General features: G+C 63.2%; 103 protein-coding genes, 1 pseudogene and 2 riboswitches (2 of these 106 cut by a window edge). Of the genes and pseudogenes, 64 read left to right on the forward strand and 40 right to left on the reverse strand.

Annotated elements, in window-relative coordinates; all coding sequences use genetic code 11:
* The 12 genes from SJI03_RS19595 to SJI03_RS19650 form a co-directional block, all read left to right on the forward strand.
* Positions 1 to 494 carry the end of a YeeE/YedE family protein gene (locus SJI03_RS19595; protein ID WP_322428278.1) on the forward strand. It extends 724 nt beyond the left edge of the window, so 494 of the gene's 1218 nt are visible here — the last part of the coding sequence; the start codon falls outside the window, past its left edge; its stop codon occupies positions 492 to 494.
* A 69-nt stretch (positions 495 to 563) separates the two neighbouring features.
* Positions 564 to 2030, forward strand: a complete 1467-nt coding sequence (locus tag SJI03_RS19600; RefSeq protein WP_322428279.1) for a sodium:solute symporter — start codon at positions 564 to 566, stop codon at positions 2028 to 2030.
* 87 nt (positions 2031 to 2117) lie between these two features.
* On the forward strand, positions 2118 to 3992 hold the full coding sequence (gene sppA, locus SJI03_RS19605) for a signal peptide peptidase SppA (RefSeq protein WP_322428280.1): 1875 nt from the start codon (positions 2118 to 2120) through the stop codon (positions 3990 to 3992).
* Between the two features lie 75 nt (positions 3993 to 4067).
* Entirely contained in the window at positions 4068 to 4607 is a 540-nt protein-coding gene (locus tag SJI03_RS19610; protein WP_322428281.1) for a GNAT family N-acetyltransferase, read from the forward strand.
* Positions 4608 to 5014: 407 nt separating this feature from the next.
* Positions 5015 to 6379: an efflux RND transporter periplasmic adaptor subunit gene (locus SJI03_RS19615; RefSeq protein ID WP_322428282.1), complete on the forward strand. Its 1365-nt coding sequence runs from the start codon at positions 5015 to 5017 to the stop codon at positions 6377 to 6379.
* Positions 6376 to 9495 (forward strand): efflux RND transporter permease subunit, encoded by a 3120-nt coding sequence (locus tag SJI03_RS19620; RefSeq protein WP_322428283.1) that lies wholly within the window; start codon positions 6376 to 6378, stop codon positions 9493 to 9495. The genes SJI03_RS19615 and SJI03_RS19620 overlap by 4 nt, the downstream gene beginning before the upstream one ends.
* Positions 9492 to 12731: an efflux RND transporter permease subunit gene (locus SJI03_RS19625; RefSeq protein WP_322428284.1), complete on the forward strand. Its 3240-nt coding sequence runs from the start codon at positions 9492 to 9494 to the stop codon at positions 12729 to 12731. The genes SJI03_RS19620 and SJI03_RS19625 overlap by 4 nt, the downstream gene beginning before the upstream one ends.
* Positions 12728 to 14158, forward strand: a complete 1431-nt coding sequence (locus SJI03_RS19630) for an efflux transporter outer membrane subunit (protein ID WP_322428285.1) — start codon at positions 12728 to 12730, stop codon at positions 14156 to 14158. Before SJI03_RS19625 ends, SJI03_RS19630 begins: the two co-directional genes overlap by 4 nt.
* A gap of 128 nt (positions 14159 to 14286) precedes the next feature.
* A complete protein-coding gene (locus SJI03_RS19635; protein WP_322428286.1) occupies positions 14287 to 16899 on the forward strand; it encodes a chemotaxis protein CheB in 2613 nt (870 codons plus the stop codon).
* Entirely contained in the window at positions 16896 to 19010 is a 2115-nt protein-coding gene (locus SJI03_RS19640; protein ID WP_322428287.1) for a PAS domain S-box protein, read from the forward strand. The genes SJI03_RS19635 and SJI03_RS19640 overlap by 4 nt, the downstream gene beginning before the upstream one ends.
* Positions 19011 to 19097: 87 nt before the next feature.
* Positions 19098 to 21254, forward strand: a complete 2157-nt coding sequence (locus SJI03_RS19645) for a S46 family peptidase (protein ID WP_416208771.1) — start codon at positions 19098 to 19100, stop codon at positions 21252 to 21254.
* Between the two features lie 113 nt (positions 21255 to 21367).
* Positions 21368 to 21910 carry a hypothetical protein gene (locus SJI03_RS19650; protein ID WP_322428289.1) on the forward strand — a complete coding sequence of 181 codons (543 nt, stop codon included), beginning with the start codon at positions 21368 to 21370 and terminating at the stop codon, positions 21908 to 21910.
* Between the two features lie 11 nt (positions 21911 to 21921).
* Here SJI03_RS19650 and SJI03_RS19655 read toward each other — a convergent pair whose 3' ends face one another.
* From SJI03_RS19655 to SJI03_RS19665, 3 genes are all read right to left on the reverse strand, one after another.
* The gene (locus tag SJI03_RS19655) at positions 21922 to 22431 is read right to left on the reverse strand and encodes a hypothetical protein (RefSeq protein WP_322428290.1); all 510 of its coding nucleotides are present in this window, start codon (positions 22429 to 22431) and stop codon (positions 21922 to 21924) included.
* A 241-nt stretch (positions 22432 to 22672) separates the two neighbouring features.
* A complete protein-coding gene (locus SJI03_RS19660) occupies positions 22673 to 23113 on the reverse strand; it encodes a class I SAM-dependent methyltransferase (RefSeq protein WP_322428291.1) in 441 nt (146 codons plus the stop codon).
* Between the two features lie 40 nt (positions 23114 to 23153).
* Complete coding sequence (locus SJI03_RS19665) at positions 23154 to 23789, reverse strand: TetR/AcrR family transcriptional regulator (RefSeq protein WP_322428292.1); 636 nt, start codon at positions 23787 to 23789, stop codon at positions 23154 to 23156.
* A 67-nt stretch (positions 23790 to 23856) separates the two neighbouring features.
* Between SJI03_RS19665 and SJI03_RS19670 the strand changes: the two genes are divergently transcribed.
* The 3 genes from SJI03_RS19670 (at position 23857) to SJI03_RS19680 (ending at position 25609) form a co-directional block, all read left to right on the forward strand.
* The gene (locus SJI03_RS19670) at positions 23857 to 24375 is read left to right on the forward strand and encodes a DUF2867 domain-containing protein (protein ID WP_322428293.1); all 519 of its coding nucleotides are present in this window, start codon (positions 23857 to 23859) and stop codon (positions 24373 to 24375) included.
* 74 nt (positions 24376 to 24449) lie between these two features.
* Complete coding sequence (gene pnuC / locus SJI03_RS19675; RefSeq protein ID WP_322428294.1) at positions 24450 to 25061, forward strand: nicotinamide riboside transporter PnuC; 612 nt, start codon at positions 24450 to 24452, stop codon at positions 25059 to 25061.
* Positions 25061 to 25609 carry an ATP-binding protein gene (locus tag SJI03_RS19680; RefSeq protein WP_322428353.1) on the forward strand — a complete coding sequence of 183 codons (549 nt, stop codon included), beginning with the start codon at positions 25061 to 25063 and terminating at the stop codon, positions 25607 to 25609. Before pnuC ends, SJI03_RS19680 begins: the two co-directional genes overlap by 1 nt.
* On the opposite strand, the gene SJI03_RS19685 is transcribed toward SJI03_RS19680, so the two are convergent.
* A complete protein-coding gene (locus tag SJI03_RS19685; protein ID WP_322428295.1) occupies positions 25606 to 27771 on the reverse strand; it encodes a TonB-dependent siderophore receptor in 2166 nt (721 codons plus the stop codon). The two genes, SJI03_RS19680 and SJI03_RS19685, sit on opposite strands and share 4 nt — an antisense overlap.
* A gap of 85 nt (positions 27772 to 27856) precedes the next feature.
* A riboswitch (TPP riboswitch) is annotated at positions 27857 to 27954 on the reverse strand.
* Between the two features lie 66 nt (positions 27955 to 28020).
* Positions 28021 to 29178: an iron-containing alcohol dehydrogenase gene (locus SJI03_RS19690; RefSeq protein WP_322428296.1), complete on the reverse strand. Its 1158-nt coding sequence runs from the start codon at positions 29176 to 29178 to the stop codon at positions 28021 to 28023.
* A 142-nt stretch (positions 29179 to 29320) separates the two neighbouring features.
* Between SJI03_RS19690 and SJI03_RS19695 the strand changes: the two genes are divergently transcribed.
* Positions 29321 to 29626 carry a hypothetical protein gene (locus SJI03_RS19695; protein WP_035827789.1) on the forward strand — a complete coding sequence of 102 codons (306 nt, stop codon included), beginning with the start codon at positions 29321 to 29323 and terminating at the stop codon, positions 29624 to 29626.
* A 125-nt stretch (positions 29627 to 29751) separates the two neighbouring features.
* Positions 29752 to 30231: an Imm26 family immunity protein gene (locus SJI03_RS19700; protein WP_099378339.1), complete on the forward strand. Its 480-nt coding sequence runs from the start codon at positions 29752 to 29754 to the stop codon at positions 30229 to 30231.
* A 44-nt stretch (positions 30232 to 30275) separates the two neighbouring features.
* On the opposite strand, the gene SJI03_RS19705 is transcribed toward SJI03_RS19700, so the two are convergent.
* Together SJI03_RS19705 and ompR are read right to left on the reverse strand one after the other, a co-directional pair.
* Complete coding sequence (locus SJI03_RS19705) at positions 30276 to 31634, reverse strand: sensor histidine kinase (RefSeq protein ID WP_322428297.1); 1359 nt, start codon at positions 31632 to 31634, stop codon at positions 30276 to 30278.
* Positions 31635 to 31647: 13 nt separating this feature from the next.
* The gene (ompR, locus tag SJI03_RS19710) at positions 31648 to 32349 is read right to left on the reverse strand and encodes a two-component system response regulator OmpR (RefSeq protein WP_223278807.1); all 702 of its coding nucleotides are present in this window, start codon (positions 32347 to 32349) and stop codon (positions 31648 to 31650) included.
* Positions 32350 to 32613: 264 nt separating this feature from the next.
* Here ompR and SJI03_RS19715 point away from each other — a divergent pair, with 264 nt between their 5' ends.
* The gene (locus tag SJI03_RS19715; protein WP_099378341.1) at positions 32614 to 33003 is read left to right on the forward strand and encodes a hypothetical protein; all 390 of its coding nucleotides are present in this window, start codon (positions 32614 to 32616) and stop codon (positions 33001 to 33003) included.
* Between the two features lie 151 nt (positions 33004 to 33154).
* A complete protein-coding gene (locus tag SJI03_RS19720; RefSeq protein ID WP_322428298.1) occupies positions 33155 to 35014 on the forward strand; it encodes a flagellar assembly protein A in 1860 nt (619 codons plus the stop codon).
* Here SJI03_RS19720 and arfB read toward each other — a convergent pair whose 3' ends face one another.
* On the reverse strand, positions 35015 to 35413 hold the full coding sequence (gene arfB, locus SJI03_RS19725) for an alternative ribosome rescue aminoacyl-tRNA hydrolase ArfB (RefSeq protein WP_034749850.1): 399 nt from the start codon (positions 35411 to 35413) through the stop codon (positions 35015 to 35017).
* A 194-nt stretch (positions 35414 to 35607) separates the two neighbouring features.
* On the opposite strand from arfB, the gene SJI03_RS19730 reads away from it, so the two are divergent.
* Positions 35608 to 36090, forward strand: coding sequence for a chemotaxis protein CheW (locus SJI03_RS19730; protein WP_322428299.1), 483 nt, complete (start codon positions 35608 to 35610; stop codon positions 36088 to 36090).
* Between the two features lie 39 nt (positions 36091 to 36129).
* Here the strand turns inward: SJI03_RS19730 and SJI03_RS19735 are convergent, their stop codons facing one another.
* The 7 genes from SJI03_RS19735 to dapC form a co-directional block, all read right to left on the reverse strand.
* The gene (locus tag SJI03_RS19735) at positions 36130 to 38127 is read right to left on the reverse strand and encodes an ATP-binding cassette domain-containing protein (RefSeq protein WP_322428300.1); all 1998 of its coding nucleotides are present in this window, start codon (positions 38125 to 38127) and stop codon (positions 36130 to 36132) included.
* A gap of 48 nt (positions 38128 to 38175) precedes the next feature.
* A complete protein-coding gene (gene prmB / locus SJI03_RS19740; protein WP_166448008.1) occupies positions 38176 to 39066 on the reverse strand; it encodes a 50S ribosomal protein L3 N(5)-glutamine methyltransferase in 891 nt (296 codons plus the stop codon).
* A gap of 56 nt (positions 39067 to 39122) precedes the next feature.
* Positions 39123 to 40259: a succinyl-diaminopimelate desuccinylase gene (dapE, locus tag SJI03_RS19745; RefSeq protein ID WP_322428301.1), complete on the reverse strand. Its 1137-nt coding sequence runs from the start codon at positions 40257 to 40259 to the stop codon at positions 39123 to 39125.
* Between the two features lie 40 nt (positions 40260 to 40299).
* On the reverse strand, positions 40300 to 40656 hold the full coding sequence (locus tag SJI03_RS19750) for an ArsC family reductase (protein ID WP_322428302.1): 357 nt from the start codon (positions 40654 to 40656) through the stop codon (positions 40300 to 40302).
* Between the two features lie 133 nt (positions 40657 to 40789).
* A complete protein-coding gene (locus tag SJI03_RS19755; protein ID WP_322428303.1) occupies positions 40790 to 42337 on the reverse strand; it encodes an FAD-dependent oxidoreductase in 1548 nt (515 codons plus the stop codon).
* Between the two features lie 122 nt (positions 42338 to 42459).
* Positions 42460 to 43287 (reverse strand): 2,3,4,5-tetrahydropyridine-2,6-dicarboxylate N-succinyltransferase, encoded by an 828-nt coding sequence (gene dapD, locus SJI03_RS19760; protein WP_035820379.1) that lies wholly within the window; start codon positions 43285 to 43287, stop codon positions 42460 to 42462.
* Positions 43288 to 43304: 17 nt separating this feature from the next.
* Positions 43305 to 44534 carry a succinyldiaminopimelate transaminase gene (gene dapC / locus SJI03_RS19765; protein WP_322428304.1) on the reverse strand — a complete coding sequence of 410 codons (1230 nt, stop codon included), beginning with the start codon at positions 44532 to 44534 and terminating at the stop codon, positions 43305 to 43307.
* Positions 44535 to 44720: 186 nt separating this feature from the next.
* Here dapC and tsaB point away from each other — a divergent pair, with 186 nt between their 5' ends.
* From tsaB to SJI03_RS19785, 4 genes are read left to right on the forward strand one after another with little or no spacing between them, the layout of a single operon-like run.
* Entirely contained in the window at positions 44721 to 45446 is a 726-nt protein-coding gene (tsaB, locus tag SJI03_RS19770) for a tRNA (adenosine(37)-N6)-threonylcarbamoyltransferase complex dimerization subunit type 1 TsaB (protein ID WP_322428305.1), read from the forward strand.
* A complete protein-coding gene (gene rimI, locus SJI03_RS19775) occupies positions 45443 to 45934 on the forward strand; it encodes a ribosomal protein S18-alanine N-acetyltransferase (RefSeq protein ID WP_322428306.1) in 492 nt (163 codons plus the stop codon). The genes tsaB and rimI overlap by 4 nt, the downstream gene beginning before the upstream one ends.
* Positions 45931 to 46809 (forward strand): uracil-DNA glycosylase, encoded by an 879-nt coding sequence (locus SJI03_RS19780; protein ID WP_322428307.1) that lies wholly within the window; start codon positions 45931 to 45933, stop codon positions 46807 to 46809. Before rimI ends, SJI03_RS19780 begins: the two co-directional genes overlap by 4 nt.
* Positions 46802 to 47728 (forward strand): DUF1853 family protein, encoded by a 927-nt coding sequence (locus tag SJI03_RS19785; protein WP_322428308.1) that lies wholly within the window; start codon positions 46802 to 46804, stop codon positions 47726 to 47728. Before SJI03_RS19780 ends, SJI03_RS19785 begins: the two co-directional genes overlap by 8 nt.
* Positions 47729 to 47776: 48 nt before the next feature.
* On the opposite strand, the gene lplT is transcribed toward SJI03_RS19785, so the two are convergent.
* The gene (lplT, locus tag SJI03_RS19790) at positions 47777 to 49039 is read right to left on the reverse strand and encodes a lysophospholipid transporter LplT (RefSeq protein ID WP_035820370.1); all 1263 of its coding nucleotides are present in this window, start codon (positions 49037 to 49039) and stop codon (positions 47777 to 47779) included.
* A gap of 246 nt (positions 49040 to 49285) precedes the next feature.
* Here lplT and alr point away from each other — a divergent pair, with 246 nt between their 5' ends.
* From alr to fliD, 4 genes are all read left to right on the forward strand, one after another.
* Positions 49286 to 50377 (forward strand): alanine racemase, encoded by a 1092-nt coding sequence (gene alr / locus SJI03_RS19795; RefSeq protein ID WP_322428309.1) that lies wholly within the window; start codon positions 49286 to 49288, stop codon positions 50375 to 50377.
* 69 nt (positions 50378 to 50446) lie between these two features.
* A complete protein-coding gene (gene radA, locus SJI03_RS19800; protein WP_322428310.1) occupies positions 50447 to 51823 on the forward strand; it encodes a DNA repair protein RadA in 1377 nt (458 codons plus the stop codon).
* Between the two features lie 131 nt (positions 51824 to 51954).
* Positions 51955 to 52275, forward strand: a complete 321-nt coding sequence (locus tag SJI03_RS19805; RefSeq protein WP_322428311.1) for a PilZ domain-containing protein — start codon at positions 51955 to 51957, stop codon at positions 52273 to 52275.
* 229 nt (positions 52276 to 52504) lie between these two features.
* Positions 52505 to 53890: a flagellar filament capping protein FliD gene (gene fliD / locus SJI03_RS19810; RefSeq protein WP_099378356.1), complete on the forward strand. Its 1386-nt coding sequence runs from the start codon at positions 52505 to 52507 to the stop codon at positions 53888 to 53890.
* Positions 53891 to 53993: 103 nt separating this feature from the next.
* Here fliD and SJI03_RS19815 read toward each other — a convergent pair whose 3' ends face one another.
* Positions 53994 to 54794 (reverse strand): helix-turn-helix transcriptional regulator, encoded by an 801-nt coding sequence (locus SJI03_RS19815; RefSeq protein ID WP_322428312.1) that lies wholly within the window; start codon positions 54792 to 54794, stop codon positions 53994 to 53996.
* A 100-nt stretch (positions 54795 to 54894) separates the two neighbouring features.
* Here SJI03_RS19815 and SJI03_RS19820 point away from each other — a divergent pair, with 100 nt between their 5' ends.
* The 3 genes from SJI03_RS19820 (at position 54895) to SJI03_RS19830 (ending at position 57435) form a co-directional block, all read left to right on the forward strand.
* A complete protein-coding gene (locus tag SJI03_RS19820; RefSeq protein WP_322428313.1) occupies positions 54895 to 56130 on the forward strand; it encodes an MFS transporter in 1236 nt (411 codons plus the stop codon).
* 32 nt (positions 56131 to 56162) lie between these two features.
* Complete coding sequence (rraA, locus tag SJI03_RS19825) at positions 56163 to 56657, forward strand: ribonuclease E activity regulator RraA (RefSeq protein WP_099378358.1); 495 nt, start codon at positions 56163 to 56165, stop codon at positions 56655 to 56657.
* A gap of 136 nt (positions 56658 to 56793) precedes the next feature.
* Positions 56794 to 57435, forward strand: coding sequence for a choice-of-anchor C family PEP-CTERM protein (locus SJI03_RS19830; RefSeq protein WP_233516162.1), 642 nt, complete (start codon positions 56794 to 56796; stop codon positions 57433 to 57435).
* Positions 57436 to 57494: 59 nt separating this feature from the next.
* Here the strand turns inward: SJI03_RS19830 and SJI03_RS19835 are convergent, their stop codons facing one another.
* Positions 57495 to 57884: a MerR family transcriptional regulator gene (locus tag SJI03_RS19835; RefSeq protein WP_322428314.1), complete on the reverse strand. Its 390-nt coding sequence runs from the start codon at positions 57882 to 57884 to the stop codon at positions 57495 to 57497.
* Between the two features lie 80 nt (positions 57885 to 57964).
* Between SJI03_RS19835 and SJI03_RS19840 the strand changes: the two genes are divergently transcribed.
* The 8 genes from SJI03_RS19840 (at position 57965) to SJI03_RS19875 (ending at position 66226) form a co-directional block, all read left to right on the forward strand.
* Entirely contained in the window at positions 57965 to 58402 is a 438-nt protein-coding gene (locus SJI03_RS19840) for a hypothetical protein (protein WP_322428315.1), read from the forward strand.
* Between the two features lie 102 nt (positions 58403 to 58504).
* A complete protein-coding gene (locus SJI03_RS19845; RefSeq protein WP_099378427.1) occupies positions 58505 to 60322 on the forward strand; it encodes a DUF4153 domain-containing protein in 1818 nt (605 codons plus the stop codon).
* Positions 60323 to 60842: 520 nt separating this feature from the next.
* The gene (locus SJI03_RS19850) at positions 60843 to 61118 is read left to right on the forward strand and encodes a hypothetical protein (RefSeq protein ID WP_158301212.1); all 276 of its coding nucleotides are present in this window, start codon (positions 60843 to 60845) and stop codon (positions 61116 to 61118) included.
* Positions 61119 to 61733: 615 nt separating this feature from the next.
* The gene (locus tag SJI03_RS19855; protein WP_322428316.1) at positions 61734 to 63065 is read left to right on the forward strand and encodes a S41 family peptidase; all 1332 of its coding nucleotides are present in this window, start codon (positions 61734 to 61736) and stop codon (positions 63063 to 63065) included.
* Entirely contained in the window at positions 63058 to 63543 is a 486-nt protein-coding gene (locus SJI03_RS19860) for a MarR family winged helix-turn-helix transcriptional regulator (protein ID WP_322428317.1), read from the forward strand. Before SJI03_RS19855 ends, SJI03_RS19860 begins: the two co-directional genes overlap by 8 nt.
* A gap of 188 nt (positions 63544 to 63731) precedes the next feature.
* A complete protein-coding gene (locus SJI03_RS19865; RefSeq protein WP_322428318.1) occupies positions 63732 to 64316 on the forward strand; it encodes a LysE family translocator in 585 nt (194 codons plus the stop codon).
* Between the two features lie 10 nt (positions 64317 to 64326).
* Positions 64327 to 65769 (forward strand): PLP-dependent aminotransferase family protein, encoded by a 1443-nt coding sequence (locus SJI03_RS19870; RefSeq protein WP_322428319.1) that lies wholly within the window; start codon positions 64327 to 64329, stop codon positions 65767 to 65769.
* 58 nt (positions 65770 to 65827) lie between these two features.
* On the forward strand, positions 65828 to 66226 hold the full coding sequence (locus tag SJI03_RS19875; protein ID WP_322428320.1) for a VOC family protein: 399 nt from the start codon (positions 65828 to 65830) through the stop codon (positions 66224 to 66226).
* A 22-nt stretch (positions 66227 to 66248) separates the two neighbouring features.
* Here the strand turns inward: SJI03_RS19875 and motA are convergent, their stop codons facing one another.
* Entirely contained in the window at positions 66249 to 67112 is an 864-nt protein-coding gene (motA, locus tag SJI03_RS19880) for a flagellar motor stator protein MotA (RefSeq protein ID WP_070255446.1), read from the reverse strand.
* 42 nt (positions 67113 to 67154) lie between these two features.
* On the reverse strand, positions 67155 to 68075 hold the full coding sequence (locus tag SJI03_RS19885) for a LysR family transcriptional regulator (protein WP_322428321.1): 921 nt from the start codon (positions 68073 to 68075) through the stop codon (positions 67155 to 67157).
* Between the two features lie 97 nt (positions 68076 to 68172).
* Here SJI03_RS19885 and SJI03_RS19890 point away from each other — a divergent pair, with 97 nt between their 5' ends.
* Entirely contained in the window at positions 68173 to 69342 is a 1170-nt protein-coding gene (locus tag SJI03_RS19890; RefSeq protein WP_322428322.1) for a mandelate racemase/muconate lactonizing enzyme family protein, read from the forward strand.
* A gap of 3 nt (positions 69343 to 69345) precedes the next feature.
* Here the strand turns inward: SJI03_RS19890 and SJI03_RS19895 are convergent, their stop codons facing one another.
* Both SJI03_RS19895 and SJI03_RS19900 read right to left on the reverse strand, forming a co-directional pair.
* On the reverse strand, positions 69346 to 70050 hold the full coding sequence (locus tag SJI03_RS19895; RefSeq protein ID WP_322428323.1) for a hypothetical protein: 705 nt from the start codon (positions 70048 to 70050) through the stop codon (positions 69346 to 69348).
* Between the two features lie 27 nt (positions 70051 to 70077).
* A complete protein-coding gene (locus tag SJI03_RS19900) occupies positions 70078 to 70635 on the reverse strand; it encodes a hypothetical protein (RefSeq protein ID WP_322428324.1) in 558 nt (185 codons plus the stop codon).
* A 25-nt stretch (positions 70636 to 70660) separates the two neighbouring features.
* Between SJI03_RS19900 and SJI03_RS19905 the strand changes: the two genes are divergently transcribed.
* From SJI03_RS19905 to SJI03_RS19940, 8 genes are all read left to right on the forward strand, one after another.
* Positions 70661 to 71719 carry a DUF4105 domain-containing protein gene (locus SJI03_RS19905; RefSeq protein ID WP_322428325.1) on the forward strand — a complete coding sequence of 353 codons (1059 nt, stop codon included), beginning with the start codon at positions 70661 to 70663 and terminating at the stop codon, positions 71717 to 71719.
* Positions 71720 to 71798: 79 nt separating this feature from the next.
* Positions 71799 to 73052, forward strand: coding sequence for a DEAD/DEAH box helicase (locus tag SJI03_RS19910; RefSeq protein WP_322428326.1), 1254 nt, complete (start codon positions 71799 to 71801; stop codon positions 73050 to 73052).
* Positions 73053 to 73134: 82 nt separating this feature from the next.
* The gene (locus SJI03_RS19915) at positions 73135 to 73599 is read left to right on the forward strand and encodes a hypothetical protein (RefSeq protein ID WP_099378372.1); all 465 of its coding nucleotides are present in this window, start codon (positions 73135 to 73137) and stop codon (positions 73597 to 73599) included.
* Positions 73600 to 73734: 135 nt separating this feature from the next.
* The gene (locus tag SJI03_RS19920) at positions 73735 to 74577 is read left to right on the forward strand and encodes a response regulator (protein ID WP_099378373.1); all 843 of its coding nucleotides are present in this window, start codon (positions 73735 to 73737) and stop codon (positions 74575 to 74577) included.
* A gap of 8 nt (positions 74578 to 74585) precedes the next feature.
* Positions 74586 to 74918 carry a hypothetical protein gene (locus SJI03_RS19925; protein ID WP_158301213.1) on the forward strand — a complete coding sequence of 111 codons (333 nt, stop codon included), beginning with the start codon at positions 74586 to 74588 and terminating at the stop codon, positions 74916 to 74918.
* Complete coding sequence (locus tag SJI03_RS19930) at positions 74915 to 75754, forward strand: HDOD domain-containing protein (RefSeq protein WP_099378375.1); 840 nt, start codon at positions 74915 to 74917, stop codon at positions 75752 to 75754. The genes SJI03_RS19925 and SJI03_RS19930 overlap by 4 nt, the downstream gene beginning before the upstream one ends.
* Positions 75755 to 75768: 14 nt before the next feature.
* Positions 75769 to 77232, forward strand: coding sequence for an ATP-binding protein (locus tag SJI03_RS19935; RefSeq protein WP_322428327.1), 1464 nt, complete (start codon positions 75769 to 75771; stop codon positions 77230 to 77232).
* Positions 77229 to 78560, forward strand: a complete 1332-nt coding sequence (locus SJI03_RS19940) for an HD domain-containing phosphohydrolase (protein WP_322428328.1) — start codon at positions 77229 to 77231, stop codon at positions 78558 to 78560. The genes SJI03_RS19935 and SJI03_RS19940 overlap by 4 nt, the downstream gene beginning before the upstream one ends.
* A 10-nt stretch (positions 78561 to 78570) precedes the next feature.
* Here the strand turns inward: SJI03_RS19940 and SJI03_RS19945 are convergent, their stop codons facing one another.
* The 5 genes from SJI03_RS19945 to SJI03_RS19965 all read right to left on the reverse strand — a co-directional run bounded on the left by SJI03_RS19945 (position 78571) and on the right by SJI03_RS19965 (position 83488).
* Complete coding sequence (locus SJI03_RS19945; RefSeq protein ID WP_322428354.1) at positions 78571 to 79899, reverse strand: ATP-binding protein; 1329 nt, start codon at positions 79897 to 79899, stop codon at positions 78571 to 78573.
* 87 nt (positions 79900 to 79986) lie between these two features.
* Positions 79987 to 80667, reverse strand: a complete 681-nt coding sequence (locus SJI03_RS19950; RefSeq protein ID WP_322428329.1) for a hypothetical protein — start codon at positions 80665 to 80667, stop codon at positions 79987 to 79989.
* Positions 80664 to 81686, reverse strand: coding sequence for an MlaD family protein (locus tag SJI03_RS19955; protein WP_099378380.1), 1023 nt, complete (start codon positions 81684 to 81686; stop codon positions 80664 to 80666). The genes SJI03_RS19950 and SJI03_RS19955 overlap by 4 nt, the downstream gene beginning before the upstream one ends.
* Before the next feature lie 55 nt (positions 81687 to 81741).
* Positions 81742 to 82557, reverse strand: a complete 816-nt coding sequence (locus SJI03_RS19960; RefSeq protein WP_035827750.1) for an MlaE family ABC transporter permease — start codon at positions 82555 to 82557, stop codon at positions 81742 to 81744.
* Positions 82558 to 82621: 64 nt separating this feature from the next.
* Entirely contained in the window at positions 82622 to 83488 is an 867-nt protein-coding gene (locus tag SJI03_RS19965; protein ID WP_322428330.1) for a LysR family transcriptional regulator, read from the reverse strand.
* Positions 83489 to 83616: 128 nt separating this feature from the next.
* Between SJI03_RS19965 and SJI03_RS19970 the strand changes: the two genes are divergently transcribed.
* Entirely contained in the window at positions 83617 to 84987 is a 1371-nt protein-coding gene (locus tag SJI03_RS19970) for an MFS transporter (RefSeq protein WP_322428331.1), read from the forward strand.
* Positions 84988 to 84994: 7 nt separating this feature from the next.
* On the opposite strand, the gene ribB is transcribed toward SJI03_RS19970, so the two are convergent.
* Complete coding sequence (gene ribB / locus SJI03_RS19975; RefSeq protein ID WP_071322882.1) at positions 84995 to 85642, reverse strand: 3,4-dihydroxy-2-butanone-4-phosphate synthase; 648 nt, start codon at positions 85640 to 85642, stop codon at positions 84995 to 84997.
* Positions 85643 to 85736: 94 nt separating this feature from the next.
* Positions 85737 to 85887, reverse strand: a riboswitch (FMN riboswitch).
* 185 nt (positions 85888 to 86072) lie between these two features.
* On the opposite strand from ribB, the gene SJI03_RS19980 reads away from it, so the two are divergent.
* From SJI03_RS19980 to SJI03_RS20000, 5 genes are all read left to right on the forward strand, one after another.
* Positions 86073 to 88907: an insulinase family protein gene (locus tag SJI03_RS19980; RefSeq protein ID WP_322428332.1), complete on the forward strand. Its 2835-nt coding sequence runs from the start codon at positions 86073 to 86075 to the stop codon at positions 88905 to 88907.
* 94 nt (positions 88908 to 89001) lie between these two features.
* Positions 89002 to 89199, forward strand: coding sequence for a hypothetical protein (locus SJI03_RS19985; RefSeq protein ID WP_010399555.1), 198 nt, complete (start codon positions 89002 to 89004; stop codon positions 89197 to 89199).
* 144 nt (positions 89200 to 89343) lie between these two features.
* Positions 89344 to 90927, forward strand: a complete 1584-nt coding sequence (locus tag SJI03_RS19990; RefSeq protein WP_322428333.1) for a methyl-accepting chemotaxis protein — start codon at positions 89344 to 89346, stop codon at positions 90925 to 90927.
* 87 nt (positions 90928 to 91014) lie between these two features.
* Complete coding sequence (locus SJI03_RS19995) at positions 91015 to 91884, forward strand: ThiF family adenylyltransferase (protein WP_099378385.1); 870 nt, start codon at positions 91015 to 91017, stop codon at positions 91882 to 91884.
* Entirely contained in the window at positions 91885 to 92985 is a 1101-nt protein-coding gene (locus tag SJI03_RS20000) for a nitroreductase family protein (protein ID WP_322428334.1), read from the forward strand.
* Positions 92986 to 93001: 16 nt separating this feature from the next.
* On the opposite strand, the gene SJI03_RS20005 is transcribed toward SJI03_RS20000, so the two are convergent.
* From SJI03_RS20005 to SJI03_RS20015, 3 genes are all read right to left on the reverse strand, one after another.
* Positions 93002 to 93991: an EDSAP-1 family PEP-CTERM protein gene (locus tag SJI03_RS20005; protein WP_322428335.1), complete on the reverse strand. Its 990-nt coding sequence runs from the start codon at positions 93989 to 93991 to the stop codon at positions 93002 to 93004.
* Between the two features lie 107 nt (positions 93992 to 94098).
* The gene (locus SJI03_RS20010) at positions 94099 to 95082 is read right to left on the reverse strand and encodes an EDSAP-1 family PEP-CTERM protein (RefSeq protein WP_099378388.1); all 984 of its coding nucleotides are present in this window, start codon (positions 95080 to 95082) and stop codon (positions 94099 to 94101) included.
* A gap of 188 nt (positions 95083 to 95270) precedes the next feature.
* Positions 95271 to 96503 (reverse strand): glycosyltransferase, encoded by a 1233-nt coding sequence (locus SJI03_RS20015; protein WP_322428336.1) that lies wholly within the window; start codon positions 96501 to 96503, stop codon positions 95271 to 95273.
* A 135-nt stretch (positions 96504 to 96638) separates the two neighbouring features.
* Between SJI03_RS20015 and SJI03_RS20020 the strand changes: the two genes are divergently transcribed.
* From SJI03_RS20020 to SJI03_RS20035, 4 genes are all read left to right on the forward strand, one after another.
* Positions 96639 to 96812 carry a hypothetical protein gene (locus tag SJI03_RS20020; protein ID WP_199534388.1) on the forward strand — a complete coding sequence of 58 codons (174 nt, stop codon included), beginning with the start codon at positions 96639 to 96641 and terminating at the stop codon, positions 96810 to 96812.
* A 234-nt stretch (positions 96813 to 97046) separates the two neighbouring features.
* Positions 97047 to 97184, forward strand: coding sequence for a hypothetical protein (locus SJI03_RS20025; RefSeq protein ID WP_180979422.1), 138 nt, complete (start codon positions 97047 to 97049; stop codon positions 97182 to 97184).
* Positions 97185 to 97313: 129 nt separating this feature from the next.
* The gene (locus SJI03_RS20030; RefSeq protein WP_099378390.1) at positions 97314 to 97682 is read left to right on the forward strand and encodes a hypothetical protein; all 369 of its coding nucleotides are present in this window, start codon (positions 97314 to 97316) and stop codon (positions 97680 to 97682) included.
* 89 nt (positions 97683 to 97771) lie between these two features.
* Positions 97772 to 98230, forward strand: a complete 459-nt coding sequence (locus SJI03_RS20035) for an acyl-CoA thioesterase (RefSeq protein WP_071326331.1) — start codon at positions 97772 to 97774, stop codon at positions 98228 to 98230.
* An 88-nt stretch (positions 98231 to 98318) separates the two neighbouring features.
* Here SJI03_RS20035 and SJI03_RS20040 read toward each other — a convergent pair whose 3' ends face one another.
* The 5 genes and pseudogenes from SJI03_RS20040 to SJI03_RS20060 all read right to left on the reverse strand — a co-directional run bounded on the left by SJI03_RS20040 (position 98319) and on the right by SJI03_RS20060 (position 103416).
* Positions 98319 to 99725 (reverse strand): DEAD/DEAH box helicase, encoded by a 1407-nt coding sequence (locus tag SJI03_RS20040; RefSeq protein ID WP_077406752.1) that lies wholly within the window; start codon positions 99723 to 99725, stop codon positions 98319 to 98321.
* Positions 99726 to 100106: 381 nt separating this feature from the next.
* A complete protein-coding gene (locus SJI03_RS20045) occupies positions 100107 to 100628 on the reverse strand; it encodes a DNA-binding protein (protein WP_322428337.1) in 522 nt (173 codons plus the stop codon).
* Between the two features lie 5 nt (positions 100629 to 100633).
* Positions 100634 to 100910 (reverse strand): annotated as a pseudogene (locus SJI03_RS20050) (hypothetical protein).
* A 72-nt stretch (positions 100911 to 100982) separates the two neighbouring features.
* Complete coding sequence (gene fabI, locus SJI03_RS20055) at positions 100983 to 101771, reverse strand: enoyl-ACP reductase FabI (RefSeq protein WP_322428338.1); 789 nt, start codon at positions 101769 to 101771, stop codon at positions 100983 to 100985.
* A 232-nt stretch (positions 101772 to 102003) separates the two neighbouring features.
* On the reverse strand, positions 102004 to 103416 hold the full coding sequence (locus SJI03_RS20060; protein ID WP_034779271.1) for a transglycosylase SLT domain-containing protein: 1413 nt from the start codon (positions 103414 to 103416) through the stop codon (positions 102004 to 102006).
* A gap of 338 nt (positions 103417 to 103754) precedes the next feature.
* Here SJI03_RS20060 and SJI03_RS20065 point away from each other — a divergent pair, with 338 nt between their 5' ends.
* Together SJI03_RS20065 and SJI03_RS20070 are read left to right on the forward strand one after the other, a co-directional pair.
* Positions 103755 to 104327, forward strand: coding sequence for a DUF1415 domain-containing protein (locus SJI03_RS20065; RefSeq protein ID WP_099400478.1), 573 nt, complete (start codon positions 103755 to 103757; stop codon positions 104325 to 104327).
* Positions 104327 to 104521 (forward strand): DUF1289 domain-containing protein, encoded by a 195-nt coding sequence (locus SJI03_RS20070; RefSeq protein WP_070255368.1) that lies wholly within the window; start codon positions 104327 to 104329, stop codon positions 104519 to 104521. The genes SJI03_RS20065 and SJI03_RS20070 overlap by 1 nt, the downstream gene beginning before the upstream one ends.
* Positions 104522 to 104589: 68 nt before the next feature.
* On the opposite strand, the gene SJI03_RS20075 is transcribed toward SJI03_RS20070, so the two are convergent.
* Positions 104590 to 105096 (reverse strand): DUF1993 domain-containing protein, encoded by a 507-nt coding sequence (locus SJI03_RS20075; RefSeq protein WP_034779265.1) that lies wholly within the window; start codon positions 105094 to 105096, stop codon positions 104590 to 104592.
* Between the two features lie 259 nt (positions 105097 to 105355).
* Here SJI03_RS20075 and SJI03_RS20080 point away from each other — a divergent pair, with 259 nt between their 5' ends.
* A complete protein-coding gene (locus tag SJI03_RS20080) occupies positions 105356 to 108502 on the forward strand; it encodes an EAL domain-containing protein (protein WP_322428339.1) in 3147 nt (1048 codons plus the stop codon).
* A 14-nt stretch (positions 108503 to 108516) separates the two neighbouring features.
* A complete protein-coding gene (locus SJI03_RS20085) occupies positions 108517 to 110790 on the forward strand; it encodes a xanthine dehydrogenase family protein molybdopterin-binding subunit (protein ID WP_322428340.1) in 2274 nt (757 codons plus the stop codon).
* 1 nt (position 110791) lies between these two features.
* On the opposite strand, the gene SJI03_RS20090 is transcribed toward SJI03_RS20085, so the two are convergent.
* Positions 110792 to 111217, reverse strand: coding sequence for a thioredoxin family protein (locus SJI03_RS20090; RefSeq protein ID WP_099378397.1), 426 nt, complete (start codon positions 111215 to 111217; stop codon positions 110792 to 110794).
* A 278-nt stretch (positions 111218 to 111495) separates the two neighbouring features.
* On the opposite strand from SJI03_RS20090, the gene SJI03_RS20095 reads away from it, so the two are divergent.
* Positions 111496 to 112413, forward strand: coding sequence for a 23S rRNA (adenine(2030)-N(6))-methyltransferase RlmJ (locus SJI03_RS20095; RefSeq protein WP_034749665.1), 918 nt, complete (start codon positions 111496 to 111498; stop codon positions 112411 to 112413).
* 198 nt (positions 112414 to 112611) lie between these two features.
* Here SJI03_RS20095 and SJI03_RS20100 read toward each other — a convergent pair whose 3' ends face one another.
* Both SJI03_RS20100 and SJI03_RS20105 read right to left on the reverse strand, forming a co-directional pair.
* Positions 112612 to 113361 carry an SAM-dependent methyltransferase gene (locus tag SJI03_RS20100; RefSeq protein WP_099378398.1) on the reverse strand — a complete coding sequence of 250 codons (750 nt, stop codon included), beginning with the start codon at positions 113359 to 113361 and terminating at the stop codon, positions 112612 to 112614.
* Between the two features lie 18 nt (positions 113362 to 113379).
* Positions 113380 to 113988, reverse strand: a complete 609-nt coding sequence (locus SJI03_RS20105; protein WP_322428355.1) for a Maf-like protein — start codon at positions 113986 to 113988, stop codon at positions 113380 to 113382.
* 223 nt (positions 113989 to 114211) lie between these two features.
* Between SJI03_RS20105 and SJI03_RS20110 the strand changes: the two genes are divergently transcribed.
* Positions 114212 to 114366, forward strand: partial view of a YceD family protein gene (locus SJI03_RS20110; RefSeq protein ID WP_099378399.1) — the start only. Its footprint extends 343 nt past the window's final position; 155 of the gene's 498 nt are visible here — the first part of the coding sequence; the start codon lies at positions 114212 to 114214; the stop codon falls past the right edge of the window.

Here is a 114366-nt window from a genome sequence, read left to right on the forward strand (position 1 = left end):
TTGCTCTCGTCGTACTGAACTTCGCCACCCTGGCGCTGTCGGGCAAGCCGTGGGGCGTGACGTCCGCGTTTGCCCTGTGGGGCGCCAAGGCCGCGTCCGTGGTCGGTATCGATACGGCCAGCTGGGCCTACTGGTCGACCAAGGCCAACGCGGCCGCCCTGGCCGCGCCGTTGACGCAGGACAAGACTTCCGTGATGGACATCGGCATCGTGCTCGGCGCCATGCTGGCGGCGGCGCTGGCCGGCCGCTATGCGCCCGTGTGGCGCATCCCGCGCCGCTCGATCATTGCCGCCATCGTCGGCGGCTTGCTGCTCGGTTACGGCGCGCGCCTGGCCTACGGCTGCAACATCGGCGCGTATTTCAGCGGCATCGTCTCGGGCAGCCTGCACGGCTGGCTGTGGCTGGTCTGTGCTTTTCTGGGCAACGTCATCGGCACGCGTTTGCGTCCGTGGTTCGGCCTGGAAGTGGAGAAAGTCAAACCGACCGGCTGCTGACGCCGGCGGAAACAGGGGCTTTGCTGTATATTTCTGCCCCTGTTCCCCTTTGCCGCCAGCGCAACGTTCATGTCCCCATTCACCCTGTTTGCCGTCGTCCTCGCGTATTTCCTGATCCTGCTGGGCGTGGCATGGCGCACCTCACGCCATGCCACCAATGACAGTTTTTTCATCGGCAACAAGGATAGCAACTGGATGCTGGTGGCCTTCGGCATGGTGGGCACGACGCTTACGGGCGTGACTTTCATCAGCGTGCCCGGCGCCGTGGGGAATAACGGTTTCGGCTATATCCAGCTGATGATCGGCTATGTGCTGGGCTATCTGGCCATCACCTTCATCTTGCTGCCGCTGTACTACAGGCTGCAGCTCACGTCGATTTACCGCTACCTGGAACTGCGCCTGGGACGGCGCTCCTACCAGAGCGGGGCGGCGTTTTTCATCGTCTCGCGCTTGCTGGGCGCCACGGCGCGGCTGTATCTGGTGGTCAATATCCTGCAAGCGACCATACTCGACAGCCTGGGCGTGCCGTTCTGGCTGACCTCGTGCGTCGTGCTGCTGCTGATCCTGCTCTACACCTATGAAGGTGGCGTGAAAACCATCGTCTGGACCGATACCCTGCAGACGGCATGCATGCTGGCCGGTCTCGTCATCTGCAGCGTGTTCTTGCTGCGCGCAATGGATATGTCCCTCATCGACAGCCTCGAGCGCATGCGTGCGCAAGGTCTCACGCGCATCTTCACCGTCGATCCGGACAGCCCCGCCTATGTATGGAAACACATTCTTGCCGGCATGTTCATCACGATCGCCATGACGGGCATGGACCAGGAAATGATGCAAAAGAATATCTCCGTGCGGACCTTGCGCGACTCGCAAAAGAATATGCTCAGCCTGACCGTGGTGCTGACCGGCGTGCTGCTGCTGTTCCTGTTCCTCGGCGGCTTGCTGCACCTGTATGCGCCGCTGGCCGGCGTGACGGCCACCGGCGACAAATTGTTCCCGGCCGTGGTGCTCGGACATTTCCCTGCCGTGGTGCAGCTGATTTTCTTCATCGCCCTCATTTCCGCCCTGTTTCCCAGCGTGGATGGGGCGCTCACGGCCTTGACGTCCACCTTCTGCATCGACATCCTCGGCGTGCAGCGCAGGCAGGATTTGACTGCGGCGCAGCAGATGCGCTGGCGCCGCCGCGTGCACCTGGGGTTTGCCGCATTGTTTTTGATCCTGATCATGGTTTTCAAGTGGTTTGACGACCCCAGCATGATCGGCGTGATCCTGAAACTGGCCAGCTACACCTATGGTCCGCTGCTGGGCCTGTTTGCCTTCGGTTTGCTGAGCCGGCGCGGCGTGCGCGACCGCTGGGTGCCGCTGGTGGCCGTGGCGGGGCCATTGCTGTGCGCGCTGATCGAGCAGGAGCAGATGCGGCTGTTCGAGCATTACCGCATCGGCCTGGAATTGCTGATCCTGAATGGCGCCCTGGTGCTGGGTGGCCTGTTCCTCATTTCCACGCCGCCAGGGCAGGGCGGACAAGGCACGGCATAGTTATCAAAATAAGACGAATCCGAAGACGATCGGGGCCATTTTCAGCTATATTGATTTCCTTTAGGTACATAACCTCACGGAGCATCAATGTCACTCAACCCCTTCCCGCCGCTACGCCGCGGTTTTGGCGCATTCTGGCGCGCGCTGGACGCCACCCGCCGCGCGGTCATCAATCTGATTTTCCTGCTGATCGTCATCGCCATCCTGATTGCGATCTTTGGCGGCGGCGCCAAGCCTCTGGCGGAAAAGACCACGCTGGTGCTGGACTTGCAAGGCCCGCTGGTCGAGGAAACCCCGGGCGGCGTGCGCGAGGCCGTGCTGGCCAATGTCAGCGGCGAAGTCAAGAAAAACGTGCAGCTGCGCGATGTGCTGGCGGTGCTCGACACGGCGGCCAAGGATAAGAATATCGGCTCCATGGTGATCCTGCTCGACGAATTGCAGGGCGGCGGCCTCGCTTCGCTGCGCGAAGTGGCGGCCGGCGTGGAACGCTTCCGCGCCACGGGCAAGAAAGTCACGGCCTGGGGTTCGAGCTATAACCAGCGCCAGTACCTGGTGGCCGCCAAGGCCGACGAGGTATTCCTGCACCCGATGGGCGGCGTCATGCTGGAAGGCTTTGGCCGCTACCGCAATTACTACCGCGACGCGCTCGACAAGGTGGGCGTGACGGTCAACCTGCTGAAAGTGGGCACGTATAAAAGCGCGGCCGAGCCTTTCATCGCCAACGGCCCGTCCGAAGCGGCGGCCGAAGCGGACCGCTACCTGAACAACGGCCTGTGGACCACTTACACGACGGACGTGGAAAAAGCGCGCAAGCTGCCGGCCGGCGCCATCATGCAATCGATCGACAAGCTGCCCGAGCTGATGACGGCCGCCGGCGGCGACCTGGGCAAGCTGTCGCTGGACGCCAAGCTGGTCGACGGCCTGAAAACGCGCGACGAGCTGCGCCAGTTCATGATGGCGCGCGGCGCGAAGAACACGGAAGGCACGAATTTCCGCCAGGTGAACTACACCGATTACCTGGCGCGCCTGCGTCCCGTGCACATCGGCGACGCCGTCGGCGTGGTCATCGCCTCCGGTGAAATCGGCGACGGCATCGCGGCACCGGGTTCCATCGGCGGCCTGTCCACCTCGCGCCTGATCCGCCAGGCGCGCGAAGACAAATCGATCAAGGCCATCGTGCTGCGCGTCGATTCGCCGGGCGGCAGCGCCTTCGGCTCGGAACTGATCCGCCGCGAACTGGAACTGACGCGCGCCGCCGGCAAACCGGTGGTCGTCTCGATGGGCAACGTGGCCGCTTCGGGCGGCTACTGGATCAGCACCTCGTCCGATGAAGTCATCGCCGACGCGGCCACCATCACCGGTTCCATCGGCGTGTTCGCGATTCTGCCGACGGCCGACAAGGTGGTGGAAAAGCTGGGCATCCACACGGCCGGTTCGCCCACCACCTGGCTGGCCGACGCGGGCAACCCCTTGCGTCCGCTCGACCCGCGCTTTGCGCAAGTGATCCAGGGTTCGATCAACCACGTATATGGCGACTTCCTGAACCTGGCCGCCAAGGCGCGCAAGACGACGCCGGAAAAGATCAATGAAGTGGCGCAGGGCCGCGTCTGGACGGGCTTGCAGGCGAAAGAGCGCAACCTGGTCGACCGCATCGGCAGCTATGGCGATGCGCTGGCCTCGGCCGCCAAGCGCGCCAACCTGGGCGCCGACTACCGCGTGACGTACCTGGAGCAGGAAACGTCGAACGTGGACCGCTTGATCGGCATGTTCGGCTCGAAGGCCATGGCCTCGCTGGGACTGGGCGAACACGTGAAACTGGGCCTGGCCAGCACGGGCTTGCCGGCCGACGCGGCGCTGGGCATGGCGCAGGACCTCTCCTGGCTGTCGGGCATCACGCGCGAGCACAAACCGTTCATGGCCCTCACGCATTGCCTGTGCGAGGTGCCTTTGGGCGGCAAGTAACACTCACATCAACAGCATATCCAAGCCGGCTTCGTCCGGCTTGTTTCATATCAGGAGCAAGGCATGGCAAGCGACATGAGTACACACACTGACACGGCGATCGCCATCCGGCCGTGCGCGAAGGGCGATGAAGCGGCGCTGGCGCTGGTGGGGCAGGCCACATTCCTGGAAGCGTTTGCCGGCATCCTCGACGGCGCCGACGTCATCGCCCATTGCCAGCGCCAGCACGACGCGCAGCTGTACCGCGACTGGCTGGCGCTGCCGGCCATGCGGCTGTGGGTAGCCGAGGCCACGCCGGGCGGCGCGCCTGTCGGCTACCTGGTGCTCAGCCCCGCCAGCTTGCCGGTGGCGGATCCGCAGCCAAAGGACCTGGAAATCAAGCGCATCTACCTGCTGCATCGCTTCCAGGGCCAGCGCGTGGGCCAGCGTCTGATGCAGGCGGCGCTGAGCCAAGCGCGCGCCAGCGGGGCAGGGCGCGTGCTGCTGGGCGTCTATGCGGAAAACCACGATGCGCTGGCGTTCTATGCGCGCTGCGGCTTTGCGCAGGTGGGCCGGCGCACCTTCCGCGTGGGCCGCACCGACTACCAGGATGTCATCCTCGGCATGACGCTGTAAGCGCAAACGGCCCGCGTGGCGCCAGGTCAAGCCGGCTGGCGGGAGATTTGTAGCGAGTTTGTATCTGCATGCGAGTCGCCCGCGCGCCGCTGGCGCCGGGGGGCGACGCCCGCCAAGCCTGATTTTTCCACCGTTCCCCCGCAGGGGCGGCGTGCCTGCCGGCCCGCCCGATCCTCCCATGCCTGCCTGGCTGTGTGTAATTGTTTCAAGTAGAAATGAAACAGTTACATGACTATGCTAGAGTCGTTTCACGCTAGGGAGCGATGTTTTTTTAGCTGACTTTCAGCTCTTGACTCCCCCGGCTTTGTACCGAAACAACCCCGAAAAACGGTCGTCCGGCCTGAGTGTGTCCCACCTCGGCCGGCGCCACAGACTCGCCGTGCCAGCGGCCTAGACAAGGATAAGCGATGGATTCGCAGACAACACCCAACACCCCGCGGCGCAGCCGCCGTTCGAAAATCGTCGGCACGGTCATCGCGCTGGCCGTGATGGCTGCGCTGGGGGGCGGTGCCTGGTACCTGACCCACTCGGGCGTCAGCGCGCAGCCTGGCGCCGGTGGCCCTGGCGGACCGGGAGGCCCTGGCGGGCGTCGCGGCGGCCCTTCGACCACCGTCGGCGTGGCCACGGCCGTGAAGTCCGACCTGCCCGTGGTGCTCGATGCGCTGGGCACGGTGACGGCGGCGTCCACTGTGACGGTGCGCCCGCAAGTGTCGGGCATTTTGAAGGAATTGAAATTCAAGGAAGGCGGCATGGTCAAGGCGGGCCAGGTGGTGGCGCAGATCGACCCGGCGCAGTTCGAGATGGCGCTGATGCAGGCCACGGGCCAGCGCCAGCGCGATGAAGCGCAGCTGGAAAACGCGCGCCTGACCCTGAAACGCTATCAAACCCTGCTGGGCCAGGATTCCATCGCGCGCCAGGATGTCGACACGCAGGCCGCCCTGGTGAAACAGCTGGAAGGCACCGTCATGACGGACCGCGCCGCCGAAGGCACGGCCAAACTCAATCTGGGCTACACCAAGGTGGTGTCGCCGATCAGCGGACGCGCGGGCCTGAAGGTGGTCGACATCGGCAACCTGGTCAGCACCAGCGATACGGGCGGCGTGGTGGTGGTGACGCAGCTCTCGCCTATCGACGTGGAATTCTCCGTGCCGCAGGATAAGGTGCAAACCATCCAGGAACGCCTGAACGCGGGTTCGGCCCTGGCGGCGCTGGCGCTGGACCGCACGCGCACGCATACCCTGGACAAGGGCGGCTTGAGCGCGCTGGACAACCAGGTCGACGTGCAGACGGGCACCGTGCGCGCCAAGGCCCGCTACACGAATGACAAGATGGCCCTGTTCCCCAGCCAGTTCGTCAACGTGCGCCTGGAACTGGGCAACATCACGGGCGCCGTGCTGGTGCCCGTGACGGCTCTGCGCCACAGCAACAACGGCGACTTCGTGTATGTGCTGAAAGCGGATAAAACCGTCACCGTGCGCATGGTCACGCGCGGCCAGGCCACCACCGACATGGTGGAAATCCGCGCCGGCCTGGAAGCGGGCGAGCAAGTCATCACGGAAGGCGCCGACCGTCTGAAGGAAGGCGCGAAAGTCACCCTGGCGGGCGACAAGCCTGCCATGGGCGGCGCAGGCGGCGCGGGAGCCGCCAACGGCGAACGCCGCCACCGCCGCCAGCACGCTGATGGCAGTGGCGGCGCGGCCAGCGCTTCGGCTGCCGCATCGGCGCCGGCCAGTGCGCCAGCCGCGGCGCCGGCGAAGGGCGCAGCGCAATGAGTCCATCGACGCCATTCATCCAGCGCCCCGTCGCCACGGCGCTGCTGATGCTGGCCATCGTGCTGGCGGGGCTGGTCGGCTTCAAGTTCCTGCCGCTGGCGGCCTTGCCGCAGGTGGACTTCCCCACCATCCAGGTACAGACCCTGTACCCGGGCGCCAGTCCGGAAGTCATGGGGCAGACTGTCACGGCGCCGCTGGAGCGCCAGTTCGGGCAGATGTCGGGCTTGCAGCGCATGAGTTCCACCAGCGCGGCCGGCGTCTCCATTATCACCCTGCAGTTCACCCTGGGCCAGACCCTGGACGTGGCCGAGCAGGAAGTGCAGGCGGCCATCAACGCGGGCGGCTCGCTGCTGCCGACGGACTTGCCGGCGCCGCCCGTGTACGCGAAGATCAACCCGGCCGACGCGCCCGTGCTGACCCTGGCCATCACGTCGGACACGATGCCGCTGACGCAGGTGCAAAATATCGTCAACACGCGTCTGGCGCTGAAGATCAGCCAGGTCAACGGCGTCGGTCTCGTCTCGCTGTCGGGCGGCCAGCGTCCGGCAGTGCGCATCCAGGGCGACACCAAATTGCTGGCGTCGTACGGCCTGGGCCTCGACAGCCTGCGCACGGCCATCGCGGCGGCCAACGTCAACAGCGCCAAGGGCAGTTTCGACGGCCCCACGCGCTCGTTTACCATCAACGCCAACGACCAGCTGGTGACGGCGGAAGACTACAAGCGCCTGATCATCACCTATAAAAACGGCGCACCCGTGCGCCTGTCCGACGTGGCCAATGTCGTCGACAGCGCGGAAAACACGCGCCTGGGCGCCTGGTCGGGCAAGCAGCCGGCCATCATCCTGAATGTGCAGCGCCAGCCCGGCGCCAACGTCATCAAGACGGTCGACGCCATCAAGGCCCTGCTGCCGGACCTGCAGGCCAGCCTGCCGGCGGCCATGAAGCTCGACGTGCTGAGCGACCGCACCACGGGCATCCGCGCCTCGGTCGAACACGTGGAAATGGAATTGCTGTTGTCCGTGCTGCTGGTGGTGCTGGTGATCTTCGCCTTTTTGCACAGCATGCGCGCCACGGTGATCGCCAGCCTGTCCGTGCCCATTTCCCTGATCGGCGCCTGCGGCGTCATGTATTTGCTCGGCTACAGCCTGAACAACCTGTCGCTGATGGCCTTGACGATTGCCACGGGCTTTGTCGTCGATGACGCCATCGTCATGATCGAAAACATCGCCCGCTACATCGAAGAGGGCGAAACGCCGATGGCCGCCGCCCTGAAAGGCGCGTCGCAGATCGGCTTTACCATCATCTCGCTGACGGTGTCATTGATCGCCGTGCTGATTCCCCTGCTGTTCATGGGCGACGTGGTGGGCCGGCTGTTCCGCGAATTTGCCATGACCCTGGCCATCACGATTCTGATTTCCGCCGTGGTCTCGCTGACCCTGGTGCCGATGATGTCGGCGCGCTGGCTGAAAAGCCACGCCGACGAAAAGGTCAGCGCCACGGGCCAGCGCATCCAGGCTTTCCTCGACCGCGTGATTGTGCAGTACGACCATGCGCTCGTATGGGTCTTGAAACGCCAGGGCCTGACCTTGCTGGTGGCCCTGGCCACCTTGCTGCTGACCGTCATCCTGTATATCACCATCCCGAAAGGCCTGTTCCCCACGCAGGACACGGGGCAGCTGCAGGCGCGCATCGAAACCTCGCAAGCCGTCTCGTACGAACGCATGGCTACCTTGCAGCAGGCCGCTGCCAGCGCGCTGCTGGAAGACCCCGCTGTCGATACCCTGAGTTCCCTCGTGGGCGTCGATGCGGCCAACAATACCATGCTGCACACGGGTAGCATGCTGATCAATCTCAAGCGTCCGCGCAGCGGCAGCCAGGACGAGATCATGGAGCGCCTGCGCAACCGTGTGGCCCAGGTGGCCGGCGTGACCCTGTATCTGCAGCCGACGCAGGATCTCACCATCGATGCGGAATCGGGCCCGACGCAGTACCGCGTCTCGCTGGAAGGGGCCGACACGGCCACCGTCACCGAGTGGGCTGGCAAGCTGGCCGCGCGCATGCGTGAAAAATCGCAGCTGCGCAACGTGGTCACGGACGCGGGCGCCACGGGCGCCGCCGTCACCGTGGCGATTGACCGCGACAGCGCCGCGCGCATGTCCGTTACCACGGCTACCGTCGACGATGCGTTATATAACGCCTTCGGCCAGCGCATCATCTCGACGATTTTCACGGAAACCAACCAGTACCGCGTGATCCTCGAAGCGCAGCCGGGCATCGTCACCACGCCGTCCGACCTGTCGGACCTGCAGGTGCGCACCGGTTCCGGCAAGTCGACGCCGCTGTCCGCCTTTGCCAGCGTCAGCGAAAAACAGGCGCCGCTGCAAATCACGCACGTGGCGCAGTACCCGGCCACCACCCTCGGTTTCGATACGACGCAAGGCGTGGCCCTGGGCAGCGCCGTCGACGCCATCCGCCAGGCGGCGAAAGACATCGCCTTGCCGCCATCGGTGACATTGACGTTCCTCGGCGCGGCCGGCGCGTATGAAAACTCGCTGTCGAACCAGCTGTGGCTGATTCTCGCCGCCGTCGTTTGCGTGTATATCGTGCTGGGCGTGCTGTACGAAAGCTACATCCACCCGCTGACGATTTTGTCGACGCTGCCGTCGGCCGGCGTGGGCGCCTTGCTGGCGCTGATGATTTCCGGGCAGGACCTGGGCGTGATCGGCATCATCGGCATCATCCTGCTGATCGGCATCGTCAAGAAGAACGCCATCATGATGATCGACTTTGCCATCGAGGCCGAGCGTGACGAGGGGAAAAGCCCGCAGGAAGCCATCCACCAGGCGGCGCTGCTGCGCTTCCGCCCTATCTTGATGACGACCCTGGCGGCCCTGTTCGCGGCCGTGCCGCTGATGCTGGGCTGGGGCGAGGGCGCCGAGTTGCGCCGTCCGCTGGGCCTGGCCATCTTCGGCGGCCTGATCGTCAGCCAGGTGCTGACCCTGTTTACCACGCCCGTCATCTACCTGGCCTTCGACCGCCTGGGCCAGCGCTTCGCGCGCAAGACAGCTGGGGTGAACCTGGACAAGCCGGCCGATAACGCGGGGAGCGCCGCGTGAACCTGTCCGAACCGTTCGTCAAGCGTCCCATCGCCACCGTGCTGCTGACCATCGGCATCGCGCTGGCGGGTATCGGCGCCTTCTTCATGCTGCCCGTCTCGCCGCTGCCGCAGGTCGATTATCCGACCATTTCCGTCAGCGCCAGCCTGCCCGGCGCCAGCCCCGCGACCATGGCCACCTCGGTGGCGACGCCGCTGGAACGGCGCCTGGGCGTGATCTCGGGCGTGAACGAGATGACGTCGTCGTCGGGTACGGGTTCGGCGCGCATCAACCTGCAGTTCGACTTGAACCGCAAGATCGATTCGGCCGCGCGCGAAGTGCAGGCCGCGATTGCCGCTGCGCGCGTGGACTTGCCGGCCACCTTGCGCAGCAATCCCACCTACCGCAAGGCCAATCCGTCCGATGCACCTGTCATCATCCTGGCGCTGACGTCGAAAACGCGCACACCGGGCCAGATCTACGACGCCGTGTCGAACCTGGTGCAGCAAAAAGTGGCGCAAGTGAAGGGCGTGGGCGACGTGGAACTGGGTGGCGGCTCGCTGCCGGCCGTGCGCGTGGAACTGCTGCCATATCAACTCAATCACTATGCCGTGTCGATGGAAGACGTGCGCGCCGCCATCCAGGCCAGCAACGCCAACCGCCCGAAAGGGGCGATTTCCGGCGACGAACGCAGCCTGCAAATCTATTCGGGCGCGGCGACGGCGTCGGGCGGGCGCAGCGCCGCCGATTACCGCAGCCTGGTCGTGGCCTGGCGCGACGGCGCCGCCATCCGCCTCGACGACGTGGCCGAAGTGATCGACGGCGTGGAGAACAACAATACCCTGGGCCTGTTCAATGGCGACCCGGCCGTCATCGTGCTGATCACGCGCCAGCCGGGCGCCAACGTCATCGCCACGGTGGACGGCGTGCGCGCGCTGCTGCCGCAACTGCAGGCGCAGCTGCCGGGCGACATCAAGTTGCAGGTGGCGTCCGACAGCACCAATTCCATCCGCTCCTCGCTGCACGAGATCGAGTTCACGCTGATCCTGTCCATCGTGCTGGTCGTGCTGGTGGTCAGCGCCTTTTTGCGCAGCGTGCGCGCCACCATCATTCCCGCCGTGGCCACCATCGTCTCGCTGCTGGGCACCTTCGGCGTGATGTACATGCTGGGTTTCAGCCTGAATAACCTTTCCTTGATGGCGCTCACGGTGGCCACGGGCTTTGTCGTCGATGATGCCATCGTGGTGCTGGAAAATACGCAGCGCCACATCGAGGCGGGCATGGACCGGTTCAAGGCGGCCTTGCTGGGCGCGCGCGAAGTGGGCTTTACGGTGCTGTCGATCAGCCTGTCGCTGGTGGCCGTCTTCATCCCGCTGCTGTTCATGGGCGGGCAGGTGGGACGGCTGTTCCGCGAGTTCGCCGTGACCCTGTCTGCCGCCGTGATGATTTCGCTCGTCATTTCACTGACGACCACGCCGATGATGTGCGCCTGGCTGCTGAAAAGCGGCGCGCAGCACAAGCCGCCCGGTCTCGTCGCGCGCTGGTTCGAACGCGGTTTCGAGCGCATGCTGACAGTCTATGAGCACTGCCTGGACTGGGCCTTGTCGAGTGCCGCTCTCGTGATGACCATCCTCGTCTTCGTCGTCGGCCTGAACGTGTACCTGTTCGCGGCCGCGCCCAAGGGTTTTTTCCCGCAGCAGGACACGGGCCAGATCAATGGCGGCATGCGCGCCGACCAGAGCATCTCGTTCCAGGCCATGCAGAGTAAATTGCGCCAGCTGGTCGACATCATCAAGGATGATCCGGCCGTCGCCACCGTCGTCGGATTCACGGGCGGCGGACGGGCAGGGGGCGGCTTCATGTTCATCGACCTCAAACCCGCGTCGCAGCGCACGGACAAGGGCCAGGCCGTGATCGCCCGCCTGCGCCCGCAGCTGGCCAAGGTGACGGGCATTTCGCTGTTCCTCAACCCCGTGCAGGATTTGCGCATGGGCGGGCGTTCCAGCAATTCGACCTACCAGTACACCCTGATCAGCGACAACCAGGCGGACCTGAAGAAGTGGGCGGCCAAGCTGGCCGACCAGATGAAGCTGCAGCCGGCCCTGATCGATGTCGACACGGACCAGGCGGAAAACGGCGTGGAAACCTTTGTCAGCATCGACAAGGACCGCGCCACGCAGCTGGGCGTGCAAGTCAAGGATATCGACAATGCGCTGTACAACAGCTTCGGCCAGCGCCAGGTGGCGACCATCTACGATGAGCTGAACCAGTACCACGTGATCATGGAAGTGGCGCCGCGCTATGCGCAAAGTCCGGAAGCGCTGCGCTCCGTGTACGTGCCGGCGTCGAATGCGGCGGCCGTCGCAGCCACGGCCACGACAGCAACCACCAGCACCGTCACTGCGACGACGTCCAATACGACGGCGGCGCGCGACCCGTCCAGCGGCTCGGCCCTGTCCACGACCCTGGCGCACATGGTGCCGCTGTCGTCGTTCAGCACCTTCGCGGAAAGCTCGACGGCCACCTCGATCAATCACCAGGGCGGGGAACTGGCGACCACCGTGTCGTTCAACCTGGCCGACGGCTATCCGCTCAGCGACGGGCAGGCTGCCGTGGCCCAGGCGGAGTCGGAAATCGGCATGCCCGTCAATGTGCGCGGCAGCTTCCAGGGTTCGGCGAAGAGCGCGCAGGACAGCAACAAGGAGCAGCCGCTGTTGATCCTGGCGGCCATCGTGGTGATCTACATCGTGCTGGGCATCCTGTACGAAAGCCTGATCCACCCGATCACCGTGCTGTCGACTTTGCCCTCGGCAGGCGTGGGCGCCGTGCTGGCCTTGCTGCTGTTCCGCATGGAGTTTTCCATCATCGCCCTGATCGGCGTGTTCCTGTTGATCGGTATTGTCAAGAAAAATGCTATATTGATCATCGACTTCGCGCTGGAGGCCGAGCGTTCGCGCGGGCTGACAGCTGTGGAAGCGGTGCGCGAGGCATGTTTGCTGCGTTTCCGCCCCATTCTGATGACCACCCTGGCGGCGGCGCTTGGCGCCTTGCCGCTGGCGATCGGTTTCGGCGAGGGGTCAGAGCTACGCCAGCCCTTGGGGGTCGCCATCATCGGCGGCCTGATTGCCAGCCAGTTACTCACATTGCTGACCACCCCGGTGGTCTACATCCTGCTCGACAAGCTGCGCACGCGCAGCGCCGACGAGCAGCAATTGAGCCGCATTCCTGGGCCAGATAACCCGAGCACACAATCATGAAGCAAGTAAAACCTATTCCATCCGCCGTCCCCGCACGCCACCTGCCGGCACTGGCCGCTGCCACCGCTTTCCTGCTGCTGGCCGGCTGCGCCGTCAGCCCCGCGTATGAAACGCCGACGGCGGCCGCGCCGCAAACGTTCAAGGAGGCGGCCGGCTGGCAACCCGCCGCGCCGGCCGATACCCTGGAGAGGGGCCACTGGTGGACCCTGTTCGGCGACGCGCAGCTGAACCAGCTGGCCGAAGGCATCGACATCTCGAACCAGAACGTGGCTGCCGCCATCGCTTCGTATGAACAGGCGCGCGCGCTGGTGCGCGAACAGCGCGCCTCGCTGTTCCCGACAGTGAATCTGACGGGCAGCGGTGCCCGTTCCGGCGGCGGGGGCGAGCAGCAGACGAACAACAACTTCAAGGCGGCCATCGGCGCCTCGTGGGAACCGGACGTGTGGGGCAAGCTGCGCGCCGGTGTGACGGGGGCGGACGCCAGCGCCAGCGCCAGTGCGGCCGACCTGGCTGCCGCCCGCCTGTCTGCGCAGGGCGAGCTGGCCACCAATTACTTTTCGCTGCGCCAGAGCGATGCGCAGATCGCGCTGCTGAACGCGACCATCGATGGCTACAAGCGCGTGCTGGAGATCACCGGCAACCGCTTCAACTCCGGCATCGCCGCCAAGTCCGATCTGCTGCAGGCGCAGACGCAGCTGGCCAATGCGCAGATCGATCTGTCCAGCCAGACGCGGGCGCGCGCGCAGCTGGAACACGCGATCGCGATACTTTTGGGTCGTGCCCCGTCCGACTTCAGCCTGGCCGTGGCGCCATGGACGCTGACCGTGCCAGAGGTGCCGCTGGGCGTGCCATCGACCCTGCTGCAGCGCCGTCCCGACATCGCGGCCGCCGAACGCCGGGTGGCCGTGGCCAACGAGCAGATCGGCATCGCCCGCTCGGCCTATTATCCGAACCTGAACCTGACGGGATCGTATGGTTCCGGCGCCAGCCGTGTGGGCGACCTGTTCAATGCATCGTCGAGCCTGTGGTCGCTGGGCGTGTCGGCCGCGCAAACCCTGTTCAACGCGGGCGCCACCACGGCCAGCGTGGATGCGGCCAAGGCAGGCCATGAGGCGGCTGTGGCGCGCTACCGTCAGACGGTACTCAGTGCCTTTGGCGCCGTGGAAGACCAGTTGTCGGCCACGCGCGCGCTGGCAGAGCAGCTGGCCTTGCGCCAGCAGGCATCGTCCGCCGCCGACCAGGTCGAGCAGCAGATGCTGAACCGCTACAATGCGGGCCAGGTCGGCTATACGGACGTGGTGACGGCGCAAGTGACGGCCCTGTCGGCGCGCCGTTCGCTGGTGCAGGCGCAGGCGGACCGCCAGACGACGGCCGTGGCCCTGATCCAGTCGCTTGGCGGCGGCTGGCACGTGCCGCAGGCGCAGTAACGGGGTAATCAGGCGCAGGAAAACCCCTGCGCCAAATTCGCGTTTTTACGCGCTGCTTGAGTGCTAGAATGCAAGATTATCAATTGCCGGCCATGGTAAGGTTTGCCGAGGCTGGTTTCTTGCAGACGATGATAACCCGCAAACGCAGCAAAACCAGTCTGGCCAGCCTGCCTACTGTTACGGAAGCGCCCACCATCGGGTTTCCCGTGGTGGCCATCGGCGCTTCCGCCGGCGGACTCGACCCTATTGTCGCTTTCCTGACCCATGTGCCGCCGGAAAGCGGCATCGCCTATGTGGTGATCCAGCACCTTGATCCCACGCAAAAAGCCCTGTTGCCGGAACTGCTGCAGCGGGCCACCAGCATTCCCGTCACGGAAATCACGCACCAGACCGCATTGCGGCCCAACCATATTTACGTGATCCCGTCGAATGCCGACCTCGGCCTGTCGAAGGGGCGTTTCCTGCTCAGCGAACCGCTGCAGCTGCGCGGACACCGCTTGCCCATCAATGCTTTCTTGGAAAGCCTGGCGGCCGAGCTGGGCGAACTGGCCGTGGGCGTGATTCTGTCCGGCATGGGCAGCGACGGCACGCGCGGCTTGCAGGCCATCAAGCAGGCGGGCGGCCTGACCCTGGCCCAGCATCCCGATACGGCCAAGTTCGACATGATGCCGCAAAGCGCTATCGCTGCCGACGCCGTGGACCTCGTCGATTTTCCCGACAAGATGCCGGAAAAGATCGTCAGTTACCTGTTTCGCAGCAGCTTCCTGGAGTTGCCGGGCAGGGAGCCTAGCGGACGCAATGCATTGCAGGAAATTGTCGCCTTGCTGTCCGAACATACGGGCAACAGCTTCTCGGACTACAAGATCAATACGGTGCTGCGCCGCATCGAACGCCGCATGAGCCTGTACCAGATGACGTCGATGGAAGAGTACATTCCCTATCTGCGCAACAATCCCACGGAAATCGACTTGCTGTTCAAGGAATTGCTGATCGGCGTGACGAATTTTTTCCGCGATCCGAAAGTGTGGGAATACCTGAAGATGGTGGTCTTGCCGCAAATGCTGGCGGCTCACCCGGACGGGCGCGCGTTCAAGGCCTGGATTCCTGCCTGTTCCACGGGTGAGGAAGCGTATTCGCTGGCCATGGTCTTCCATGAAGTGGTGGCCGGCAGCAACCCGCCGGCGAAATACAGCCTGCAGATTTTTGCCACCGACCTGTCGGCCGACGCCATCGACCGCGCGCGCCAGGGCCGTTTTCCGCCAACGATCAGCAGCGATGTGTCGGCCGAGCGTCTGGAACGGTTTTTCTTGCAGGACAAGAACGATTACCTGGTCCGGAAAGAGATCCGCAACATGATCATCTTTGCCCAGCAAAACATCATTTCGGACCCGCCGTTTACCAAGCTCGACATCCTGTGCTGCCGCAATCTGTTGATTTATCTCAATGCCAAGCTGCAGCAGCGTTTGATTCCCCTGTTTCATTACGCCTTGAACCGCGACGGCGTTTTGCTGTTGGGCAGCGCCGACACGCCCGGTCATTTTTCCGACCTGTTTTCGCCGCTGACGACATCGACCCGGTTGTACCGCCGTCTCGACAACCTGGCGCGCCAGCGCCTGCTGACGTACTTCCCCACCAAGGTGTCGTCGGCCACTCCTCCTACCCCCAGCGACACGAGAGAAGTCAGCATGCCCGGAAAAATCCAATCCCATGTCGAGCAATTATTGCTCCAGAAATATTCGCCTGCGGCCGTGCTGCTGAACCAGGATGGGGACATCCTGTATATCAATGGCCGCACGGGCGCCTTCCTGGAACCGGCGGCCGGCAAGGCCAACTGGAATATCCACGCCATGGCACGCGAGGGCTTGCGCTACGAGCTGGCCAGCCTGATCAAGCAGGCGCTGCAAAGCGACAGCCTGGTACGCCTGAAAGGCCTGGTGCTCAAGGATTACGCAGGACAGGCGCAGGGCGTGGATTTGACGGCGGAAGCGTTGCGCCAGCCCGAAGCGCTGCGCGGCATGGTCTTCGTCACGTTTGACAGCGTGCCGCTGGCGGCTGCCCCGCGCCGGGGCCGCTCGCCGAATCCCAAGGTGCTGGAACTGGAGCAGCAGCTGATCCAGGCGCGCAATGAAATCCAGGCCGTGCGCGACGAAATGCAGACCTCGCGCGAAGAGCTCAAATCGGCCAACGAGGAATTGCAGTCGACCAATGAAGAGTTGCAATCGGCGAACGAAGAGCTGACCACGTCGAAGGAAGAAATGCAGTCGCTCAATGAGGAGTTGTACACCGTCAATGCCGAGCTGCAATCGAAGGTCGATGATTTGTCGCTGGTCAACAGCGATATGAAAAATCTGCTTAATAGTACCGATATCGCCACCATCTTCCTCGACAGCGACCTGCGCATCCGCCGCTTCACGGCGCCGGCCACGCAAATCTACAAGCTGATCCAGACGGACTTGCGCCGCCCGCTCAGCGACATCGTCAACGACCTCGCCTACCCGAACCTGGAGGCGGACGCGCTGGAAGTGATCCGCAGCCTCGTGTTTTGCGAGCGGCAAGTGCAGACCAAGAATGGGCGCTGGTACAACGTGCGCATCATGCCGTACCGCACGGTGGAAAATGTCATCGATGGCGTGGTGGTGACCTTTATTAATATTACCGAGTCGAAGGTACTGGAAGCCCAGTTGCGCCAGATCCAGTCCGGCGCTGCGGCGGCAGGCAATAGCGGCGAGAACGTGTCATGAACGAACCATTCGACGAGGAGAACGTGCCGGCCAGATTGCGAGAGCAGGCCGAGCAATTGGCGGCGCAGCAGCGCCAGCCCTTGCCGCAGTCGAATGAAGAGGTGATGCGCCAGTTGCATGAGTTGCAGGTCAGCCAGATCGAGCTGGAAATGCAGAGCGCGGCCCTGGCCGAACTGGAGCAGCTGAAAAATGAATATGAAAGCAGCCGCGACCGTTATGCGCAGCTGTATGAACAGGCGCCCGTCAGCTATTTTTCGCTGGCGCGCGAAGGCGTCATCACGCGTGTCAACGTGGCCGCTTGCGGCTTGTTGCAACGCGACAAGAACCGGCTGCTGGGGCGGCGTTTCGAACAATTCGTCGCGCCCCAGGCGCAGGGCGGCTTCCGGCGCTTTCTCGACGCCGTCTTCACCAGCGGCACGCGGCAGGTGCTCGAAGCGCAATTGTTCGAGGGCATGGCGGGCGGCATGGTGCGCATCGAGGCCAATTTTGATGCGGACAGCGCCACGGCGCGCATGCTGGTGACGGACCTGGGCGACGAGCACGCGCGCGAATCGGCCTTGCGGCGCGCATTTGTCATTCTCGACAGCATCCGCGAAGGCGTGCTGGTGACGGACAGCGCCAACCGCATCATTTCCGTCAACCCCGCCTTCACCACCATCACCGGCTACCAGGCGGAGGAAGCCATCGGGCGCGATCCGTCCTTCCTCGGCGGCGGCACGCATTTGCCGCATTTCTATGAAGCCATGTGGCGCAGCCTGCACCAGGATGGCAGCTGGTATGGCGAACTGGTGAACCGGCGCAAGAATGGCGAGCGTTTCGTCGAATCGCTGTCGATCACGCCCATGCGCAGCCCGGATGGCGCGATCAGCCATTTTGTCGGCGTGTTTTCCGATATCACCGAGCGCAAGCTGGCCGAGGCGGACTTGCGCGAACTGCACCGCGAGCTGGACCAGCGGGTGGTCGACCGCACTGCCGAATTGCTGCGGGCCAACCAGCACCTGCAGCTGGAAGTGCATCAGCGCGAGCGGGCGCAGGAAGCCTTGCGCGATGCCGAGCGCTTCTTTCACGCTACCATCGATTCCCTGACGGACCGCGTGCTGGTGCTGGACCGGGCCGGCCGCGTCGTGCATGCCAACCAGGCTTGCCTGGCCTTCGTCGGGCAAACGCCGCAGCCGCTGCAGTACCTGGAATTTTGCGAAACGGACCCGCGCTGGCAGCGCAGCGCCGGGCGCGAGCTGGCTGCCGGCATCCGCGCCGTGATTGCCGGCAATGCGGACACGTTTGCGCTCGAGTACGAGTTTGCCACGCGGGCCGGCCCCCGCTGGTCGCAGGCCAGGATCAGCCGTTTTCTCGGTGAAGGGCCGCTGCGCGTGGTGGTGGCGCACACGGACATTACCGAACGCAAGCTGATGGATGGCGCCCTGCGCCAGTCGCACGCGCAGCTGCGCCAGCTGGCCCTGCACCTGGAAACGGCCAAGGAAGACGAGCGCAAGCGCATCTCGCGCGATATCCACGATGAACTGGGGCAAAACCTGCTGGCGCTGCGCATCGATATTTCCATGCTCAGCGCGCGCACGGAAGGCTCGCATCCGCGCCTGCACCGCCGGGTCGGCGCCGTGCTCAGCAATGTCGACACCACCATCAAGAGCGTGCGCGGCATCATGAACGAGCTGCGTCCGATGGCGCTGGACCTGGGCTTGCAAGCGGCCATCGAGTGGCAGGTGGGCGACTTCCGCAAGCGCAGCGGCGTCGCTTGCCAGCTGCTGATACGCGATGAGGCGCTGTTTTCCACCATTGGCAGCCAGGTCGAGATCGTGCTGTTCCGCATCGTGCAGGAAGCGCTCAGCAACGTCATGCGCCACGCCCAGGCCAGCCAGGTCACGATCGAACTCAGTTCGGATGCCTGCGCCGTGTATGTGGCCATCAGCGACAATGGCATCGGCATCACGCCGCAGCAGCAGCGCAAGAAACAGTGCTTTGGCCTGATCGGCATCGCCGAGCGGGTGACGGCGCTGGGCGGACAGTTCGAGGTGGGCATGCCGGCATCGGGCGCCGGTTGCCGGCTGTCCCTGCAGATACCCTTGCAGGGGACGGGCCGGCCGGTTGCCTGATACAGAAATTGCAATGGGTTAATTTTTGCCGACTCATGCCGGCTGGACAGGCTATACTTTCGCCTGCTTTTTATGGAGGAGCAAATCTTGTTCAAGACAATCGTTTTACCAGTCGCCTTGATGGGCGCGTTCGCCGGCGCACACGCCGACGAAGGGCAGTGGCAACCACACCAGCTGCCACAGCTGAAAGCCGAACTGAAACGGGTCGGCATCGAAATTCCTGCAGAAAAACTGGCTGACCTGAGCAAGCACCCGATGAGCGCCATCGTGTCGCTGGGCGGCTGCTCGGCCGCTTTCGTTTCCGACGCCGGCCTGGTGGTGACGAACCACCATTGCGCGTATGGCGCCGTGCAGCGCAATTCCACGCCGGAACACAATTACATCACCAACGGCTTCCTGGCCAAGACGCGCGCCGCAGAGCTGCCGGGCGGTCCGAACAGCCTCGTGTATGTGACGGACAAAGTGGAAAACGTCAGCGAGCGCGTGCTGAAAGGCTTGACGGACGACATGAGCGGCCGCGCGCGCCACGAAGCCGTGGAAAAGCGCGTCAAGGACCTGATCGCCGAATGCGAAACGGACAAGATGTACCGCTGCTCCGTGCCCGCCTTCCACCGCGGCCTCGAGTACTACCGCATCCGCCAGATGATGATACGCGACGTGCGCCTCGTGTACGCGCCATCGGACAAGATCGGCAACTTCGGCGGCGACATCGACAACTACGAATGGCCGCGCCATACGGGCGATTACTCGTTCCTGCGCGCCTACGTGGGCAAGGATGGCCGTCCGGCCGACCCGTCGCCCGACAACGTGCCGTACAAATCGAAGGATTTCCTGGTGGTCTCGGCCGAAGGCTTGAAAGCCGGTGACGGCATCTTGCTGGCGGGCTACCCCGGCCGTACCAGCCGCTACAAGCTGCCGGCGGAAATCCGTTTCGCGCGCGATACGGCCTTCCCCCTGAAAGTGTCGGAACTGCAAGCCGACCTGGCCGTGATGGCTGACGTGACGAATGGCGACGCGGCCGCTGCCGTGCGCTATGCGAGTGTCGTGAAAAGCATCAACAACGTGCTGAAGAAAACCCAGGGCTTGCTCGACGGTTTCGCGCGCAAGGATATCGCCGCCATCAAGGATGTGCAGGATGCCGAGTTCCGCGCCTGGTACGCCAAGCAGCCGAACGTGTCGCCTACCCTGCTGGCCGAACTGGACGCGGCCATCGCCAGCGACATGGCCCTCAGCGAAGAAGAGTTCGCCTGGAGCGTGGCCACCAACAGCGACTTGCTGAAAAGCGCGCGCACCCTCTACCGTTTGTCGCTGGAGCGCCAGAAAGCGGATGCCGAGCGCGAATCGGGCTTCCAGCAGCGCGACCTGGCCTTCATCAAGGCCCGCCTGACCCGCCTGGAGCAGTCGTACGTCAACAAGGTCGACCAAGCACGTTTTGAAGCTGGCCTGAAGCGTTACGCGCAACTGGCGGCGAAGAGCCATCCGCAAGGCCTGGACGCGCTGCTGCCGGCCCCAGGCGCCGTGGCGGCCCTGTACCAGCAGACGCAGCTGGCTGACACGGCCAAGCGTCTGGCCTGGCTGGAAAAGGACCAGGCCGCCGTTGCCCAGTCCGACGACGCCTTCATGGCGCTGGCCATCAAGCTGCAGCCGGTCGAGGCGGCGCTGGAAGAGCGCCGCAAGGAAATCGACGGCAACCTCGAACGCGTGATTCCGCAATACATGCAAGCCGTGATCGCGTGGAAGAAATCGCAAGGCAAGCCCGTCTATCCTGACGCCAACTCGACCCTGCGCGTCACCTACGGCACGGTCTCGCCGTACTCGCCGCGCGACGGTCTCAGCAAGGGACCGTTCACGACCGTGGAAGGCATCGTCGAGAAAGTCACGGGCAAGGCCCCGTTCGAAGCCCCGCAAGGCTTGATCGACGCCGTCAAGCAAAAACGCTACGGCCAGTTCCGCGATCCGGCCCTGGGCACGGTACCCGTCAACTTCCTCACCAGCGCCGACACCACGGGCGGCAATTCCGGCTCGGCCGTGATGAACAAGCGTGGCGAACTGATCGGCCTGAACTTCGATTCGACGTATGAATCGATCACCAAGGACTGGTACTTCGACACAGCCATCACGCGCGCCATCCACCTCGACATCCGCTACATGCTGTGGGTGATGAAGGAAGTGGACCACGCGGATAATTTGCTGCAGGAAATGACGATCAAGTATCCGAAGCCAGCGAAAGCTGCGAAGAAGTAAGCTTGACTTTGCGCTAGCGCAAAGCCGCATCCGCCGCACGGCCGATGCGGCTTTTTTGCGGCGGCGCCACGTATAATTCCTATCCCTCTTTATTCTTTTCCGACAGGCCCGCCATGCCCCTGACTCCCGCTTCACCACTTGACTGGCAAACGTTTGAAACGGCATACGCTGTCGAAGAAACCTGGTTCAAGCTAGCCAGCGCATCGCTGGCAGTGCTGGGCGCCTCCCCATTCAAGGATCAGGCATTTTCAGCCTTTGCCTTCAACGCCGTTTCATTCCCGTCCCTTTCGCTGAGCTTTGACACCGATCCCGACAACAAGGAACACGATGCTTACCCTCCGGACTGGTCGAACGAGTGCATGGAAGTCGACGTGCCGGCAATCGGCCAGCTGTGGGAAGAGGGCCATGCCAGCATCGAAGCTGCGCTGAGCGAGCTGTTCGACGCTGCCGGGGACGAGCAGCTCGACGCTATCGAAGAGGGCTATCTGCACAGCCTGAGGAAAACGATGGTGCGGCTTGAAACGAGCCATGCTTTCGAGCAAATCAAGACCTGTGCGCGATTCTGGACCGTGGTCACGCAAGTCGATGCCGATACGGATGAAGAGGAGCGCCTGCTCGACCAGGTGCGGCTGGCGGCATTGAGCAGCCATGCATGACGGGCTGACTGCTATATCAGGGCTTTCCAGGCCCTGACTTCCGCGTCTGTGAGCACCGGCCCCCAGCCGCCGCGCAGCGCCGCATCGTGCTGTGCATAGTGCGCAAGCTGCGGCACGGCCACGTCATGCCTGGCACAGATATCAAGGACGGCTTCCAGCTGCAGCTGGCTGGCCGGAAGGTCGTCGCCATACCAGCTACAGGCGCTCGTTTCCAGCACATGCTGAACAAGTTCCTCCAGTGTGCCTAGCAGGTGGCCCGGCAATGCCATGCGGAGGTCGTCCGGCCAGGGATCGCCCATGCCGTTCACAGCCAGGGAAGCAAAGCCGCGTTCCCAGGCTGCAAAATCCCCAGGCGCGACCTGCGCCACTTTCCACACGTGTTCGGTGAATGCGGACAGGGCCGGATGGTGAAGGGCATGCTGCTGGCAAAAGCGTTGCAGGCACGTGAGCGCAATGCATTGCCTGGCAATCACGGAGAGCGTGTGTATCGATATATTGTGCATAAATTGATGACGTTTCAAAAATAATGGCTAGATTCGGCTGACTGCGCGCCGTGCCAGCTCCCTGGCGCATGCTGCTTCAGCTTGAATCATTTCTCAAAAACAAGCCAGGACCAGCTTACTCCCGCCTGGCGATTTTGCGGCTGAACGGACGGCGCCGGCGTATTCAGTATCACTTTGAGCTGATGTCGCATCGCGAGCTCTGCCGTTTCATTGGCAGATACATCAAAGATGCGACGGCCTTCAGGGGCTGGTCCATGCCTCAGGAGATGACGAGTATTGCGCCGGGCTTGAGTAATGTGCTGATATTGCCCATCGCCTCCATTCTTTCTTCCGCTGCCAGATGCATCCAGACGGCCGCAACGACAATCAGGTCATACCCGGTTTGGCGCGCGCCTATCGCAGACAGGGAGGGCAGACTATCGTTCACCCATTCGATGTTGGCCGGGGCATGCGCCTTCATGCCTGCTTCGCGGAAGGCGGCAACGGGCTCAAGCGCGATCACTGTGTGCCCCAGGCTTGCCAGGCACGCCGCGTCGCCGCCTGTCCCGGCGCCGATGTCGAGCACACTGCATGCTCGCGTCGGCAAGAGATGAACAACGGGGCGGTACTTCTCCAGGAAGGCAACGCTTTCGTATCGGGCGATGAGCTGCCCTGCATTTTCTGCATAGCCCTCGGTGCCCGGAACGGTGGATGGTTCCATGGGATGTTGCATGGTCAGCCGGCGCATCTGGCGATGGTCGTCACTGCTGTTCTCCCGCTTGCTGATGCGCTTGCCGCAGTGCCTCCACCGGCAACTGGAAAAAGCGCGGCACCATCGCGGGCGATAGATCGTCGCCGCCGTCCGCCATGGCCAGGCGGCCGCTCAGCAGCAGCATCACGTAGCCGTGGCCCAGCGACCAGCCGGCGCTGGCGGCGGCCTTGTCCCAGCGCGCATCGAGGCCCGCTTCGCACACGGCGGCGCCGGCCGTCTGCAGCACGTACTGGAAGCACGCCTGCGCCGCTTCCAGCAGGGCGGGGAACTGGCGCACGTCCTGGTGTTCGAACATCAGCCGGTAGTGGGCCGGTGCAGCCAGGGCGAATTCGATATATTGCTGGCCCAGCAGCTGGAAACGTTGTTCGGAGGGCAGGCTGCCCGGCGGCGGCAGTTCTGCCTCCCACTTGGCGATCAGGCTGGCGAAACCGGCCGCCGCCACGTCGGCCAGCAAGGCTTCCTTGCTGGGAAAGTGACGGTACACGGCGGCGATCGACACGCCCACCGTGCGCGCCAGTTCGCGCAGCGATAGGGTGGCGTCGTGCTGCTGCGCCAGTTGCGCGATGGTGGCGGCGACCAAGGTGTCGCGCAGGTTGCCGTGATGGTAAGTACTTGTGCTTGTCATGCTATGTTATCGCTGTTCACATTGTCGTGTATGATGCTCATGTTATCACTGAACACATGGAGAGCACATGCAAGAGATGAACAACGCTGTACGCGCCGTGGCCTTGCCGCCCGGCGCCAGCATCGCCCCCCTGTACCCAGGCAGCAACCTGGCCGACGCGTATGCCGTCGACCTGCCGACCGCGCAGGCGCGCCAGATGGACATGGAAAGCCTGGCGCGCGTGCTGCTGGGCAGCCAGCCGGGCTGGGCGCGCAAGCTGATGGTGGTGCGCGACGCCATCGTGGCGCGCTTCGGCATCCGCACGGCCAGGCAGATGGAAGCCCGGCCAGGCAAGCGCATCGGTATCTTCCGCATCTTTGCCGTCAGTGACGATGAAATCATCGTGGGCGAGGATGACAGCCACCTGGATTTCCGCCTGTCGGTGCTGCGCAACCGCGATGCGGGACCGCATGGCAGCGTCACCATGTCCAGCGTCGTGCATTGCCATAATGGGGTGGGGCGCGCCTACATTCTGGTGATCCGGCCTTTCCACAAGCTGATCGTGCAGCGTTCGCTGGCGCGCGCCGTCAAGGGCGGCTTCGCCTAAGCGCACTGAGCAGGCAATCTTGCTTATTCAGGGCTGGTATTGCATACTGCACCACCAGCCTCATCACGATTCCCATGAACGATACGCTTCTCCTGCTGGGTTTTGCCACCACGCCGCTTGAACTGATTTCCTTTGTCCTGGCACTGACAACCGTTGCGCTGAACATCCGCCAGAATCACTGGGCGTGGCTGTTCGCCATCATTTCCTCGGCCGCCTACGGTTTCGTGTTTTTCGAGTCGCGCCTGTATGGCGACATGGCCTTGCAGCTGCTGTTCATCAGCGTCTCGTTCTGGGGCTGGTACCAGTGGCTGCATCCGGCCAGCGGCGGCAAGACCCTGCCCGTCACGCGCCTCGATGGCCGCGGCTGGATGGCTTGCGCCGCAGGCTGGCTGGTCGGCTTCCTGCTGATCGCCTGGCTGCTGACGACGACGGACACGGACGTGCCCCATGCGGATGGTTTCCTCACGGCAGGCAGCCTGGTGGGGCAATTCCTGCTGTCGCGCAAGAAACTGGAAAACTGGATCGCCTGGATCGTCGTCGACGTGCTGTATGTGTGGCTGTACCTGCACAAGGGCCTGACCCTGACGGCCTTGCTGTACGCCTTCTTCGTCGTGATGGCCATCATCGGCTTGCTGGCGTGGAAAAAATCCGCCCCGGCCGCCCCCGGCGCGATGGTCCTCAAGTGATGGGCCACTGCGTGCGCGTGGCCATCCTGGGCGCGGAATCGTCGGGCAAGTCGACCCTGGCGGCCGCCCTGGCCGAGCGCTACGGCAGCGTCTGGGTACCGGAATACTTGCGCGAATTCGTCGAGACGCAGGGCAGGGTGCCCGTTGCGGCCGACCAGTATGGCATTGCTCGCACGCAAGTTGAGCGCGAAGCGGCAGCCGCCGCGCAAGCCCGTCACTTCCTGTTTTGCGATACGACGCCGTTGATGACGGTGGTCTACAGCCGCCATTATTTCCATGGCGCCGATGCGCCGCTGGCGGCGCTGGCCGATGCCACGAAGTACGATCTGACCCTGGTGACGGCGCCCGACAGTCCCTGGGTGGCCGACGGCTTGCAGCGCGAGTCGGAAGCCGTGCGCCAGCTGATCTACCGCTACCTGATCGACGAGCTCGACGCGCGCGGCATCGCCTACCACGTGCTGCACGACAGCCTGGAGGCGCGCCTGGAACAGGCGGCGCCCTTGCTGCGGCAGGCGCTCGCTGCAGCGCCTGCTATTTCCCTCAATTAAAAATCAAACTGCGCCGAAACCTTGAACGTGCGGCTGGCGCCCGGATACAGATAGCCGTCCGATTCCGGCGTCACGTCGCGCCAGTAGAACTTGTCCGCCACGTTGTTGACGCTGGCGCGCAGCACGGCGCGCGTGCCGGCGATGCGCGTGGCCCAGGCGGCGCCCAGGTTGAACACGTTGTACGACGGCACGAAGGTCGTGTTGTTGTACTCAAACGCTTTCTTGCCCGCAAATTCCCAGCTGCCATTCACGCTCAAGCCCGCCACCTGTTGCACGGCGTAGTCCGCATGCACGGCCGCCTTGAAGGCCGGCACGTTGGGCACGCGCTTGCCGTCGAGGTCCGCATTGCCCGTGCCTGACTGCTGGCTGTTCAGGGCCGTCACGGAAGCGCCCAGGCTCAGGTTGGACGATGCCTTGCCCTGGGCCGACAATTCCAGGCCACGGTGCTGGGCCTGGCCTTCGCGCACGAAGTTATATTTTTTTGGCTGCAATTCCAGCGGCTGGTTGAATTCCAGGCCCTTGCGGATCTGGAACAGGCTGGCCGCCACCATGAAGTCCGGCGTCACATCCATTTTCACGCCGAGTTCGATTTGCTTCGAACGGCTGGGCGACAATTCCACGTTGGCGTTCTCCGCCTTGCGGTCGGCCGTGCCGCCATGTTCCATGCCCTGCGAATAGGCCGCATACACGGACAGATTGTCAAGCGGGGTGTAGACGAGCGAAACGTTGGGCAGCAGGAAATCGTGCTTGGCGCGGATTTCCGTGTCGGCCTTCAGCACATACTGGTAGCCATCGACATTGATATGGCGCAAGCCGCCATGCAGCTTCCAATTTGGCGCCAGGCTGACGATATCCTGCACGAAGACGGAGTTTTCCGTATCCTTGCGCACCAGGCGCACGGGGCCTTGCACGCCTGTCGACATGTCGACGATCTGCGGGCGGTAGATATTGCTCACGCCAGCCCAGTCGTACACGTACAGGCCGGCGCGGTCCTTGCGGCGGAAGGTTGAGACGCCGGCCGTGAATTCATTGCGCAGCGAGCCGGTGGCGAACTTGCCCTGGATCATGGCTTGCGCGCTCAGCGGCTTTTTCGTCTCGCCCAGGCTGCGGTAGTCATACACGTCGTAGTCGCCATTGCCGCAAAAGCCCGGGTACAGGTCTTGTGCGCTGCAGCCGTACGGGAAGGCCGTGTAGTCGTCGCGCTTGAACGAGTGCTGGTTGGCCGACAGGGTGGCGTGCCAGTCGTCATTGAAGGCGTACTGGAAGCGCAGGCCGATATTGCTGGTGACGGTTTCCACGGGGCGCGTCCACGGCTGCAGGTTGAGCATGGCATCGGCGCTGATGCCGGTTGGCAAAGTTGTATTGTTCAGCAGCTGGAAGCCGGGCGCCGTCGCCTGCGCCTTGTCCTGGTAGTCGGCATCGAGTTGCAGCAGGGCCTGCGGCGAAATCTGCCAGTCGAAGGCGCCGGAAATAAATTTGCGGTTGCCGTCGGCGCCCTTGATGTAGGAGCGCAGGCGCTCGGCCGCCACGTTGACGCGGTAGCCGAAGCGCGTGTCTTCCAGGCGGCCGCCCAGGTCGATGGCGCCATACAGGGTGCCCCGCTCGCGCGCTTCGACGGTGACGGTGCGCAATGGCGCGGCGGTCGGGCGCTTGACAATGAAGTCGATCACGCCGCCCGGCGCGGCCACGCCTGCCTGCAAGCCGGCCAGGCCCTTCAGCACTTCGATGCGTTCCTTGTTTTCCAGCGGAATTTGCGTGTCGCCGGGAATGGCCACGCCATCCTTGCGGTAGCTGGAATTGTTGTCGAGCTTGAAGCCGCGGATGGAAAATTGTTCCGCATAGCCGACGGCGTTGTAGGCGTCATTGATGCTGGTGTCTAGCTTGACGGCATCGCTGAGATTGCGAATTTGCAAGTCCTGCATGTCTTTTTGCGAAATGACGGTGACGGACGCCGGCGTCTGCAGCAGCGGCGCGTCGGAAAAACCGCCCACGGAGGCGCGCTTGGCGGCTGGCGCCTTGCTGGCCGTGACGACGACTTCGGCCATGCTTTGGGCCTGCGGGTCTACGGCTTCGGCGGTGTCATTTGCGGCCAGGGCGGGTGCGGCAAACGCGTGCAGGATCGCCAGGGTCAGTACAGAAACAGATAAATTCGGTGTGGACATAGATTGCTCGTGGTTCAAGCCGACTCGGTAAAGAGCACGGCAGGCTGCTTGTTCGGCTGGCGCCAACGCAGGAGCTATCAAAGGAGGGAGGTACTTTGCGCTTTCCTTCGCTGGCATTATCCAGATCAGGTACGAAGGGTATCTCTCACCCGGATGACTGCTCCAGGACCCCTAGCGAAATGACAGCTTAGCATGAACCACGGCCAGCTGTCCCGCTGGCTGACCGTTTTACAACAGTGTAGCTGGAATCTATAAACTGAGTTCCAGCACCTTGCGGCTGACGGTCGGCGTCACTTCACGCTGTTCGCCCAGCGCCGTCATGCCGTGCGCTTCGAGGGCGGAGACGACGGCGTCCACGCTGGCGTGATTCAGGCCATAGTCGGCCAGGCGCGTCTTGACGCCCATGTGGCGGAAGAAGAATTCCGTGCGCGCAATGGCCGCCTCGATGCGGCCATCCTCGTCGCCGCCGTCGAGGCCCCAGACGCGGGCCGCGTACTGCAGCAGCTTGGCGCGCTTAGCCTGCTTGCGCACGCGCAACATGCTGGGCAGGATGATGGCCAGGGTCTGTGCATGGTCAAGCTCGTACAAGGCCGTCAATTCGTGGCCGATGGCGTGCGTGGACCAGTCCTGTGGCACGCCCACGCCGATCAGGCCGTTCAAGGCCAGGGTGGCGCTCCACATCACGTTGGCGCGCACGTCGTAGTCGTCCGGGTGCGACAGCGCCTTCGGGCCTTCCTCGATCAGGGTCAATAAAATGCCTTCGGCGAAGCGGTCCTGCACGGATGCGTTCACAGGGTAGGTCAGATACTGTTCCATCACATGCGCAAACGCATCGACGACGCCATTGCCCACCTGGCGCAGCGGCAAGGTGAACGTTTTCGACGGGTCCAGCACGGAGAATTTAGGATATACCTTGCGGCTCATGAACGAGCGCTTTTCCTGCGTGGCCTTGCGCGTGATCACGGCCGAACCATTCATTTCGGAACCCGTGGCCGGCAAGGTCAATACGGTGCCGAAGGGCAGGGCGGCCTCGACGATCTTGCCGCCTTTCGCCAGGATGTCCCACGCCACGCCTTCGTGCAGGGCGGCCGCGGCGATGAACTTGGTGCCATCGACCACGGAACCGCCGCCGACGGCCAGCAGGAAATCGATGCGCTCGCTTTTCACCATGGCCACGGCCTGCATCAGGGTTTCATAGCTGGGATTGGGTTCGATGCCGGCAAATTCCAGCACCGTATGGCCGGCCAGCGCCGCCTTGACTTCATCGTAGACGCCGTTCTGCTTGATGCTGCCGCCGCCGTAGGTCATCAGGACCCGCGCCTGCGGCGGGATCAGGCTGGCGATGGCGGCGATCTGGCCCTGGCCGAAAAGGATTTGCGTCGGATTGTAAAAGTCGAAATTGAACATGGGGCTCCTGCCGCTTGGGTTTAGGCTGTTGCTGAGCCATGATTATGGCCGAACAGGTGGAAACGTGTCGTGGACGCTTGAGCTTTTCGTCCGCGCGGTGGAGAATGCAGCCGATGTCACCACCACGCGAAAAGGAATGCGCATGACCAACGTCCCACTGGAAGAATCCGGCTTGCCGGCCACCGCGCTCGACATGCACCGCGCCATCGGCGCCACCATCGCCGCACTGCAGGCGCTGGACCTGAACAGTCAGCGCTTCGAGGCGTGCACGGACCCGGAACTGCGCCGCGTGCTGGCGCATGCGGGCGACACCAGCCGCAAGGAAGCGGCCATGCTGCTTGAATGGATGCGCCGCCGCGATGCGCGCCTGGACACGGCCATGAAGGAAGCGCTGTTCAAGGCGGGGCCGATAGTTGCCCAGTATCACTATGACGAGAAAATATTGTAACTATTGGTTTGTTGCTGTGGCGTACCATGCGCCACTTTCGCCTTGCTTCGCGTAGACTGTGCCCCTAATTAAATTGAACGTCGGATAGCAGCGGCTGTCCGGTGTATTCCAGGGGGCTTTAAGAAATGAAATCATTACCATACCGAGAAGGCAGCTGGTTTGCCGTGCCCTTGCCGGGCGGCGGCTATGCCGTCGGCGTGGTGGCGCGCAGGGCGCCTGCCGGGCGCATCATGCTGGCGTATATGTTCGGGCCGAAGCGCGACAGCCTGCCCACGCTCGATGAGCTGGAAGGCTTGCGCCCGGAACAGGCCGTGCGCCGCCTGCGCACGGGCGACATGGCCCTGCTCAACGAGCGCTGGCCCCTGCTGGGTGACAGCCTCCACTGGGAGCGCGACGCCTGGCCCATGCCGGCCTTTATCCGCCGCAACGAATCCCTGCAGCGCGCCTGGCGCGCCAGCTATGCGGACGCCGACCCTGCCAAGCTGAACCGTGAAGAATCGATCCCCTTCGATACGCCGGGCATGGAAAGCGATTCCCTGTACGGCTACGGGGCGACGGAATTGCTGATGAATAAATTGCTGGCGCAGGAGCAGGCGTCGGCCTGATGACACGGGGCCAGTCCCGACGGGACTGACCCCGGCATGTCAAGTCACGCCGCTGGCAAGCTGATCTGAAACGCCAGGCCGCCGCCTTCGCGGTTGCGCACTTGCAATTCGGCGCCATGGCGCAGCAGCACGCGGTCGACGATGGCCAGGCCCAGGCCGGCGCCGTTTGCCTGCCCGCGCGCCGTGTCGAGGCGGGTGAACGGCTTCATCAGCTGCTCGATTTTTTCCGCCGGCACGCCCGTGCCATGGTCCTGTACCTCGATGATCACCTTTTTCGCGCCGTGGCTGGTGCGCACCTGGCAGGCGATGTCGATTTCCGTCACGTCGCTGCCCGGCGTCTTGCCATAGCGGCGCGCATTTTCGATCAGGTTGTTCAGCACGCGGCGCAGGTCGGTGGGGTTGCCCATCGCATGCGCGCCGTCGGCGATGCTGGCGTTGATCTTCACGTCCGGCAGGCGCATCGCTTCGCGCGTCATGTCAGTCAGCAAGCCACTGAGGTCGACGTCCGTAAAGCTCGACGCTTCCGTCGGCTTGGCATAGTCGAGGAACTGGCCGATGATGGCGTCCATTTGCCCGATGTCGGACTGGATGCCTTCACGCGCCTCGTCCGACAGGTTCGCCATTTCCACTTCCAGCTGCATGCGCGCCAGCGGCGTGCGCAAGTCGTGCGAGATACCGGCCAAAATCACGGCGCGGTCCGATTCCACCTGTTTCAGATCATCGACCATCTGGTTGAAGCTGCGGTTCGCCTCGATGATTTCGATCGGGCCCTTTTCCGGCAGCGGTGCCGGCTGCTTGCCCTTGGCGATGTCGCGCGCGGCCGCCGTCAGACGCGACAGCGGCAGATTGATCAGGCTGGAAATGATGGCCGCGCCCAGCAGGGACAGCAGGGACACCAGGCTGGCCCAGCCCAGCCATTGGAAGCCCGTCAGGCCGCGCAGGCGCTCGCGGTCCAGCATCAGCCAGTACTCGTCGTCGTCGATCTTGAAGCTGACCCAGAAGCCGGCCACGCCGTTGACGCGCGCGGAAAAGCGCGTGTCCTTGCCCAGCTTGGCCTTCACCAGCGCCTCGATGTCGGGCATCAGGTAATTGTCGGGCGGCGGCTCGATGCGGTCGTCCTCCTCCAGCGAGAAGATGCGGATGCCTTCATTGCTGACAAGGTCGAACAGCAGCTCGCGCCGCAGCTCGGGAGCCGAGTGCGTCAAGGCCGCATGCGTGATGGTGACGACGGAAATGATCTGGGCGGAAATCTGCTGCGCCTGCGGCTCGCGCTGGATGAAGGAAATCATGCTGAACCAGGCGATCATGCTGACCGTGGTCAAGGTGCCGAGCAGCAAAAAGGTGCGCCAGAACAAGCCGCTTTTCAGCCGCGCCAGGCTGATATCGGGAAAAAGCTTCATCATGCCTCGCCAGCGATCAGCGCGGCTGTCCGTCCGGGATGAAGACGTAGCCGAGGCCCCACACGGTCTGGATGAACAGCGGGCTCGACGGATCTGGCTCGATGAGTTTACGCAGGCGCGAAATTTGCACGTCCAGGCTGCGGTCGAACACTTCGTATTCGCGGCCGCGCGCCAGTTCCATCAGTTTCTCGCGTGACAGCGGCTGGCGCGCATGGCGGGCAAACACTTTCAGCACAGAAAATTCACCGGTCGTCAGCGGCACCGTTTCGCCATTCTTTTTCAGGGTACGCGTGCCCAGGTCCAGCACGAAGTCGCCGAACTCGAAGGTTTGCGGCGTTTCCGACGGCGCGCCCGGGATTTCATCGGGACCCTTGCGGCGCAGCACGGCGCCGATGCGGGCCACCAGCTCGCGCGGATTGAACGGTTTCGGCAGGTAATCGTCGGCGCCCATTTCCAGGCCCACGATGCGGTCCACGTCCTCGCCCTTGGCCGTCAGCATGATGATCGGCGTCTGGTCGCCCGCGCCGCGCAGGCGGCGGCAGATCGACAGGCCGTCTTCGCCCGGCAGCATCAGGTCGAGCACCAGCAGGTCGTAGCGTTCGCGCAGCCACAGCTTGTTCATGGCCGTCGCGCTCTCTGCCGTGAAGACATTGAAGCCCTGTTCGGTCAGATAGCGGCGCAGCAGGTCGCGCAGGCGCACATCGTCATCGACCACCATGATTTTTGCCTGGTGGCCGTGGATCGATTGCGTTGTTGTATTGCTGCCGGAAGTGGAGGTTGTGGTCATTTAGGGTGTCGTGTTATCTTATATTAGTTGCTATAGTAACGCCTCGCGCGGCGTCGGCAAGGGGCTGTGGCGACCCATTACAAAGTGTTACAAACTTTACCCAATTACTCTTACTGCACCGTGTAAAGCATCATACACTGGGGCCACAGTGGAAATCAGCTTTAAGTTTATACGGCATCGCGGAAGAGGAACTCAATGAATATCTTTACTAAAAAAATTCACGCCGCTCCCAGCGCAGCTATTGCCGCACGTACGACTGTGCTGTCCGCATTTGCCGTTTGCTCCGTGTTTGCCGCCAGCCTGGCGTCAGCGCAAAACCAGCCGCCGCCACGCCGTGACGACCAGCAGCAAATGCAGGCCCAGCGGTATGAACAGGTACAGCGCACCAGCAGCAATGATACGCGACTGCGCGAACAGCGTGACGCACGCAGTTTCGACACGCGTGCCGAAGAGCAGCGCCGCGCCAACGAAGGCGCCGATGCTTCGCGCCGCACGGGCCGCATGACGCCCGACGAACGGCGCGACCTGCGCCGCCAGATCAACGAAGTGGGCCAGGACATTTACTCGAATCCGCCGCGCCGCTAGGCAGCCGTCCCCCTCCGACAGGGCCATCTCGCAAGACATGGCCCTGTTTGCATCTGGCCGCCAACATTGTTGCTCAGTCAGGCACACGGCCCCGCCCCGTGATATTGTTCTAACGCAATGAGGCAATTCTCGGTTTTTGGGGAGGCAAGTGGTGAGCGACGACGACACACCCGTTCCGGATGCGGCCCCCGCAGGCGGCTTGCCGCACGGCCTGGTCCAGCGCGACGAGGGCGTGTTCCTGGATCTGTCGCTGGCGCCGGCGCAACTGCGCGCCGGCGTCGACCAGCTATTCCAGTCGGGCCAGTTGCTGGCCGGCCTCGATTACGGTTTGTTCCTGCTGACCCTGTTCCATGCCCCCGCACCCCGCGCCGCGCCCAAGGGCGACGCCTTGCTGCGCATCGCCGTGCGCGTGGCGCCATTCCCGCCGCCGCGCCGCGCGCTGTATAAACAAATCAAGATCCGTGGCGACAGCGCCGAGTTTTACTTTGAAACCTTGCCGGCTGACACTGATGGCCAGGTGCCGGCGCGCCGCGAGTTTGACGAGCTGGTGGCGGACTTGTGGTGCAAGGGCGTGCACTACGGCATCGATGGCACGGCCGTGCGCGCCATGCTCGCCAGCGGCAAGGCCGAGCGCATCACGGTGGCGCGGGTGCTGCCGCCGCAGCCGGGGCGCGACGCCCAGCTGGTGGAAGTGTCGCAAGGCATCCACCGCGACGATGCGCCGCGCGAACGCTCCGATGGCCGCCTGGATTTGCTCAGCTTCAAGAACCGCTTTCCGCAAGTGAAAAAACATGCGCGCCTGCTGCGCCTGCTGCCTGGTACGCCCGGCTTGCCTGGCTACGACCTGGCCGGCAAGGCGCTGCCGCCACCCGCGCCGCTGGAACTGGACTTGGCCACGGTGGCGGGGCCAGGCACGGCGGTCGAGTATTTCAGCGATGGCGCTTTCCTCGTCGCCACCCAGGATGGCTACGTGAATGTCGATGAGCACGGCAAGATGTCGATCGAAAACAAGATCGTCAGCCGCGAAGGCGTCAGCAGCCGCACGACGGGCAATCTGAAGCTGCGCGCCGCCTACGAGGAGTACGGCGAAGTGCAGGAGCAGCGCCAGCTCGACGGCAGCGACATCACCATCCATGGCGATGTGTATGGCCATCTGCACTCGCATGGCGGATTAATATGGCTACGGCGCAATCTGGTGGGCGGCACGGCCTTCAATGAACACGGCGACGTGCGGGTCGAGGGTGTCGCGTCCGGTTCCGTGCTGCAGGCGCTGAGCGGCGAAGTGCACGTGAAGCGCGCGGAAAGCTGCGTCATTGCCGGCACGCGCGTGGTGATCGACAGCGCCAGCAATTGCGAGATCATCGCCGACGAGGTCGTCATCGAACTGGCCGAAGGCTGCGCCGTGGCGGCGCGCACCATCCGCATCGGCAGCGCCGGCCCCCGCAGGCAGGTGGAAATGCTGCTGTTTCCACTCGTGCCCGACCTCAGCGCGCTGGAGCAAAAGATTGCCGAGAGCCTGGCGAAGGCAACGCAGTATCAGCAAGTGCAGCACAAGCGCCAGCAGGAAATCGATGCCATCGCGCAATTGCCCGAGGTGCGCAATTACCTGACCCTGGCGGGCCAGCTGCGGCGCGGCGAATTGCAACTGCAAGCAACGCAGCAGGTGCAGTACGACAAGCTGGCCGCGCGCATCGCTCCCGTCCTGAAAGAGGTGGCGCGCCTGCGCGTGGAGGTGAAACAGTCGGAAATCCTGCATGCGCAGATGCTGGCGCTGGTGGCGCAGCTGCGCCAGGAACGGCAGGCAACGGCGGGCCAGTCGCGCTGCACCCTGGGCCTGATCGATGGCGAGACGACGGTGCGCGCCCTGGTCGTGCCGCCCGGACCGGCCAAGGTCTACGACCGGCCGCCGAAGGAAATCAAGGCCTTGCTGCGCAGCGCCACGCCGGCCACCCAGCCCGTGTTCGCGGACAGCACGGGCAGCCTGGACTGGACGTACCAGCCACCGCCTTAATCAGTCGGTAACTTTGCCGCGTGATTGTTTCAGCACGCTGTGCGTGCTCTTGCTGTCGAGGCGGCGCCGCTGCGAGCTGCGCGTGGGCTTGGTGGCGCGGCGCACGGCGGGCAGGAAGGTCACGCTGTCGATGATTTCCTGCAAGCGCCGCAACGCTTCTTCCTTGTTCTGCTCCTGGCTACGCGACTGCTGCGCCTTGAGCACCAGCACGCCATCCTTGCTGATGCGGCTGTCGCGCAGGGCCAGCAACCGTTCCTTGTACGCTTCCGGCAGCGACGAGGCGGCGATGGGGAAGCGCAAATGGATGGCGCTGGACACCTTGTTGACGTTCTGCCCGCCCGGCCCCTGGGCGCGGATGGCGGAAAATTCAACTTCAGCGGGATTGACGAGGTGTTGCATGGCCTGCCTGTTGGGGAATGATGGGGTATTGTAAGGGAAGATGGCTGCGCCGGCGCAATGCCGGGCGGCCAGCCGATGATGTCTTCCGGGAAAGTTGATGTTTCTCAACGCCGCCTGCGGTGATGCTGGTTAGCATGGGGCCAAAGTTGCGCCACTGCGCATCCTGGCAGCGCTTACCGGACGAAAGGAACACCATGCAGCCCACGACCACGCCTGGCGCCGCAACCGCGCAATACCTGACGCAGTACTTGAGCTTCCAGCTGGGCGGCCTGGAATATGGCCTTGACTACCGCTGCGTGCGGGAATTGCGTCCGCTGAAGGAACTCGACCGTTTTTCCTCGGAAGGGGAAGTGCTGCACAGCGTGGCCGTGTCGCGCGGCGTGATCATTCCCATCGTCGACATGCGCGCCGCGTTTGGCAGCGCCCACGGCGCGCCCGATCCGGCCACCGACGTGATCATCTTGCAGCTGAGCAATGGCGTGATGGGCATGGTGGTCGATGGCGTCACCGATATCGTCAGCCTGGCGCCCGGCGACATTGCCGCCGTGCCCGGTCTGGGCGAGGCGGAAGCCGATTATCTGCTGGGCCTGGGCACGGTGGCGGGGCGCCGATTGATCCTCGTCGATATCGACCGCCTGATGGCGATCCGCAGCCCCAGCCCCATGCAGGCGGCATAAAAAAAGACGACCCGAAGGTCGTCTTGTGTCGCCGCTTGATTAACCGAGTTTTTCCAGCTGATCCTGCAGATCCAGCCATTCCGCTTCCAGCTGCGCCAGGTCCTTGGTAAAGAAGGTCTGGTCGGCCAGCAATTGCTTCAATTTCGCCTTGTTGGCGGCGTCATAGATGGTCGGCTCGCCCAGCTTGGCGTCGGTTTCCGCCTTTTGCGCATTGCGCTTGGCGATCTGCTCTTCCTGGCGCTTGATCTTGTTTTCGATCGGCTTGCGCAGGGCGGCCGTTTTCTGGCGCTCTTCCGCTTCCTTGCGCTTGTCGCGCACGGGCGCGGCAGGGGCGGCGGCTACCGGCGAAGGGACGGAAGACGTCACGGGGAAGTCGGTCTTGTTGGCCTTGCCGGCGGCCGGCAGCACGTCCGTACCCTTGCCCAGCTTGGTCTTGAACAGCCAGTCCTTGTAGTCGTCCAGGTCGCCGTCGAACGGCTGCAGCTTGCCGTCGGCAACGATGATGAATTCGTCCGTGGTGGCGCGCAGCAAGTGGCGATCATGGGACACGACGACCAAGGTGCCTTCGAACTGGGCCAGCGCTTCCGTCAGTGCTTCGCGCGTTTCCAGATCCAAGTGGTTGGTCGGTTCATCGAGCAGCAGCAGGTTCGGACGCTGCCAGACGATCAGGGCCAGCGCCAGACGGGCTTTTTCACCGCCCGAGAACGGGGCGATGGACGCGGTCACCATGTTGCCGGGGAAGTTGAAGCCGCCGAGGAAGTTGCGCAGTTCCTGCTCGCGCACGGTCGGGGCGATCTTCGCCAGATGCCACAGCGGCGATTCGTCGTGGCGCAGCATTTCCACCTGGTGCTGGGCGAAGTAGCCGATGTTGAGGCCCTTGCCCATGGTGGCGTCGCCTGTCAGCGGCATCAGTTCGCCGGCGATGGTCTTGATCAGGGTCGATTTGCCGGCGCCGTTCTGGCCCAGCAGGCCGATACGCTGGCCGATCTGCAGCGAAAACTTGATGCCGTTGACGATGGTTTTATGCGTGATTTCGCCCGTCGCTTCGTTCTCGATCTTGTAGCCCGCATCGACGTCTTCCATCACCAGCAGCGGATTTGGAGCCGACAGCGGCTCGCGGAATTCGAACGAGAATTCGGCGGCGGCGCGCAACGGCGCCAGTTCTTCCATCTTCGCCAGCGCCTTCATGCGGCTTTGCGCCTGGCGGGCCTTCGAAGCTTGCGCCTTGAAGCGGTTGACGAACGATTCCAGATGGGCACGCTTGCGCTGCTGCTTTTCCAGCGCGCCGGCGGCCAGGATCATCTGCGCCGCGCGTTGGCGTTCGAAGCTCGAATAGTTGCCCGAGTAGCGTTTCAGCTTGCGCTCGTCGATATGCACGACCACGTTGACCACTTCATCGAGGAAGTCGCGGTCATGGGAAATGATCAGCAAGGTGCCGGCGTAGCGCTTGAGCCAGTCTTCCAGCCAGATGATGGCGTCCAGATCCAGGTGATTGGTCGGTTCATCGAGCAGCAGCAGGTCGGACGGGCACATCAGCGCTTGCGCCAGGTTCAGACGCATGCGCCAGCCGCCGGAGAAACTGGCCACCGGTTGCTGCATCTGGTCCAGGGTGAAACCCAGGCCCAGCAGCAATTGCTCGCCGCGCGACTGCACGGTATACGCGTCCGCATCGGCCATGGCGCTGTAGATTTCGCCGATGGCGATGCCGTTTTCCGACGTGGCCGGCTCCGATTCCAGGCGCGCCAGTTCCGCTTCGAGTTTGCGCAGGGTGATGTCGCCATCGATCGCGTAGTCGAGCGCGGCACGGTCCAGCGGCGGCGTTTCCTGCGCCACGTAAGCCACGCGCCACTTGGCCGGGAAATCGATCTCGCCCTGGTCAGGGTGCAATTCGCCACGCATCATGGCGAACAGGCTCGATTTGCCCGCGCCATTGGCGCCGATCAGGCCGATCTTGTCGCCCGGATTGAGGGTGACATCGACTTGTTCGAGCAACGGTTTGATGCCGCGCATCAGGCTTACTTGTAGGAAACGTATCATTTTTTTCTTTGTGTTGTAAATTAAGGCGCTGCGTGCTGAAGCCTGCGCTTACGCCAGCTTGAGCTGCTCGGCCGTCAGCAGGAAGACCATGTCGTCGCCGGCGCTCGTCGTCAGCCAGGTCAGGCCCAGCTCGCCGAAGGCCGCTTCCGCGTACTCGCGTTCGTTGCCGATTTCAATCATCAGGATGCCGTCGTCCGTCAGGCGTTCGGCCGCGCCGGCGATGATCTTGCGCACCAGGTCCATGCCGTCGCTGCCGCCGTCGAGGGCGATTTGCGGTTCCGCCAGGTATTCCTGGGGCAGGGCGCCCATCGACGCGGAATTCACGTATGGCGGGTTGCTGATGATCAAATCATATTTCTTGGCCGGCACGTTCGTGTACAGGTCCGATTCGATCAGGGTGACGCGGTCCTGCAGTTTGTACGTGTCGACGTTGCGCTTGGCCACGGCCAGCGCGTCGGCGGAAATGTCCACGGCATCGACGGCGGCGTTCGGGAAGGCGTCGGCCATCATGATGGATAGGCAGCCCGAGCCGGTGCACAGTTCCAGGATGTTTTCCACGGCTTCCGGTTCCGCCACCCATGGCGAAAAGTATTCAGGGATCAGCTCGGCGATGAAGGAGCGGGGCACGATCACGCGCTCGTCGACGTAGAAGTTATACGTACCCAGCCAGCCTTCCTTGGTGATGTAGGCGGCCGGCACGCGGTCGATGCTGCGGCGGTCGATGACGCTCATCACGCTGGCCACTTCCGACGGCAGTAGTTTGGCGTCGAGGAAGGGTTCGAGCTTGTCGAGCGGCAACTTCAACGTGTGCAGGATCAGATAAGCCGCTTCGTCGAACGCTTCGGCGCTGCCGTGGCCGAAAAACAGCTTGGCGGTATTAAAACGGGTAACGGCGTAGCGCAGCAGGTCGCGTGGCGTGGAAAACGGGTTCGGGGTCATGGCATTCTCGAAAAGACGGTGTTCTGGCCCGCCGTGACGGGCCTCGGTATTCTGGTTCAGACGGGCAGCAAATGCTCCAGCGTGCGCCGGTAAATATTCTTCAGGGGATCGATGTGGCGCAGTTCGATGTGCTCGTCGATCTTGTGAATACTGGCATTGGGCGGCCCGAATTCTATCACTTGGGGGCAGATTTGCGCGATAAACCGGCCATCCGAGGTGCCGCCCGTGGTCGACAGCTCCGTCGTGAGGCCCGTTTCTTCCAGGATCGCGGACGACAGCGCATCGGAGAGGGTGCCGCGCGGCGTGAGGAAGGGCAGGCCGCTCAGGGTCCATTGCAAAGCGTATTGCAAATCATGCTTGTCGAGGATGGCGTGCACCCGCTCCTGCAGGTTTTCCGCCGTGCTTGCCGTGGAAAAGCGGAAATTGAAATCGATCACCATGTCGCCGGGAATCACGTTATTCGCGCCCGTGCCCGCGTTGATATTCGACATTTGCCAAGAGGTCGGCAGGTAATACTCGTTGCCCGCATCCCATTTCTCTTCGACCAGGTCGGCCAGCGCCTGCGCCGCTTCGTGAATCGGATTCTTTGCCAGGTGCGGGTAGGCGATATGGCCTTGCACGCCCTTGATCGTCAGCCGGCCCGACAGCGAACCGCGGCGGCCGTTCTTGATCATGTCGCCCAGCTGCGCGCTCGAGGTCGGCTCGCCCACCAGGCAATAGTCGATCTGCTCGCCCCGCGCTTTCAATTTCTCGCAGACGATGACGGTGCCATCCGTGGCCGGGCCTTCTTCGTCGCTGGTGATCAAAAAGGCGATCGAACCCGTGTGATTGGGCGTGGCGGCAATGAATTCCTCGCAGGCGACCACCATGGCGGCGATCGAGGTCTTCATGTCGGCCGCGCCACGGCCGTACAGCTTGCCGTCGCGGTGCGTGGGAATGAAGGGCAGCGAACGCCATTGCTCGACGGGGCCGGTGGGCACCACGTCCGTATGGCCGGCAAAGACGAATACGGGCGATGTCGTGCCACGGCGCGCCCACAGATTGGTGACGTCGTTCGACTGTATCGTTTCGCAGACAAAGCCCAGCGGCGTGAGGAGGTCGATCAGGTGCTGCTGGCAGCCCTTGTCGTCGGGCGTGACCGAAGACAGGGCGATCAGTTTTTCGGTCAGGGCGAGGGTTTTGGAGGTGGTCATGGGTATGGTCGTGCCGGCAACATCGTGGTCAACTAGGGGGTTACAGCGAGAAAATGGTCTTGTACTGCGCATCCGAAAACGCCACGCTGAACTGGCCATCCTTGTCCAGCACAGGGCGCTTGATGATGGACGGGTTTTCCAGCATCAGATCCAGGGCGCTGGCCGCGTCGACGGTGGACGCCTTGCGCTCGTCGGACAGGGCGCGCCAGGTCGTGCCTTTCTTGTTGACCAGCACATCCCACGGCAATTGCTGCAGCCACGCTTCCACGGTGGCGCGTTCCAGGCCCTGCTTTTTGAAGTCGTGAAAGGTGAAATCGAGTTGCTGCGCGGCCAGCCAGGTGCGGGCCTTTTTGACGGTATCGCAGTTGGGGATACCGTAGAGTGTAATGGTCGTCATGGGTAGGGCAAAGGGGAATGAATGCGGTTCGCTTGATCGCGGGGCTTGCGCCAGGGAAAAATGCGATGGTAGCCGACATTATACAGTCGATGCGCTGTCGATGCGGCAGTGCAACACGGCCCGGTGATTTCCCCTACACAGGCCGCGGCGCCGCCTTGCCCGATTCCGCCGGGCCGAAATGCAGGCCAAGCCGCAAGGCCAGGGCGCGCAGGGCGCCGCTTTCCTGCAGGTGCAGGGCCAGCGCAATGTGGCCGTCGGGGCGAACCAGGTAGGCCGCATCGCGGCCCAGGCCGGCCAGTTTGGCGGCGACATTGAAGGTGTAGCAATGCACGGGCAGTTTCAGCACGCGCGCTTCGTCGAGCAGCTCGGGCGCCGCTTCGCCATAGATGTGCAATTGCCAATCCATGCTGCGCAAAGCCGTGAAATTGTCTTGCGTGCCGTCCGAGAACCACGGCAGGCGGTCGCCGCCGCGCAGGTATTCCGCGTGGCCCGCGGAGAGGGCGCTGTCTTCATAGCTGATCCGGATTTGCGACACGGTCTGGAACAGCAAACGGCGCGCCCGCGCGAAGCCCGAGAGGAAGGGCAGCGCGTGCGGCACCAGCCAGCGGCGGAGGAATTGCCCGGCCATGCCTTGCGCGACGATGGCCTGGAAGGCGCGGTCGGTGGTGGCGACGAGCTTGCGGGCAAACACGATGCGCTCGCTTTCATAGGTGTCGAGCAGGGCGTCGTTGCTTTGTCCCCGCAGCTTTTGCGCCAGTTTCCACGCCAGATTGACGGCGTCGCCCAGGCCCGTGTTCATGCCCTGGCCGCCCACGGGGCTGTGCAGGTGCGCGGCATCGCCGAGGATGAAGCAGCGCCGTTCGCGAAATTGCGCCGCCACCCGGTGGTGCACTTTATACGTGGAAAACCAGTTCACGTGCTCGACCTGGATATTCAGCAAACTTTCCACCTGTTCCCGCACGTCGTCGAAGACGGGCGCGGGCGCGCCTTCCGGGCGGTCGGGCAGGATGCCGATCAGGCGCTGCATGCCACTGGTGCGCACGGGCAACATCAGCGCAAACGAGTTCGCGCCCAGGTGGGCATGCAAATCCGTATTCTTGCCGGCCACTTGCGCGTCGGCCACGTAGTACAGGTGATCGTAGGTGCCGCCAGAGAATTCAAAGCCGGCGATTTCGCGCACCTTGCTGCGGGCGCCGTCGCAGCCGCAGATGTAGTTAAACGTGCAATATTGTCGTTCGCCATGGTTGAGCAGGATGGCTTGCACTTCGCTATCGTCCTGCGTCCACAGGTCCAGCGCCACGTTCCATTCCACGTGCACGCCGGCCGCCGCCAGCTTGCTGATCAGGAAGCGTTCATGCTCGTCCTGGGGCAGGCTCAGCACGAAAGGATAGGGGCTCAGGCCTTCGCCGATCTCGCCCAGCGCCAGTTTCACCAGCTCCTCGCCGCCTTCGTGGATATGCATGGCATTGATCTTGATACCCAGGCTGACCAGCTCGTCGGCAAAGCCCAGTTGCTGGTAAAACTCCAGGGTGCGCGCATGCACGGCCATGGCCCGCGATGCCTGGCCCGGTCCGCTGTTCTTGTCGATGATGCGGCAATCGACGCCATGGCGCGCCAGGCGCAAGGCAAGCATGAGGCCGGTAGGACCGGCGCCGACGATCAGGACGGGAGGAGTATTCATGCCATCCAGTATAGGACAGGATGGGGGATGGCTGCGCGACGATTGAAGTTGCCGCTCGGAAATGAAAATGTCCCGCCAAAGCGGGACATTCAGGGGATTGCGCGCGCCTTGCGGCGCATTAATTAAATGCCGCGCAGCAATTCGTTGATGCCCGTTTTCGCGCGGGTTTTTGCATCCACGCGCTTGACGATCACGGCGCAGTACAGCGAGTACTTGCCGTCTTCCGAAGGCAGGTTGCCCGAGACCACGACGGAACCGGCAGGCACGCGGCCGTAGGTGACTTCGCCCGTGGCGCGGTCGTAGATCTTGGTCGACTGGCCGATGTACACGCCCATCGAGATGACGGAGTTTTCTTCGACGATCACGCCTTCGACGATTTCCGAACGGGCGCCGATGAAGCAGTTGTCTTCGATGATGGTCGGGTTCGCTTGCATAGGCTCCAGCACGCCGCCGATGCCGACGCCGCCGGACAGGTGGACGTTCTTGCCGATCTGGGCGCAGGAGCCGACGGTGGCCCAGGTGTCGACCATGGCGCCTTCATCGACGTAGGCGCCGATGTTGACGTAGGACGGCATCAGCACGACGTTCTTGGCGATGAAGCTGCCGCGGCGGGCGACGGCTGGCGGCACCACGCGGAAACCGCCTTTGACGAAGTCTTCCTTGGTGTAGTTGGCGAACTTGGTCGGGACCTTGTCGTAGAACTGCATCGTGCCGTCGGACGGCAGGACGACGTTGTCTTCCAGGCGGAACGACAGCAGCACGGCTTTCTTGACCCACTGGTTGACCACCCAGTCGCCCGTGGTTTTTTCCGCCACGCGGATGCTGCCGTTGTCCAGGCCATTGATGACGTGGGAAACGGCGTCGCGCAGTTCGGCCGTGCCGTTGCCCGGATTGATCTCGGCGCGGTTTTCCCAGGCCTGGTCGATGATGGTTTGCAGTTGTTGGCTCATGATGATGTCTTGTTTATTTAGTTGGTTGATGCGGATGCGGAAAGCTGCTGGCAGAATTTTACTATGCGCAGTGCGGCCTCCAGCCCTTCGGCCGTTTCGGCCACCAGGGCCATGCGGATGCGGTTGCGGCCCGGATTGATGCCGTGCGCGTCGCGCGCCAGGTAACTGCCAGGCAATACCGTCACATTATATTCGGCGTACAGGCGTTGCGCGAATTCGGTGTCGGACAGTCCCGTGCGGCTGACGTCGGCCCACAGGTAGAAGCCGGCGTCCGGCAATTGCACGTCCATCACCGATTGCAGCAGCGGCGTGATGGCGTCGAACTTGGCGCGGTACTTGGCGCGATTTTCCTCGACATGGGTTTCGTCGTTCCAGGCCGCGACGGAGGCCGCCTGCACGGCGGGGCTCATGGCGCCGCCGTGGTAGGTTCGGTAGAGCAGGAATTTTTTCAATACTTCGGCATCGCCGGCAACAAAGCCCGAGCGCATGCCCGGCACGTTCGAACGCTTCGACAGGCTGGAAAACACCACCAGGCGCGCATACGGGCGCTCGATGGTGGACAGGCCCAGCATGTGCGCCGCCTGCAGCGCGCCAAGCGGCGGCGTGTCGCCGTGGTAAATCTCGGAATAGCACTCGTCGGCGGCGATGACGAAATCATAGCGCTCGGACAGGGCGAACAGGTGTTCCCAGTCCGTCAGGGTCAAGACGGCGCCCGTCGGGTTGCCGGGCGAACACAGGAACAGCAGCTTGACCTTTCCCCACACGCTGGCCGGTACGCTGTCGTAGTCGCAGCCGAAATTGCGCGCCGGGTCGGAATTGACGAAATACGGTTCGGCGCCGGCCAGGTAGGCCGCGCCTTCATAGATCTGGTAAAACGGATTCGGGCTGATCACGAGCGAACCGGCCGACGGATCGATCACCGTTTGCGCCAGCGCAAACAGCGCTTCGCGCGAACCGTTCACGGGCAGGATTTGCGTGGCAGGATTGAGCTTGGGGATGTCGTAGCGGCGTTCGAGCCAGCCGGCGATGGCGGTACGCAAGGCTTCCGAACCGATGGTGGTCGGATAGCTGGCCAGGCCATGGATATTGTCGACCAATGCCTGCTCGATGAACGGCGGCGTCGGGTGCTTGGGTTCGCCCATGCCCAAGCTGATGGGCGCATACTCGGGATTGACCGTCACGCCGGCAAACAGCTGGCGCAGCTTTTCGAATGGATATGGTTGCAGTTTGGCAAGAAGTGGATTCACGGAGCGGACCAGGGCAAGAGTGGGGTGATAGTGTCGCGTATGGATTGCCGGGCATGGCGCAATGACGCCGGTCAAGCAATCAGCTTAGCCTTTTATTATAGCCGTCCTCGCGCACGGGCTGTGCAAGTAGGCTGTTGTCGACCTGCACGGCATGCCGCTTCCGGGCCTGGCAAGGTAAAATACGCTATGTCTACCTTACTTCCCACCCTGCTTGCTATTGAAACCTCGTCCGAACTCGCCTCCTGCGCCTTGTTGCGCGGCGATGTCGTCCTGTCCCGCGCCTCGTCGGGTGTGCGCACCCATTCCCAGTCCATCTTGCCGATGGTGCAGGAATTGCTGGCTGAAGCGGGCGTGACCCTGGCCGACGTCGATGCCATCGCCTACGGCTCCGGTCCCGGCTCGTTTACGGGCGTGCGCACGGCTTGCGGCATCGCGCAAGGCCTGGCCTACGGCGCCAATTTGCCCGTCGTGCCCGTCGTGACGCTTGACGCCATGGCCCTCGCGTGCCACCAGCAGCATGGCGCGCCACGCATCGTGACCGTGCTCGACGCCCGCATGGGCGAAGTGTACTGGGCGCAATACGATTACCAGGATGGCTTGCAGATTGTTTCGTCACCGGCCCTGAGCGCGCCGGCCGGCGTGGCGCCGCAAGGCGACGTTGCCGGCTGTGGCAACGGCTTTACGGCGTATGCCGAGGCGCTGGCAGCGCTGCCGTGCGCCGCCAAGGCTGACGCCGCCATCATGCCGCACGCCGTGCAGGTGGCGCAGCTGGCGCGCATCGCCTTTGCGGCCGGTCAGTTCGTGACGGCGGCCGAGGCGCAGCCTTTGTACTTGCGCAACAAGATCGCTTACACGAGCGCGGAACGGCAGCAGATGCAACTGGCCAAGGCCGCTGCGGAGCCAGCACAATGAGTGTAGCGGGCCAGGACCGTGCTGCCGGCTGGGACTTGCTGCGCCTCGACTATCAGCCGATGCAGGAAGCGGACTTGGTCGAAGTGCTGGCGCTGGAGCAGCGCGTGTATCCGCATCCCTGGACGCACGGCAACTTTGTCGATTCCCTCAAGAGCGGTTATCCGGCCTGGGTGCTGCGCGACGTGGATGGCACCTTGCTTGGTTACTTCTTGCTGATGCTGGTCGTCGACGAGGCGCACTTGCTCAACGTGGCCGTCGAAGGCGCCATCCAGGGTCAGGGATTGGGCCGTTTCCTGCTGAACCAGTCCTGCGCCTGCGCGCGCCAGTTGGGCATGGAATCGATGCTGCTGGAAGTGCGCCCGTCGAACGTGCGCGCGCTCGACATCTACCAGCGCTATGGATTTGAACAGATCGGCCGGCGCAAGGGATATTATCCGGCCAGTAACTCGCAACGTGAGGACGCCATCGTGATGCGTTATACCTTATGAGCCGCAGCGCCGTTTTCCTCGATGAAATGGGCGTCGGCCCCCTGTGGCGCTTGCGCCAGGGTGTTGCCCCCGAAGCGGTTGACGTCGCCGCCGAGGCCCCCGTGGAGATGGAAGCCGTCGTGGCGGCGCCTGTGGCAGAAGCCATAGAAGCCGTGATCGAGGTGGTTGCTGAGGCGGTCGCCGAGGTGCAGGTCGAAGCGCCCGTTGCTGTTGCCGATACGCCAGCTCCTGCCGCCGAGCCGGACGACACGGCCTGGTTCGATGATGCGCCGCCACCGCCGCCGGCCAAACTGCTGAGCGATGCCGATATCGCCGCCCTCGACTGGGATGGCTTGACGGCCGCCGTGGCCAAGTGCGCGCGCTGCGACTTGTGCAAGACGCGCAAGGGCGTCGTCATGGGCCGTGGCGACCGCCAGGGTGATTGGCTGATGCTGGCCAGCAGCCCGTCGCGGCTGGAGGAGCGCGAAGGGCGTGCCTTGCCGGGCGAGCAGGGCAAGTTGCTCGACAATATGCTGAAAGCCATCGATATCGATGCGGGCAGCGGTGTGTACATCACGCACTTGCTGAAATGCCGTCCGCTCGACGAGGCGGGGCAGGAACGCTTGCCCACCGAATCGGAGTCGGCCGCCTGCCGTCCCTATTTTGACCGCGAACTGGCCCTGCTGCAGCCGCGCACCATCGTCACCCTCGGTTCGATGGCCGCCGCCGGCATCAATCCCGGTGAAAAACCCGTGCGCGGCACGGTGCGCCAGCTGGGCAATGCGTCCGTCGTGGCCACCTTCCACCCGGAAATGCTGCTGCAGGACGGGACGGGCAAGGCCAAGGCGCGCGCCTGGGCCGACCTGTGCCTGGCGAAAAGCTCGCACGGTGGGTGACAGCTTTCAGACCCGTTTTGAGCGCCGCTGGGGGCATCTGACGCACCCCCGCGTGCGCGCGCTGGCCTGGCTGCTCGACTCGCCCGATTTGCTCGATCCGTCCAGCCGCCACTGGGGCGTGCGCATTGCAAGTCTCGCGCCCGTCACGCCTGCCGTGGCGGCGTGGCTGGCGGCGCTGCAGGATGACCCGTCGCCGCTCGATGCGGCGCTGGGGCCGAAATTCTATTCCCGCCTGGGCCTGTACGCTGAAAAGCTGCTGGCCTTTTATTTTGAACAGCACGGGGTATTGCAGGCGCATGGCTTGCAAGTGCAGGTGAACCGCAACGACACGGTAGGTGAGTTCGATTTTCTGCTGCGTGACGGTAACGACTTGCTGCACTGGGAATTCGCCACCAAGTTCTACCTGCTCGAAGGCGCGCCCGATCCGGGTGTCTTCAACCACCTGATCGGCCCGAACCTGGCCGATACCCTGGGCTTGAAGATGCGCAAGATACTCGACAAGCAACTGGCCTTGTCTCGCCATCCTGCCGCGCAAACCCTGCTGGAGCAGCCCGTGCGCGCGGCGCAGGCGCTGGTCAAGGGCTGGCTGTTTTATGCGGCAGGCGCCACGCCTGCCCTGGACGGTATTTCCCCTGAACATGGACACGGCTTCTGGTGCACGCCGGCGCAACTGCCGGAGCAGCGCTATGTCGTGCTGCCGCGCCTGCAATGGCTGGCGCCATACAAGGGGCGCGACGAGGACGTGCTGGACGTGGATGCCTTGCGCGCGCGTTTGTTTGATCTGGCGCAACCGGTGATGGTGGCCACAGTGGATACTATCGAAGGCTGGGAAGTGGAGCGCACGCGTGGTTTTGTCGTGCCGCATGACTGGACGGAGCAGGCTGCCGCGCGGCGAATAACAGGCGCGCTACCTGCGTAGATCGGTAGGTCGGATTAGCGCCTGGCGCGTAATCCGACACCACATTGCTTAATGTTTCTGCTCGCCAATCAGCGACAGATTGTCGTGCTCCGCCTGGTTCAGCTTGTGCCTGCGCATGATCATGTACATGGTGCCGGCGACGAACAGGCCGAACAGGGTGATGATGATGTTCAGCGGCAGGTGCAGACGGATCATGATGGAATACACGGCCAGCATGGTGAGAATCGACAGGTTCTCATTGAAGTTCTGCACGGCGATGGAATGGCCTGCGCTCATCAGCACGTGGCCGCGGTGTTGCAGCAGAGCATTCATTGGCACGACGAAAAAGCCGGACAGGGCGCCGATCAGTATCAGCAGCGGGTAGGCGATCCACACGGAATGCACTTGCGTCATCATCATGACGATCACGCCCATGGCGATGCCCAGCGGAATGACAGTCAGCGATTTGCGCAGCGGAATGAAGCGGGCCGACAGCACGGCGCCGGCGGCCACGCCGATGGCGACCACGCCCACCAGGCTGGTCGCCTTGTCGAATGGCATGTTCAAGGATTGCTTGGCCCATTCCAGCACGATCAGTTGCAAGGTGGCGCCAGCGCCCCAGAACAGGGTCGTCACGGCCAGGGTGATCTGGCCCAGCTTGTCTTTCCACAGGATGGAATAGCAATTGGCAAAATCGGTAATCAGTTTGATAGGATTGCGTTCCTGGTGCGGATACACGCAGCCCGTGTCGGGAATCTTCAGGTTGGCCAGGGTTGCCAGCACATAGATGCCGACCACCACGCACAGGGCCGCTTCCGTCTTGTTGGTGATGCCCGTGTCGATCAGGGGGAAGTCGAAGGAAAGCAGCATGTCGGACACGTGGCCGCTGACGAGTGCGCCGCCCATGACGGTGCCGAGGATGATGGAGGTGACGGTCAAGCCTTCGATCCAGCCATTCGCCGCCACGAGTTTTTCCGGCGGCAGCAGTTCCGTCAGGATGCCGTACTTGGCGGGCGAGTACACGGCCGCGCCAAAACCGACGACGGCGTAAGCCAGCAGCGGGTGTACGTGGAAGAAGACGAGGGCGCAGCCGAAAATCTTGACCATGTTGGCGATGAACATGACCTTGCCTTTTGGCAATGCATCTGCGAAGGCGCCGACAAAAGCGGCTAACAGCACGTAAAACAGGACGAATGACAGTTTGAGCAGCGGCGTGATCCACGCCGGTGATTTCATGGACACCAATAAATCGACGGCGACAAAAAAGAGGGCGTTATCTGCCAGCGAGGAAAAGAACTGCGCCGCCATGATGGTATAAAAACCACGATTCATTCTGGAATGCCTGAAATCATATCTGGCTTGCTTTATACCACGAAAAAACGGCAAACCCCAAGTTTGGAAGGGGCTGCTTTGCATAGTCTTGTCTAAGCGAAGCTTAATTTTTCTGCCGTAGAAAAATACATCACATGTGAGCATTTTATACATGGTGTCCTGTGCGCCGGTCTGGCGCGCGGCGACGGACCAGCATGCGGCCCATCCGGTAAAATACGGCTTTCCCACCTGCCGTGAACGACGCATATGCCCAGGCCCATCATCGCCACCATCCATCTCGATGCCATGCAACACAATCTGGCGCGCGCCCGTGCCGGCGCCCGCGGCGCCAACGTGTGGGCCGTCGTCAAGGCGAACGCCTATGGCCACGGCCTGGAACGGGCCATGCGGGGCTTTGCCGAGGCCGATGGTCTGGCACTGGTCGAGGTCGACTACGCCGTGCGTCTGCGCGAACTGGGCTGGACCAAGCCCATCTTGCTGCTGGAAGGTTTTTTCGACGCCAGCGATTTGCCTGTCATGGCGCAATATGGCTTGAACGGCAGCGTGCATTGCGAAGAACAGATCGCCCTGCTGGAAGCGGCGCGCCTGCCGCACGCCATCGATGTGCACCTGAAAATGAATACGGGCATGAATCGCCTGGGTTTCACGCCGGGCGCCGTGGCCGCCGCGTATGCGCGCCTGCGGGCCATCCCGCATGTCGGCACGATCACGCTGATGACGCATTTCGCCAATGCGGACGAGGCGGGGGCCACGCGCTTGCCTTTGGCCCAGCAGATGCTGCGTTTCGAAGCGGGCGCGGCCAGCATTGGTGCTGCCTTGCCGCGCAGCCTGTGCAATTCGGCCGGCGTGCTGCTGCATCATCTGGACAGTGACTGGGTGCGCCCCGGCATCATGCTGTACGGCGGCACGCCCAGCGGCGCTCCTGGCGGCACGTCCGCCCAGGCGTTCGGCTTGCTGCCCACCATGACCTTGCGCAGCCGCATTATCGGTATCCAGGATATCGCCGCCGGCGAAGTGGTGGGCTATGGCAGCCGCTACGAAGCGGCCGGCAATATCAAGGTGGGCGTGGTGGCGTGTGGCTATGCGGATGGCTACCCGCGCCACGCGCCCGAAGGCACGCCCGTGCTGGTCGACGGCGTGTGCACGGGCCTCATCGGCAGGGTGTCGATGGACATGCTGATGGTCGACCTGACCCACGTGCCGGGCGCTAAAGTTGGCAGCGCCGTGACCTTGTGGGGCCAGGGCATGCCGATCGACGAGGTGGCCCTGGCCGCCGGCACCATCGGCTACGAGCTGATGTGCGCACTGGCGCCCCGCGTTCCGGTGATCGAGGCGTGACCTCGCAGCCTTGTTTGTATATACTGTATATATAAACAGCAGTTTCACCTTACCCGGGCAAAGTACACCATGGCAAAAGTCAAGACCATCTACACCTGCAGCGATTGCGGCGCCATCAGCAACAAATGGATGGGGCAATGCACCTCGTGCAACCAGTGGAATACCATGGTGGAAACCCTGCCCGAAACGGGTGGCAACAACCGCTATTCGAATCCGCAGCACATGTCGCTGGCCCAGACGGCGCCCGTGCTGTCGCTCGACGATATCGACGCCATCGACGTGCCCCGTTTCGGCACGGGCATCGAGGAATTCGACCGCGTGCTGGGCGGCGGCATGGTCGCGGGCGGCGTCGTGCTGATCGGCGGCGACCCCGGCATCGGCAAGTCGACCCTGCTGCTGCAGGCGCTGGCGAACATGTCGCATCATAAGCGCGTGCTGTATGTCAGCGGCGAGGAATCGGGCGCGCAGATTGCCCTGCGCGCCAAGCGTCTCGTCATCGACGCCAAGGAACTTAAATTGCAGGCCGAGATCCAACTCGAGAAGATTCTTGCCACCCTGGCCGACCTGAAACCGGAAGTGGTGGTCATCGACTCGATCCAGACCGTGTATTCGGATGCCCTCAGCTCGGCGCCCGGTTCCGTGGCGCAAGTGCGCGAATGCGCGGCCCAGCTGACGCGCGCGGCCAAGCAGACGGACGTGACCATCATTCTAGTGGGGCACGTGACGAAAGAGGGCGCGCTGGCCGGTCCCCGCGTGCTCGAGCACATTGTCGACACGGTGCTGTATTTCGAGGGTGACGCCCATTCCAGCTTCCGCCTGGTGCGCGCCATCAAGAACCGTTTCGGCGCCGTCAACGAGCTGGGCGTGTTCGCCATGACGGAAAAGGGCTTGAAGGGTGTGTCGAACCCTTCCGCGCTGTTCCTGTCGCAGCACGACAACCAGGTGCCCGGTTCTTGCGTGATGGTGACGCAGGAAGGCACGCGTCCGTTGCTGGTGGAAATCCAGGCCCTGGTCGACACGAGCCACTTGCCGAATGCGCGCCGCCTGTCCGTCGGCCTGGAGCAGAACCGCCTGGCCATGCTGCTGGCCGTGGCGCACCGCCACGCGGGCATCGCCGCGTTCGACCAGGATGTGTTCATCAACGCCGTCGGTGGCGTCAAGATTACGGAACCGGCGGCCGACCTGGCCGTGTTGCTGGCGATTAACTCGTCGATGCGCAACAAACCGCTGCCACGGGGGCTCGTGGTATTTGGCGAAGTGGGGCTGGCGGGCGAAATACGCCCTGCGCCACGGGGCCAGGAGCGCTTGCGCGAAGCGGCCAAGCTGGGCTTTACCCTGGCTGTGGTGCCCAAGTCGAACTTGCCCAAGCAAGTCATCGAAGGCCTCAAGGTCATCGGCGTCGAGCGTATCGACGAAGCATTCAATAAGCTGCGCGACCTGGAGTAAGAGTTGGTATGGTTTAAATGCCAAGCTTGAGACAAGTCAAACAAAATTTCCGTTTAGAACTATAATATTTGTCCGATGGATTCACCCAGTGAATCCGCATCGACAATGCATAGTTAGAGAAGCGGAATATAGTGTCAGTTGAGCAAAGGCAGGGCGCACGCAAGATATTGCGTGCCAAGGCAATGTTGGTAATGGATGGCGCGGGCCCCGTGGCGGCGCGCACCCTCGATGTGGGGCCGGGCGGCATGGCAGCCGTCATCGCGGAACCGGTGCCGACAGGTAAGCAGGGCAAGGTGCTGTTCGAATTGTTTTACGATGGTTCGGCGCACATCATCGAGGCGCGCGTGTCCGTCTCGCATTGCATTTTCAGCAGCGCAGGTTTCAAGGTGGGACTCACTTTCCTGCAGTTGGACATGGCCGTCAGCAGCGCCATCTCGAAATTCATGCGCTGAGGCAAGCCTGGAGGGCGCGACAGGTGAAATGCGCTAAAATGGTGCATATGGGTTTGCAGTCAGGAAAAACCTGTTCTGTTCGCTGTTTTGATATTCCAGTAATACTGCATAATTATCAACCAGAAGAGGGACCTTGCCGCGCCACGCGCGCCTGCCGTCCGTTTCCAGCGCAGCACGGTCACGACCTGAACCGTGTGCCATGACCTTACACCCGACGGGAACGCCTACCATGTTTAATTCGACCATCAACAGCAGGGCCTACACCAACAACACGCAGCAAACGACGCAGGGCAATATTTCGGCCGATGTGTATGCGAAGGTGGAGCGCCAGATGCAGTCGCAGAACACGGGCGTCGTCAAGCTCAACGCCAGCCTGGCGCGCGACCAGGCCAAGTTCTCGGGCCTGGGCCAGCTGCAATCGGCGCTGGCGAAATTCCAGACCGTGGCCAAGAACATGGCCGGCAGCGGCCTGGCCACGTCGGCCACGTCCAGCAGCAAGGATGTGCTGAGCGCCACCACCACCGACAAGGCTGTCAGCGGCAGTCATGAACTGAATGTCAAGCAACTGGCGCAGGGACAGACTTTGCTCAGCGGCGCGCAGAAATCCTCGAGCGCGGCGATCGGCACGGGGGCGCCCGCGCTGGTGAAGATCGAAGTAGGCTCGGCCGACGGCAAGCAATTTACGCCCGGCAGCGGCAAGATCATTTCGCTGACCATCGACAGCAGCAACAATAGCCTCGACGGCATCGCCGCCGCGCTCAAGCAGCAGGGAATCGACGCCAGCGTGGTGAAGGGCGCTGACGGCTACTCGCTGGCCTTGAACGGCAAGAGCGGCGCCGACAGCAGCATGCGCATCAGCGTGTCCGGCGACGCGGCCGTCAGCAATCTGCTCAGCTATGCGCCTGGCGCCGGCAAGGGCATGCAGCAGACGGCCGCCGCGCAGGATGCGCTGCTGACCGTCGACGGCAAGGAAATCAAGAGCGCCACGAATACCCTGACGACGGCTGTCGAGGGCGCCACCATTGAATTGAAGAAAAAGGGTGTGACCGACCTCGTCATCGCCAAGGACAGCAGCCAGATCGCGACCAACGTGGCCAGCTTCGTCACGGCCTACAATGAACTCAACAGCAAGCTGCAGAGCCTGCAGCAGGGCGATTTGAAGTCCGATACGGCCCTGGGCCAGGTGCGTTCGCAGATGGAGCAAGTACTGCGCACGGCCAGCACGGGCGTGCCATCGTCGGTGCTGGGCAGCGCCGGCGTCACCCTGGGCAAGAGCGGCGAGCTGGTGCTCGACGATAAAAAGCTCAAGGCGGCCATCGCGGCCGATCCTGAAGCCGTCAGCAAGATGTTTACGAATAACGGCAAGGGTGTGGCGGACCAGTTCGCCAGCAAGATCGGCGAGCTGACGGGCGAAACGAGCATCATCCGCAAGGAAGTGCAGACGGTCGGCAAGGACATCACCACCCTGACCAACAAGAAAGCCGTGCTGGCCAAGGCGCTGACGGCCCAGGCGCAGGCGCTGGTGAAAGCGTATTCGGCGCAGGAACAGATGGGAACGAACTCGGCCTTGCCGGGTTATACGGGCAAGAATTCGCTCTTCGACTTCATGGCCTAAGGACGCACCGCTAAAGCGCCCATGGCGGCGTTGCATCGCCTTGCCGTATAGCGTACTGTCTGCGGCGCTACGCCTTGCCCTGAGCGCTGTATCGGCGCGCTTGTTACATGCGGTCGCCCTGGGCAAAGAAGGCTGACGGCGAGCTGCCGAAAGTCTTCTTGAACATGGCGGAAAAAGCCGACTGGCTGGCGTAGCCCAGTTCTTCGGCCACCTGCGACAGCGGCACGCCGCGCGCGATCAGGGGCGCCGCGTGCGCCAGGCGCACCTGCTGGCGCCACTGGCCAAAACTCATGCTCAATTCCCGTTCGAACAACCGCGCCAGGGTACGCTCCGAGGCGCCGACCTGCTGCGCCCAGTGTTCCAGCGTCTGGTTCAAGCCCGGTTTCTCGATCAGGCTGTCGCACAGGGTTTTCAGGCGCTTGTCGCTGGGCAAGGGCACGCGGATGGGGCGCGTGGCCGAGCGTTTCAATTCATCGAGGATCAGTTCAGCCAGCAGCGCCTCGCGCGCCGGTTCCTGGCCAGGGTCCAGCTGTTCCAGCGCCATGATCAGCTGGCGCAGCAGGTTCGATACTTCCAGCACCTTGCAGTCCTGGCCGGCGAACGGTGCGCGCGCGGCATGGATGCACAGCGGGCGCAAACGGGTTTTTTCCAGTATCGTGACGGCATGCTCCACGTTGGGCGCGATCCAGATGGCGCGCATGGGCGGCAGTACCCAGCTGCTGTTGTTGGCGGTGATGCGCAGCACGCCTTCGAGCGCCATGGTGACCTGGCCCCAGGGATGCGTGTGTGGCGAGAGAAATTCATCGGGTTGCAGGTCGCGCGCGATCATGGTCACGGGGATGGTCGCGCTCGGCGCTTCCCGTGGCGGACACATGCGGGTATGGTGGAGGATAGGTACACCCATCAGCTTGGCCTTCATTCGATAAATTATGTCGTTCTGTCGGAAAACAGACGATGGTATTTTGCATACACTTGAGCTTCACCAGTATAAGACAGGGTATGACATGATAACAACTAACTCGGCATCCGAAATTCCCACCTTGCGCAGCGACGCCCGCGTCATCGGTCTGGTGGGGCTGGCGCATGGCGTGTCGCACTTCTATCACCTGATCCTCGCGGCCCTGTTCGTCTGGCTGAAACCCGCCTTCGACCTGTCGTATGCGGAACTGGGCCTGCTGATGACGGTGTTCTTCATCATTTCGGGCGTGGGACAGGCGCTGGCCGGCTTTGTCGTCGACCGTTTCGGCGCCCGTGCCGTGTTGTTTTCCGGCATTTTCTTGCTGGGCGTGTCGGCGCTGGCCCTGTCTACCGCACACAGCTATGCGGCGCTGATGCTGGGCGCCATGCTGGCCGGCATGGGCAACAGCGTGTTTCATCCGGCCGACTACACCATCCTCAACCAGCGCGTCTCGGTGGCCCGCGTGGCCTACGGCTTTTCCGTGCATGGCATCAGCGGCAATATCGGCTGGGCGCTGGCGCCCCTGTTCATGACGTATGTTGCCACCCATTATGACTGGCGGGTGGCGCTGCAATGCGCGGCCGTGCTGCCGTTTGGCGTGCTGCTGATCCTGTTCCTGAACCGCCACGCCATCCGCCCCGAACCCGTGAAAAAGGCCGCTCCGGGCCAGGCGGCTGGCGGCGAAGGCACGCTGGACTTCCTGCGCCTGCCTGCCGTGTGGATGTGCTTTGCCTTCTTTTTCATTACCGCCATCGCCCTGGGCGGCATCCAGAGCTTTGCCAGCGTGGCCCTCGTCAAGCTGTACGGCATGAGCCTGGCGCTGGCTACCAGCGCCTACACGGCCTATATGCTGGCCTCGGCCGTGGGCATGCTGGCCGGCGGCGTGGTGGGTGCGCGCAGCAAGCAGCCGGACCGCAACGTGGCGATCGCTTTTTCCGCCGCCGCGCTGCTGGCCGTGCTGCTGGCCATGGCCGTCGTGCCGGCCTGGGGCGCGGTGGTGCTGATGGGCGCCATCGGCCTGATGTCGGGCGTGGCGGGGCCTTCGCGCGACCTGATGATACGCGCGGCGGCACCGAAGAATGCCACCGGGCGCGTGTATGGCGTCGTGTATTCGGGCCTCGACAGCGGCCTGGCCGTCGGTCCCCTGTTCTTTGGCGCGCTGATGGATGGCAACCATCCGGCCCTGCTGTTCGTCTTCATCGGCGTGTTCCAGGCGCTGGCGATTGCCACGGCCGTGGGCGTGGGCGGCAAAACACGTGCTGCGGCGCTGCAAAAGGCATAGAATCGTTGCCATCTGCCACGAAAGGAATTCCCATGACCTTTGCCACCACCGACCTGTGCGACGACTATGCAGCCATGCTGGACGATGGCACCCTGGCCGTGCTGCCGCCCGTGTACCGCGCCTTTGGCCAACGCGTGCGTTTCAGCGGCCCGGCCACCACCTTGCACGTGTTCGAAGACAACGCGCTGGTGCGCAGCACGCTGGAAACGCCGGGCCAGGGTCATGTGCTGGTGATCGATGGCGGCGGCAGCCTGCGCCGCGCGCTGGTGGGCGGCCAGCTGGGTGTGCTGGCTGAAAACAACGGCTGGGCCGGCATCATCGTCGATGGCTGCATCCGCGACAGCGAGGAAATCAATGTCTGCCAGATCGGCGTGCGCGCCCTGGCCACGCATCCGCGCAAGAGCAACAAGACGGGCGCCGGCCAGCGCGACGTGCGCGTGCAGATCAGCGGCGTGGCCGTGCATCCGGGCGACTGGATCTACGCCGATGCGGATGGCATCCTGGTGGCACGCCAGGAACTCGATTGAGCCGCCCCTCTCCGGAAGGGCGTTACAAATTGTCCACATTAAATATATTTTTGTAAAGTTCTTTGATTTTCACCATGGCTGGGATATGATTTCACTTAAGGTAACTTTAATGCCTATAAGGCAAGGAAATCAGCTCATGAAAATCGCCACCATCGCCGCAGTTGTCGCCCTGTTTGCTGCAGGCACCGCCAGCGCCAGTCCCGTCAACCTGATCACGAATGGCAATTTTGAAACGGTCGCTGCCGGCTACACCTTCGACAGCGGCTTTAAGGTCGTCAACAGCGGTTCGTCGGCCATTACAGGCTGGACCGTTGGCGCCAGTTCCGTCGACCTGATCCGCAACGCGTATAACGCCATCAACGGCTACAGCATCGATTTGCTGGGTACGCCAGGTCCGGGTTTCTTGTCGCAAAGTTTCAATGTCGTTGCTGGCCAGACCTACAGCCTGAGCTTTGACATGGCGCGCAATTCCGGCGGCCCGGCAGGCCAGGGCGTGGCCGTCAATTTTGGCGGCGTGGTCGGGGATTTCTACTCGACGGCTGCCGCCTCGAACACCTTGTACAACAATACCCTGAGCTTCACGGCCGCTTCCACCGGCCTGGCAACCCTGTCGTTTGCCAGCGCCGCCAAGGCCGGCACGCCGTTCGACAATTACTCGGGCGCCGTGATCGACAATGTTTCCGTGATGGCCGCCGTGCCGGAACCGGAAACCTACGCCATGCTGCTGGCCGGCCTGGGCCTGATGGGTTTCCTGCGCCGCCGCAAGGCCGCCAGGTAATCCCGGCTCCGCCCCACGTCAGAACCGCCTGCTGCATTGCACAGGCGGTTTTTTGTTTTTCAGGGGGCTGGTGCTGCCTCGGCATCTCCCCGCAACGGACAGGCGGCCGCCTGCGGTTCCAGCCGCCGCGCCAACTCGCCGCGCAACTGCGTCAATCCCGCGATGCGCGCATCGATTTCGCCCAGCTTGCGCGCCAGCGCCGCGCGCAGCAGTTCCGCCGTGGCGGGATCGCCGGCGGCCGCCAGCAGCGGCATGTCGGCCTCGATTTCTGCCAGGGTAAAACCCAGTTGCTGCGCCGTGCGCAGGTAGCGCAGCCAGTCGGCCGCTTCGGGCGGGTAGTCGCGGTAGCCATTCGCGCCGCGCCGCGCGCGCAGCAAGCCCCGCTTTTCATAAAAACGCAGGGTATCGCGGCTCAAGCCCGTCGCCTGTGCTATCTCGCCGATCCGCATGGGTTTCCTTTCATAAAATGCTTGACCATGGAGTGTACTCCAGCCTTGATCATGGGCGCTTTCCATAGACAGGAGTTGCCATGTTGTCCGTTTCCGCCTTCCGCCGCGTGGTGCGCGCCAGCGCCATTTATGATGTGCTCATGATTGCCCCGTTTACCACGCCATGGACGTTTTTGCTGCTGCGCGAGCACTTGAACGCCCTCAACGTGAGCCTGGGCGGCGTGCCGCTGCCCGTCTTCGGACCGTTTCATCTGCTCATCAGCAGTTTGCTGGGCAGCGTGGTGATGGTCTGGTCGGTGCTGCGCATGCTGGACCCGCAGCCGCGCTTCGGCCGCTATGATGCGGCGGCCCGCTACCTGTTTTCCACCTGGATGGCGTGGGCGCTGCTGGTGACGGGCCAGCCCGTGCTGTGGCTGTTCCTCGTGCCGGAACTGGCCTGGGGCCTCGCGCAAAGCCTGCCATTGCGCCGCAGCGCAGGTGCGCGGGGAGGGCCGCCGCACGAATCGCTGTTGAGATGACGATAACGAAATGCAATAATGGCCGTGCTCGCAGTACAGCAATGACTGCAATGAACGACTATTAAGAGGATGACTATGCAGCAGGATGCCGCAGGAAAAAACATGGCGTTGCTCGATCCGGTGGTGGCGCCGCGCATCGCGGTGACGCGCCTGGTGACGGGCCTGCTGCAAGGCTTGCTGCTGTACTGGCTGTACAGCACGGCCCAGGACAAGGTGTGGCCCGCCACGGAAGCCTATCTGCTGGGTCCGTTGATGCTGATCAGCTTGCTGCTACCGATCCTGCTGGTGTCCAGCCTGGGCCATATGTCGGCGAAGCGCATCGTGCTGTGGATGGCGGGTGCGGCTGTCGTGCTGGCCGTGCTGGCCTGGCATGACGTGGCGCGCGGCGCCGAGCACGTGATCTGGGGCAACTACAAGCCGGGCGCGCCCCTGCGCGTGATCTCGGCCCAGCTGTTCGGTTTTTGCGTGGTCGGCTTTTATATCGCCCACGCGCTGGTGCTGGCCAGCGCCCAGGATGGCCAGCGTATCGCCCGCTATCCGACCTACTTTGAAATCGCCTGGAAGCTCGGCATCCAGCTGCTGTTTTCCCTGCTGTTCGTGCTGGGCCTGTGGCTGGTGTTGTGGCTGGGCGGGCAGCTGTTCCTGCTGATCAAGCTCAGCTTCCTGAAAAAACTGCTGGGCCAGGCCTGGTTCGTGATTCCCGTCATCTGCTTCGCGTTTTCATTCGCCATCCACATCACGGACGTGCGTCCGTCCATCGTGCGCGGCATCCGTACCTTGCTGCTGGTGCTGCTGTCGTGGCTGATGCCGATCGCCGCTGTGCTCGTTTCCGGTTTCCTGCTGACCTTGCCCTTCATCGGTTTCGAGCGCCTGTGGGCCACGCGCCATGCGGCGTCCGTGCTGCTGGGCATGGCCGGCGTGCTGGTGGTGCTGATCAATGCCGCCTTCCAGAATGGCGAAGTGGGCCATGGCGTGGCGCGCGGCATCCGCCTCGGCACGCGCCTGGCTTGCCTGTTGCTGCCGTGGGTGGTGGGCATCGCCATCTATGCGCTGACCCTGCGCGTGATGTCGCATGGCTGGACGTCCGACCGTCTGATCGCTGCCGCCTGTCTGTTGATCGCCACCTGCTACGCCGCCGGCTATGCCTGGGCGGCCAGCAAGTATGGCGACTGGCTGCACCTGATCGCCAACGTCAATGTGGCCACCGCCTTTGTTACCCTGCTGGTGCTGTTCGCCCTGTTTTCTCCGCTGGCGGACCCGGCGCGCATTTCCGTGGCCAGCCAGATGGCGCGCCTGGACAGCGGCAAGGTCGGCGTGGACAAGTTCGATTTCGAATACCTGCGCTTCCAGGGCGCCCGCTACGGCCAGGCGGCCCTGCAGGAATTGACGAAACGCACGACGGGGCCGGATGCGGCCATCGTGCGTGCCCGCGCCGACGCCATGCTCAAGCGCCAGAACCGCCTCGACGAGACGGGCGCGCTGAGCGACGTGTCGATCAACCTGACCCTGCGCCCGGCCACGGCGAAGTTGCCGGACAGCTTCCTGCGCCAGGACTGGACGCAAGTGGGCCCGGCCTGGCGCCTGCCCGCCTGCCTGAAGCGGGCAGGGCCGCAGTGCGATGCCTACCTGCTCGATTTCGATGGCGATGGCAAGCAGGACGTGCTGCTGATCAGCAATGACCCGCGTGCCTCGTCGGTCTTGCTGGCGGAAAAGGAAGACGGCAGCTGGACCGCGCGCGGACAAATCCCCACGGATGCGCTGCGCTGCAAACCCCTGCGCGAGAAACTGCAGGCGGGCGAGTTCCAGCTGGTGCCGCCGAAAGTGCGCGAACTGGAAGTCGACGGCCAGCGCGTGCCGATGACCTTATATACGCCAGAGGACGAGGTCAGCTGTCCCGATGAGACGGCGCCGACTCCGTAAATGGCAGTGAGAGGACTTGGTGCGCCTGAGCAAACCTCTTGATGGCGCTGAAGGCAGCAACTTCGTGCATTGATTCTGACTGTCCAGTATCGGCTGCCACAAGCGGTCACTCGCGCGAGCAAGAAAAAATGGAAGATAAAATAATGCTCTTGCGGAAGATTCAATCAGCTATTCAGCAGATTCAGCCTCTGGCAGCGAAAGGCTGGCCGCCTGGGCAATCTATCCTACGACAACTAGGTTGGTGCGAAGGATTTGCGTCTGGATGTCCTACCGACCCAGCGCTAGGGCCACTGTCCATGGGATTGATTGCCACTCGCGAACTTGACATGTACGGCGACAAGCCCGATCTCGCCTTGTTGATCAACGATATCCAAGACGCTGTGAATTCACTTCATTGATCCGCCTACTTCGGTAGTTCTATGACCGCTTCGGGTCGGAAGCTGTCGCACATGAAGGCGGCAACCGGCCAGAAGCGGACAGTCGCATTTCGTTAACGCCAGTGGAAAGTAAGAGGAATTTGGTGTCAAATCTTTCGATTCTCGAACGGCTGGAAGATTTACTTTCGGCTTATGGCAAAGGTGAGTTGACTCGCGATGCGTTTGTAGATTTTCTCAGCAATAGCATCCGAGCGCTTGAAGGTGTTCCGATTAGTGTTACTCATGAATTTCGACGGCACGAATATGCTATCGAAACAGAAGGTTATTTTGATGAGGAAGGGTTTGAGTCTCGGCAAGACTCAGCTCAAGAACGCTTGCTTTCTTGGATTCTTGAACTCAAGCGTATTTATGGAATATAGGTGAGCAACCTTCCAAACAATGCCCAAGGTTGATGGGCCGCTTAGGGGCGGAAACTGCCAACGACGATAACCGGCCAGAGGCTGTCACTGAAGCACAGGAAATATCATGTCCATTGCAAGAAAAGGAAGCCGCCGGATTATTGTCGATTCTTTACCATATCGATGGTCGGTCAGCCTGCCTGCCTGTACACAGGCCATGGGGGAAACGAATGTGTCTTTCGCAGTCGAATCTGAAAACGGTGGCCGAACCACTCTTCTGGTGAGAACAGATATCGCACGTCCGGATATTTGGCTGGGTAATTTTACGCGTGCTATCACGCCCTCAGTCGTGGAGCACGCTATTCGACAGGCATTGAGGAAGGGGTGGTATCCCAGCCAATGTGGAAGCTCCTTTGAAATGACAATGCGACTCGCTTGAGCCCACTGACAATCCGCCAGTTGCGTTGTGCACCTACGGTGGGCGCTGCAGTCCATTATCAACATTGACAATGCCCTTCGGCACTGTCGGCCGCAAGCGGCTGCGGTTTGTTCCCATCATCGATGTTATTTAATTATTTCTACAATATATTGCGCAATATATTGTATGATCGAGACTCACCGAGGGGGAACATTAGAATGCGCTATCACTTATGTCTGCTTAAAACGCTGTCGGCACTGTCCATCATGTGCGCACCGGGCGCTTTTGCCGAGGAGCCAAGCATCTCGCGCAACGAAAAGAGCGAGATCATCGCCTCCCTCAATAGCACCTTGAATGCAAACTATGCGTTTCCTGACATCGCAAGAAAGATTGCGCCGGTGCTTCAGGCGCATCTGGCAAACGGAGATTATGACTCGGCGACGACGCAGGCAGCGTTTGCGAGCAAGCTGACGGACGATCTCATCAAAGTCAGCGGCGACCTGCATTTTTTCGTGGGTGCCGACGCAAAATGGATCGCGGAATTCAAGGCAAAGGCCAATCCGACGCTCAAGACCAAGATACGCAAAGAAGAATCGAGCAGGCTGGAGGAGACCAATTTTGGTTTCGATGAGGTCGCTCGCCTGAAGGGAAATATCGGTTATATACGATTCAGCTATTTTGCCGATCCGGAGCTTGCCTATGATACGGCGGCGTCCGTTATGCGCTTCGTCGGCAATACGGACGCCCTCATCATCGATTTGCGCTATAACAATGGCGGGCATCTGGAAATGGCGCAGTTTCTAGCGAGCTATTTCTTCTCCAGCGAGAAAGACCAGCTGCTCTTTGACTATTATTATAATGAGGATGGCAAGCGTATCCAGCGCGGGCAATGGGTGCTGCCGGGCCTGCCGGGCAAGCGCATGGTGGACAAGCCGGTGTATATCCTGACCGGTTCCACGTCGTTTTCCTCCGCAGAATGGTTTTCCTATGCGATGAAGAAGCTCGGGAGAGCGACACTGATCGGGGAGCGGACCGCCGGTGGTGCGCATCCGGTTGCGCGCAAGCCCCTCAATGACGATTATTTCGTGCAAGTGCCGATCGGCCAGATCCAGGATCCCGTGGAGCATGGCGATTTCGAAGGAGTTGGCGTGCAACCCGATATTCCAAGCCCGTCCATTCGCGCGCTGCCTCTGGCGCACAAGCTGGCGCTTGAAAACCTGGCGAAGACCGATGACGCCAGGCGAACCGAACTTGCCTGGCTGCTCCCCAGCTTGACGGCAGCGATCGAGCGCCCGCATGTCGATGCCGGGCTGTTGACGAACGCCGCCGGAAAATATGAAGGCCGCCAGCTCGTCCTGGACAATGGCACGCTCTACACTATCTGGCGCGACCGGTTTCGGGTCGCGCTTGAGCCGATCGGTCCCGACCTGTTCGCGGTGGAAGGCGTGTCGGGTTTTCGATACCGCTTGAATGTTTCGCGCGGGAAAGTGACGGCGCTGGAACGCGTGAACCAGGACGGCAGCATCCAGAGGTACAAGCGCCTTGACTAAGAAGATACCTCACCCGGCCGCGATCGATGACGCCGTGTTTCTCGGCCGCGCCGTCGAACGGCTGAGCATTCTGATCGCTGAGCAATCCCAGACCGTCTTCGATACGATGGGGATCGTCATCCCGGTGCGTTCGTGTTCGCTGATGACTGTTCTTGCCACGCTCGGCGCGGCCTCCGCTTCGGATCTGGCGCGCGAACTCGGACATTCGCACCAGTTGGTCATGCAAAAGATACCCAAGCTGCACCGCCTAGGTCTCATACAGTATCGGAGCGATGACAATGATGCCCGGCGACGGATATTCATGCTCACTGATGAGGGCTTGTCGCAGCTTGCAAAATTCGAGCAGTGCACTGTGCTGATACGGGCGGCCTATGCCGGCTTGTTTGCCGAGGTAGGGGACGTCAGGCAATTCGTGGATCGGGCCGCAGATGCGCTCAACGAGAGGCCGCTGGACAAACGCATCAATTCCCCGGCCTGACGCAGACGGTGTCTACTTCAGGCCACGAGCAGAGCGTTCCTGATGCTTGTCCGGGCGAGGCGGCCTGTTTCGCTGCTGTAGCAGTCGTTCGACTGATACAGCATGTGCTTGTATGCGGCGCCTTGTGCCTTGTCCCCGCTGTGCCGCGCTTCTAGACTGGGGCCTTCTCCACGCTGCGATTACCTGCCATGACCGAACTCCTGCCCCTGATGAGCTATTGCTTTGTGATGTCCGCCACGCCCGGGCCGAACAACGTCATGCTGGCCACCACCGGCGCCAATTTCGGCTATCGCGGTGCGCTGCCGGTGATCCTCGGCATCCAGGCCGGTATCTTTGTGCAGACCATGCTCATGTGCGTGGGGCTGGGCAGCGTGTTCGTCGCTTATCCGATGGCGCAGCAGGTGCTGCGCATCGCGGGCGCGCTGTACCTGATGTTCCTGGCCTGGAAGCTTGCCGGCGCCTCGGTGGCGGGAAGCAGCACAGCGAAAGCCGTGTCGTTTGCGCAGGCGGCGCTGTTTCAGGCGCTGAATCCCAAGAGCTGGCTCAAGGCGGTCACCATGGCGTCCGTATTCATGCCTGCACAGGGCAACATGCTTGCCAGTGCGCTGCTGGTGTCCGTGATCGGCACCGTGGTAGGCATGCCGTGCAACGCCATGTGGGCGCTGTTCGGCGTCTCGATCCGCAGCGTGCTGAAAGCGCCACGCAACCAGCGCATATTCAATCTGACGATGGGCGCCATCCTGCTGGTACTCGCCGTGATGTTTTTACGCTAGACTTCCACCCATGTTCGCCATCGACCGCTCCTCGCCCATCGCCCTGTTCAAGCAGATCGAGGCCGCATTGCGCCAGCAGATCGCGCAACGCGTCCTGCCTGGCGGCACCAGGCTGCCGTCGATCCGTCAGCTCGCCACGCAGCTCGCGGTCAGCACCAACACCGTGGTGGTGGCGTATGACCGGCTGGTGGCCGCAGGCGTCATCGATACGCACGGCACGACAGGCTTCTTCGTCTGCGCACCCACCGACGCCAGCCGCGCCATTCCCGACGAGGTGGCGCTGGAGGCGGGCCAGGAGCAGGAGCCGGTCTGGCTGAGCCAGCAAGTGAACGACCAGCGGCCTGGCGTGCTGCTGGCCAGCAGCGGCGCCTTGCCGCCCACCTGGCTGCAGGACGCGCTGCCGGCCGCCGCCGTGCAACGTGGCCTGGCGCGCAGCGCGGCCGGCATGGCCTCGCGCTGTCCGCCGCAAGGGCTGGCCGAACTGCGCGAGCAGATCGCGCTGCTGATGCGCGGCATCGGCATCGCCGCGGACGCCAGCCACATCCTCACCACTTTCGGCGGCACCCATGCCATCGATCTGATCTGCCGCACGTTTCTGCAACCCGGCGATACGGTGCTGGTGGAAGACCCCGGATACTTCCTGATGTTCGGCAGGCTGCGCCAGGACGGCGTGCGCCTGGTGCCCATCAAGCGCCGCCCCGATGGCCTCGACCTGGACGAACTGGAAGCGGCCTGCCGCGCGCACCGTCCGCGCCTGCTGTTCGTGCAGACGGCATTGCACAATCCCACCGGGTGGAGCAGCAGCGCCGCCAACCTGCACAAGGTGCTGATCATGGCGCAGCAGTACGGCTTCCTGATCGCCGAAGACGACGTGCACGGCCATTTCCAGCCGGGCCACAGCACGCGGCTGGCGTCGCTGTCCGGACTGGACGGCGTGATCTACTACTCGAGCCTGTGCAAGGCGCTGAGCCCGGCCCTGCGCATGGGCTACCTGGCCGCGGCGCCCGCCCTGCTCAAGTTGCTGATGCGCACCAAGATCCACTCCATCATGACCTTGCCTGCGCTGAACGAATACGTGCTGCTGGAAGTGCTCAAGGCCGGTAACCTGCGCAAGCACCTGGAGCGGCTGCAACGCAAGATCATGGTGGCGCGCAACGCCAGCACGCGGCAACTGAGCGCGGCCGGCGTGCTGTTCGAGCAGCCCGGCGACGCAGGCATTTTCCTGTGGGGCAGCATGCCCGAAGGGCTGGACGTGGACTTGCTGGTGCAGGACGCCTACCGCAACAAGATCCTGCTGATGCGCGGCGCCGCGTTCTCGGCCAATGACACGCCCGACCAGCACATCCGCTTCAACGTCGCCTTCAGCCAGCATCCGCGCGTGAGCGCCTACCTTGATGAACGCCTGCGCGCGGTGGCTGGCGCGCGCTCAAGCCTGGCCCGCGCCTTTCTTTAGTTTTTATTGGTATTCTGGACGAACGATTGTTTCGTCAACGTGTGAGCAAGGAAACGCCATGAAAAAACAGATCATCCTCAACCTGCCCGTCAAGGACCTGGATAAATCCAGGGCCTTCTTTTCCGCCCTTGGCTTTACCTTCGATTCCCGCTTCAGCGGCGAGAACGCGGCCTTCATGAACATCGTCGACGGCAGCATCCAGGCCATGCTGACGACGGAAGCCTTCTTCCAGTCGCTGATCCGCAAGCCGGTGGCGAATGCGAAGGAGGCCAATGAAGTCGTCATTTGCCTGAGTTGCGAAAGCCGGGAAGAGGTGGATGGCCTGATCGCCAGGGCGGCGGCCGCCGGTGGCCGCATACCGCATCCGCCCGAGGACCATGGCTTCATGTATGACCAGGGCTTCGAGGATATCGATGGCCACCTGTGGAACCTGGTCTGGACGGCGCCGGAAGCCTGACGATTGAGACTAGCCGGCCGTATCAGTTCTTCGTGCGCACCTGGCGCACGTGGTTTTCCAGTTCGCTGAACGACGGGCGTTCCGTGGCGGAAATGACCTTGCGGCCGAATTCCACGGCCAGCGCCGGCGCGTAGCCGTTCAGGCTGGCCAGCAGGGTCACTTTGACGCACTGGTACATCTTCGCCGTTTCATGGTGCTTGCGGCGCAGCAAACTGGCTAGCGGCGCGATGAAGCCGTAGGCCAGCAAGATGCCGATGAAGGTACCCACCAGTGCCTGCGCGATCAGCACGCCCAGTTCGGCCGGCGGCAAGCCGACGGAGGCCATCGTGTGCACCACGCCCATCACGGCGGCCACGATGCCGAAGGCGGGCATGGCGTCGGCCAGCTGCGAAATCGTCTGGATCGGCATTTCCGCATCTTCGTGGTGCGTCTCGATCTCGTTATCCATCAGGTTTTCGATCTGGTAGGCGTCCATATTGCCCGACACCATCAGGCGCAGGTAATCGGTGATGAATTCCAGGATGTGCTCGTCACCGAGCGTGTACGGGTATTTCACGAAGATGGGGCTGCGGTACGGGTCGTCGATATCGTCCTCGACCGACATCAAGCCTTCCTTGCGGATCTTGCTGAGGATTTCATACATCAGGCCCATCAGTTCCATATAGCGCGCCTTCGTGTACTGCGAACCGTGGAACAGGGTGGGCAGGGCGGCGAACGTGGCGCGGATGGCCTTGGCGTCATTGCCGACAAAGAAGGTGCCCAGCGCGGCGCCGCCGATCATCAGCAGTTCCAGCGGCTGGAACAGGGCCGCCAAGTGACCGCCCTGCATGGCGAAGCCGCCGAAGACGGAAAACAGCACGACGAGAAATCCGAGTATGACTAGCAAAACCTACTCCTTCATAATATTGCCATATCGCAATATTGTAGTTTAACCTGATTTGGCCGCTGTGGCCGCTTCCGGCTGCAACTGCTCGATGAGAAAATTGATAAAAGCGCGCACTTTGGCGGGCAGCTGGTGGCGGCTCGGGTAATAGGCGTACAGGTCGGCCGGCGCCAGCGCGTAATCGGCCAGCACCACGCGCAGGCGGCCGCTGTCGAGGTAGCGCGTCAGGTCCCATTCCGAGCGCAGCAGGATGCCGTGGCCGTCCAGGGCCCAGCCCAGCACCACGTCGCCATCATTGCTGGCCACCGTGCCGCGCACTTTCACCGTGTGGGTGGCGCGTCCCTTACTCAGGCGCCAGATGCCGTAGGCGTCGTCATTCTGCCGGTGCACGATGCAGCGGTGCTGCGCCAAGTCGTCCGGGGTGTGCGGCGTGCCGTGCGCCTGCAGGTAGGCGGGCGAAGCGCACAGGAAGCGCCGGTTCGACATGATGCGCCGCGCCGACAGCCGCGTGTCGGGCAGGTCGCCGAAGCGGATGCCCAGGTCGTACGCCTGCTCGACCAGGTTGATAGGGCTGTCAGTCAGCTGCAGCTGCACTTCCAGCTGCGGGTGGCGCAGGGCGAATTGCGACAGCAGGGGCGCGATCACCGTGCGCCCGAAACCCAGGGTGGCGTTGACGCGCAGCAACCCGCGCGGTTCCGCGCTGCCGCTGGCCAAGGATTCTTCCATGGCGCGGATATCGTCGAGGATTTGCCGCGCCTGTTGCAGATAACTTTCGCCATCGCCCGTCAGGCTGATGCGCCGCGTGCTGCGGTTCAGCAGCCGCACGCCCAGGCGCTGTTCCATCAGCTGCAGGCGCTTGCTGACGGCGGGCGGCGTGATGCCCAGCTCGCGCGCCGTGGCCGACAGGCTGCCCAGCTTGGCCAGCAGCACAAAGAAGGCCATTTCCGTGGTGGCATCGCTTTTCATTATTAACTTCAAGTGAAGAATCGTTTAAATTGCTATCGATTATACGACTGCGTATCGCGGTTAAGCTGGCGTCACCATTCAAGCACAGGAGACCCGCATGAAAATCGTTGAAATCCGCGAAAAGACCATCCCCATCTCTTCCCCCATCCGCAATGCCTACATCGATTTCACCAAGATGACCCTGAGCCTGGTGGCCGTCGTCACCGACGTGATCCGCGACGGCAAGCCCGTCGTCGGCTATGGCTTCAATTCGAATGGCCGCTACGGCCAGGGCATGTTGATGCGCGAGCGTTTCATTCCCCGCATCCTCGACGCCGATCCGGCCAGCCTCGTGACGGATGACGGTGGCAACCTCGACCCGCACAAGGTGTGGGATTGCATGTACACCAATGAAAAGCCGGGCGGCCATGGCGAGCGCTCGGTGGCCATCGGCACCATCGACATGGCCATCTGGGATGCCGTGGCGAAGATCGAGAACAAGCCCCTGTTCCAGTTGCTGGCCGAGCGCCACGGCACGGGCGTGCCGGACAAACAAGTGTTCGTGTATGCGGCCGGCGGCTATTACTATCCGGGCCAGAGCCTGTCCGCGCTGCAGGATGAGATGCGCAGCTATATCGACCGCGGCTACACGGTGGTCAAGAAAAAGATCGGCGGCGCGTCGCTCGATGAAGATTTGCGCCGTATCGACGCCATCATGGAGGTGCTGCAGGATGGGAAAAAACTGTGCGTGGATGCCAACGGCCGCTTCGATCTGGACACCTCGATCGCCTACGCCAAGGCGCTGCGCCAGTACGACCTGTTCTGGTATGAAGAGGCGGGCGACCCGCTCGACTTCGAGCTGCAATCGACCTTGCGCAGCTACTACGACAAGCCGATGGCGACGGGCGAAAACCTGTTTTCCATGCAGGATGCGCGCAACCTGATCCGCTACGGCGGCATGCGCGCCGACCGCGACTGGCTGCAGTTCGACTGCGCCCTCAGCTACGGCCTGGTGGAATACCTGCGCACCCTGGACATGCTGCATCAGCACGGTTGGTCGCGCAGCCGCTGCATCCCGCACGGCGGCCACCAGATGTCCTTGAATATCGCGGCAGGACTGGGCCTGGGCGGCAATGAATCGTACCCGGATTTATTCCAGCCGTTCGGCGGCTTCCCCGACGGCGTCAGGGTGGAAAATGGCCACATCACCATGCCGGACCTGGTCGGCATCGGCTTCGAGGGCAAGGCGAACCTGTATGCGGAAATGCGGGCGCTGAGCGGGCAGTAGGCCTCAGGCCGGCGCCTGGCGTTTCACCTGCGCGGCGGGGCTGGACTTCTCCCAGCGGAACAGCCACATGATGGCAAGCTTGGTCGTGGCACTGACGCAGGCCAGCAGCAGCAAAGGCCAGCCCGTCGATAGCCCCATGACGCAGGCAAAGAAGATGGTACTGATATCCATTGCCAGGATGAACTGGCTCATTTTCAGGGACACGGCGCCCGTCTTGCCGGAGCGCCAGATCAGGCGGATCTGATGCGCATAGCCCTGCGCCAGCAGCACGGTGACGGCGACGATCAGGCTTTGCGAGATCACGCGCTTTTCATCCGTGAAGGTGGGGCCGAACAGCAATCCCGCCACACCCGCGCACAGCAGCAGCGCGCAGGCCAGCAGCGCGTTGCGCGATGCCACGCTGCGCCGGTCGCGGTCGATTTCATACAGGATGCCCAGCGCGATCAGCGAGGCGATCAGGCGCGGCCAGACGATGTAGTGGTTGAATGGCGTGATCGAATAGCCGTAGACGAAGAACGCGCAATACGCGAGGAAGCTGACGGTGAACTGGTTGATGGACAAAATGTCCGTCGTCTTGCCGGCGCCGACCCTGGCATCGTGCTTGCGCTGCCAGATCTTTTGCAGCTGCGACCACAGGCCGTACAAGCTGACGACGATGAAGAGGGAATTGAGGCTGCCGGCGAGGGTGTAGAGGGCTGGATGCTGCAAGGGGGCACCTGAGTGTTGTGGTTGCTACTATGCTGCTATGGATGCGGCTTGATTGGCCGGCCCGGCATCAACAAGGATGCGTGCCTCGGCGGCAGCAATCTTGATGCTCAGGTCACTCATGAACATCAACGCGAGATCAGTGCAGCCTTCGCTCGCCTCGTGCGACGCGACGCCGTCCATGTCATCGCGCATGGCATTCCACATGAAGCCGATGGAGGACAGGCATTTCTCCCCGTTGACATGCTCGCCGTCGCCGGATTCCCGGATTTTCAGCACATGTACGCCTTCGCAGACCAGCGTCAGCGCAGGTGGCATGCCGGGCCGGATCCAGTCGCCGTCACTACGTACCCAATGCAGCTGCAACTGCCGCGCAGCGATGCGGTAGTCGATCTGCGTGAATGCGTAATTGTTGTGCAGGTCAACTTCCTGCCCTTCAAGCAAGATTTTAGTTAAACCCTTGAGGATGGAAAAACCATGGAGTTGCATACGCAGGCAGAATTGATTGCAAAAGAAGTCATTATGCCATCGAAATAATATGTTGCGCTTGTCCCAAGGCAGGCCGGTACGTCCGAAATACTTGCACATCGTCACTTGCCCCTATAATTGAGGCATGACTTTCTTATCACATCGTGCCCGCTCCGTGCTGGGCACCCTCGGCAAAATGGCCGTTTCCCTGATTCTCCTGTTGACTGCACTGTGGGGCGCGCTGGCGCTGTGGTACCAGCTGTCCGGCGGCACGGCCGCGCAAGCCATCGGCGCGCTGCTGTGGGGCGCGCTGGGCGTGGCCAGTGTCGCGCTGTGGTGGATGCGCGGCGACGCGCGCGTGCTGTTGCCGTATGCGGCCGGATTCATCCTGCTGCTTGTGTGGTGGAGTTTCATCACGCCGAAGCAGCAGCGCGTGTGGGCCGACGATGTGGCGCGCAACGTCACCGGCAAGGTGGCAGGCAATCTCGTCACCCTGGACAATGTGCGCAATTTCGACTGGCGCAGCGATGACGACTACACGGTCAAGTGGGAGCAGCGCAGCTACGACCTCGACGAACTGCGCACGGTGGACGCGGCGCTGTCGTACTGGACGGGCCCCTACATTGCGCATACGCTGATCTCGTTCGGCTTTGCGGACGGGCGCTTTCTGACGTTTTCCATCGAGATCCGCAAGGAGAAGGGCGAGAGCTTTTCCGCCATCGGCGGCTTCTTCAAGCATTTCGAAATGAGCCTGATCGCCGCCGACGAGCGCGACATCCTGCGCGTGCGCACGAATGCGCGCGGCGAGGACATGCATCTGTACCGCGTGATGATGCCGAAAGCGGCCATGCGCTCGCTGTTCCTCGCTTACCTTGACGAAGCGCAAGCGCTGAAGAACCAGCCGCAGTTCTACAACACCCTGACGGCCAACTGCACCACCATCGTCTTCGAGATGGTGCGCCGCATCGTGCCTGGCTTGCCGCTCGACTACCGGCTGATGGCCTCGGGTTACCTGGACCGCTACCTGTTCGACGTCAAGGGCCTGGTGCCCGGCTTGAGCTTCCAGCAGCTGCGTATTGGGGGCCACATCACGGCGCGCGCGCGCGCGGCCAACGACGACGCGGACTTTTCGCACGCCATCCGCCGCGGCATGCCGGGCTACGATGAAGCGGGCTTTCCGAAACTGCAAATGCCACGCCAGTAGCGGTCTGCCTTATACTGTCGCAATTCCGACCGGCCGCCTTTCGCGGCCGGTCTCACTTTACGAATAAAGAAGGCCCGTTATGCCATTTTCCTCACTGGGTCTGATTCCCGCCCTGGTCCGTGCCGTCGACAAGGCCGGCTATGCCGCGCCGACGGCCATCCAGGCGGCCGCCATTCCCGCCATCCTGCGCGGCAGCGACGTGCTGGGCGCGGCGCAGACGGGTTCCGGCAAGACGGCCGCCTACGCGCTGCCGCTGCTGCAGGCGCTGATGGCGCCCGCTTCCGGCCCGCGCCAGGTGCGCGCGCTGATCCTCGTGCCCACGCGCGAACTGGCGGCGCAGGTGGGGCAGACGGTGCACGCGCTGGCCAAGCCGCTGCCGATCAAACTGAAGATTTCCGTGCTGTTCGGCGGCGTTTCGATCAATCCGCAGATGATGGACTTGCGCGGCGGCGCCGACATCGTCGTCGCCACGCCGGGCCGCTTGCTGGACCTGGTGCGCCAGAACGCCGTGAAGCTGGGCGGCGTGTCGCTGTGCGTGCTCGACGAGGCCGACCGTTTGCTCGACATGGGTTTTAGCGAGGAAATCAACGCCATCCTGGCGCTGCTGCCGGGCAAGCGGCAAAACCTGTTCTTCTCCGCCACCTTCCCCGACAGCGTGCAGGCGCTGGCCGACAGCCTGCTCAAGGAACCCGTGCGCATCGAAGTGGCGTCCGAGCCGCAGGACAAGCCCGACATCGTGCAGCGCGCCATCACGGTCGACGTGCCGCGCCGCACGCAGCTGCTGCGCTACCTGATCCTGCAGCAGCAGTGGGAGCGCGTGCTGGTCTTTGTCGCCACCAAGTACGCGGCCGAACACGTGGCCGACAAGCTGCAGCGCGCGGGCCTGCACGTGGGTGCTTTCCACGGCGAATTCAGCCAGGGCACGCGCAGCCAGCTGCTGGCCGACTTCAAGGCGTGTCGCTTGCAGGTACTGGTCGCCACCGACGTGGCCGCGCGCGGCATCGACATCGCCGGCCTGCCGGCCGTCGTCAACTATGACTTGCCCCGCTCGGCCGTCGACTACACGCACCGCATCGGCCGCACGGGCCGCGCCGGCGAAAGCGGCACGGCCATCAGTTTCGTGACGGCCGACTCGGAAGCGCATTTCCGCCTGATCGAAAACCGCAATGACTTGCGCATCGTGCGCGAAGTGGTGGCCGGTTTCGAGCCAACGGAATTGCCAGCGCCCGTGAATTCCATCACGGACACTGTCAACGGCGGCGTGAAGGGCGCGCGCAAGAGCAAGAAGGACAAATTGCGCGAAGCGGCCGCCAAGGCCGCCGGCGAACACTAAATCGCCCTTATGTGCGCTAGCCGCTTGAACGGCTGGCCGTCCCGCTTTAAGATGATGTTTCTATAAAGCAAGGGGACTGTTGATGCACATGACCTTCATCACGCGCGCGGGCGCTTTGGCTGGCGCGCTGGCGCTGGCCGGTTGCGCCGGCATGGGCGGAAAAAGTGATGGCGCCGGCATGCAGATGCCGGGCAAGACGCCGGCCGATGCCGCCGTGGCCGCCACCTGGTACAACCCGCCCAGCGAATTTCCCGGCATTTGCCTGACCCAGTTCAAGGATGGCAGCCTGCGTTTCGACGGCGGCTTCGCCTTCTTCAACCCGGGCCGCTGGGCCTACGATGCGGCCACGTCCGAGCTGCGGCTGCAACTGGCGCCGACGCCGTCGCTGGAACTGTCGCACGCGCAAACGGTGCTGCACCAGAACCTGCTGCGGGTCGAGGCGTCAAAGAACACGCTGGTGTACGCCGTGAAGGCCGACACGCAGGCCATCGGCCTGGGCGGCTTTGTGTTTTACCGCGACACACCTTGTCCTGCACGGCGCGGATAAATGCCAAAAAGGAACATTTAGTCGTATAATTTCAGCGCAAGCTGGCTGCCGCGCAAGACTCGCAAGACGGGCTCGCGCGGCAGATCCCCCTCCAGGCAAGCTCCGATATCGCCATGGCGATGAGAGGATGGTCCGATGGATGTGCACGACGAGCATGGTGTGCCAGGGACGGCGGTGCCTGCGGCGCCCCCGCGCACCTTGCTGCTGGTCGATGACGAGCCGAATATCCTCGCTTCCCTCAAGCGCCTGCTGCGGCGCGACGGCTACCATATCCTGACGGCCGGCAGCGGCCAGGAAGGGCTGGACGTGCTGGCCAGCCATGTCGTCGACGTGATCGTGTCGGACCAGCGCATGCCCGGCATGCTGGGCGCCGACTTCCTGCGCAAGGCCAAGCTGCTGTGCCCGCAAACCATCCGCATCATGCTGTCGGGCTATACCGAGTTGCAGGCCGTCACGGACGCCGTCAACGAGGGTGCCATCTTCAAATTCCTCACCAAGCCCTGGGAAGACCATCAGCTGCGCGAGCATATCGCCGAAGCCTTTCGCCTGAAGGGCATCGACGACGACAATGTGCGCCTCAATGCGCAGTTGCGCGACGCCAACCAGGCGCTGGCGGCAGCCAATGCCGCCATGCAGGCGCTGGTGCGCCAGCAGCAGCATCAGATCAACCGCGATGAAGTCAGCCTGGGCATCGCGCGCGAAGTATTGCAATTCCTGCCGCTGCCCGTGATCGGGCTCGACGACGAAGGCATGATCGCCTTCATCAATACGGCGGCGGCCAACCTGTTCGAACGGGGCGCGGCCCTGCTGGGCAACGAGGCGGCGATCGTCTTGCCGCAACTGTTCGACGGGCAGGACACGCCCCGCCTGGCCGCCATCGACGGCCAGCCGTATGTCGTGGCAGTCCATCCGATGGGTCTGCATTCGCGCTCGCGCGGCAGCCTGGTTACCCTGAGTCGTCATGGAGTGGGTAAATGAGTGAAAGCATGAGCGAAAGTGGACGCGAGATTTCCATGGAGCAGGCGCAGGAAGGCATGGTGCTGGCCCAGGCGTTGAACGACGCCAGCGGCGCCGTGCTGCTGGCACAGGGCGCCACCCTGACGGCGGCGAACCTGACGGCCTTGCGCAGGCGCAATGTGGAGCGCTGCCACGTCGTCATGGACGAGGCGCCGGATCCCGCCGCGCAGGCGCATGCCGAGCAGGAACGCTTGCGCCACCTGGAACGGCTGGCCGTGCTGTTCCGCGCCACGCCGCCCGATTCCGCCGGGGCGGAACTGCTGGCGCTGCTGCAGCGCTACCGGCAAGGGGGCGCCGCATGACACGCCTCAGCTTTGAACACATCATCCGCCAGATACAGGAACTGCCTTCGCTGCCCGTGGTGGTGCTGGAGCTGCTGTCGAGTATGGACCAGGATGACACGGACGTGCATGTGCTGGCGCAAAAGATCGAACTGGACCAGGCCCTGGCGGCAAAGACCTTGCGCATCGCCAACTCCTCGTTCTACGGCATGCAATCGAAGGTCACCAGCATTCCGCAAGCCGTTTCCGTGCTGGGTTTTCACAGCATCCGCACCGTCGTCACGGCCTGCGCCCTGACGAGCAGCTTTGCACCCGTCAGCGGCGGCTTCGATTTCCAGGCGTTCTGGCGCCATTCGCTGGCCACGGCCATCGCCGCGCGCCTGCTGGCGCCGCACTTGCGCGTCAATCCCGAGACGGCATTCACGGCGGGTCTGCTGCACGACCTGGGCACCCTGGTGCTGGTGACGCGCTTCCCGGCCGAGCACGCGCTCGTGCGCAGCCACCGCCAGGCGCATGACTGCCAGATGGCCGAGGCGGAACTGGCCGTCATCGGCATCGATCACGCGCAGGTGGGCAGCGCCCTGGCCGCCTACTGGAAGTTTCCCGAGGCGATACAGCAGGCGGTGGCCGACCACCACGCCATCGACCGCCTGGACGCAGGCGGCTTGCCGCTGGCCGTGCACCTGGCCAATGCCGTCGCCCTGGCGCTCGACCTGGCCAACATCGACGATGCGCTGGTGCCGCCCCTGTCGCCCGCGGGCTGGCGCAGCGTCGCCCTGGACGAGCCGGCCTGGCTGGCGCTGCTGGGGCAAACGGAACACACCTTCGATGAAATGTCGCGGATCATGCTGGCATGAACAGGATAGAGTCCATGGAAACCGATGCAGGAAAGGCATTGCCCGCCACGCCGGAACGCCGCCAGGGAGATTCCATCGCGCTGTCGGCGTTTTTCGATGGACATCCCGTGGCCACCTTCGCCATCGACACGGACCACGTGGTAACGCACTGGAACAGCGCCTGCGAACAGTTGCTGGGCTTTACGGCCGCCGAGATGGTCGGCACGCGCGACCACTGGAAGGCGTTTTATCCGCAGCCGCGCGCCTGCCTGGCCGATCTGCTGGTGGCCGACGATATCGCGTTCGGCGAAAATGAACTCTACCTTGGCAAGCTGAAGCGCTCTCCCGTGATTCCCGGCGCCTACGAAGCCGAGGATTACTTTGCCGATATCGGCCCCGACGGCCACTGGCTGCATTTCACGGCGGCGCCCCTGCGCGACCGCCAGGGACGCCTGGTAGGCGCCATCGAAACCCTGCGCGACGTGAGCGAGCGGCGCCTGGCGGAACTGGCGCTGCGCAAGGCGCACGACAACCTGGAACACCTGGTGGCCAAGCGCACGGCCCAGCTGGCGGAAATGAACGAGCGCCTGGCCGATGATATCCGCCAGCGCCAGATCGCCGATCTGGAATTGCGCGAGCGCAACCTGGCCCTGACGGAATTGAACAGCAAGCTGTCGCTGGCCCAGCAAAAGCTGCTGCAATCGGAAAAACTGGCCTCGATCGGCCAGCTGGCCGCCGGCGTGGCGCACGAGATCAACAATCCCATCGGCTATGTGTTTTCCAATGTCGGCACCCTGGAAGGCTACCTGGATGACCTGTTCAGCATGCTCGACGCCTACGAGGAAGCGGAGCCGGCCGTCGCCGACCCCGTGGTGGCGGCGCGCCTGCGGGCGCTGCGCGAGCAGATCGACCTGGACTTCCTGCGCACCGACATACCGATGCTGATGGGCGAGTCGAAGGAAGGCATTTCGCGCGTGCGCCGCATCGTGCAGGACCTGAAGGATTTTTCGCGCACGGATGCGCACCAGGAGTGGGTCTGGGCCGACCTGCGCCAGGGCATCGACACCACGCTCAATATCGTGAATAACGAAGTCAAGTACAAGGCCGACGTGATGCGCGAGTATGGCGACATTCCCGATATCGAATGCCAGCCTTCCGAGCTGAACCAGGTGATCATGAACCTGGTCGTCAACGCGGCCCACGCCATGGGCGAGGCGCGCGGACGCATCACCCTGCGCACGGGCAGCGACAACGCGGCGGAAGTGTGGATCGAGGTCGAGGACACGGGCGGCGGCATCGCGCCCGAACACCTGTCGCGCATCTTCGACCCGTTCTTCACCACCAAGGCCGTCGGCAAGGGCACGGGGCTGGGCCTGTCGCTGGCCTACACGACGGTACAGAAACACCATGGCCGCATCGACGTGCGCAGCATCATCGGCCGCGGCACCACCTTCCGCATCACCTTGCCCGTGCGCCAGGCGCAGGCCGTCGCACCATGACCGAACAGGACAGCATGTATACGAGCACCAGCATCGCGCCGCCCACCATCCTGTGCGTCGACGACGAACCGAATATCCTGTCGTCGCTGCGCCGGCTGTTCCGCCCGCACGGCTACCGCGTGCTGACGGCCGACGGCGGCGCGGCCGGCCTGGCCCTGCTCGAGAGCGAGACGGTGGATCTGGTCATCTCCGACATGCGCATGCCGCACATGGATGGCGCGCAATTCCTGGCCCAGGTGCGCCAGCGCTGGCCCGGCACCATCCGCCTGCTGCTGACCGGCTATGCCGACATCCAGTCCATCCTCGACGCCATCAACCAGGGCGAAATCTACCGCTACGTGACCAAGCCGTGGGACGACAACGATATCGTCCTGGTGGTGCGCCACGCGCTGGAACGGCGCGCGCTGGAGCAGGAAAAGCTGCGTCTGGAAGCGCTGACGGCCAGCCAGAACCTGGAACTGCAGGCGCTCAACGCCAGCCTAGAAGCGAAGGTGGCCACGCGCACGCAGCAGCTGAAACTGTCGCACGACGAGGTGCAGGCGGCCAATGAACGCCTGAAGGCCACGTTCGTGACGACGATCAAGGTGTTTTCCAACCTGATCGAGATGCGCGGCGGCAAGCTGGCCGGCCATGCGCGCAGGGTGGCCGAGCTGTCGCGCAAGCTGGCGCAGGCGCTGGGCCTGGAAGGGCAGGAGGCGCGCGACGTGTTCATCGCGGCCCTGCTCAAGGATATAGGCAAGCTCAGCTTGAGCGACGACGTGCTGGAATTGCCGGCCAGCGCCTGGAATGGCGAGCAGCTGGCCGCGTTCCGCAAGCATCCGCTGCGCGCCGAACAATTGCTGATGGCGCTGGAGGAATTGCGCGCCGTCTCCGTGATCCTGCGCTCGCAGCTCGAGCGCTTCGACGGCGCCGGCTTTCCCGATGGCCTGGTGGGCCTGGCCATTCCCATGGGCGCGCGCATCCTGGCGCTGGCGTCGGACTATGACGGCTTGCAGATCGGCGCCATGGTGCAGCGCAGCCTGCGCGCCGACGAGGCCCGCACCCTGATCTATGACAGCGTCGGCAAGCGCTACGACCCCGCCGTGGTGGCCGCTTTCCGCGGCCTCATGGAAGAGACGGAGCCGCCGGCGCGCGACCTGACCGTGCTGTCGGGCCAGCTTGAGCCGGGCATGGTGCTGTCGCGCGACCTGATCAGCCGCGATGGCCTGATGCTGCTGGCCGCCGAACACGTGCTGACGGCGCGCGTGATCAGCCAGCTGCTCGACTTCGAAGGCAAGAATGGCGGACGCCTGAGTATCCGCGTGTACGCGCCCTTGAAGGAATGCTAGGGCGGGAAGGCTAGGGCGCTGGCTGGGCCGCCGGCGGTGTGACGGGCAGGTGCACGGTAAAGCGCGTGCCGCGGCCCACTTCCGAGGCCACTTCGATGCGTCCGCCGTGCTTGTTGACGATGCCGTACGACAGCGACAGGCCCAGGCCCGTGCCGCTGCCGACGGCCTTGGTCGTGAAGAACGGCTCGAAGATGCGCTTCAGGTGCTCGGGCGCGATGCCGGCGCCCGTGTCGCCGATTTCCACCCACACCCAGTCGCCCGCGTGCCCCGTGCGGATGCTGATCACGCCGTCGCTGCTGATGGCCTGGCCCGCGTTGACGAGCAGGTTCATGAAGACCTGGTTCAGCTGCGAGGCCAGGCACAGTATCTGCGGCAGCTCGCCATAGTGTTTTTCGATGCGCGCCTTGTATTTCAATTCGTTGGCGACGATATTCAGGGTGCTGTCCAGGCCCGCATGCAGGCTGGCCACTTGCCAGTCCGTCTCGCCCACGTGGGAAAAATCCTTCAGCGCCTGCACGATGTCGCGCACGCGCTTGAGGCCATCCATCGATTCGCGCACCAGGTCGCCGATGTCGTCCTGCAGGAAGGCCAGGTCGGCCTGCGCGCGCACCTGGGCCACTCTGCCGGCCAGGGCCGGGCCATCGAGCGGCTCGCCCATCGCCGCTTCATACTGGGCGATGACGTCGAACAGGGTGCCGACATAGCCTTGCAGCGAACTCATGTTGGAATTGACGAAGCCGATCGGGTTATTGATTTCATGCGCGATGCCGGCCGCCAGCTGGCCGATGGAGGCCATTTTTTCCGATTGCAGCAGCTGGTCGTGGGCTTCCTGCAACTTGCTGATCAGTAGTTGCTGCTCTTCGCCGCGCGCCTGCAGCATCGCCTCCATGCCCTTGCGTTCCGTGATGTCCGTCAGCGAGCCGATCACCTCGAACGGCACGCCGTGATCGTCGCGCACGAGGCGCAGGCTGTCGTGCATCCACAGATAGCTGCCGTCGCGCACGCGGAAGCGGTACTCGTAGGCGCGCGCGCCTTCGACGAAGATCTGCGCCAGGCTGGAAAAGATGCCGGGCGCATCGTCGGGGTGGATGTGGTCGAACCAGAAATTGGGATCGGCAACCATCTCCTCGGGCTGGTAGCCCAGCACGTTGAGGGCATTGTTGCTGACAAAGGTCATCTTGAAGTCGCCGCTGGGCACGGTGCAATAGATGATGGAAGGTGTATTGTCGAGCAGGTATTGCAGGCGCACGGCCGTGGCGGCCGACGCGTCATCGCCAGGCGCCGCGCCGGCATGCCGGCCGGTATCGGGAGTGGAAAGGTCGAAATCCTCGAACTGCATCGTCACACCTCGCTGCCTGCACGGCCTTGATGTCATCCTCGTTCGATTATGCCTGATTCCGCCTGCCTTGGGCCGCCATCTGCGCGCTCAAGGCGCCAGCGGCTGCTCGACGATCGCCATGCGCCGCGCGATGCGCTGCGCCGCTTGCGTGTCGCCCGCCTGTTCGGCGCGCAGGCGCTGCACGCCCAGCCACGCCAGCAGCGGCCGGCGCCAGCCCTGATCCGAGGCGGTGGCCACGGCCGTATCGAGCAGCGCCGGCGTGGCGCGGCCCGAGCGCAGCAGCACGCCGGCCGCCACCAGTTGCGACAGCGGATCCTTGATGGCGGCCACGGCGCTGGCGGCGGCCGTGTCGGAGCTGGCGCCGGCGGCCGCGCGCTGCGTTTCCGGCAGCAGGGCGACGTCGGCCGCCTGTGCCTTGCCAGCCAGCCAGGCCGCATACGCGCGGTCGGCGGCTGTCGCGTCAGCTTGCAGGGCGTCAAAGCCGGCGCAGTCCTCGAACGCCAGGCTGGCCACGCGCGCGGCGCAGCGCAGCAGTTCGATGCGCGCCACGAGTTCAAGCTTGCCCGTGCCGGCCACCTGGCTGCGGGCGCGCCGGAATTCCGTCTGCTCGACCAGAGCGTTGCCATTCAAGTAGGCCGCTTGAAAACGTTCGACGGAACTTTGCGCATTCATTTTCCAGTCCGGCACGGGCGGGCCGCTGGAGCAGGCTGCCAACGCGGTGCACAACAATGCGGCCAGGGCGGACAAGGTGACATTGCGTTTTCTCATGGCAGTTTGATCTCCGGATTGCGCTTGAACGGCCATTTGCGGTTGATTTCATTGACCAGTTGCTCGACCTTGCGCAGATTGCTTTCCACGTCGGCGCGCAGCGGACCCAGGTCGGCTGTGGCCGCCTTGGCATTGGCACCCACGGCTTGCGCCTCGACCAGCACGGCGTCGACTTTTTTCAGGCTGTTGCGCGTGTCGGCCAGCAGCGCGTTCAGCTGCACGATGGTCGCCTGCGCATCCGTCATCACGCCTTTTTCGCCAAAGACGCGCGTATCGGCATTGGCCACCAGGCCATCCGTGCGGCGCGCCAGCTGGTCGGCCGTGATCAGCAGGGCGTTGGCCCGCTCGATCAGCAGGCGCGACTGTTTGTCGTCGCCCGTCAGCAAGCCCATGGCACCGCCCGGACCGCTGAGCTTGCCGGTCACGGCCTGCACATTGCGCATGGTTCCGTCGAGCGCGGAATCGGTACCCGTCAGGTTGCCCAGGTTGTTGAGCAAATCCTTAGCGGCGGCCAGCAGGCGGGGAATTTCCGCTGCCATGTCGCCTACCAGCAAGTCGCGCGTGGCATCGTCGGGCAGCGGCGGGTCCGTCAGGATGCCGCTGTAGGCGCGCAGCTTGGCGCCGCCCACGATGCCCCGTTCCAGGGTGAAGATGGAGCTGGTGCGCAGCCAGTGCGCGTCTTTTCGCGGCACGTCGATGATGACGCGCGCGCGACCGTCCGGCGCCAGTTCGATACGCTGCACGCGGCCGATGGGAAAGCCGGAAAAGGTCAGGTCGGCGCCCACGCCGACGCCGTCGGAATCGTCGGCCGTCAGCACCAGGGTCTGCGTTGCCTCAAAGGCGCCGCGCGCATACATCAGGTAGACGACGGAGCCGACCACCAGCACGAACATGAAGACGAGCAGAATGGCCGCCTTCAATTCGGCGTGGCGCACGGGCGGCGGGGCGGGCAGGACAGCGTCGGGCGCCGTGACGTCGGTCTGGTCGGGATTCGGTGGCTGGCTCTGGCTCTGGCTCATGGCTTCTGGCTCTCGTATGGATGGTTCGGGGATCGCTGGCGGTGGCGGCGGGGCATCAGTAGTAATTGCCCATCAGCGAAGCCACTTCGACCAGCAGGATGACGGAAAACAGGCGCAGCATTTCAGACAGTCCGTGCGCGGCCCACAGGCGGTTGCGCCGGCCATGCGGCTCTTCCGGGTAGTAGGACGAGGCCAGCGGGATCAGGGCCACTGCAAAGCTGAAGAAGATGACCTTGAGCATCAGGATCAGGGCCACGGCCGGATTGAAGATCTGCCCCACGACGCGCGTGTAGCCTTGCAGCGCCCACGGGGTAAAACCGTAGATGGTGATGTAGGCGAGGATCAGCGAAGTGACGCAGCTGACGATGGCCAGCATCCACACGGCAAAGATGCCGGACATGACGCGTGGAAAGTACTCGCGGCGCAGCAGGTCGACACCCTGGCGCTGCATGGTATCGAGCATGCCGGAAGAGCGCATTTGCGCAAACGCAATGCCGTCGGGCAGGGTCAGGCGCAGCGCAACGAACAGGGCGGCCGTCAGCGGTATCAATTCCAGCACCAGCACGCGCACCACCATTTCCAGCGCATAGCGCGACAGGCCGTAGCTTTGCGCGCTGACGACGACGATGCGTATCAGCACCAGACTGACCAGCGCGCAGGCCACACTGAACCACACGAGATTGGGCGCCGTATTGGTCACGAGGCGGTGCGCGAGGATGGGGCGGTTGTCGCGGTTATAGCTCGATGGCGACAGGGCCAGCGAAAACACGAGGATGGCGAAATGTAGCATGCGCCACCAGCTGACCAGCCAGGCCATGGTGGCCCGGTGCAGGCGGCGCAGGCTGATGATGAGGGAGACGGATAGGGTCATCATGGCATCTTAACATTGGATGCGTTCGATACAAGCGATTGTCCAGCCGTGCGCGGGTGGCTCGCTATTGCCCCGCCACGCTGGCGATGATGGCATCGGCCGCCGCGCGCACGCGGGCAGAGCGGTTCAGGTCGGCATGCATGACCAGCCACACGTCGTAACTTTCCGCCCGCTCGGGCCAGATGCGCACGAGGAGCGGGTCGATGTCGCCCAGGTGGGTGGCCAGCTCGGCCACGCCCAGGCCCGCGCGCGTGGCTTCCTGCAGCATCGCCGCCGAATTGACTTCCATGGCGACCCGGGCGTTGGCGACGGATTCGCCGGCCAGTTTTTCCGCGTGACGGGGCGCCACGGAATGGTGGTAGATGACGATGTCGTGGCCGGCCAGCGCCGTGCCGCGCACGGGTTCGCCCCGCTGCGCCAGGTAGGTTTTTGACGCGTACAGGCCCAGGCTGCGCTTGACCAAGTGGCGCGAGATCAGGTCCGGGTCGGTGGGACGCACGCCGCGCACCGCCAGGTCCGCTTCGCGCCGCGTCAGGCTGGCCAGCTGCGGCGCCACGTGCAGCACGATGCGGATGTCCGGGTGGGCCGCGTGCAGCTGCTGCATGGCGCGGATGACGAAATGGCTGGCCATGGTGTCGGTGGTGGCCACGCGCACCAGGCCGGACAGACGGTTGTCGACGCCCTGCATCTCGCGTTGCAGCTTGTCGGCCGCCCGTTCCATCGCTTCGGCCGCCGTGAGCGCCAGCTCGCCGGCTGGCGTGGGCACGTAGCCCGACGGCGTGCGCAGGAACAGGGTGGCGCCCAGCGAGCTTTCCAGCGCGGCCAGGCGGCGCCCGCAGGTGGCCTGGTCGATGCGCAGCAGGGCCGCCGCGCCGCGCAGGGTGCCGGCCCGGCCGATGGCCAGAAAGATGCGCGCGTTATCCCAATCCATGAGCCCAGTCCATATCCTTGTCCGTGTTTTCTGATGCAATTTTGCATCAAGGTGCCGATTTTATGCCTGTTTACTGCATCGTGCAACGCTCGCATAATGGCTGCCCTTCTATCCCTGCAAGGAATTCCATGCCTGCCCCCACACCGCGCCGCGCCAGCGGCTTGATCCTGCTGACCCTGGCCTTCGGCTTCGTCATGGCCATGCTTGACGTCACGGCCGTCAACGTGGCCTTGTCCGATATCGCGCTCGACCTGGCCATACCGCTGACGGGCCTGGTCTGGGTGGTCGACGGCTACACCTTGACGTTTGCCGCGCTGCTGCTGGCCGGCGGTGCGCTGGCCGACCGCTACGGGCCGAAAGCCGTGTACCAGGGCGGCCTCGGCGTTTTCATTCTCGGCTCGGTCCTGTGCGGCGCGGCGCCCGACGGCCACTTCCTGACGGCGGCGCGTTTGCTGCAGGGCGCCGGCGCGGCCCTGTTCATGCCCAGCTCCCTGAGCTTGCTGACGCACAGTTTTGACGACGAGCGAGAGCGCACGCGCATGCTGGGCGCCTGGTCGGCGCTGGTGGGCGTGGCCGGCGCGTCCGGCCCCTTGATCGGCGGCATCCTCGTGCACCAGTTCGGCTGGCGCAGCGTCTTCTGGGTCAACGTGCCGCTGGGCGTGCTGGCCATCGTCATGGCGCAGCTGCTGCTGGCCGCACCGGCGCGCCAGCCGCGCGATTTATCGCTGTTTAGCCATGCGCTGGGCGTGGCGGCGCTGGCGGGCCTGAGTTTCGTGCTGATCGAAGGCCCTGTGCTGGGTTGGCTGTCGCCCGGCGTGCTGGCGGCGGGGGCCTTGACGGTATTGTCGGCCGGGCAACTGCTGCGGCGCGAGCGCAGCGGCAGCCATCCGCTGTTGCCGCGTGCACTGTTTCACAGCAGCAGCTTTGGCGCGGCCAACGGCGTGGGTTTTTTGATCAATTTCTGCGTGTTCGGCCAGCTGTTCTTATTGAGCCTGTTCCTGCAGCAGTCTGGCGGCGCCGACGCCTTGCAGTCGGGCTTGCACCTGCTGCCCATGATGGCGGCCTATACGGTAGGAAATTTCATGGCGGGAAGTATTGCGGCACGTCATGGCACGCGCTTGCCCATGCTGGCCGGCTTGCTGGTGGGGGCCGTCATGGCCTTGTTGCTGATGGGCTTGCGTCCGGGTACGCCGTTTGCGCTGCTGGCGCTGGGCACGGCCGTCATGAACGTGGCCATCGGCATTGTGATTCCCGCCATGACGGCCACCGTGATGCGGGTGGCCGGCAAGCAGCATGCGAACAGTGCGGCGGCGGCCTTGAATGCTAACCGGCAAATCGGCGCCCTGGTGGGCGTGGCCCTGATCGGCAGCATCCTGCACATGGTGCAGGATTGGTCGCTGCGCTTGCCGCTGGCCTACGCGACGATCGCCGTCGCGTATGGCCTGGCGGCGGGACTCGTCTACCGGCACGTGCATCCGCCGAAGGCCGTGGCCGCCTGAAGATGGCTTACTGTTCGCGCGTGCTGCGCCATTCTACCAGTTCTTCGATGGTCAGGATCGGCATGCCGTGCAGTTCGGCGAAACGTTCGATATCGTCGCCGCGCATCATGGTGCCGTCCGGATTCATCAGCTCGCACAGCACGGCGGCCGGGTTCAGGCCCGCCATGCGCGACAGGTCGACGGAGCCTTCCGTGTGGCCACGGCGCTCGAGCACGCCACCGGGCGCGGCGCGCAGGGGAAATACGTGGCCGGGGCGCACCAGGTCGGCTGGCTTTGCATCCTTGGCGATGGCGGCGCGGATGGTGGTGACCCTGTCGGCGGCCGACACGCCCGTCGTGACGCCGTCGCGCGCCTCGATGGACACCGTGAATGGCGTGCCGTAGCGGCTGCCGTTGTCGGACGACATGGGCGGCAACTCCAGCGCGCTGACGACGTCCGTCGGCAGGCACAGGCAGACGATGCCGCTGCATTCGCGGATCAGCAAAGCCATGGTTTCGTTCGTGAGTTTCTCGGCCGACAGAATCAGGTCGGCTTCGTTTTCACGGTCGAAATCGTCGAGCAGGATGACGGGGATGCCGGCGCGCATGGCGGCCAGGGCGGATTGGATACGACCTTCCAGGTCGTTGGAAAGCAGGGTATAGCTGTTGACTAACATGGTGAAACGCTCCTCGCATAGGCGAAAAACGCTGCAGGGCAAGCGAATAGACGCAACTGGCCGCATCGCCGGGGCGATGGGACATCACACTACTGCACATCTTCTTTCATCCGGACTATACCGTCGGCCCCGGAATCACACCGGATCTGCTGACCCCGCCAAACGACGTTTGACAGGCGCTCGCGGGCTTGACCGTTGCCGGTCTTACCGCCGGTGGGGAATCGCACCCCGCCCCGAAGACGTATTGTTGTGCCGGTCCACATGACCGGCGGCAATACTTTAGCACAATTGAAAAAAGCTGGCAGGACACTGTTGAGTTTGTCATTCGGCAAAGTTGCCTGGGAAAAGCCGTTTTTCCTAAGCTGTTTTTAATGGCGGAAACAGGATTTCAGTGTAAGGTATGCCTACTGAATCTTACCGTTGAGAATACATGAAGCTGAGTAAATTACGCCTGATCTCGGGCGCCGTCTTGCTGGCGTGCGCCTGCATGGCCCAGGCGGAAATCCGTTTGAGCGATCCCCTGCCGCTGGCACCAGAAGTTACCGTCGGCAAACTGCCGAATGGCTTGACCTATTACATCAAGAAAAATGCCCGTCCCGCGCAGAAAGTGGAATTGCGCCTGGTGGTGAAAGCCGGCTCCATCCTGGAAGATGATGACCAGCAAGGCCTGGCGCATTTCACGGAACACATGGCTTTCAATGGCTCCACGCATTTCAAGCGCAATGAACTGATTTCCTATCTGCAATCGATCGGCGTGAAGTTCGGCGCCGATTTGAATGCCTACACGAGCTTTGATGAAACCGTGTACGTGCTGCCGATTCCGACGAACAAGAAGGAAAACCTGGAAAAGGGTTTTCTCGTGCTGGAAGACTGGGCGCATGGCTTGAAATTCAATCCGGCCGACATCAACAGCGAACGCGGCATCGTGCTGGAAGAGGCGCGCCTGGGCAAGGGTGCCAGCGACCGCATGAACAAGGTCCTGTATCCGAAGCTGCTGAACGGTTCGCGCTATGCGGAACGCATGCCGATTGGCAAGGAATCCGTGCTGAAAACGTTCAAGCCGGAAGCCATCAAGCGTTTCTACAAGGATTGGTACCGTCCCGACCTGATGGCCGTGGTGGTGGTCGGTGATGTGGAGCCGAAGCAAGCTGAAGCGATGATCCGCCAGCATTTCGGCAAGCTGAAAAATCCCGCGAAACCGCGTCCGCGCCTGTATGCGGAAGTACCGCAGCGTTCGCAAACGGAAGCGCTGGTGATCACGGACAAGGAAGCGCCGGACGACACGGTCTTCATCCGCTACCCGATCCGCGCCGCGCAGGAACCCGTCACCATCGCCGACTACCGCCGCCAGATGATCGAGAACCTGTACGGGCAAATGCTCAGCGCGCGCATGCAGGAATTGACGCAGCAGGCGAACCCGCCGTTCATCCAGGGCGGCAGCAGCATGGGCAAGCTGGTGCGCGGTTATGAATCGTTCAGCGCGTATGCCTTGCTGGGCAAGGGCGGCGTGCAGCCGGCCGTCGATGCGCTGGTGCAGGAAGATGAGCGGGCGCGCCGCTTCGGTTTCAGCCAGGATGAGCTGGACCGCGCGCGCAAGAACATGCTGCGCAATTACGAGCGCGCATACAGCGAGCGCGACAAGTCCGATTCCTCCGGTTTCGTGGCCGAGTATTCGCGCAACTTCCTGGAGCAGGAAGCCATCCCCGGCATCGCCAATGAATTGCTGTACGCGCAGGAACTCTTGCCGCAGGTAACCTTGCAAGAAATCAACGAGACGGTGGCCAAGGTGATTCCCGACCAGCAAAAGAAACTCGTGGTCTTCATGGGCGCCGAACCGAAAGCGGGGGCCAGCGTGCCGACGCAGCAGCAATTGCTCGATGCCGTGGCGAAAGCCGAGCAACAAATCATCGAGCCGCGCACGGAAAAAGTGCTGGCCAGCAAGCTGATGGATGCGCCGCCGGCCGGCGGCAGCATCGTCTCGGAAAAGTTGAACAGCGCCATCGGCGTGACGGAACTGACCCTGGGCAATGGCGTGCGCGTGCTGCTCAAACCCACGGACTTCAAGAATGACCAGGTGCTGATGGGCTCGACGCGCTTCGGCGGCCAGTCGCTGTTCGGCGATGCCGACATCTACAACGCCCGCTACGCCAGCGCCGTGGTCGGCAGCATGGGCCTGAAAGACCTGGCGCCGCTGGACTTGCAAAAAGTCTTGGCCGGCAAGACGGTCAACGTGGGCGCTTCGCTAGGCGAACTGAGCGAAGGCTTTGGCGGCTCGGCCAGCAGCGCCGACGTGGAAGCCATGCTGCAACTGGTGTATCTGTATTTCCATGACGTGCGCAAGGATGCGGGCCTGTACCAGTCCTTCATCGGCAAGCAGCAGGACCTGGCGAAAAACAGCATGGCGCAGCCGGAAGCCGTGTTTTACGATGCCATCCAGCACGCCATGTTTGGCGACAACCCGCGCGTCGATGGCGTGCCGCGCGTGGCCGATTTCGACAAGGTGGGCCTGGACCGTTCGCTGGACATCTTCCGCCAGCGCTTTTCCAGCGCGCGCGACATGACCTTCATCTTCACGGGCAGTTTCGAGCTCGACAAGATCAAGCCGCTGATCGCCAGCTACCTGGGCACCTTGCCCGTGGCCGACGTGCCGCACGCCTACCGCGACGTGGGCATGCGCCCGGTGACCGGGGTCGTCAAGAAGGACATCTACATGGGCAGCGAGCCGAAGAGCACGATTTCCATCACTTTCAATGGCAACGTGGCGTATTCGGACGAGCAAAAGCTGACCCTGCAGGCGCTGGGCGAGGTGCTGAACCTGAAAGTCATCGAAGTGCTGCGTGAAAAGATGAGCATGATCTATGGCGGCGGCTTTGAGACGTCCATGGGCCAGCATCCGTACGGCCACTATTCCGTGGCCTTGAACTTGCCGACGGGACCGGAAAACGTGGACAAGGTGATCGCCGCCGCGTTTGCCGAAATCAACAGGATGAAGACGGACGGGCCGTCTGCGGCGGACCTGGAAAAGGTCAAGCTGAACTGGATCACGCGCCAGCAGAAATCCTTGCGGGAAAACAACTACTGGATGAACCAGTTGATGGGTTCGGTGACGCAGGGACGCGACCCCGCGCACATCCTGCGCTATGAGCAGCGCGTGCGCGCCCTCACGCCGCAAGCCGTCAAACTGGCCGCGCAGCGTTACCTGGACATGCACAATTATGTACAGGTGGTACTGTATCCGGAACGCAAAAACGTTGCAGCCAAGTAAGCTTCATTGTTGAACTGCAGGGGCGGCAGTGTGGCGAAGCTGTTAAACTGCTGCTGATTGATGTGATCGCAATTTAACAAGCAAGGACTGTACGATGGCTAAGAAAGAAGAACTCGATCCGGAAACCCTGGAATTGATCAACTGGTGTATCGAGGTCGAAGGCTTCCTCGTGGCCGGCGGTGCCACCGTGGCGCAGGCGCAGGACCACATCGAAGAGCAGGTCGAGTGGTTCACCGACCAGTTCTACGACGGCTTGACGCCGGAAGAGGCGGCCAAGGAAGCCTTGGCCTGACCTTTCATCCAGACTTCAGCAAGACATATGCGGGCGGTGCCTGCCGGGCATCAGCCTGGTAGCGCCGCCCGCTTTGCTTTTCTGAAAAGATTTCCATATGGAAATTGTTTATAATTCCACATTTTATTCTTTACCCAGGCTCCCATGACTCTCCGTTCGCGCATTCTTCTCCTGTGTTTCAGCACCTTGCTGGGCATCGTCCTCATCGCTTCATTTTCCCTGTATTCGCTGCGCCAGACCATGATGGCGGAAAGGGTCGAGCAATTGACGGTGCTGGTGGAATTGGCCAATGCCTCGGTGGAAAAGGCGTATGCGCTGGAACAGTCGGGCAAGCTCACGCGTGAGCAGGCGCAGCAGCAGGCCAAGCTGGCCATCGGCAGCTTCGTCAAGGACGAGATGTATTATTTCGTGCGCGATTTCAGCACCGACTTGCTGTACGTACACCCAAATCCTGCGCGCATCGGCACGCCGCAAAAGAACATGAAGCAGTCGGGCGACCGCTATCGCGTGGCCCTGGCCAGCAGCCGCATCGGCCTGGTGCAGGCGGATGGCACGCGTCCCGGCGTGAAAGATCCGGTGGCGAAGATGTATGCCGTGGTGAAATTTGCGCCGTGGGACTGGCTGATCGGCACGGGCACGTATATCGATGACATCAACCACAAGTTCTGGGCCCAGGCCGGCGTGCTGCTGGCCATCGGCGGCGCGCTGATGCTGGTGGTGGGCGCCCTGGCGGCCCTGATGCTGCGCCGCATCCTGGGCCAGCTCGGTGGCGAGCCCGACTATGCAGCAGCCATCGTGGCGCAAATCGCCCAGGGCGACCTGACCACGCACATCGATACGCGTCCCGGCGATACCTCCAGTCTGTTGATGGCGATCAAGGCCATGCGCGACAACCTGGCCCATCTGGTAAGCCAGGTGCGCAACGATGCGGAATCCATTTCCACGGCGTCGGGCGAGATCGCTTCCGGCAACCACGACCTGTCGGCGCGCACGGAACAGCAGGCGGGATCGCTGGAAGAAACGGCCTCGACCATGGAAGAAATGACCTCGACCGTGCGCCAGAATGCGGACAATGCGCGCCAGGCCAACCAGCTGGCTATTTCCGCCTCGCAAGTGGCGACGCAGGCGGGCGGCGTGGTGAGCCAGGTGGTCGACACCATGGGCGCCATCAATGCTTCGTCGAAGAAGATCGGCGACATCATCGCCGTCATCGACGGCATCGCTTTCCAGACGAATATCCTGGCCCTGAATGCGGCCGTGGAAGCGGCGCGTGCGGGCGAGCAGGGCCGTGGTTTCGCTGTCGTGGCCAGCGAAGTGCGCAATCTGGCGCAGCGTTCGGCCGCGGCCGCCAAAGAAATCAAGCAATTGATCGACAGTTCCGCCGAGCAAGTGGGTGCCGGTGAAAAACTGGTGGCGCTGGCGGGCGAGACGATGGAAAAAGTCGTCTCCAGCGTGCAGCACGTGACCGATATCGTGGCCGAGATTTCCTCTGCCAGCGCCGAGCAGAGCGCCGGCATCGAACAGATCAACCAGGCGATCGTCGAGATGGACAACATGACGCAGCAAAACTCGGCCCTGGTCGAGCAGGCGTCGGCGGCGGCGCAGGCGATGAACGAGCAGGCGGCAGGGCTGGCGCAGATCGTCAGCGTGTTCAAGGTGGGCGCAGTGGCACCGGCTGCGGCAGCGCTACAGCGCAGCGTGCCTGCGGCGCGGCGCCTGACACGCTAAGCGATTTTTTCTGTCATGCGGGGAACTTAACCCCGGCTCACCTGTCCAAACTTTTTCGTCCGTAAGGGATGCACAGAAGAGGTGAGCATGACAGACGGTTTTTCCTATCACGCGGCGTTCGCCCGCAATTTGGGCTGGGTCACGCAGGCGGAGCAAAATAGCTTGCGCGGCAAGCGCGTGGCCATCGCCGGCATGGGCGGCGTGGGTGGCGTGCACTTGCTGACCCTGGCGCGGCTGGGCATCGGCGCCTTCCACATCGCCGATTTCGACACCTTCGATATCGCCAATTTCAACCGTCAGGCGGGCGCCATGGTGTCCACCCTGGGCCAGCCCAAGGTGGCCGTGCTGGCGCAGATGGCGCGTGACATCAATCCTGAACTTGAGATTAAACAATTTCCAGACGGCATACACGACAGCAACCTGGCCGAATTCTTCGCCGGTGTCGACCTGTATGTGGACGGCCTGGATTTCTTCGCCTTTCCCGCGCGCCAGGCCACCTTCGCCACGTGCGCGCGCCTGGGCATCCCCGCCATCACGGCCGCGCCGCTGGGCATGGGCACGGCCGTGCTCAGCTTCATGCCGGGCGGCATGACGTTCGAAGACTATTTTGGCTGGGGCGACTTGCCCGAGGAAGAAAAAGCCCTGCGCTTTCTCGTCGGCCTCGCGCCGGCCGGCTTGCACGCTCCCTACCTGGTCGACCCGTCCGCCATCAACCTGAAAGAGCGGCGCGGGCCGTCGACCATCATGGGCTGCCAGCTGTGCGCGGGCGCGGCCGCCACGGAAGCCTTGAAGATATTGTTAAAGCGGGGCAAGGTGATGGCGGCGCCGCACGGCATGCATTTCGACGCCTACCGCAACAAGCTCGTGCATACCTGGCGTCCCGGCGGCAACCGTCATCCGCTGCAGCGCCTGACGATGGCCATCATCAAGCGGCGCCGCGCCGCCCAGGGGAAATGAATGGGGCAAACTTTGCAGATCGATCCCGTGCTGGAAAACATTCTCGAGCAGGCGCGCTGGGCGCCCAGCGGCGACAACACGCAGCCGTGGCGCTTTGAAGTCGTGGACCCGCGCCACGTGGTCGTGCATGGCTTCGATACGCGTAGCCATTGCGTGTACGACCTCGACGGCCATCCCAGCCAGCTGTCGCTCGGTGCCTTGCTCGAAAGCATGGCACTGGCGGCCAGCAGCCATGGTCTGCACATGGAAGCGCGCCGGCGTCTGTCCCTGCCCGACACCTTGCCCACGTTTGACGTGCACCTGCTCGACAGCCCTGGCATGCTGCCCGATCCGCTGGCGGCCTTCTTGCCGCAGCGCAGCGTGCAGCGGCGCCGGCTCAGCACGCGCCACTTGCGCGCCAGCGAAAAGGCAGCGCTGGCGGCCAGCTTGCCGCCCGGTTACGGCGTGCAGTGGTTCGAAGGCGGGCGCGCGCGCCTGGCCTGCGCGCGCCTGATGTTCGACAATGCGAAGCTGCGCCTGACCATGCCCGAGGCGCACAAGGTGCACCGCGACGTCATCGAATGGGGCGCGCGCTACAGCAGCGACCGCATCCCGGAGCAGGCGCTCGGCGTCGATCCGATGACGGCGCGCCTGATGCGCTGGGTCATGCACAGCTGGCGCCGCGTGGATTTTTTCAATACCTGGCTGGCGGGCACCGTCGCGCCGCGCCTGCAGATGGACTTGCTGCCTGGCCTGTATTGCGCCGCGCATTTCGTGCTGCTGGCCGAGGCGCCACCGCGCCACATCGACGATTACGTGGCGGCCGGCCGCGCCATGCAGCGCTTCTGGCTGACGGCCACGCAACTGGGCCTGCAATTGCAGCCGGAACTGACGCCGCTGATCTTTGCCCGCTATGTGCGCGAACGGCGCAGTTTTTCGCGTACCGATGGCATGCAGGAGCTGGCGCAGGAGCTGGCTGCGCAATGCCAGGCCGTGCTGGGGGAGGCGGCGTTTGACCGGGCCGTGTTTCTCGGGCGCATAGGCGCCGGGCCGGCGGCCAGTGCGCGCTCGCTGCGCCGTCCGCTGCAAGACTTGCTCGTCGCGCCGTCCCCCGGGCAATGAGCCGCAGCCGCGTGCATCAAGAGTGCAGCCGGCGCGCCAGGGCCAGCATGCCCAGGCCGGCCGCCAGCAGCGGCAAGGTGCCCGGCAGCGGCATCGGCGTGGTGGTCGGCACGTAGACCAGTTCGGAACTGTTCAGCAGGTTCAACACCAGGGTGTAGTTGCCCGCCACCAGGTGGTCCGTGACGGCGCCGTACTGCCCGCCGCACGTCGTGCCGATGCCGGTGCCCGTGGGCGCGCCGCAGCCACTGGGATCGTAGGTGAACACGCTGCCGCTGGTGAGCGGCGTTTGCGCGTAGCCGGTATTGAGGTTGGCGGCATCGGCCAGTTCGGTGCCGCCCAGGATGCCGGAGCCGAGCTTGCCGTCGGGCGCCCAGTTGAAGACGATCTGGCCATTTTCATCGATGATGGTAAATGTCATCGCCATATTCGTCGTGGCCGCCGAGCCCGTGCCGGCCAGCGCGTCCAGATACAGTTGCATGAAGGGCAGGGCCTGGAAATCGAAGGCCATGGTTGCGCCCGGTTGGCCGACGACGAAATTGACGGTCATCGCGGTGCTGGAACCATTGCGTCCGGAGGCGTCGGCGCTGCCGGTGCCCGTCAGGAAGGTTTCCGCCGCATTCACGGTATGCGTGCTGGTCGAGCCCGGTGGAAAGGGGGGGATTTGCGAGGTGACGATTTGCGCCTCGCCGCGCGCATACGAGGCATTGCCCATGCCTTGCCGGGTAAAGTCGTTTTCTCCCTTGCTCACGGCGCCGCGTTTCGCTTGTGGCGCATCGATTTCGTTGCTGCCGCCATTGATGATGCTGCTGCCATTGAGCGTGGCGGTGGTGCGCGACAGGTCGATGTTGCTGAGCAAGGTGGTGGAGCCGGAGGGATTGCTGATGACCAGGCCAAAGACACTGGTGTACGAATAGCCGTAGGCGGCGGCGCTGGCAGTGCCGCTGCTGGCCAGCAACAGCAAGGCCAGCAGGGCCGTTGGCAGCCGGGTGCATAAAAAGGTAGTCATGAAAATCCTCATCTCCTGGTCGGCCGCGTTGTAAGGAAAACCGACAGGCTTGCCACATAAAAAAGGCGAGGACACGCCCTCGCCTGTGAAGCCCCCCTGTTGCCTGGTCAGGCGGCAACTTTGCGGCGGCGGGCATAGCCGAGGCCAGCCAGACCCAGCCCCAGCAAGGCCAGGGTGCCCGGTTCCGGTGTCGCTTGCTGTTTCACCAGATCCACGCTTTCCACCGCATTCAGGGTCAGGGTGTAATTGCCAGTCGCGAGAGCATTGCTGACGGAGGCGAAGTGGCCGCCGCAAGCCGTGCCCACGCCCGTGCCCGTGGGCGTGCCGCAACCGGTGGGGTCATACGTAAACAGGTTGCCGCGCGTCAGGAAGTTAGTCGCCAAACCTGTGTTCAGGTTGGCCGCATCGGCCGATTCCGTGCCACCGAAGATGCCGGAGCCGATGACGCCATCGGGTGTCCAGTTGAAGACGGTCGCGCCGGTCGAGTCGGTGATGGTGATGGTCATCACCAGGTTGGCCGTCGCGGTGGAAAGCTGGCCCACTGTGCTTTGCAGAAAGACTTGCATGAATGGCGACGAGAAGAAGTCAAAGCTCAGCGTTGCCGTGGGCGAACCGACGACGAAGTTGACGGAGAAGCCCGTGGTCGAGCCGTTGCGCCCGGATGCATCGGCCGTGCCGGAAGGACCGTCCAGGTGGGCCTCGGCCACGTTCACCGCTTGCGTGGAGGTGGAGCCGGGCGGGAACGAGGGGAACTGCGTGCTGACGATCTGCGCATCGCCGCGCGAGTAGTTGCCCGCGGCACCTTGTTGTGTGAAATTATTCTCGCCCTTGGTCACGGCGCCGACGGCGGCGCGGGGCGAGTCGAGCAGGCCGGGGCCGCCATTGATGACGCTGACGCCATTCAGGGTAGCCGTGGCGCGCGAGATCGTGGTGCTGTTCAGGGCGGTGATGGAACCCGTGGCGGCGGCGATCTGCAGGCCGTAGATGTTGTTGTAGGCATAGCCGTAGGCACCCGCCTGTGCGCTACCGGCGGCGCACAGCATGGCCAGTGCCGCTGCGGCCGGAAGCAGTTTCAGTTTCGAGAGTTTCATTGTAGTCACCTCGTGGTTGAGTGAGTCTGGAAGTCTTGCCTGAGTCCTGTCGGCAGGTGCTCATGGCCAGACTTAAGCGACTTCCATGCCAACGCATGAGGTTCTTTTGAAATCAAGGACTTGGCGTGCTTTTGTTGACGTGCTGCAGGTACTGCCGGACGTGCTGTAAGAAAAACCGACGCCGCCCGTCAAGGCTGGCTGCCTTGCGGCAACGGACCCAGCAAGGCGTGCAGATGGGGCAGCAGGCGTTGCGCGGGAACATAGTCGCGCATGGCCGTGGCCAGCTGACGCGCCGCCAGCCTGGCCCGGCCATCGTCGAGCATGCGCGTGGCGGCATGGCGCAGGGTGGTTTCCTGGAAGCGGTCTGCACGCAGCAGCAGGCCGGCGCCGGCCCCCGCGATGCCGCGCATGTTGAGGAATTGATCGAGGTTGCCGGCGATGCCGATGACGGGCACGCCCGCCGTCAGTGCCTGCTGGCTGGTGGGGCTGCCGCCGTTGCAGATCACCAGGCTGGCGCGCCGGGCGGCCGCATCGCCCGGCAGAAAGGGCGCGACATAGGCGTTCGGCGGCACGGCGTCGACGCGGATGGTGCCGGCCGTGGCTGCCAATACGGTGACAGGCAGGGGCGCCAGCGCGCGCAGCACGCGCGGCAGCAATTGCCCCTGGCCGGAACTGCCCAGGGTGACATAGATGATGGGCCGTCCGCTGCTCAGCTCCGGGCGCTGCCACCAGTCCGGCAAGTCGAGCGGCGGGGCCCAGATGACGGCGCCCAGGTAGTCGTGCGTGGACGGCATGGCGTGTGGCGGGAACAGTTGCGGAATGTCCGCGTACAAGGTGTGGTCGGCATCCGTATAGATGCGCCGCAGGTCGCTGCCCAGCGATGGCAGGCCGTGGCGGCGGCGCACGCGGTTCAGGGGCACGGCATGCGCGGCGAAGGCCAGCGGGCGGATCAGGCGGAACATCGGATCGGCCAGCCAGATGGGCAGCATGCCTGTCAGGGGCAGGCTGGGCACCGTGTAGTGCTGGCGCACCCAGGGACTCCAGTAGGCATTGCTGACGGTAATGTAGGGAATGCGCTGCAGGCGCGCGCTGACGGACAGCGACAGGCGGAAGTCGCCGATCACGAGATCGGGCTGGGCGGCATTGAGCAGGCGCAAGTCGTCTTCCACATACGCGTGCAGGGTGCTTTCCGTGTAGACAGGCTTGCCCTGGGCCAGTGCCTGCAGGAATTGCAGCGATGAAATACTGTCGATGCGCCAGCGCCGGAAGGGGGCGTGCTTGAAACAAAAGTCATAGCCATCGGCGCAGGCAAAATGCACCTCATACTCGTTCTCGTCCAGACCCTGGGCCAGGCTCAGGGGGCGGCCGACGTGGGCCAGGGTCACTGCCTCGGCCATGAAGAGGATTTTCTTGCGCGCCATGGGGATCGCTTGCACTCGCAGGAGAGATACCTGCCAAGTTGGAGTGGCGCCACGCCGTTTAGTTCCCGCAGATGCCGTCACTGGCGGGCGCCAGGATTTGGCCGCATCGGCTACAGTGGGGGCAAAGGAGGCCACATGCAAACACCAGCCCGTCATGCCCTGTTGCGTGCACACAGCACGCCCGAACCCGATATGCCGCCACCGCCGGAAGGCGATCCCGTCACGCCGCCGCCGGAAACGCCGCCCCACATCGACCCCGTGCCGGTCGAGGAGCCGACGCCGCCGCCACCGCCCGTGAAAATGCATTGACCGGGCACGCTGCGCTCCGTCATGGCGGTTGCGGGGGAGGCGCACGCCGCGTTTATTTCCGATCGGAAATGGACTGCGCGGTGGTCGCCGGCGCCACGCCATTTAAACAACAAAAACGCCAATAAATGTTGCCGAGTGGATACAAATCAAGCCCTAACTGTCGAGTGTCATGCGGCCGTCACGATTCTGTTCTTATAATGAGACATCATAAAAATTCTTGTACAGGAGACCATCGTGGGCAATTCCTTGCATAACAAAATCTACCTGGGCCGGCGCCCTGTGATCACCAGCAAAAACCTTGTGGCGCTGGCCCTGGCGGGCGCCGTGGCGGGTTGCGGCCTCGCATGGCTGCTGCTGCGCAGCTACAAATAACGCTCATCACGCCCGTGTTTCCGCTGCCTGGCCGCTTGGCGGGCGGCGGTAGATTCACGTTGCCTGTTGCCGATGCGCAGCGGGGCGCGTACCATGGGGGCCGAACACCTGGCCTTTTATGGAAAAGTAATGAAGAACGAGAAATTAACAACCGATGAATATGACGCGCTGGAGCAAGTTGCACGCGGCATCAAGACCGAGCGCCCCAGCGCTTGCGTTGCCCGCAATGCCAAGCGCCTGTCCGGCCTGAAGCTGCTCAGCTATGCACGCGATGGCCGTCTGTCCATCACCGAAAAGGCGCAACAACTGCTGTTCCTGCGCCGCTGCATCATGGGGCTGCGCGCCGTCGCTACCGATCCGCTGACCAAGCTGGAGTCGGACGTGGCCTATTTCCTGGGCAAGAAAGCCCACATCGTGGCGCGCGCCGACGGCGAGGGGCACGATATTTCCGACAAGGGCCGCGAGTCGCTGGCCGACATCGACACCCTGGGACTGTAACAAGCTGTCCCTGCCACCGGCCCTTGGGGCCGGTTTTCACATCTTCCCTCACTTTTAATTTCCCCTTGGAGAACACTTTGGACAGCGCGATGAACTGGTCGGCCCACGAACTGACGATGACGGTCCTGATGACGCCCGATATGGCCAATTTTTCCGGTAACGTGCACGGCGGCACCATCCTGAAATACCTCGACAGCGTCGCCTATGCCTGCGCCAGCCGCTATTCGGGCAGCTATGTGGTGACCCTGTCGGTGGACCAGGTGATGTTCCTGCAGCCCATTCACGTGGGCGAGCTGGTGACCTTCCTGGCGTCGATCAATTACACGGGCACGACGTCGATGGAAGTGGGTATCCGCGTGGTGACGGAAAACATCCAGCAGCGCCTGGTGCGCCATGCCAACAGCTGCTATTTCACGATGGTGGCCGTGGATGCCAACCGCAAGCCGGTGGCCGTGCCGCCGCTGGCGCTGGAGACGCCGGAGCAGCAGGTGCGCTTCGAGCAGGCCAAGCTGCGCAAGCTGTCGCGCCAGAAGGTGTCGAAGAAGTAAGTGCGCCGGGCATAAAAAAACGGCCACCAGAGTGATCTGGTGGCCGTTTTTTTATTGCTTGCCGCCAGCTGGCGGCATGGCGTCGTGATTAACGGTCGCCGTAGCTGCGGCGTGCGCCGTCGGTGCTGCGCGGGTTGGAACCCTTGTAGCCGCCGCCGGTGCTCGGTGCGCCGTCTTTGCGTGGTGCGCCTGGCTTGCTGAACGTGCGTTGGCCTGGCTTCGCGCCGCCACGGTTGTCGCCTGGTTTCCAGCCGCCTGGACGGGCGCTCGAACGTGGTGCCGATGCCGTTTTCTTCGGCTCGAAACCTTCGATGACATTGACCGGGATCAATTGCTTGGTGAAGCGTTCGATGCGCTTGACGTTCATGCCTTCAGCGTGGTTCACCAGCGAGATGGCCAGACCATTGCGGCCAGCGCGGCCGGTACGGCCGATGCGGTGGACGTAGTCTTCCGGGAACTTCGGCAGATCGTAGTTGAACACGTGGGTGATCGTTGGCACGTCGATACCGCGAGCGGCAACGTCGGTGGCAACCAGCACTTTGACCTGGCCGCGGCGCATGCCGTCCAGGGTGCGGTTACGCGCGCCCTGATGCATGTCGCCGTGCAAGGCGGCAGCCGAGAAACCGGCGATGTTCAGACGGTCGGCGATGGTGTCGGCGTCACGCTTGGTGGCGGTGAACACAACAGCCTGGTCCAAGGTTTCGTCGCGCAGCAGGTGGTCCAGCAGGCGATTCTTGTGCGACAGATCGTCGACGAAGTGGACGCGCTGGGTGATGTTTTCATGCTTGTTGCTCGAACTTGCCACCTGGATGACCAGCGGGTTTTTCGTGATGCGGCGCGCCATGTTGCCGACCACGCCATCGAGCGTTGCCGAGAACAGCATGGTTTGACGGCCTTCCGGTGTCGCTTCCACGATCTTTTCGATGTCGTCGATGAAACCCATGTCCAGCATGCGGTCGGCTTCGTCCAGCACCAGGATTTCCAGTTGCGAGAAGTCGATCTTGCCCGAGTCCATGTGGTCGATCAGACGGCCAGGGGTAGCGACCAGAATCTCGGGATTCTTGGCCAGCAATTGCATCTGTTTAGGGTAAGGCATGCCGCCCAGGATCGACACAGCCTTGATGCGGCGGATGCCGGTGCTGTACTTGTCGGTATTGGTGGTCACTTGCAGGGCCAGTTCGCGCGTTGGCGTCAGCACCAGCATTTTTGGCTGGGCAGCCTTGAAACGTGGACGCTCGCCGCGGGCGCGCGATGCTTGCATTTCCTGGTTCGGCGTCTTGCCGGCGGCGCTTTGTTCGGCGCTGGCCAGTTTGTGCAACGATGGCAGCATGAAAGCTGCCGTCTTGCCCGAACCGGTCTGCGACGAGACCAGCAGGTCACGGCCTTCGATCGCGGCTGGAATCGCTTGCGACTGTACCGCGGTTGGCGCGGTGTAGCCCGATTCGGTCAGAGCGGCGATGATGGACGGATGCAGGCCTAAGGATTCAAATGTCATTCTTTTCTTTCGTAAAAATCAGCGTTCTTGCAAAAAGCAGAACGCAAAATAGCAACGCCAACCAAAACGAAATGACTCAACTAGAAAGAAATTTCGGCACAAAAGCTTTGCGCCGGGACGGTGTCAGGTGCGACACACAAGGCGGGAGGGCTTTATAAGCGGCATCCTGTGGATGCGCTAAGGCTTGCGAAGCTGCTAAGTTTGTAGTGCATATAACTGCGGTGTTGCCATCGCTTCAAGGGAACATATTGCAGCGCACAACGACACTATACCGTATTTGATGCCGTTTTGCACGGCCTAAATGGGAAGAAACGAAAGTCCTACCACGTTTCGATGCTGTTTCCTATGTGAAATCAGTAGAAATACGTAGATTTTGCGCGTTTACTTGAGCATGGCCACGATGTCGGCGGACAGCGGCGGCGCCTGTCGCGTTTCCCTGGCCAGGTTGATTTGCCGGGTGACCTGCGCCAGTTCGACCAGGCTGCGTTCCAGCTGATACGTTCCCTTGGCATGCAGCCAGGCCAGTACGTCGGCCAGGTGCCAGATGGTGGCGCTGCCCTCATGCACGGGTACGGGGAAGCTGTGGCGGTGTTTGCTCATCAGCTTGTGCAGGTTTTGCCGGGACAGGCCCAGCACCTGCGCCACGTCGGTCAGGCCCACGAGGTCGGGCGCGGCCTCGATCAGCACGGCATCGGGCACGATGGCCTTGACGTCGGCCAGGGCACTGAGCAGTGCTTCCCTGGCATTGCTGGCCTCGCGCGTGAACTCCAGCGCCAGGCGTCCCGCTTGGCCGATGCCGGCCAGGGCGTCGTCGCAGCCGCCGCTGCCCAGGCGCTCGGCCAGCGCATCGAGATCGGTTTCGTGATCGGGCAGGCGGTACTTGAGGGTAAAGATGTAATCCATGATTGTTACCCCCTGGGTTTGCGTTGCATGCAGTCGTGGATCAGTTTATTCAAAGTGCAATTATCGACCACCCGCCGGATCGCGCGCGCGTGGTTGCCGGGATTCTTCGGCGTGCTCCAGATGCAGGCGATGCAAAATTCACCGCAGCGGCAGCCGTCGTCATGGTAGGGGCGAGATTTTCCCCCAGGCATGGTTGCCGCCCATTTCCACTCTCCAGCCCTGGCTTTCCGCGTGGCGCAGCGCCGCTTCGATTTCTTTCTTCGGATGCGAGGAGCGCGCCATGCGATGTCTCCAATGTAGGTCGATATTTATTGGTTGTCAAGTGACAACCGATGGATATCGACTATCACCGCATCACTCTACTTCGGGATTGACGGCCATCACTTGCGAAAAGCCGCCATCGACGTAGGTAATCTCGCCCGTGATGCCGGAGGCCAGATCGGATAGCAAGAAGGCGGCCGTGTTGCCCACCTCTTCGATGGTGACGTTGCGCCGAAGGGGGGCGTGTTCGGCCACAAAGCCCAGGAGTTTGCTGAAATCCTTGATGCCGGAAGCGGCCAAGGTCTTGATGGGGCCGGCGGAAATGCCGTTGGCGCGGATGCCGCGCGGACCCAGCGATTCGGCCAGGTAGCGCACGGACGCTTCCAGCGATGCCTTGGCCAGCCCCATGGTGTTGTAGTAGGGCACGGCGCGCATGGCGCCCAGGTAAGTCAGGGTCAGGACCGAGGCGCCCGGATGCAGCAGCGGCAAGGCGGCCTTGGCCATGGCGGGAAAACTGTAGGCGGAAATGTCGTGCGCGATGCGGAAGCTGTCGCGCGACAGGCCGTCGAGGAAGTCGCCGGCAATCGCTTCGCGCGGCGCGAAACCGATGGCGTGCACCAGGCCGTCCAATTGATCCCAGTGGCGCGCCAGGTCGCTGAAGACGGCGCTGATCTGTTCATCGCTGGACACGTCGCAGTCAAACACCAGTTCGCTGCCGAATTCCGCCGCAAATTCCGTGATGCGCTCCTTGAAGCGCTCGCCCACATACGTGAAGGCGAGGGTGGCGCCTTCGCGGTGGCAAGCTTTGGCGATGCCATAGGCGATGGAGCGGTTCGACAGCAAGCCCGTGATGAGGATTTTTTTGCCTTGCAAGAAAGCCATGATGACTCCTGTCTGGGTAAGTGGGCGGGTAGAGCGGATGTACAACCGGCCGCGACAGCAAGGCTGTGGCGGCCGGTGGATCAGATGTCAGGTGGTTTGTAACGCCTAACAACGCCTGATAGAACCGTAGTGAGCGGAAGTGAGTTGTAGGTGAGAAGCGCAACCGTACTTTTAGTACGGTGAGCATCGCAGGCTGCAAATCACGACGCGCAGTAGGTTATGTCAGGTGTACTCAGTGGCGGGCTTTTGCCCGGCTGTTGCCGCCGCCACGCTGGATACGCGGTTTCACCAGGGAAATTGGCGCGGCTTGCACCTTGCCACCCTTGGCGGCGCGGCGCAGTGCCTTGGCGGCCCGTTCCGGACGGTCCGCTTCCAGCAGCATGGTGGCGCTGTCGGCGATTTCCTGGGTGATGTCCTTGTTCATCGTGGCCGAGGTTTTCGGCACGAGGATGGTGGAGCCGGCGCGCAGGCTGGTGCGCTGCGGAATATTGTTGGCCTGGCGCAGCACGTCGGCCGTGGTGCCGAATTTCGACGCCAGGGTTTCGATGCGTTCGCGCGCATTGGTGATCTTGTGCGTCGTCCAGCTCGACAAGGCATGGCCCCATTGCGCCAGGTTGGTGGTGAACTTGGCGGCGTTTTCCTGTGGCAACAGAATCTTGGTCTTTTCGCCGCCGATGATGACGGGGCGGTTAAATTGCGGATTCAAGGCCTTGAATTCATCCATCGACAGTTCGGCTAGCTGAGCGGCAACGGTGATGTCGATGTCGCTGGTCTTGTCGATGGCCGTGAAATACGGCTGGTTGTCGACCACGGGCAGGGTCAGGCCGAACTGGGCCGGATTGGCGATGATGTTTTTCACCGCTTGCAGTTTCGGCACGTAGTTGCGCGTTTCGGCCGGCATCAGGTCGGCCAGGCTTTCGAAGTCGGTCGGCTTGCCCAGCGCCTGGTTTTTCTTGATGGCGCGCTGCACCGAGCCTTCGCCCCAGTTGTAGGCGGCCAGCGCCAGTTGCCAGTCGCCAAACATGTCATACAGGCGCTGCAGGTACGTCAGGGCCGCATCGGTCGAGGCCAGCACGCCGCGGCGCTCGTCCTTGAACATGTTTTGCTTGAGGTTGAAATCACGCCCGGTGGCGGGCACGAATTGCCACATGCCGGCCGCATTGGCGCTCGAGAATGCTTGCGGATTGAAGGCGGACTCGATGAACGGCAGCAAGGCCAGTTCCGTCGGCATGCCGCGCTTTTCCAGTTCCTGCACCACGTGGAAGATGTAGCGCGAGGCGCGCGCCGTGGTGCGGGCGATGTAGTCGGGGCGGGTGGCGTACCAGTTGACGTGATTGGCTACCAGCTGGTTGTTGATATCGGGAATCGCATAGCCGCTGCGGATGCGGCCCCAGACGTCGGCTTCGCGCAGCGGATCGGAATTGTCGCTGAGGTTTTTCAGCAGACGGTCGGTCTTTTGCAGGCGGTTGTCGAGGGTGGGGAGTTTCGCCGTGACCTGGGCGGTCATCGGGATCAGGGCGGGTGCGGCGGCGGCGACTGGCGCGTTATCGCTCTCAACACCGGCTTCGTACGCCTGGCTGAGGGCGGGCGCAAGCGCCAGGGCCAACGCCGCCAGGACGGTAGATTTAAAGGAGTTTTCGTGCATAGTGTTCCATTGTTGTCGTCGGAGAAACATCGGACAGACCCATGATTCAGCAGCGAGTGTACGTATATCCACATGCTGGAGTCAAGAATTATGTCAGCATGATGACAGGAAATAAGCGGCAATAAGTGGGAAGCGGCTGAGTTTCCATTCGCAAATGCTGTCATTATTGCAAATTTAATTTGCCCAATGCGTGATTCGGCCGCTGTTATAGCATACATGGCGACGAGGCTGGCGCAAGCCTGGATGGCGCCCGGCATGAGGCTGCGCAAAAGTGCGTACAATTTGGCTTTGGCCGGCCATTCAGCCGCTGGCCGCCTTATTGATAGAGAGTCAAGTATATGAACACCCCGCCGCGCCACGACGACGACAACGCCGTCATCATCGCCAACACCGTTGCCTGGCTGGAAAAGGCCGTGATCGGCCTGAACCTGTGCCCGTTCGCCAAGGCCGTGCACGTCAAGAAGCAGATCCGCTATGTGGTGTGCGAGTCGAGCAATCCCGAAGATCTGCTGGCGATGCTGATGGACGAGCTGCAAACCCTGGCCGACACGGATCCCGAGCAAATCGACACGACCCTGCTGATCCATCCTTACACCTTGAACGATTTCCTCGACTACAACGAGTTCCTCGATGTGGCCGACGCGGCCGTCGAAGACATGCACCTGGCGGGCGAACTGCAAGTGGCCAGTTTCCACCCGAATTACCAGTTTGCCGAGACGTTCGAGGACGACATCAGCAACTACACCAACCGTTCGCCGTACCCGACCCTGCACCTGCTGCGCGAAGACAGCATCGAGCGCGCCGTCGAGGCGTTCCCGGAAGCGTCGGAAATCTTTGACAAGAATATCGCCACCCTGGAAGCGCTGGGCACCGAAGGCTGGGAAAAGCTCGGTTTGCCGAAGGTGTCTTGATGGCTGACAAGGAATTGCCGCCGCGTCCCGATACGCCCTGCGTGGCCGTGTGTTCGACGACTTTCGATGAAATCTGCCGCGGCTGCGGCCGCAGCGTAGTGGAAGTGGCCCACTGGGTGTCGATGACGGATGAAGAGAAGGAAGTGGTGTGGGTGCGGATTCTTTCTCAAGGTTATCCGCGCCGGAATACCTGATTTAACCCAACTGCAACTGCCGGGGTCGGACCTTGAAGATCCGGCCCCGGTACTTCAGAGGCTAGCGATCAATAGCTGCCAATAAAATCCTTTTTACCCACTTCAATGCCATTGTGGCGCAGGATGTCGTACGCCGTCGTCGCGTGGAAGAAGAAGTGCGGCAGCGCGTAGTGGAACAGATACGTCTGGCCCGTGAAGTGCTTGGTCTTTTCGCCGCTGCCGGTGGTGATGGCGCGCGTTTCGCTGCCGTCGATGTCCGCTTGCGGCAGGCTTTCCAGGAAGGCGATGGTTTTCACGATGCGCGCCTTCAGCTCTGCAAAGCTCTGTTCGCTATCTTCATACGGTGGCACGGCCACGCCGGCCAGACGCGCGCCGCAGCCCTTGGCGAAGTCGGTGGCGATCTGGATCTGGCGCACGAACGGCAGCATGTCGGGGAATAAACGGAATTGCAGCAGGGCGTTCGGGTCGATTTTCTTGTCCTGCGCGTGCGTTTCCGCCTTGTCCAGGATGGCGGCCAGGCTGCCCAGGATCTGTTTGAAGACGGGGATCGAAGCGGAGTAGATGGAGAAGGTCATGGTGGTTCCTCTAGGTAAAGTGGCGCGATGATAGCAAGCTGCGCGCTTTTCTGCTGGCGCCGGCCGGGCGCATCATCCCACGTGTGGTTTTTCAGCCCTGTCTATATAGCATGACGTCGCCGCCAGCGCGTGTTTATTGGTGACTTTTTCCACTTTTTCCATGCATAATTGCTCCTCATAAAGTTTCTTCCCGCCTCACCACCCGATTCCCCTGTAAAGTCAATGATCGCCCGCCTGACCCCTGTTGCCCTGTTGCCGCATGTTTAATTCACCTTACCAGCGCCTGCGCGCCAGCCTGCGCGTGCTGTATGGCTCGTCGATCTATGGCGCCTTGCTGCTGGTGGTATTTGGCGGCCTGGTCGTGCCCGCCATCTTCGGCAGCTATGTGCTGGTCGGCGTGCATGAGCGCCAGTCGGCGCGCACCAGCCTGAACGAGGCCTTGCAGCGCAATGCCGACATCCTGGCGCTGGGCATGCAGGAGTCGTTGTGGAACATGAATGCGGAATCGGCCCATTCGCTGGTCGAGTCGGTGATGCGCGACCGCTCCGTGCTGCTGGTGAAGGTGCTGGGGCAGGGCGACACGGAATTCATCAGCCTGCAGGCGCCGCAACGGCCCGTGGGCAATCTGTACCGCGCCGAGCGCGACATCCTCGTGCGCGGCGAACGCATCGGCCACGTCGTCGTCGAGATGGACGATGCGCGCAGCCAGCAGGAGCTGCGCGAAAAGCAGATGTCGTATATTTTCGTGCTGGGTGCGCAGCTGGCCGTGTCGATGGCGCTGATCGTGCTGTTCCTGAACCGCCGTCTGTTGAAGCCGCTGCGCCGCCTGACGCGCTTTTCCGACCGCCTGTCGCACGGCGATTTCGACACGCCGCTGGCCTCGCACAGCAATGACGAGTTGGGTCGCCTGACGGCCCAGCTTGAGCAAATGCGCGCGGCCATCGGCCAGCTGTTCGAGGATGTGGGCCAGCGCGAGGAACGTTTCCGCACCATCGTCACGCAGGTGCCGGGCGCCGTCTTCCGCTACCGTCCCGACGGCCCCATCGATTTCGTCAGCGACGCCATCGAAGACATTTCCGGCTATTCGGCGCGCCAGTTCATGCGCGGCACCACGCATGCCTGGGCCGACCTGATCTGCCCGGAAGACCGCCGCGAGCACCGCCGCGCCGTGCGCCAGGCGGTGCTTGATGTGCGGCCGTATGCGCTGGAATACCGCATCATCGACGCCTTCGGCATCGAGCGCTGGGTGGCCGAGAATGGCCAGCCGCAGGCGGGCGAGCAGGGCGTCACCTGGGTCGATGGCATCATCGCCGACATCAGCCAGCGCAAGCACCACGAGATGCGCATCGAAGCGCTGCTGACCGAGCAGAGCGCGATTCTCGACAACGTGATGTTCGGCGTGATGTTCGTGCGCCACCGCCGCATCATTTCCGTCAACCGCCGCTGCGAGGAACTGTTCGGCTATGACCATGCCGAGATGACGGGCAGTTCGACGGCCATCGTGTTCATGACCTCGTATGACTTCGAAGAGGCGGGCGAGCGCCAGTATCCGGCGCTGGCCATGGGCGGCGATTTCAGCGAGGAGCGCCAGTACAAGCGCCGCGACGGCAGTGTGTTCTGGGCGCTGGTCAGCGGCTGCGCGCTCGACCCGCTGCGCCCCACTGAAGGCAGCATCTGGGTGTATGCGGACATCACGGCGCGCAAGGAAGCCGAGGAAAAGCTGCGCCTGTCGGCTACCGTGCTCGAACATATCGCCGATGGCGTGATGGTGGTCGATGCCGGCGGCATCATCGTCACCGTCAATCCCGCCTTTACGCAGATCACCGGCTATACCGAGGCCGAAGCGGTGGGCCAGCACTCGTCGCTGACACGCTCGGTGCGCCACGACGCGGCGTTCTACGAGGCGATGTGGAACGAGCTGAAAGCCAGCGGTTTCTGGCGTGGCGAAATCTGGCACCAGCGCAAGAACGGCGAACTGTACCTGGAATGGCTGACCATCAGCGCCGTGCGCGACGCGCGTGCTGGCACCACGCATTATGTGGGCGTGTTCAGCGACATCACCCTGATCAAGGAGTCGCAGGAAAAGCTCGATCACATGGCCCACCACGACCCGCTGACGGCGCTGCCGAACCGGCTGCTGTTCCACGACCGCCTGCAGCACGCGCTGCTGCGCGCCGCGCGCGACCAGGAACAGCTGGCCGTGCTGTTCATCGACCTGGACCGCTTCAAGAACGTCAATGACACCCTGGGCCACCATGTGGGCGACGAATTGCTGCAAAAGGTGGCCGGCCAGCTGGCGGCCCGCCTGCGCGAAGGCGATACCCTGGCGCGCCTGGGCGGCGATGAATTCATCGTCCTGCTCGAACGCGTCGACGGAGAGTACGGTGCCACGCAGGTGGCGGAAAAGCTGATGACCATGTTCGACCAGCCGTTTACGGTGGCCGACCATGAGCTGTTCGTCACCTGCAGCGTGGGCATCAGCCTGTATCCGGACGATGCGCTGGACTTGAACATGTTGATCCGCAATGCCGACGTGGCCATGTACCAGGCCAAGGCGCGCGGGCGCAACGGCTACCGCTTCTATGCGCCGTCGATGACGGGCGAAGGCGTCGAGCGCCTGCGCCTGGAAACCTTTTTGCGCCGTTCGCTGGAAAAGAATGAAATGTTCCTCAATTACCAGCCGCAGGTGGAAATCGACACGGGCCGCCTGGTCGGCGTCGAGGCGCTGGTGCGCTGGAACCACCCGGAACTGGGCCTGGTGCCGCCGGCCCGCTTCATTCCGCTGGCCGAGGATAGCGGTTTCATCAACCAGCTGGGCAAATGGGTGCTTGACGAGGCGTGCCGCCAGATGATGCGCTGGCAGGCGCAGGGCTTGCACGTGCCGAAGATGGCCGTCAATCTGTCCGTTAAACAGTTCGAGCGGGGCAGCATCGCCGGCATGGTGGCCGCCATATTGAAGGAAACGGGCCTGGAGCCGCAGCGCCTGCAGCTGGAAGTGACGGAATCGGTCATCATGAACACGGGCGACGCACTCGGCTTCATCAACGACTTGCACGCCATCGGCGTGGGCCTGGCCATCGACGACTTTGGCACCGGCTATTCCTCGCTCGCGTACCTGAAACAGCTGCCTGTGCAAACCCTGAAGATCGACCGCTCCTTCATCAAGGATATCTCGACGGACGTCAATGACGAGGCGATTGCGATTGCCATCATCCAGCTGGGCAAGAGCATGCAATTGTCCGTGATTGCCGAAGGCGTGGAGACGGAAGAACAGGCCGCCTTCCTGCTGCGCCATGGCTGCAAGCTGGCGCAAGGGTATTTTTATAGCCGTCCGGTGCTGGCACAGGATATGCTGGAGCGCTGGATCGATACGCTGGATCAACCCGCTGGATCCACCACTAACTAATTAAAGGGTATCCCATGGCCGGAGAAAAAAACACGTCGCGCCGCCGTTTCCTGCTCGGCGGCCTGGGCCTTGGCGTGGCCGGCGTGGGCGCCCTGGTGCTGGGCTGGGGCGTGCTGCCGCCGCGCCAGCGCCTGCATGGCAGCGCGCCGCTGCCGCTGCAGGATGGCGCCGTGGCCCTGAATGGCTGGCTGGCTATTCAAGCTGACGGCAGTGTCCTCCTGGCCATGCCGCGCAGCGAGATGGGGCAGGGCGTGCACACGGCCTTGCCCATGCTGGTGGCGGAGGAACTCGACGTGCCTTTGAGCAGCGTCAAGCTGATCCAGGCGCCCATGGATAAAATCTTCGGCAACGTGGCCATGCTCCAGGATGGCCTGCCTTTCCACCCGGACGACCGGGGCCGCGTCAAAGCGCTGGCCCAGTGGACGGTGGCCAAGGCGGCGCGCGAGCTGGGCGTGATCGTCACGGGCGGCTCGTCGAGCGTGAAAGATGGCTGGGGTCCCATGCGCGAAGCGGGCGCTTCCGCACGCGCCATGCTGGTGGGCGCGGCCGCCGCGCTGTGGCAAGTGCCGGCCGCACAATGCCGCACGGAAAATGGCGCAGTGGTTCATCCGGACGGCCGGCGCGCCAGCTACGCCAGCCTGGCGCAGCGCGCCGCCGGCATAGCCCCAGGCACGCCCGTGCTGAAGCTGCCCAAGGATTTCAAACTGATCGGCCAGCCGGCGCCGCGCCGCGACACGCCGTCCAAAGTGAATGGCAGCGCGCGTTTCGGCATCGATGCGCGTCCGCCCGGCATGCTGTATGCGGCCCTGCATCTGCCGCCGCGCCTGGGCGATACCCTGTCCGCGTTCGACGCGGTGCCCGTGCTGGCCATGCCCGGCGTGAAAAAGGTGCTGGACCTGACGCCGCAGCTGGCGCAGCGCAGCGTCTCGTGCGCCGCCGTGGTGGCCGACACCTGGTGGCGCGCCAGGCAGGCGGCGGCCGCCTTGCCGACGCAGTGGAAGGCTGGCCCGCAGGCGAACTTGTCCAGCGCCGGCGTGTATGCGGAGTTTGCTCGCCTGTTAGACACTGAAGCCGGTTATGCCTACCACGCCAGCGGGGAAGTGGAAAGCAAAGCCGTGCAGGGTTTGCGCCAGGTCAGCGCCGAGTACCGCGCCCCGTTTCTCGCGCATGCCGCCATGGAGCCCGTCAACTGCACCGCGCAAGTCAAGGATGGCAAGGTGATGCTGTGGGTGTCGACGCAGGCGCCCGGCATCGCCGTCGACGTGGCGGCGAAGGTGGCTGGCGTCGATGCGAAAGATGTGACGATCGAGGTGCTGCTGCTCGGTGGCGGTTTTGGCCGGCGCCTGGAAGTGGACATGATTGCCCAGGCCGTCGCCATCGCGCTGCAGTGCGGCGGCGCGCCCGTGCAGCTGGTGTGGACGCGCGAACAGGATACCAAGCACGATATGTACCGTCCCGCCGCGCTGGCCCGCTTCGCGGCCCGCCTCGACGAGCACGGCCGCATCGCTTCCTGGGACAATAAATCCGTCAGCGGCTCCATCACGCACCAGTTCTTGCAGCGCAATTTCGGCTTGCCCGGTGCGGGGCCGGACAAGACGACGGCCGAAGGCGAATTCGACATGCCGTATGAAATCGCCAACCAGCGCATCGCCCACGTGATCGCCGACAGCCCCGTGCCGATCGGCTACTGGCGTTCCGTCGGGCACTCGCACAACGCGTTCTTCAAGGAAAGCTTTATCGACGAGCTGGCGCACGCGGCGGGGCAGGATGGCATCGCCTTCCGCCGCGCCATGCTGGTGCAGCATCCGCGCCACTTGGCCGTGCTCGATGCCGCCGTTGCCAGGGCGGGCAGTCCGCCGCTCGGCCATGCGCATGGCGTGGCCTTGCACCAGTCCTTTGGCAGCATTGTCGCGCAAGTGGCGCAGGTGTCCGTGGAAAACGGCGAGATCCGCGTGCAGCGCGTCGTGTGCGCCATCGATTGCGGCATCGCCGTCAATCCGAACATCATCGCCCAGCAGATGGAGTCGGCCGTGCTGTTCGGCCTGTCGGCGGCGCTGGGCGGCGAGATCACCTTCAAGGAGGGGAAAGTCGAGCAGGGCAACTTCCACGACTATCCCGTGCTGCGCATGGGGCAAACGCCCGAGGTTGAAACCATCATCATCGCCAGCGCCGAACATCCGGAAGGCGTGGGCGAGCCCGGTACGCCGCCGATCGCGCCGGCCGTGGCCAATGCCGTGTTCAGTTTGACGGGGAAAAGGCTGCGCAGCTTGCCGCTGCGCCTGGGTTGATTTACAGGGTGGCGGCCAGTAAATGACGCAGATTGCAGTCGCGCTGCCAGTCGCGCCGCTCCTGCGTGCTGCCGGCCAGCGCCGCCAGTTCGTCCCCGCTGAGGGCTTGCTGCGCCTGCACCATGCGGTGCGCCAGGCCGCCGTCGGGCAGCACGGTGCCGAAGAAGGCCACGTTGTCCTCGTGCTGGATCAGCAGGGTGGGGAAGTTGTCGATGTCGAGGTCGCCCACCACGTCGGCCTGGTCTTCGATATCGATCCAGACGAAGACGGTGTCCGGGTGGCGCGCGGCCAGTTCCTCGAACGTGGCGCGGTAGCTGCCGCAAGTGCCGCACCACAGCGCGCACAGGCAAGCCACCGTCCAGCGCGTGCCGGCCAGGGCTGTGGCGACGTCGGCGCGGTTGTCGGTCGTGAGGGTCAGGCTGTGCATGGTCGTATCTGGTTAGTAGGGCGGATGGGCGCCAGGCGCCCGATGCGCGTATTCTACCGCGCCCGGCCACCACAGTCCCGAGAATGCATGGGCTTGTTTATGGGTGTTTTTTGATGCAATACACCTTTCTGGTGGATAATGCTGATTATTGCGCGCTGATTACGCTGGTCCATGCTGTTTCCTGGCCCCGCAGCCTGACCCCTCCAGTCTGTTTTCATGCCCTGCCCGGTGTCAGCGCTCCCGCCTTTGTTTATTTTTATTATGGAATTAGCCAGCTTATGTTGAGTTACCGCCACGCCTTTCACGCGGGTAATCACGCCGATGTGTTGAAGCATTATGTGCAGATTCAGTTGTTGCAATATCTGAATCAAAAAGATACCGCCTATAGTTATATCGATACCCACTCCGGCGCGGGCGTGTATGCGCTCGACGGTGGTTATGCCTCGAAAAATGCCGAGTACGAAACAGGCATCGCGCCACTGTGGGACCGCACGGACTTGCCAGCCTCGCTGGCTGAGTACATGAAGCTGATCAAGGAAATGAATCCGAGCGGCAAGATGCGCTACTACCCGGGTTCGCCGTACTGCGCCGACAAGGTCAGCCGTGAGCAAGACCGTCTGCGCCTGTTCGAGTTGCATCCTGCCGATGCCAAGATTCTGGCCGACAACTTCCGCAAGGTCGAGGCGCATGCGCTGGCCCAGGGCGAGCGTCCGACCGTGCGCGGCAAGCGCGTGCTCATCACCAAGGCCGACGGCTTCCAGAGCCTGAAAGCCCTGCTGCCGCCGCCATCGCGCCGCGCGCTGGTGCTGATTGACCCGCCGTATGAAGACAAGATGGATTACCGCAAGGTCAAGGACACCCTGGCCGATGCCCTCGTGCGCTTCCCTTCGGGCATGTATGCCGTCTGGTATCCGGTGCTTCAGCGCATGGAATCGCGCCAGTTCGCCGACAAGCTCAAGCAATTGCCCAGCTCGGACTGGCTGCATGTGACCCTGACGGTCAACACCCCGTCGCCGGACGGTTTCGGCTTGCACAGCAGCGGCATGTTCATCCTGAACCCGCCGTACACCCTGGAGCCGATGTTGCGCGAAGTCATGCCGTATCTGGTGAAGGTGCTGGGCCGCGACGATGGCGCGAAGTTCGTATTGGAAACGGGCAAGGGCGGCCAAAAGAACACGGGCACCCGTCGAGTCTGAAGACACCTGACCAAACCTACTGCGCGTCGGTATAGGCGGCCTGCGATGCTCACCGGCTCGGCGCCCCCGTACTGAGTACGGTTGCGCTTCTTAGCCACCTCTCCCTTCCGCTCGCTACGGTTTTGTCAGGTGTCGTAACTATCGTAGTTGAGCAAAGTAAATAAACGCCACGGCAAATATTTCCGTGGCGTTTGTCGTTTACTGTCCCAGCAACAGGAACACGGTCGGTTTCTTGTGGAAGTCGGGCGCCTTGCCGGCGGACAATTGTTTCTTCCACTGCGCGCCATTCCACGTTTGCACGCTTTCCGTGTCCAGGCTCAGGTCGGTGGCGACGCAGATCAGGGTGGACGGCGCGCATTGGGCCACCAGCGCTTCGAGCATGGCGGCGTTGCGGTACGGCGTTTCGATGAACAACTGGGTCTGCTTTTCATTGCGCGAGCGGCTTTCCAGTTCCTTGATGCGCTTGGCGCGCAGGGCCGCGTCCGTGGGCAGGTAGCCGTTGAAGGCGAAACTCTGGCCGTTCAAGCCGCTGGCCATCACGGCCAGCAAGATCGACGACGGGCCCACCAGCGGGCGCACTTTAATGCCGTGCTGATGCGCCAGGCGCACCAGGTCGGCGCCGGGGTCGGCCACGGCGGGCACGCCTGCTTCCGAGACGAGGCCCGCATCGCGCCCCGCCAGCAGGGGTGCCAGCAAGCCGGCCAGCGCTTGCGCGGGGGTATTGACGTTAAGTTCGGAAATCGTGATTTCCTGCAGCGGCTTGGCCAGCGGATGCTGGTTGCCGATCAATTTCAGGAAGGCGCGCGCCGTCTTGGCGTTTTCTGCCACGAAATAATCGAGCTGCGACGTGATCTGCCGTACTTGCTCGGGAATGATGTGGGCCAGCGGATCGGCCGGGCTGTCGGACAGGCCGAGGTGGTTGGGAATCAGGTACAGGGTGCCGGTCATATTGTTATTGTCGGTAAATTAAATGGTGAAAAACGTGACGCCCGCCTTGCGCAGCATGCCGGTGAGGGCGATCAGCGGCAAGCCGGTGAGGGCGGTCGGGTCGGTGGTGGCGATGCATTCGAGCAGGGCGATGCCCAGGCCTTCGTTCTTGGCGCTGCCGGCGCAATCGTAAGGCTGCTCGATGCGCAGGTAGGCGTCCAGTTCCGTATCGGGCAAGTCGCGCACGGTGACGAGGGTCTGGATATCTTCCACTTGCGCCACAGGCAACGCCTGGCGGCCGTCGAGCAGGCACAGCGCCGTGTGGAACACGGTCTGGCGCCCGCGCATGGTTTGCAGTTGCAGCAAGGCATTCGCATGGTTGCCGGGCTTGCCGATCTGTGCGCCGTCCAGGGTGGCGACCTGGTCGGAGCCGATGACGAGGCTGCCAGGATAGCGGTCGAGTACGGCCTGCGCTTTCGCTTGCGCCAGGCGCAGGGCCGTGGCGCTGGGGCTTTCACCGGGCAGGGGGCTTTCGTCGAGATCGGGCACGGCGACCTCGAAAGGCAGGCGCAGGCGTTCCAGCAATTCCTTGCGGTAGGTCGAACTCGATGCAAGAATCAAGCGCAATGGGGCGGAAGTTGGTATCATTCGGTAGTGGATGGCGGCCGGCATGGCCGCGCTGGTCGATGTCAGTGGAATTTCACGCAAATCCCAGGGCGCAGAGCCCACAATTGAGGCTCCATGCGGCATGACGGTGTTGATGAAGTTGTCATGTTGATGGCAATGATTGCGTCAAAAAAGATGCTTAGCCTTTGACTCCGTGCTAAAAACCCTGTTATTATCGCAGGTTTTCCGGGGAAATTTTCTACCAATGAATGCTTTTGTGATCGACGCCTTTGATTTTTGTCGTATCAGCGGGAGCCGCGAGGGTGTAACTCCTGTCGCTGAAATGACCCGGTTGACCAAGGATTGTGCAGATAATTCCGGCGAGATCGCCTGGAAGATCGTCGGCGGCACCAGCAAGCT

The organism is Janthinobacterium sp. GMG1, assembly GCF_034427795.1.
Lineage (GTDB): Bacteria > Pseudomonadota > Gammaproteobacteria > Burkholderiales > Burkholderiaceae_D > Janthinobacterium.

Coding starts and splice junctions, on each gene's coding strand:
- SJI03_RS19600 (WP_322428279.1), top strand. CDS start 564: ATGTCCCCATTCACCCTGTTTGCCGTCGTCCTCGCGTATTTCCTGATC.
- sppA (WP_322428280.1), top strand. CDS start 2,118: ATGTCACTCAACCCCTTCCCGCCGCTACGCCGCGGTTTTGGCGCATTC.
- SJI03_RS19610 (WP_322428281.1), top strand. CDS start 4,068: ATGAGTACACACACTGACACGGCGATCGCCATCCGGCCGTGCGCGAAG.
- SJI03_RS19615 (WP_322428282.1), top strand. CDS start 5,015: ATGGATTCGCAGACAACACCCAACACCCCGCGGCGCAGCCGCCGTTCG.
- SJI03_RS19620 (WP_322428283.1), top strand. CDS start 6,376: ATGAGTCCATCGACGCCATTCATCCAGCGCCCCGTCGCCACGGCGCTG.
- SJI03_RS19630 (WP_322428285.1), top strand. CDS start 12,728: ATGAAGCAAGTAAAACCTATTCCATCCGCCGTCCCCGCACGCCACCTG.
- SJI03_RS19635 (WP_322428286.1), top strand. CDS start 14,287: ATGATAACCCGCAAACGCAGCAAAACCAGTCTGGCCAGCCTGCCTACT.
- SJI03_RS19640 (WP_322428287.1), top strand. CDS start 16,896: ATGAACGAACCATTCGACGAGGAGAACGTGCCGGCCAGATTGCGAGAG.
- SJI03_RS19650 (WP_322428289.1), top strand. CDS start 21,368: ATGCCCCTGACTCCCGCTTCACCACTTGACTGGCAAACGTTTGAAACG.
- SJI03_RS19660 (WP_322428291.1), bottom strand. CDS start 23,113: ATGGAACCATCCACCGTTCCGGGCACCGAGGGCTATGCAGAAAATGCA.
- SJI03_RS19665 (WP_322428292.1), bottom strand. CDS start 23,789: ATGACAAGCACAAGTACTTACCATCACGGCAACCTGCGCGACACCTTG.
- SJI03_RS19670 (WP_322428293.1), top strand. CDS start 23,857: ATGCAAGAGATGAACAACGCTGTACGCGCCGTGGCCTTGCCGCCCGGC.
- pnuC (WP_322428294.1), top strand. CDS start 24,450: ATGAACGATACGCTTCTCCTGCTGGGTTTTGCCACCACGCCGCTTGAA.
- SJI03_RS19680 (WP_322428353.1), top strand. CDS start 25,061: ATGGGCCACTGCGTGCGCGTGGCCATCCTGGGCGCGGAATCGTCGGGC.
- SJI03_RS19685 (WP_322428295.1), bottom strand. CDS start 27,771: ATGTCCACACCGAATTTATCTGTTTCTGTACTGACCCTGGCGATCCTG.
- SJI03_RS19690 (WP_322428296.1), bottom strand. CDS start 29,178: ATGTTCAATTTCGACTTTTACAATCCGACGCAAATCCTTTTCGGCCAG.
- SJI03_RS19695 (WP_035827789.1), top strand. CDS start 29,321: ATGACCAACGTCCCACTGGAAGAATCCGGCTTGCCGGCCACCGCGCTC.
- SJI03_RS19700 (WP_099378339.1), top strand. CDS start 29,752: ATGAAATCATTACCATACCGAGAAGGCAGCTGGTTTGCCGTGCCCTTG.
- SJI03_RS19705 (WP_322428297.1), bottom strand. CDS start 31,634: ATGATGAAGCTTTTTCCCGATATCAGCCTGGCGCGGCTGAAAAGCGGC.
- ompR (WP_223278807.1), bottom strand. CDS start 32,349: ATGGTGGTCGATGACGATGTGCGCCTGCGCGACCTGCTGCGCCGCTAT.
- SJI03_RS19715 (WP_099378341.1), top strand. CDS start 32,614: ATGAATATCTTTACTAAAAAAATTCACGCCGCTCCCAGCGCAGCTATT.
- arfB (WP_034749850.1), bottom strand. CDS start 35,413: ATGCAACACCTCGTCAATCCCGCTGAAGTTGAATTTTCCGCCATCCGC.
- SJI03_RS19730 (WP_322428299.1), top strand. CDS start 35,608: ATGCAGCCCACGACCACGCCTGGCGCCGCAACCGCGCAATACCTGACG.
- SJI03_RS19735 (WP_322428300.1), bottom strand. CDS start 38,127: ATGATACGTTTCCTACAAGTAAGCCTGATGCGCGGCATCAAACCGTTG.
- prmB (WP_166448008.1), bottom strand. CDS start 39,066: ATGACCCCGAACCCGTTTTCCACGCCACGCGACCTGCTGCGCTACGCC.
- dapE (WP_322428301.1), bottom strand. CDS start 40,259: ATGACCACCTCCAAAACCCTCGCCCTGACCGAAAAACTGATCGCCCTG.
- SJI03_RS19750 (WP_322428302.1), bottom strand. CDS start 40,656: ATGACGACCATTACACTCTACGGTATCCCCAACTGCGATACCGTCAAA.
- SJI03_RS19755 (WP_322428303.1), bottom strand. CDS start 42,337: ATGAATACTCCTCCCGTCCTGATCGTCGGCGCCGGTCCTACCGGCCTC.
- dapD (WP_035820379.1), bottom strand. CDS start 43,287: ATGAGCCAACAACTGCAAACCATCATCGACCAGGCCTGGGAAAACCGC.
- tsaB (WP_322428305.1), top strand. CDS start 44,721: ATGTCTACCTTACTTCCCACCCTGCTTGCTATTGAAACCTCGTCCGAA.
- rimI (WP_322428306.1), top strand. CDS start 45,443: ATGAGTGTAGCGGGCCAGGACCGTGCTGCCGGCTGGGACTTGCTGCGC.
- SJI03_RS19780 (WP_322428307.1), top strand. CDS start 45,931: ATGAGCCGCAGCGCCGTTTTCCTCGATGAAATGGGCGTCGGCCCCCTG.
- lplT (WP_035820370.1), bottom strand. CDS start 49,039: ATGAATCGTGGTTTTTATACCATCATGGCGGCGCAGTTCTTTTCCTCG.
- alr (WP_322428309.1), top strand. CDS start 49,286: ATGCCCAGGCCCATCATCGCCACCATCCATCTCGATGCCATGCAACAC.
- radA (WP_322428310.1), top strand. CDS start 50,447: ATGGCAAAAGTCAAGACCATCTACACCTGCAGCGATTGCGGCGCCATC.
- fliD (WP_099378356.1), top strand. CDS start 52,505: ATGTTTAATTCGACCATCAACAGCAGGGCCTACACCAACAACACGCAG.
- SJI03_RS19815 (WP_322428312.1), bottom strand. CDS start 54,794: ATGGGTGTACCTATCCTCCACCATACCCGCATGTGTCCGCCACGGGAA.
- SJI03_RS19820 (WP_322428313.1), top strand. CDS start 54,895: ATGATAACAACTAACTCGGCATCCGAAATTCCCACCTTGCGCAGCGAC.
- rraA (WP_099378358.1), top strand. CDS start 56,163: ATGACCTTTGCCACCACCGACCTGTGCGACGACTATGCAGCCATGCTG.
- SJI03_RS19830 (WP_233516162.1), top strand. CDS start 56,794: ATGAAAATCGCCACCATCGCCGCAGTTGTCGCCCTGTTTGCTGCAGGC.
- SJI03_RS19835 (WP_322428314.1), bottom strand. CDS start 57,884: ATGCGGATCGGCGAGATAGCACAGGCGACGGGCTTGAGCCGCGATACC.
- SJI03_RS19840 (WP_322428315.1), top strand. CDS start 57,965: ATGTTGTCCGTTTCCGCCTTCCGCCGCGTGGTGCGCGCCAGCGCCATT.
- SJI03_RS19845 (WP_099378427.1), top strand. CDS start 58,505: ATGGCGTTGCTCGATCCGGTGGTGGCGCCGCGCATCGCGGTGACGCGC.
- SJI03_RS19855 (WP_322428316.1), top strand. CDS start 61,734: ATGCGCTATCACTTATGTCTGCTTAAAACGCTGTCGGCACTGTCCATC.
- SJI03_RS19865 (WP_322428318.1), top strand. CDS start 63,732: ATGACCGAACTCCTGCCCCTGATGAGCTATTGCTTTGTGATGTCCGCC.
- SJI03_RS19870 (WP_322428319.1), top strand. CDS start 64,327: ATGTTCGCCATCGACCGCTCCTCGCCCATCGCCCTGTTCAAGCAGATC.
- SJI03_RS19875 (WP_322428320.1), top strand. CDS start 65,828: ATGAAAAAACAGATCATCCTCAACCTGCCCGTCAAGGACCTGGATAAA.
- SJI03_RS19885 (WP_322428321.1), bottom strand. CDS start 68,075: ATGAAAAGCGATGCCACCACGGAAATGGCCTTCTTTGTGCTGCTGGCC.
- SJI03_RS19890 (WP_322428322.1), top strand. CDS start 68,173: ATGAAAATCGTTGAAATCCGCGAAAAGACCATCCCCATCTCTTCCCCC.
- SJI03_RS19900 (WP_322428324.1), bottom strand. CDS start 70,635: ATGTGCAAGTATTTCGGACGTACCGGCCTGCCTTGGGACAAGCGCAAC.
- SJI03_RS19905 (WP_322428325.1), top strand. CDS start 70,661: ATGACTTTCTTATCACATCGTGCCCGCTCCGTGCTGGGCACCCTCGGC.
- SJI03_RS19910 (WP_322428326.1), top strand. CDS start 71,799: ATGCCATTTTCCTCACTGGGTCTGATTCCCGCCCTGGTCCGTGCCGTC.
- SJI03_RS19915 (WP_099378372.1), top strand. CDS start 73,135: ATGCACATGACCTTCATCACGCGCGCGGGCGCTTTGGCTGGCGCGCTG.
- SJI03_RS19920 (WP_099378373.1), top strand. CDS start 73,735: ATGGATGTGCACGACGAGCATGGTGTGCCAGGGACGGCGGTGCCTGCG.
- SJI03_RS19925 (WP_158301213.1), top strand. CDS start 74,586: ATGAGCGAAAGTGGACGCGAGATTTCCATGGAGCAGGCGCAGGAAGGC.
- SJI03_RS19930 (WP_099378375.1), top strand. CDS start 74,915: ATGACACGCCTCAGCTTTGAACACATCATCCGCCAGATACAGGAACTG.
- SJI03_RS19935 (WP_322428327.1), top strand. CDS start 75,769: ATGGAAACCGATGCAGGAAAGGCATTGCCCGCCACGCCGGAACGCCGC.
- SJI03_RS19940 (WP_322428328.1), top strand. CDS start 77,229: ATGACCGAACAGGACAGCATGTATACGAGCACCAGCATCGCGCCGCCC.
- SJI03_RS19945 (WP_322428354.1), bottom strand. CDS start 79,899: ATGCAGTTCGAGGATTTCGACCTTTCCACTCCCGATACCGGCCGGCAT.
- SJI03_RS19950 (WP_322428329.1), bottom strand. CDS start 80,667: ATGAGAAAACGCAATGTCACCTTGTCCGCCCTGGCCGCATTGTTGTGC.
- SJI03_RS19955 (WP_099378380.1), bottom strand. CDS start 81,686: ATGAGCCAGAGCCAGAGCCAGCCACCGAATCCCGACCAGACCGACGTC.
- SJI03_RS19960 (WP_035827750.1), bottom strand. CDS start 82,557: ATGACCCTATCCGTCTCCCTCATCATCAGCCTGCGCCGCCTGCACCGG.
- SJI03_RS19965 (WP_322428330.1), bottom strand. CDS start 83,488: ATGGATTGGGATAACGCGCGCATCTTTCTGGCCATCGGCCGGGCCGGC.
- SJI03_RS19970 (WP_322428331.1), top strand. CDS start 83,617: ATGCCTGCCCCCACACCGCGCCGCGCCAGCGGCTTGATCCTGCTGACC.
- ribB (WP_071322882.1), bottom strand. CDS start 85,642: ATGTTAGTCAACAGCTATACCCTGCTTTCCAACGACCTGGAAGGTCGT.
- SJI03_RS19980 (WP_322428332.1), top strand. CDS start 86,073: ATGAAGCTGAGTAAATTACGCCTGATCTCGGGCGCCGTCTTGCTGGCG.
- SJI03_RS19985 (WP_010399555.1), top strand. CDS start 89,002: ATGGCTAAGAAAGAAGAACTCGATCCGGAAACCCTGGAATTGATCAAC.
- SJI03_RS19990 (WP_322428333.1), top strand. CDS start 89,344: ATGACTCTCCGTTCGCGCATTCTTCTCCTGTGTTTCAGCACCTTGCTG.
- SJI03_RS19995 (WP_099378385.1), top strand. CDS start 91,015: ATGACAGACGGTTTTTCCTATCACGCGGCGTTCGCCCGCAATTTGGGC.
- SJI03_RS20000 (WP_322428334.1), top strand. CDS start 91,885: ATGGGGCAAACTTTGCAGATCGATCCCGTGCTGGAAAACATTCTCGAG.
- SJI03_RS20005 (WP_322428335.1), bottom strand. CDS start 93,991: ATGACTACCTTTTTATGCACCCGGCTGCCAACGGCCCTGCTGGCCTTG.
- SJI03_RS20010 (WP_099378388.1), bottom strand. CDS start 95,082: ATGAAACTCTCGAAACTGAAACTGCTTCCGGCCGCAGCGGCACTGGCC.
- SJI03_RS20015 (WP_322428336.1), bottom strand. CDS start 96,503: ATGGCGCGCAAGAAAATCCTCTTCATGGCCGAGGCAGTGACCCTGGCC.
- SJI03_RS20020 (WP_199534388.1), top strand. CDS start 96,639: ATGCAAACACCAGCCCGTCATGCCCTGTTGCGTGCACACAGCACGCCC.
- SJI03_RS20030 (WP_099378390.1), top strand. CDS start 97,314: ATGAAGAACGAGAAATTAACAACCGATGAATATGACGCGCTGGAGCAA.
- SJI03_RS20035 (WP_071326331.1), top strand. CDS start 97,772: ATGAACTGGTCGGCCCACGAACTGACGATGACGGTCCTGATGACGCCC.
- SJI03_RS20040 (WP_077406752.1), bottom strand. CDS start 99,725: ATGACATTTGAATCCTTAGGCCTGCATCCGTCCATCATCGCCGCTCTG.
- SJI03_RS20045 (WP_322428337.1), bottom strand. CDS start 100,628: ATGGATTACATCTTTACCCTCAAGTACCGCCTGCCCGATCACGAAACC.
- fabI (WP_322428338.1), bottom strand. CDS start 101,771: ATGGCTTTCTTGCAAGGCAAAAAAATCCTCATCACGGGCTTGCTGTCG.
- SJI03_RS20060 (WP_034779271.1), bottom strand. CDS start 103,416: ATGCACGAAAACTCCTTTAAATCTACCGTCCTGGCGGCGTTGGCCCTG.
- SJI03_RS20065 (WP_099400478.1), top strand. CDS start 103,755: ATGAACACCCCGCCGCGCCACGACGACGACAACGCCGTCATCATCGCC.
- SJI03_RS20070 (WP_070255368.1), top strand. CDS start 104,327: ATGGCTGACAAGGAATTGCCGCCGCGTCCCGATACGCCCTGCGTGGCC.
- SJI03_RS20075 (WP_034779265.1), bottom strand. CDS start 105,096: ATGACCTTCTCCATCTACTCCGCTTCGATCCCCGTCTTCAAACAGATC.
- SJI03_RS20080 (WP_322428339.1), top strand. CDS start 105,356: ATGTTTAATTCACCTTACCAGCGCCTGCGCGCCAGCCTGCGCGTGCTG.
- SJI03_RS20085 (WP_322428340.1), top strand. CDS start 108,517: ATGGCCGGAGAAAAAAACACGTCGCGCCGCCGTTTCCTGCTCGGCGGC.
- SJI03_RS20090 (WP_099378397.1), bottom strand. CDS start 111,217: ATGCACAGCCTGACCCTCACGACCGACAACCGCGCCGACGTCGCCACA.
- SJI03_RS20095 (WP_034749665.1), top strand. CDS start 111,496: ATGTTGAGTTACCGCCACGCCTTTCACGCGGGTAATCACGCCGATGTG.
- SJI03_RS20100 (WP_099378398.1), bottom strand. CDS start 113,361: ATGACCGGCACCCTGTACCTGATTCCCAACCACCTCGGCCTGTCCGAC.
- SJI03_RS20105 (WP_322428355.1), bottom strand. CDS start 113,988: ATGATACCAACTTCCGCCCCATTGCGCTTGATTCTTGCATCGAGTTCG.